At 67.9% G+C, this 95,127-nt stretch carries 79 protein-coding genes, 1 tRNA gene and 3 rRNA genes (1 of these 83 only partly in view); 19 read left to right on the forward strand and 64 right to left on the reverse strand.

The window, feature by feature from the left end; genetic code table 11:
- From BKA02_RS13810 to BKA02_RS13835, 6 genes are all read right to left on the reverse strand, one after another.
- Positions 1-686, reverse strand: the 5' portion of a protein-coding gene (locus BKA02_RS13810) for a UDP-N-acetylmuramoyl-tripeptide--D-alanyl-D-alanine ligase (RefSeq protein ID WP_179434922.1). Its footprint begins 724 nt before the window's first position; 686 of the gene's 1,410 nt are visible here — the first part of the coding sequence; the start codon lies at positions 684-686; its stop codon lies beyond the left edge, outside the window.
- Between the two features lie 34 nt (positions 687-720).
- Positions 721-2,511, reverse strand: coding sequence for a peptidoglycan D,D-transpeptidase FtsI family protein (locus BKA02_RS13815; RefSeq protein WP_179434924.1), 1,791 nt, complete (start codon positions 2,509-2,511; stop codon positions 721-723).
- Between the two features lie 46 nt (positions 2,512-2,557).
- A complete protein-coding gene (gene ftsL / locus BKA02_RS13820) occupies positions 2,558-3,133 on the reverse strand; it encodes a cell division protein FtsL (protein ID WP_179434926.1) in 576 nt (191 codons plus the stop codon).
- Entirely contained in the window at positions 3,130-4,083 is a 954-nt protein-coding gene (gene rsmH / locus BKA02_RS13825) for a 16S rRNA (cytosine(1402)-N(4))-methyltransferase RsmH (protein WP_179434928.1), read from the reverse strand. Before rsmH ends, ftsL begins: the two co-directional genes overlap by 4 nt.
- A 111-nt stretch (positions 4,084-4,194) precedes the next feature.
- Positions 4,195-4,626: a division/cell wall cluster transcriptional repressor MraZ gene (gene mraZ, locus BKA02_RS13830; RefSeq protein ID WP_179434930.1), complete on the reverse strand. Its 432-nt coding sequence runs from the start codon at positions 4,624-4,626 to the stop codon at positions 4,195-4,197.
- 287 nt (positions 4,627-4,913) lie between these two features.
- Entirely contained in the window at positions 4,914-5,288 is a 375-nt protein-coding gene (locus BKA02_RS13835; RefSeq protein ID WP_179434932.1) for a DUF3040 domain-containing protein, read from the reverse strand.
- 90 nt (positions 5,289-5,378) lie between these two features.
- Between BKA02_RS13835 and BKA02_RS13840 the strand changes: the two genes are divergently transcribed.
- The gene (locus BKA02_RS13840) at positions 5,379-6,467 is read left to right on the forward strand and encodes a polyprenyl synthetase family protein (protein WP_343045429.1); all 1,089 of its coding nucleotides are present in this window, start codon (positions 5,379-5,381) and stop codon (positions 6,465-6,467) included.
- Between the two features lie 26 nt (positions 6,468-6,493).
- On the opposite strand, the gene BKA02_RS13845 is transcribed toward BKA02_RS13840, so the two are convergent.
- On the reverse strand, positions 6,494-6,841 hold the full coding sequence (locus tag BKA02_RS13845) for an Rv2175c family DNA-binding protein (RefSeq protein WP_343045430.1): 348 nt from the start codon (positions 6,839-6,841) through the stop codon (positions 6,494-6,496).
- 127 nt (positions 6,842-6,968) lie between these two features.
- Between BKA02_RS13845 and BKA02_RS13850 the strand changes: the two genes are divergently transcribed.
- Complete coding sequence (locus tag BKA02_RS13850) at positions 6,969-8,000, forward strand: LysM peptidoglycan-binding domain-containing protein (RefSeq protein ID WP_179434936.1); 1,032 nt, start codon at positions 6,969-6,971, stop codon at positions 7,998-8,000.
- 94 nt (positions 8,001-8,094) lie between these two features.
- The gene (pknB, locus tag BKA02_RS13855; RefSeq protein WP_179434938.1) at positions 8,095-10,032 is read left to right on the forward strand and encodes a Stk1 family PASTA domain-containing Ser/Thr kinase; all 1,938 of its coding nucleotides are present in this window, start codon (positions 8,095-8,097) and stop codon (positions 10,030-10,032) included.
- Between the two features lie 18 nt (positions 10,033-10,050).
- Here the strand turns inward: pknB and BKA02_RS13860 are convergent, their stop codons facing one another.
- Both BKA02_RS13860 and BKA02_RS13865 read right to left on the reverse strand, forming a co-directional pair.
- Positions 10,051-11,388: a class II 3-deoxy-7-phosphoheptulonate synthase gene (locus BKA02_RS13860; protein ID WP_179434940.1), complete on the reverse strand. Its 1,338-nt coding sequence runs from the start codon at positions 11,386-11,388 to the stop codon at positions 10,051-10,053.
- 36 nt (positions 11,389-11,424) lie between these two features.
- Positions 11,425-12,129 carry a lysophospholipid acyltransferase family protein gene (locus tag BKA02_RS13865; protein ID WP_179434942.1) on the reverse strand — a complete coding sequence of 235 codons (705 nt, stop codon included), beginning with the start codon at positions 12,127-12,129 and terminating at the stop codon, positions 11,425-11,427.
- 216 nt (positions 12,130-12,345) lie between these two features.
- Here BKA02_RS13865 and BKA02_RS13870 point away from each other — a divergent pair, with 216 nt between their 5' ends.
- Complete coding sequence (locus BKA02_RS13870; protein WP_179434944.1) at positions 12,346-14,172, forward strand: AMP-binding protein; 1,827 nt, start codon at positions 12,346-12,348, stop codon at positions 14,170-14,172.
- A 72-nt stretch (positions 14,173-14,244) separates the two neighbouring features.
- On the opposite strand, the gene BKA02_RS13875 is transcribed toward BKA02_RS13870, so the two are convergent.
- From BKA02_RS13875 to BKA02_RS13885, 3 genes are read right to left on the reverse strand one after another with little or no spacing between them, the layout of a single operon-like run.
- Positions 14,245-14,736 (reverse strand): peptide deformylase, encoded by a 492-nt coding sequence (locus BKA02_RS13875; protein WP_179434946.1) that lies wholly within the window; start codon positions 14,734-14,736, stop codon positions 14,245-14,247.
- Positions 14,736-16,382: a MinD/ParA family ATP-binding protein gene (locus tag BKA02_RS13880; protein ID WP_179434948.1), complete on the reverse strand. Its 1,647-nt coding sequence runs from the start codon at positions 16,380-16,382 to the stop codon at positions 14,736-14,738. The genes BKA02_RS13875 and BKA02_RS13880 overlap by 1 nt, the downstream gene beginning before the upstream one ends.
- A gap of 50 nt (positions 16,383-16,432) precedes the next feature.
- Positions 16,433-19,840, reverse strand: a complete 3,408-nt coding sequence (locus BKA02_RS13885) for a pyruvate carboxylase (protein ID WP_179434950.1) — start codon at positions 19,838-19,840, stop codon at positions 16,433-16,435.
- A gap of 90 nt (positions 19,841-19,930) precedes the next feature.
- On the opposite strand from BKA02_RS13885, the gene BKA02_RS13890 reads away from it, so the two are divergent.
- Positions 19,931-20,740, forward strand: a complete 810-nt coding sequence (locus BKA02_RS13890) for an AAA family ATPase (RefSeq protein ID WP_179434952.1) — start codon at positions 19,931-19,933, stop codon at positions 20,738-20,740.
- 72 nt (positions 20,741-20,812) lie between these two features.
- Here the strand turns inward: BKA02_RS13890 and BKA02_RS13895 are convergent, their stop codons facing one another.
- From BKA02_RS13895 to BKA02_RS13905, 3 genes are all read right to left on the reverse strand, one after another.
- Positions 20,813-21,355 carry a MerR family transcriptional regulator gene (locus BKA02_RS13895; RefSeq protein ID WP_179434954.1) on the reverse strand — a complete coding sequence of 181 codons (543 nt, stop codon included), beginning with the start codon at positions 21,353-21,355 and terminating at the stop codon, positions 20,813-20,815.
- Between the two features lie 101 nt (positions 21,356-21,456).
- Entirely contained in the window at positions 21,457-22,143 is a 687-nt protein-coding gene (gene ftsR / locus BKA02_RS13900) for a transcriptional regulator FtsR (RefSeq protein WP_179434956.1), read from the reverse strand.
- Positions 22,143-22,577, reverse strand: coding sequence for an FHA domain-containing protein (locus BKA02_RS13905; protein ID WP_179435526.1), 435 nt, complete (start codon positions 22,575-22,577; stop codon positions 22,143-22,145). Before BKA02_RS13905 ends, ftsR begins: the two co-directional genes overlap by 1 nt.
- A gap of 128 nt (positions 22,578-22,705) precedes the next feature.
- On the opposite strand from BKA02_RS13905, the gene lpdA reads away from it, so the two are divergent.
- A complete protein-coding gene (lpdA, locus tag BKA02_RS13910; RefSeq protein ID WP_179434958.1) occupies positions 22,706-24,103 on the forward strand; it encodes a dihydrolipoyl dehydrogenase in 1,398 nt (465 codons plus the stop codon).
- Positions 24,104-24,159: 56 nt separating this feature from the next.
- Here lpdA and BKA02_RS13915 read toward each other — a convergent pair whose 3' ends face one another.
- The 3 genes from BKA02_RS13915 to BKA02_RS13925 are packed head-to-tail and all read right to left on the reverse strand — an operon-like array spanning position 24,160 to position 25,536.
- A complete protein-coding gene (locus BKA02_RS13915) occupies positions 24,160-24,777 on the reverse strand; it encodes a CYTH domain-containing protein (RefSeq protein ID WP_179434960.1) in 618 nt (205 codons plus the stop codon).
- A complete protein-coding gene (locus BKA02_RS13920) occupies positions 24,774-25,004 on the reverse strand; it encodes a response regulator (RefSeq protein ID WP_179434962.1) in 231 nt (76 codons plus the stop codon). The genes BKA02_RS13915 and BKA02_RS13920 overlap by 4 nt, the downstream gene beginning before the upstream one ends.
- Before the next feature lie 52 nt (positions 25,005-25,056).
- On the reverse strand, positions 25,057-25,536 hold the full coding sequence (locus BKA02_RS13925) for a prepilin peptidase (RefSeq protein ID WP_179434964.1): 480 nt from the start codon (positions 25,534-25,536) through the stop codon (positions 25,057-25,059).
- 213 nt (positions 25,537-25,749) lie between these two features.
- Here BKA02_RS13925 and BKA02_RS13930 point away from each other — a divergent pair, with 213 nt between their 5' ends.
- The 3 genes from BKA02_RS13930 to BKA02_RS13940 are packed head-to-tail and all read left to right on the forward strand — an operon-like array spanning position 25,750 to position 31,471.
- Entirely contained in the window at positions 25,750-26,496 is a 747-nt protein-coding gene (locus BKA02_RS13930; RefSeq protein WP_179434966.1) for a hypothetical protein, read from the forward strand.
- Entirely contained in the window at positions 26,493-28,043 is a 1,551-nt protein-coding gene (locus BKA02_RS13935; RefSeq protein WP_179434968.1) for a DNA polymerase Y family protein, read from the forward strand. The genes BKA02_RS13930 and BKA02_RS13935 overlap by 4 nt, the downstream gene beginning before the upstream one ends.
- Positions 28,043-31,471 carry an error-prone DNA polymerase gene (locus BKA02_RS13940; protein WP_179434970.1) on the forward strand — a complete coding sequence of 1,143 codons (3,429 nt, stop codon included), beginning with the start codon at positions 28,043-28,045 and terminating at the stop codon, positions 31,469-31,471. The genes BKA02_RS13935 and BKA02_RS13940 overlap by 1 nt, the downstream gene beginning before the upstream one ends.
- A 13-nt stretch (positions 31,472-31,484) precedes the next feature.
- Here the strand turns inward: BKA02_RS13940 and BKA02_RS13945 are convergent, their stop codons facing one another.
- Positions 31,485-31,886 (reverse strand): hypothetical protein, encoded by a 402-nt coding sequence (locus BKA02_RS13945; protein WP_179434972.1) that lies wholly within the window; start codon positions 31,884-31,886, stop codon positions 31,485-31,487.
- Between the two features lie 57 nt (positions 31,887-31,943).
- Positions 31,944-32,450: a flavin reductase family protein gene (locus BKA02_RS13950; RefSeq protein ID WP_179434974.1), complete on the reverse strand. Its 507-nt coding sequence runs from the start codon at positions 32,448-32,450 to the stop codon at positions 31,944-31,946.
- A 125-nt stretch (positions 32,451-32,575) separates the two neighbouring features.
- On the opposite strand from BKA02_RS13950, the gene BKA02_RS13955 reads away from it, so the two are divergent.
- The gene (locus BKA02_RS13955; RefSeq protein ID WP_179434976.1) at positions 32,576-32,794 is read left to right on the forward strand and encodes a hypothetical protein; all 219 of its coding nucleotides are present in this window, start codon (positions 32,576-32,578) and stop codon (positions 32,792-32,794) included.
- A 1,000-nt stretch (positions 32,795-33,794) separates the two neighbouring features.
- Positions 33,795-35,093 (forward strand): serine/threonine-protein kinase, encoded by a 1,299-nt coding sequence (locus BKA02_RS13960; protein WP_179434978.1) that lies wholly within the window; start codon positions 33,795-33,797, stop codon positions 35,091-35,093.
- Positions 35,094-35,150: 57 nt separating this feature from the next.
- Here the strand turns inward: BKA02_RS13960 and BKA02_RS13965 are convergent, their stop codons facing one another.
- Entirely contained in the window at positions 35,151-36,686 is a 1,536-nt protein-coding gene (locus tag BKA02_RS13965; protein WP_179434980.1) for a hypothetical protein, read from the reverse strand.
- Between the two features lie 662 nt (positions 36,687-37,348).
- On the opposite strand from BKA02_RS13965, the gene BKA02_RS13970 reads away from it, so the two are divergent.
- Entirely contained in the window at positions 37,349-41,311 is a 3,963-nt protein-coding gene (locus BKA02_RS13970) for a helix-turn-helix domain-containing protein (RefSeq protein ID WP_179434982.1), read from the forward strand.
- Between the two features lie 25 nt (positions 41,312-41,336).
- Here the strand turns inward: BKA02_RS13970 and BKA02_RS13975 are convergent, their stop codons facing one another.
- Together BKA02_RS13975 and BKA02_RS13980 are read right to left on the reverse strand one after the other, a co-directional pair.
- Positions 41,337-42,449 (reverse strand): hypothetical protein, encoded by a 1,113-nt coding sequence (locus tag BKA02_RS13975; RefSeq protein WP_179434984.1) that lies wholly within the window; start codon positions 42,447-42,449, stop codon positions 41,337-41,339.
- A 21-nt stretch (positions 42,450-42,470) separates the two neighbouring features.
- Positions 42,471-42,611: a hypothetical protein gene (locus tag BKA02_RS13980; RefSeq protein ID WP_179434986.1), complete on the reverse strand. Its 141-nt coding sequence runs from the start codon at positions 42,609-42,611 to the stop codon at positions 42,471-42,473.
- Between the two features lie 393 nt (positions 42,612-43,004).
- Between BKA02_RS13980 and BKA02_RS13985 the strand changes: the two genes are divergently transcribed.
- Complete coding sequence (locus tag BKA02_RS13985) at positions 43,005-45,299, forward strand: nSTAND3 domain-containing NTPase (protein WP_179434988.1); 2,295 nt, start codon at positions 43,005-43,007, stop codon at positions 45,297-45,299.
- 627 nt (positions 45,300-45,926) lie between these two features.
- Complete coding sequence (locus BKA02_RS13990) at positions 45,927-47,072, forward strand: tyrosine-type recombinase/integrase (protein WP_179434990.1); 1,146 nt, start codon at positions 45,927-45,929, stop codon at positions 47,070-47,072.
- 126 nt (positions 47,073-47,198) lie between these two features.
- On the opposite strand, the gene BKA02_RS13995 is transcribed toward BKA02_RS13990, so the two are convergent.
- Positions 47,199-47,275: transfer RNA gene (locus BKA02_RS13995), tRNA-Pro, on the reverse strand.
- 128 nt (positions 47,276-47,403) lie between these two features.
- Here BKA02_RS13995 and BKA02_RS14000 point away from each other — a divergent pair.
- From BKA02_RS14000 to BKA02_RS14015, 4 genes are read left to right on the forward strand one after another with little or no spacing between them, the layout of a single operon-like run.
- Positions 47,404-47,982 carry a GNAT family N-acetyltransferase gene (locus tag BKA02_RS14000; protein ID WP_179434993.1) on the forward strand — a complete coding sequence of 193 codons (579 nt, stop codon included), beginning with the start codon at positions 47,404-47,406 and terminating at the stop codon, positions 47,980-47,982.
- A 43-nt stretch (positions 47,983-48,025) separates the two neighbouring features.
- Positions 48,026-48,730: a lysoplasmalogenase family protein gene (locus BKA02_RS14005; RefSeq protein WP_179434995.1), complete on the forward strand. Its 705-nt coding sequence runs from the start codon at positions 48,026-48,028 to the stop codon at positions 48,728-48,730.
- Positions 48,727-49,107 carry a S4 domain-containing protein gene (locus BKA02_RS14010; RefSeq protein ID WP_179430098.1) on the forward strand — a complete coding sequence of 127 codons (381 nt, stop codon included), beginning with the start codon at positions 48,727-48,729 and terminating at the stop codon, positions 49,105-49,107. Before BKA02_RS14005 ends, BKA02_RS14010 begins: the two co-directional genes overlap by 4 nt.
- 53 nt (positions 49,108-49,160) lie before the next feature.
- Positions 49,161-50,558 carry an HNH endonuclease signature motif containing protein gene (locus BKA02_RS14015; protein WP_179434997.1) on the forward strand — a complete coding sequence of 466 codons (1,398 nt, stop codon included), beginning with the start codon at positions 49,161-49,163 and terminating at the stop codon, positions 50,556-50,558.
- 3 nt (positions 50,559-50,561) lie between these two features.
- Here BKA02_RS14015 and BKA02_RS14020 read toward each other — a convergent pair whose 3' ends face one another.
- The 40 genes from BKA02_RS14020 to infC form a co-directional block, all read right to left on the reverse strand.
- Positions 50,562-51,491, reverse strand: coding sequence for an NUDIX domain-containing protein (locus BKA02_RS14020; protein ID WP_179434999.1), 930 nt, complete (start codon positions 51,489-51,491; stop codon positions 50,562-50,564).
- Positions 51,492-51,558: 67 nt separating this feature from the next.
- Positions 51,559-52,626: a Glu/Leu/Phe/Val dehydrogenase family protein gene (locus tag BKA02_RS14025; RefSeq protein ID WP_179435000.1), complete on the reverse strand. Its 1,068-nt coding sequence runs from the start codon at positions 52,624-52,626 to the stop codon at positions 51,559-51,561.
- Between the two features lie 132 nt (positions 52,627-52,758).
- Positions 52,759-54,279: a ribosome biogenesis GTPase Der gene (gene der, locus BKA02_RS14030; protein ID WP_179435001.1), complete on the reverse strand. Its 1,521-nt coding sequence runs from the start codon at positions 54,277-54,279 to the stop codon at positions 52,759-52,761.
- Positions 54,272-55,009 carry a (d)CMP kinase gene (gene cmk / locus BKA02_RS14035; RefSeq protein WP_179435002.1) on the reverse strand — a complete coding sequence of 246 codons (738 nt, stop codon included), beginning with the start codon at positions 55,007-55,009 and terminating at the stop codon, positions 54,272-54,274. The genes der and cmk overlap by 8 nt, the downstream gene beginning before the upstream one ends.
- Positions 55,002-56,108: a prephenate dehydrogenase gene (locus BKA02_RS14040; RefSeq protein WP_179435003.1), complete on the reverse strand. Its 1,107-nt coding sequence runs from the start codon at positions 56,106-56,108 to the stop codon at positions 55,002-55,004. The genes cmk and BKA02_RS14040 overlap by 8 nt, the downstream gene beginning before the upstream one ends.
- A complete protein-coding gene (locus BKA02_RS14045; RefSeq protein ID WP_179435004.1) occupies positions 56,105-56,938 on the reverse strand; it encodes a pseudouridine synthase in 834 nt (277 codons plus the stop codon). Before BKA02_RS14045 ends, BKA02_RS14040 begins: the two co-directional genes overlap by 4 nt.
- Complete coding sequence (gene scpB, locus BKA02_RS14050; protein WP_179435005.1) at positions 56,935-57,543, reverse strand: SMC-Scp complex subunit ScpB; 609 nt, start codon at positions 57,541-57,543, stop codon at positions 56,935-56,937. Before scpB ends, BKA02_RS14045 begins: the two co-directional genes overlap by 4 nt.
- Positions 57,533-58,420 (reverse strand): segregation and condensation protein A, encoded by an 888-nt coding sequence (locus BKA02_RS14055; RefSeq protein WP_370467886.1) that lies wholly within the window; start codon positions 58,418-58,420, stop codon positions 57,533-57,535. Before BKA02_RS14055 ends, scpB begins: the two co-directional genes overlap by 11 nt.
- The gene (locus BKA02_RS14060) at positions 58,404-59,264 is read right to left on the reverse strand and encodes an AAA family ATPase (protein WP_179435006.1); all 861 of its coding nucleotides are present in this window, start codon (positions 59,262-59,264) and stop codon (positions 58,404-58,406) included. The genes BKA02_RS14055 and BKA02_RS14060 overlap by 17 nt, the downstream gene beginning before the upstream one ends.
- 54 nt (positions 59,265-59,318) lie before the next feature.
- Positions 59,319-60,221, reverse strand: coding sequence for a site-specific tyrosine recombinase XerD (gene xerD / locus BKA02_RS14065; protein WP_179435008.1), 903 nt, complete (start codon positions 60,219-60,221; stop codon positions 59,319-59,321).
- A gap of 2 nt (positions 60,222-60,223) precedes the next feature.
- Complete coding sequence (locus tag BKA02_RS14070) at positions 60,224-60,811, reverse strand: NUDIX domain-containing protein (RefSeq protein ID WP_179435010.1); 588 nt, start codon at positions 60,809-60,811, stop codon at positions 60,224-60,226.
- Positions 60,801-62,498: a CTP synthase gene (gene pyrG / locus BKA02_RS14075; RefSeq protein WP_179435530.1), complete on the reverse strand. Its 1,698-nt coding sequence runs from the start codon at positions 62,496-62,498 to the stop codon at positions 60,801-60,803. The genes BKA02_RS14070 and pyrG overlap by 11 nt, the downstream gene beginning before the upstream one ends.
- A gap of 17 nt (positions 62,499-62,515) precedes the next feature.
- Positions 62,516-63,484, reverse strand: a complete 969-nt coding sequence (locus tag BKA02_RS14080; protein WP_179435012.1) for a PfkB family carbohydrate kinase — start codon at positions 63,482-63,484, stop codon at positions 62,516-62,518.
- A 4-nt stretch (positions 63,485-63,488) separates the two neighbouring features.
- The gene (gene recN / locus BKA02_RS14085) at positions 63,489-65,171 is read right to left on the reverse strand and encodes a DNA repair protein RecN (RefSeq protein WP_179435014.1); all 1,683 of its coding nucleotides are present in this window, start codon (positions 65,169-65,171) and stop codon (positions 63,489-63,491) included.
- A complete protein-coding gene (locus tag BKA02_RS14090) occupies positions 65,168-66,091 on the reverse strand; it encodes an NAD kinase (RefSeq protein ID WP_179435016.1) in 924 nt (307 codons plus the stop codon). The genes recN and BKA02_RS14090 overlap by 4 nt, the downstream gene beginning before the upstream one ends.
- A complete protein-coding gene (locus BKA02_RS14095; RefSeq protein WP_179435018.1) occupies positions 66,088-66,888 on the reverse strand; it encodes a TlyA family rRNA (cytidine-2'-O)-methyltransferase in 801 nt (266 codons plus the stop codon). Before BKA02_RS14095 ends, BKA02_RS14090 begins: the two co-directional genes overlap by 4 nt.
- Complete coding sequence (locus BKA02_RS14100) at positions 66,885-67,046, reverse strand: hypothetical protein (RefSeq protein ID WP_179435020.1); 162 nt, start codon at positions 67,044-67,046, stop codon at positions 66,885-66,887. The genes BKA02_RS14095 and BKA02_RS14100 overlap by 4 nt, the downstream gene beginning before the upstream one ends.
- 94 nt (positions 67,047-67,140) lie before the next feature.
- Complete coding sequence (locus tag BKA02_RS14105) at positions 67,141-68,172, reverse strand: HAD-IIA family hydrolase (RefSeq protein ID WP_179435022.1); 1,032 nt, start codon at positions 68,170-68,172, stop codon at positions 67,141-67,143.
- The gene (locus BKA02_RS14455; protein WP_246286034.1) at positions 68,169-69,398 is read right to left on the reverse strand and encodes a putative RNA-binding protein; all 1,230 of its coding nucleotides are present in this window, start codon (positions 69,396-69,398) and stop codon (positions 68,169-68,171) included. Before BKA02_RS14455 ends, BKA02_RS14105 begins: the two co-directional genes overlap by 4 nt.
- A gap of 72 nt (positions 69,399-69,470) precedes the next feature.
- Positions 69,471-69,587: ribosomal RNA gene (rrf, locus tag BKA02_RS14115) — 5S ribosomal RNA — on the reverse strand.
- 106 nt (positions 69,588-69,693) lie between these two features.
- A 23S ribosomal RNA gene (locus BKA02_RS14120) occupies positions 69,694-72,805 on the reverse strand.
- A 388-nt stretch (positions 72,806-73,193) separates the two neighbouring features.
- A 16S ribosomal RNA gene (locus tag BKA02_RS14125) occupies positions 73,194-74,717 on the reverse strand.
- Together the 16S, 23S and 5S rRNA genes form the textbook arrangement of a ribosomal RNA operon.
- Positions 74,718-75,175: 458 nt before the next feature.
- Positions 75,176-76,654, reverse strand: coding sequence for an argininosuccinate lyase (gene argH / locus BKA02_RS14130; protein WP_179435024.1), 1,479 nt, complete (start codon positions 76,652-76,654; stop codon positions 75,176-75,178).
- Positions 76,624-77,556, reverse strand: a complete 933-nt coding sequence (gene argF / locus BKA02_RS14135; RefSeq protein ID WP_179435026.1) for an ornithine carbamoyltransferase — start codon at positions 77,554-77,556, stop codon at positions 76,624-76,626. The genes argH and argF overlap by 31 nt, the downstream gene beginning before the upstream one ends.
- Positions 77,553-78,764, reverse strand: a complete 1,212-nt coding sequence (locus BKA02_RS14140; RefSeq protein ID WP_179435028.1) for an acetylornithine transaminase — start codon at positions 78,762-78,764, stop codon at positions 77,553-77,555. The genes argF and BKA02_RS14140 overlap by 4 nt, the downstream gene beginning before the upstream one ends.
- On the reverse strand, positions 78,761-79,678 hold the full coding sequence (argB, locus tag BKA02_RS14145; RefSeq protein ID WP_179435030.1) for an acetylglutamate kinase: 918 nt from the start codon (positions 79,676-79,678) through the stop codon (positions 78,761-78,763). The genes BKA02_RS14140 and argB overlap by 4 nt, the downstream gene beginning before the upstream one ends.
- Positions 79,675-80,832, reverse strand: a complete 1,158-nt coding sequence (gene argJ, locus BKA02_RS14150; RefSeq protein ID WP_179435032.1) for a bifunctional glutamate N-acetyltransferase/amino-acid acetyltransferase ArgJ — start codon at positions 80,830-80,832, stop codon at positions 79,675-79,677. Before argJ ends, argB begins: the two co-directional genes overlap by 4 nt.
- Positions 80,829-81,881, reverse strand: coding sequence for an N-acetyl-gamma-glutamyl-phosphate reductase (argC, locus tag BKA02_RS14155; RefSeq protein ID WP_179435034.1), 1,053 nt, complete (start codon positions 81,879-81,881; stop codon positions 80,829-80,831). Before argC ends, argJ begins: the two co-directional genes overlap by 4 nt.
- 247 nt (positions 81,882-82,128) lie before the next feature.
- On the reverse strand, positions 82,129-83,172 hold the full coding sequence (locus BKA02_RS14160; protein WP_179435036.1) for a hypothetical protein: 1,044 nt from the start codon (positions 83,170-83,172) through the stop codon (positions 82,129-82,131).
- An 11-nt stretch (positions 83,173-83,183) separates the two neighbouring features.
- The gene (locus BKA02_RS14165) at positions 83,184-85,001 is read right to left on the reverse strand and encodes a substrate-binding and vWA domain-containing protein (protein WP_343045431.1); all 1,818 of its coding nucleotides are present in this window, start codon (positions 84,999-85,001) and stop codon (positions 83,184-83,186) included.
- Between the two features lie 125 nt (positions 85,002-85,126).
- Positions 85,127-87,658 (reverse strand): phenylalanine--tRNA ligase subunit beta, encoded by a 2,532-nt coding sequence (gene pheT, locus BKA02_RS14170; RefSeq protein WP_179435039.1) that lies wholly within the window; start codon positions 87,656-87,658, stop codon positions 85,127-85,129.
- Entirely contained in the window at positions 87,658-88,713 is a 1,056-nt protein-coding gene (gene pheS / locus BKA02_RS14175) for a phenylalanine--tRNA ligase subunit alpha (RefSeq protein ID WP_179435041.1), read from the reverse strand. Before pheS ends, pheT begins: the two co-directional genes overlap by 1 nt.
- 49 nt (positions 88,714-88,762) lie before the next feature.
- A complete protein-coding gene (locus BKA02_RS14180) occupies positions 88,763-89,695 on the reverse strand; it encodes an amino acid ABC transporter permease (RefSeq protein WP_179435043.1) in 933 nt (310 codons plus the stop codon).
- Positions 89,692-90,348, reverse strand: a complete 657-nt coding sequence (locus tag BKA02_RS14185) for an ABC transporter permease subunit (protein ID WP_179435045.1) — start codon at positions 90,346-90,348, stop codon at positions 89,692-89,694. Before BKA02_RS14185 ends, BKA02_RS14180 begins: the two co-directional genes overlap by 4 nt.
- 57 nt (positions 90,349-90,405) lie before the next feature.
- The gene (locus BKA02_RS14190) at positions 90,406-91,323 is read right to left on the reverse strand and encodes a glutamate ABC transporter substrate-binding protein (protein WP_179435047.1); all 918 of its coding nucleotides are present in this window, start codon (positions 91,321-91,323) and stop codon (positions 90,406-90,408) included.
- Positions 91,324-91,397: 74 nt separating this feature from the next.
- Positions 91,398-92,147, reverse strand: a complete 750-nt coding sequence (locus tag BKA02_RS14195) for an amino acid ABC transporter ATP-binding protein (RefSeq protein ID WP_179435049.1) — start codon at positions 92,145-92,147, stop codon at positions 91,398-91,400.
- Between the two features lie 100 nt (positions 92,148-92,247).
- On the reverse strand, positions 92,248-93,051 hold the full coding sequence (locus BKA02_RS14200) for a TrmH family RNA methyltransferase (RefSeq protein WP_179435051.1): 804 nt from the start codon (positions 93,049-93,051) through the stop codon (positions 92,248-92,250).
- An 87-nt stretch (positions 93,052-93,138) separates the two neighbouring features.
- Positions 93,139-93,525, reverse strand: a complete 387-nt coding sequence (rplT, locus tag BKA02_RS14205; protein WP_179435053.1) for a 50S ribosomal protein L20 — start codon at positions 93,523-93,525, stop codon at positions 93,139-93,141.
- A 32-nt stretch (positions 93,526-93,557) separates the two neighbouring features.
- Positions 93,558-93,752 carry a 50S ribosomal protein L35 gene (gene rpmI, locus BKA02_RS14210; protein WP_136034285.1) on the reverse strand — a complete coding sequence of 65 codons (195 nt, stop codon included), beginning with the start codon at positions 93,750-93,752 and terminating at the stop codon, positions 93,558-93,560.
- Positions 93,753-93,824: 72 nt separating this feature from the next.
- The gene (gene infC / locus BKA02_RS14215; RefSeq protein WP_179435532.1) at positions 93,825-94,445 is read right to left on the reverse strand and encodes a translation initiation factor IF-3; all 621 of its coding nucleotides are present in this window, start codon (positions 94,443-94,445) and stop codon (positions 93,825-93,827) included.
- A 274-nt stretch (positions 94,446-94,719) separates the two neighbouring features.
- On the opposite strand from infC, the gene BKA02_RS14220 reads away from it, so the two are divergent.
- Positions 94,720-95,112: a DUF1844 domain-containing protein gene (locus BKA02_RS14220; RefSeq protein ID WP_179435055.1), complete on the forward strand. Its 393-nt coding sequence runs from the start codon at positions 94,720-94,722 to the stop codon at positions 95,110-95,112.
- The last annotated feature ends 15 nt before the right edge of the window (positions 95,113-95,127 follow it).

Below are 95,127 nucleotides of genomic sequence, written 5' to 3' on the forward strand. Positions count from 1 at the left end.
AGGTTGAGCACGGCGGTGCCGCCGGGCTTCGCCGCGGCGATCAGCTCGGCCTTGGCCTTGGCGGTCTCCTCGATGCCGCCGAACCCGCCGGCGTGGGCCAGGCCCACCATGAGCTCGACGACGACGTCAGGTTCGACGAGCCCGGCCAGGCGGGCGATCTCGCCCGGGGCGCTCGCGCCGAACTCGCAGACAAGGTATTCGGTGTCGTCGGTGACGCGCAGCATCGTGAGCGGCGCGCCGACCTCGTTGTTGTACGAGGCGATCGGCGCGACCGTGGGTCCTTCATCGGAGAGGATGCGCGCGAGGAAGTTCTTGGTCGTCGTCTTGCCGTTCGATCCCGTCACGCCCACGACCCGCAGGCGCCCCTGCGCGCGCACGCGCGCGACGACGGCGCGGGCGAAGACGGCCAGCGCCTCGATGACATCGGCGACGACGATCTGCGCGATGGGCTCGTCGACGAGGTGCTCCACGATCGCGAGTTCGGCTCCGCTCTCGCGCGCGGCGCCGACGAAGCGATGCCCGTCGGTGACCTCTCCGGGCTTGGCGACGAAGATGTCGCCGGCGCGCAGGGACCTCGAGTCGGTGTCGACCGTGCCCGAGACGATCGTGTCGGCAGAGGCCATCTCCGTGGTGTGGAGTTTGCCGCCGATCAGGGAGGCGATCTCACCGAGAGACAGGGCGATCATGTCGAGGGAGTCCTCCGGGCGCGCACAGCGCCGTTCATTTGTATTTGGGGAGCGGTTCGTCCATCGGGACCGACGACGGCATCACGCGATAGGTCTTCAGAACCTGCGTCATCGCCTTCTGGAAAGCCGATGCCGTGGCCGCAGACGACCTTACCTTAGTGGGCTCGTCCAGGGTGACGACGACGACGTACTGCGGGTCGTCGGCCGGTGCGTATCCGACCATGCTGGTGAAGTAGATCCCGGCCTTGTACGACCCGTCCTCACCCGGCTTCTCGGCCGTTCCCGTCTTCATCGCCACCCGGTATCCGGGGACGGCGATCTCGTCGGCCAGGTCGCCCTGCACGGCGACGTTCTCGATCATGCGCGACAGCTCGGCCGCAGTCTGCTCGGGCAGGATGCGCTCCGGCGTGGAGGCCGGAATCTCGCTCTCCTGGCCGTCGGCCGAGGTGCACGACTCGACGAGCGACAGCGGAATCTTCACTCCGCCGTTCGCGATCGCCTGGTAGGCGCTGGCCACCTGTGGAGCGGTGACGGTGTAGTACTGGCCGAAGGTGGTCGTGTAGTGCGACTGGTTGTCCCACTCATCGACCGGATGCAGCACGCCGGGTTCCTCGCCGGGGAAATGGATGGCCGTCTCAGAGCCCACGCCGAACTTCGCCAGCTCGTCGTATCGTTGCTGATCCGTGACCATGTCGCCGAACTTCGACAGGGCGACGTTCGAGGAGTCGATGAGGGCCCCGGCCAGGGTGTACTCGTATGCCGGGTGATCGAAGGCGTCGTTCACGACGGCCCCGTTGGGAAACTCCTCGTGACTGCTCGCCGTCACCGACGTGAGCGCGGTGGCGCCGGCGCCCTCCATCACCGCGGCCGCTGTGATGGCTTTGAACGTCGAGCCGGGCTCGAATGTCGTGCTGAACAGCCGGGATCCGCGATCCGCCGCTTCCGAGGCACCCGGGTCGTTCGGGTCGACTGAGGGATACTCGGCCGCCGCGCGGACCTTGCCCGTCTTCACCTCGACGACGAAGGCCGTGCCCGACAGCGCGCCCTGCGCCTGCGTCTCCTCGGCGATCATCTGCTGCAGGTACCAGTTCAGCTCACTGTTGATGGTGAGCTGCAGCGTGCCGCCGTCGACGGCGTCCTTGACCTTGTGGCTGCCGGGGATGGTCACGCCGTCTTCGCCGCGGAGGTAGCTCTCCTGCCCGTCGATGCCGGAGAGACACGAGTTCTCCGAGACCTCCAGTCCCGCGAGCGGTGCGCCGTCCGATCCGACGAAGCCGAGGATGTTCCCGGCGACGGCACCGTTCGGGTAGACGCGCACGCTTCGCGAGGGCATGGCGAGGTAGGGCAGCCCGAGCTCGCGCAGCTTCAGGAACTGCTCGGTCGACAGCGACCGCTTCAGCAGCGCGTAGCGGCTGTTGGGATCGTCGGCGAGCGCGACGCTGACGACCTCGCGCACCTCATCCGCGGTCTGCCCCGTGATCGCGGCGATCTTCTCCGATGCCTGCGCCCACGGCAGCTTCGGGTCGTCCTCCTCGAGGATCCCGATCAGCTTCGGGTCGAGCTGCGCGTCGTACACCACCTCGCCCTGCGCCATCACCGTGCCGTTGGCGTCGACGATGTCGCCGCGCGCGCCGGCGATCGTATTCGTGGTGCCCAGATCGCCCGTGTCGAGTGACTCGTCCACGTGTGCGGCGGCATTGACGACCTGAATGTCGACGAGGCGCACGACGAAGCCCGCGATCACGGCGAGGATCACGGCCAGCGCCACGACTGTGCGGCGGCGCGGGCTGCGATTGCTCGTCGCGGTCGTACCCCGTGCGCTCATCTGCTCTCCATTCCGGTGCGCGGATGCGTCATGCGATCCCGATTCGTCACTGCATGCTCGGCGTCGGCAGTCCGTCGGCCGCGGGCGGCACCGCTGGGTCGACGACGGGTTCACCCTCCTGCGTCGGTTCTACGCCGTCTCCGGTGGCGGACCCCGGTGCGGGCGTCGGCGTGTCGGAGACGAGCGCGTTCGCGACGGCACCCGCCCCGCGGGGCTCGACGCTGGAGAGCCAGTTCGGCTCACCCGCGGCGCCGATGACGGCGCCGTCGCTGAGGCGCAGGTAGTTCGCGGTTCCGCCGACGACCAGCCCGAGGTTGGTCGCGGCCACGGCCAGCGACTGCGGCGAGTTGACACCGGCCAGGTCGTCTTCGATCGCCTGGGCCTGCCAGGTGAGCTCCTTGTTCTGCTGGGCGAGGTCCGAGAGCACGAACGAATCCTGTGTCGTGGCGATGGACAGCCCCATCTGCACCGCGCCGATCAGCGCGGCGCCGGCCAGGGCGAGGACGGCGTACGCCACCCGCGGCCGACGACGCCGGACCGGCGCTTCGACGGGGCGCAGCCGTCGTTCGCGCGTCGGTTCGTCGACGACCGGCAGGATCAGGGGCTCTGCGGCGATGCTCATGCGACCTGACTCCTCTGATCGTCACGGATGCGCTCGGCGGCACGCAGCCGCACGGGGATCGCGCGCGGATTGGCGGCGCGCTCGGACTCCCCTGCCTGCTCCGCGCCCTTCGTGATCAGGCGGAAGCGAGGGGCGTGCTCGTCGAGCTCGACGGGAAGACCCGCCGGTGCCGTGGAGGACGCGGCCTTGGCGAAGGCCTGCTTGACCAGCCGGTCTTCGAGCGACTGGTACGACATCACGACGACCCGACCGTGCAGCGTCAGCGCGTCCAGTGCTTCGGGAATGGCCCGGGCGAGCACGCTGAGCTCGGCGTTCACCTCGATGCGCAGCGCCTGGAACACTCGCTTGGCCGGGTGTCCGGCGCGCTGCGCGGCAGCGGGGGTCGCGGCGACGAGCACGTCGACGAGGTCCTGCGACCGCTCCAGCGGAGCCTGCTCCCGCGCCGCGAGGATGGCCCTGGCGTACCGGGCGGCGAGCTTCTCCTCGCCGTACCGCTCGAAGATCCCGCGCAGCTTCCCCTCACCGTAGGTCGCGAGCACGTCGGCCGCGGTGATGCCCGCACTCTGGTCCATGCGCATGTCCAGCGGGGCGTCCTTGGCGTAGGCGAATCCCCGGTCGGCCTCGTCGAGCTGCAGCGAGGAGACGCCCAGGTCGAACAGGATGCCGGAGGCGCCCTTCGCGTGCGCGCCGATCGCGTCGTACACCGTGTGGACGAGCGTGACCCGGTCATCGAAGCGTGCGAGCCGCTCACCGGCGATCCGCAGCGCGTCGGTGTCGCGATCGAGCCCGACCAGGCGGATGTGCGGCATCCGCTCGAGGATGGCCTCGGAGTGCCCGCCCATGCCGAGGGTGGCGTCGACGAGCACGGCGCCGTCGTGCTGGAGCGCGGGCGCGAGCAGCTCGATGCAACGTTCGAGCATGACCGGGGTGTGGATCTCGCGGATGTCCATGATGCGGAGCCGGTTCCTCAGAGTTCCGATCCTGGGCCCCGATCCCCATCCACCCGACCCGGCACCGGGGAAGGTATGCCGGGGATGAGCGGCTGGGAATCGCAGTCCAGGTCAGAACAGGCCGGGGATCACCTCCTCCTCGAGCTCGGCGTAGGCGTCTTCATTGCCCGCGGCGTAGGCGTTCCACGCCGCGGCGTCCCAGATCTCGGCGTGCGCGCCGACGCCGGTGACGACGAGTTCCTTCGTCAGGCCGGCATACGTGCGCAGGTGCGCGGGAAGAGTGATGCGGTTCTGGCTGTCGGGCATCTCGGCGCTCGCTCCGGAGAGGAACATGCGCAGGAACGCACGGGCGTCCTTGTTGCTCAGCGGAGCCTGACGGATGCGCTCGTGCACCTGCTCGAACTCGGCGGTGCTGAAGACGAAGAGGCAGCGGTCCTGTCCGCGGGTGATGACGACGCCGCCGGCGAGGTCTTCCCGGAACTTGGCGGGGAGGATGACGCGGCCCTTGTCGTCGAGCTTGGGGGAATGCGTGCCCAACAGCATCGGCTCTCACCCCCGTTCTCGCCTCGCTGGATAGCGTTACCCCACTTTACTCCACTTTCCCCCACTTACCAGTGTCAATTTGACGCAGAGTTCGATCGATCCACGAATTCTCGCTCTTCAATCCGCGGAAGCATGCGGTTCTTCCGGGGTGGAGCACGGTGGAGGGAAAGTGGAGCACCGGGCCGGACTGGAGGCCCCAGACACAAGAAAAGGCCCGGATGCAAGGCATCCGGGCCGAAAGGTCGCGAAAGAGCTCTGCGGCGGAGGGGCTCCGCGAGCGGGGCGGCTCAGCGTCCTTCGCTGCGGCGATCCCATCGGTCGTTCATGCGGTCCATGAACGACGGGCCCGATGAACTGCGTGGTGTGCCCGACGACTCGGGCCGGGTCGACGTCGAGCGGCGAATCGGGGTGACGGCGAGCATGACGCCCGCGAGCATCGCGACGAAGGCGACGACGCCGATCACGATGCCGAGCACATCGCCCACGGCGACGCCGGCGATCAGCCCGCCGACTCCGGCGAGCAGCAGAACGGCGCCGTAGACGAGGTTGCGGTAGCTGAGGGCCCGATCGCCCGAGGGCGCGCTGACGACATCCGCGTCATTCTTCATGAGATGGCGCTCCATCTCATCGAGCAGACGCTGTTCCTGTTCGGAGAGTGGCATGTCGTCCCCCTCGGGTGTGCTTCTCATCATTCTACGTCGCACCGCTCGCCCCGGGCTAGATGTGCGCCAAGTGCTCAGTAGGCTGTCAGGGTGTCCGATCCGTCCTCCGTCGTGAACGCCGTCACCGCGCGCATCGACGCCTTCGCCGACCGGATGCGCGAACAGGCGCATCCGTACGGGGCCGATGCGCAGAGGTTCGTGGAGACGGCCGCCGGGACCCTTGACGGCGGCAAACGCCTGCGCGCCCGCTTCTGCCACGCGGGGTGGGCGGCGGTGGGCGCGCTGGCCGACTCCGGCGCGACCGAGCCGGATGCCCTGTGGGACGTCTGCGCCGCGCTGGAGGTCTTCCAGTCCGCAGCGCTCGTGCACGACGACCTCATCGACAACTCGGACACCCGGCGAGGGCGTCCCGCCGCACACCGGGCGTTCGAGGCCGCGCACATCGCGGCGGCGTGGAACGGCGATGCCGCCCCCTTCGGACGCTCCGCGGCCGTCCTTCTCGGCGACCTCCTCGTGGCCTGGAGCGACGATCTGCTCGAGCACGGCCTGCGCGGGCACCCGCATGCAGCGGCGGTGCGCGACGAGTACGCCCGCATGCGCCGCGACGTCACACTGGGGCAGTACCTCGACATCGCCGAGGAGTCGGCGTGGATCGTCAACGACGACGCCGACCACGCTGAGCGCGCGCTGCGGGTGATGACGCTCAAGTCCGCACGCTACAGCGTCGAGCAGCCGCTGCTGCTGGGCGCGGCACTGGCCGGAGCCGATGCCGAGCAGCACGCGGCGCTGAGCGCGTTCGGGCATCCGGTGGGGATCGCCTTCCAGCTCCGCGACGACATCCTCGGCGTCTTCGGCGATGAGCGCACCACCGGCAAGCCCTCGGGCGACGACCTGCGCGAGGGCAAGCGCACCCTGCTGATCGCCTGGACCCGGCAGGCGATGGCGGCCCAGGGGCGCAGGATGGTCGACGAGCTGCTCGGCGACCCGGGTCTCACCCCTGATCAGATCGCGTCGCTGCAGGGGGCGATCGTCGAGTCGGGCGCGCTGGCGCGCGCCGAAGAGCTCATCGCGCAGTGCAGCGCCGACGCCGAGCGGGCGGTGGCGGACGCTCCGCTGGATGCCCGCGCCCTCGTGGACCTGCGGGCGCTGGCCGAAGCCGCGACAACGCGCTCCGCATAGCGCGGATCACCGGGAGCGCCGCGCCCTCAGGCCAGAGTCCGCGCGACGCGGCGCACCTCGCTCTTGTGGCCGGCCAAGAGGGCATCGATCGGGGGACGGCCGATCGATGGCTCCTCCTCGAGCAGCCAGTCGATGACCTCGTCGTCGGAGAAGCCCGCATCCTGCAGCACGATGACGGTGCCGCGCAGCGAGCCCAACGGTTCGCCGTCGACGAGGAACACGGCCGGCACCGCGAACGGCCCGTGCCGGCGCGAGCCGACGAGATGGTGCTCGTCCAGCAGCCTCCGGACCCTGCCGAGCGGCTCGTCGAGGGCCGTCACGAGGTCGGGAAGGGTCAGCCAGCCGGCCGGGAGGGATTGTTCAGTCGAAGACACAGTGCAATGCTCGCATGCCTTCCCCCGCGACCGCGCGACTCGTGTCACAGCAGTCACAGCTGTTGACTCCAGGCAACATCCGTGACACGGTCGGAACACCGCAGAGCGGGTCATGACGGGGGGATACATGTCTGCCGATACCGCACTCCGACGCAACCGCACGCTTCGCTGGGCTGTGCCCGCCGCCATCGCGACGACGATGGTCGGCTCGCTCGTCACAGCTCCCGCCCACGCCGCACCGCTCCCGCGGGGCCACCACGTCCCCGACCCGCTCCTCTCCGGCGACGAGCCGCTGTCCGGCCAGGGCAGTGCCTCCGGCGCGAGCTCCGTCGCCGGATCGCACACCGTCGTCGACGGCGACACGCCCTATGGCATCGCCGCGCGGTACGGCATCTCGGTGCACGACCTGCTCGCCTGGAACGGGCTCGGCGGGGACGCCGTCATCTATCCGGGCGATGTGCTCGCGCTCGCCGCACCCGCCGCTCCGGCGCCCGAGAGCGGCGGCGATGCTCCTGCCGCACCCGGATCAGCGTACGAGGTCGTCGCCGGCGACACCCTGTGGGCGATCGCGCAGGCGCACGGCACGAGCGTGGACGCGCTCTACGCGGTCAACGGCTTCGGACCCGACTCGATCATCTATCCCGGGCAGACGATCGTGATCCCCGGCGCCGATGCCGCGGCGCCCGCGCCCGCGTCGACGCCTGACCCCGCCCCGGTCGAGGACGAGTATCCGGCCGTCGCGCCGTGGACCGCGCTGGATGCCGAGCAGGCCGACAACGCCGCGTGGATCATCGCGGTCGGCCGCGAGCTCGGCGTGCCCGACCGCGGAATCGCCATCGGCCTGGCCGCGGCCATGGTCGAGTCATCGCTGCGCAACCTCGACTGGGGCGACCGGGACTCGCTCGGACTGTTCCAGCAGCGCCCGAGCGCCGGATGGGGAACGCCCGAGCAGATCCTTGACCGCGACCGCAGCATCCGCGTGTTCTTCGGCGGCGACGCCGATCCCAACGGCTCCGCGACCCGCGGGCTGCTCGACATCGCCGGCTGGGAGCAGCTGGCGTTCACGGATGCGGCGCAGGCCGTGCAGATCTCCGCCTATCCGCTCCGGTACGGCGCCTGGGAGCAGAACGCGACCCGGTGGCTCGCCGAGCTCGGTTGACCGCATCGGCGCGGCGGATGCGTGCGCCCGCGTGATTCCGCGGAAGGGCGAGCCGTTGCCGCGCCTTTCAGCAAGCCTTCCCTAGACTTCTCGCGTGACGACGAGCCAGCAGACCGACCCCCTCATCGGGCGGCTCGTCGACGGCCGGTACCGGGTGCGGGCCCGGATCGCCCGAGGCGGGATGGCGACCGTCTACGTCGCCACCGATCTGCGCCTCGAGCGGCGCATCGCGCTCAAGGTGATGCACAGCCACCTCAGCGACGACTCGGTGTTCCAGAGCCGCTTCATCCAGGAAGCCCGCGCGGCGGCGCGACTGGCCGATCCGCACGTGGTCAATGTGTTCGACCAGGGCCAGGACGGCGAGCTCGCGTACCTGGTCATGGAGTACCTTCCCGGCATCACGCTGCGCGAGCTGCTGCGCGAGCACAAGCGCCTCACCGTGACGCAGACCGTGAGCATCATGGACGCCGTACTCTCGGGTCTCGCCGCGGCGCACCGCGCGGGGATCGTGCACCGCGACGTGAAGCCCGAGAACGTGCTGCTGGCCGAGGACGGCCGCATCAAGATCGGTGACTTCGGACTCGCACGAGCCACCAGCGCCAACACGGCCACCGGGCAGCAGCTCATGGGCACTATCGCCTACCTCGCCCCCGAGCTGGTCACGCGCGGCACGGCCGACGCCCGCAGCGACATCTACGCGCTGGGCATCATGCTCTACGAGATGCTCGTGGGCGAGCAGCCGTACAAGGGCGAGCAGCCCATGCAGATCGCGTTCCAGCACGCGACGGAATCGGTGCCGCGCCCCAGCGTGCGCAACCCGGGCGTGCCGGAGCAGCTCGACGAGCTCGTGCTGTGGTCGACCGAGAAGTCGCCCGACGAGCGCCCGAACAACGCCCAGGAGATGCTCGACCGGCTGCGCGCCATCGAACGCGAGCTCGGGATCACTCCTGCGCCGACGGCAGCGACAGCGGCGACGACCGTGATCGATCCCGTCGCACCGTCCCGCGACTCCGGCGACCTCACGCTGGTCATGCCCGGAGCTCCCACCGCCACCGCCCCCGTCGCGGAGCAGGCGCTCGATAACGCCACGCTGCTGCGTCGCCGCACCGCGACGCGACGCGCGCGGGGCGGGTTCCTGCTCGCCCTCGTGCTGCTGCTCGCCGCGGCGGCGGCCGGGGCCGGCTGGTGGTTCGGGTCGGGACCGGGGTCGCAGATCGCCGTGCCGGACGTCGCGGGAAAGCCCTATGCGGACGCCGCGGCGGTGCTGACGGCCGCGGGCCTGACCCCTGTCGAAGGCGCAGCGACCTCGGTGGACGTCCCCGTCGGCCAGACGATCGGCACCGATCCCGAAGCGCGCACCCGGGTCGACAAGAACACGTCGGTGACCGTCATCATCTCGCAGGGACCGGCCCAGCTCACGATCCCCAAGCTCAACGAGCTCACCGAAGACGCCGCGCGCGCCGCGCTCAAGGATTTCACCATCACGGTGATCGACTCCGTCGCGCTGTTCTCGCGGGCCGATCCTGGCATCGTCATCAACGCGGAGGTGCATCCGCGCTCGGGTGACGTGTTCGAATGCGGCGAGGGCTGCACGGTGTTCGAGGGCGATTCCATCCAACTGCTCACCTCGCTCGGCCCGGTGCCCGATGTATCGGGCATGAAGATCGACCAGGCGACGGCCGCCCTCACGGGCAAGGGGCTGGTCGTCGCGGCCGAGAACCAGCTGGAATACAGCGACGAGGTGCGCAAGGACCGCGTCATCCGCATCGCCGACCGCGGCGACGGCGCCAACTGGCGCCCCGGAGACACGATGACGCTCGTCGTCTCGCAGGGTCCGGCGCCCGTCGAGGTGCCCGACGTGTCGGGGAAGAACCTCGCCGATGCGATGCAGGAGCTCAAGGACGCGGGTCTGAATCCGACGACCAATGTCCCCGAATTCGCGTGGGGCCTGTTCACCGCGTCATCGACGAATCCCGAGGCCGGTGAGAGCGTCCCCAAGGGCTCGACGGTGCAGGTCCGCGCATCCGGCTGACGCCGAAGCGCCGAGATCTCAGCGCTTCTCGAGCTCCTCGGCCACGAGGAAGGCGAGCTCGAGGCTCTGCATGTGGTTCAGCCGCGGGTCGCACAGCGACTCGTAGCGCGTCGCCAGGGCGTCCTCGTCGATCCGCTCGGATCCGCCCAGACACTCCGTGACGTCGTCTCCGGTGAGTTCAACGTGGATGCCGCCGGGGAAGGTGCCCACGGCGCGATGGGCCTCGAAGAAGCCGCGCACCTCGTCGACCACGTCGTCGAAACGGCGGGTCTTGTACCCGGTCGCCGACGTGATGCCGTTGCCGTGCATCGGGTCGGTGACCCACAGCGGCGTGGCTCCGGAGTCCTTGACCGCCTCCAGCAGCGGTGGCAGCGCGTCGCGGATCCTGCCCGCGCCCATGCGCGTGATGAAGGTGAGCCGACCCGGCTCGCGCTCGGGGTCGAGCGTGTCGATCAGGGCGAGCGCGGTCTCCGGCGTGGTCGTCGGACCGAGCTTCACTCCGATGGGGTTGCGGATCTTCGAGAAGTAGTCGACGTGCGCGCCGTCGAGATCGCGCGTGCGCTCGCCGATCCACAGGAAGTGCGCCGAGGTGTTGTACGGCGTGTCGGTGCGCGAGTCGATGCGGGTCATCGGGTGCTCGTAGTCCATGAGCAGACCCTCGTGCCCCGTGAAGAACTCCACGCGCGTGAGCTCGTCGAAGTCGGCTCCGGCGGCCGCCATGAACTTGATCGCACGGTCGATCTCTGCCGCCATGCGCTCGTAGCGCTGGTTGGCGGGGTTCTGCGCGAAGCCCTTGTTCCATGAGTGCACTTCGCGCAGGTCGGCGAACCCGCCCTGCGTGAAGGCGCGGATGAGGTTCAGCGTCGACGCCGCCGTGTGGTAGCCCTGCAGCAGGCGCGTCGGGTCGGCGCGGCGCGAGCCCTCGGTGAAGTCGTAGCCGTTGACGATGTCGCCCCGGTACGCGGGCAGCGTCACCTCGCCGCGGGTCTCCGTATCGCTCGAGCGCGGCTTGGCGAACTGGCCGGCCATGCGCCCCATCTTGACGATGGGCATCGATGCACCGTACGTGAGCACGACCGCCATCTGCAGCACCGTCTTGATCCGGTTGCGGATCTGGTCGGCCGTCGCCCCGGCGAAGGTCTCGGCGCAGTCACCGCCCTGCAAGAGGAACGCCTGTCCGGAAGCGGCGCGTGCGAGCCGGTCGCGCAGATTGTCCACTTCACCGGCGAACACCAGCGGCGGCAGGGCCGCCAGCTGCGCCGACACATCGGCGACGCGTTCGGCATCCGGCCACTGCGGCTGCTGCTTGATCGGCAGGGAACGCCAAGAGTCGAGGGCGGGAGTCTGCGGAGGCATCCTCCCATCCTAGAGCGGCGGCGCGGGGCATCCTGCTCAGGAGACGCGGGGCACAGCCGGTGTCGCGCTCAGCGCCTCTTTCACGCTCGAGGCGTACACGTCGGCGTACGTCTGCTCCCCCAGCCGGTGAAGCGCGACCATGATCTCGTCGGTCACCGAGCGCAGGATGTAGCGGTCGTTCTCCATGCCGGCGTAGCGCGAGAAGTCGAGCGGTTCGCCGATGACCATCCCCACCCGCACGACGTTCGGCACGCGCTGGCCGATCGGCATGGCTGTGTCGGTGTCGACCATGACCACGGGGATCACGGGGACCTTCGCCTCCAGCGCCATGCGCGCGATCCCCGTGCGGCCGCGGTACAGCCGTCCGTCGGGACTGCGCGTGCCCTCCGGGTAGATGCCGAGCAGGTCGCCGCGGCCGAGCACCTGCAGGCCCGTGTTCAGCGACGCCTCGGACGCCTTGCCACCGGAGCGGTCGATGGGGAGCTGACCGGTGCCCTTCATGAACAGCCGCGTGGCCCAGCCCTTCAGCCCGCGGCCGGTGAAGTAGTCGCTCTTGGCGAGGAACGACATCGGCCGGTCGAGCATGAGCGGCAGGAAGATCGAGTCGGCGAAGGACAGATGGTTGCTGGCGAGGATGGCGGCGCCCTTGTCCGGCACGTTCGCGCGGCCCACGATCCAGGGCCGGAACACCGCCTTGACCACGGGGCCGATCACCACGTACTTCAGGAACCAGTAGATCATCGTCGTGAAGTCTAGCGCCGTGCCCGCCGGGCGACGAGAGTGCCCGTGCACGGAAACGGGCGAACCGGTCACGGTCGACGAGCAGGGACTCCGCAGCTGCTACCGAGTACCATCACAGGTGTGACTGGGTTTCACAGAGAGCGGCTCCCGCCGAGGGGCGATCGTGCCATAGACTCCCTGGAAAGACCGTACCCGTCCGGTGCCGAAGGAGTTGCCGTGGTCCAGTTCGAAGTCCCTGCCGTCATTCCCGCAGACCCGCAGGCGAACATCACCGATCTGCTGGCGGATCGCGTCGACAAGACGCCGAACCTGGCGCTCTTCTCCATCCCCTCCGGCGACGGCTGGAGCGATGTCACCGCCGCCGACTTCCAGTCCGCGGTGATCGCGCTCGCCAAGGGCTTCGTCGCCGCCGGCATCGAGCCCGGCGACAAGGTCGGCTTCCTCGCCCGCACCACCTACGAATGGTCGCTCGTCGATTTCGCGCTGTTCTACGCCGGCGCAGTCATGGTGCCCATCTACGAGACGAGCTCCCCCTCGCAGATCCAGTGGATCCTCGAGGACTCCGGCGCCATCGCCGTGATGGTCGAATCGGCCGAGCACTTCGCGCGGCTCGACGAGGTGCGCGGCGAACTCCCGCTCATCCGCGAGACCTGGCAGCTGCACCTCGGGGCGATCGACGACCTCACGGCTCAGGGCGCCGACATCGAGGACGCCGAGATCCAGCGCCGCCGCGGCCTCGCGAACGGCGACGACATCGCCACGCTCATCTACACCTCCGGCTCCACCGGCCGGCCGAAGGGCTGCGTGCTCACGCACAGCAACTTCGTGGAGCTCTCGCGCAACTCGGCGAAGGCGCTCGACGCAGTCGTGACCACACCAGGCGCGTCCACACTGCTGTTCATCACCACGGCGCACGTGTTCGCACGGTTCATCTCGATCCTCAACATCCACGCGGGCGTGCGCACGGGCCACCAGCCCGACACCAAGCAATTGCTCCCCGCGCTCGGATCGTTCAAGCCGACCTTCCTCCTCGCCGTCCCGCGCGTCTTCGAGAAGGTCTACAACTCCGCCGAGCAGAAGGCCGAGGCGGGCGGCAAGGGCAAGATCTTCCGTGCTGCGGCCGCCGCCGCGGTCGAGCACTCGACCCTGCTCGAAGAGGGAAAGAAGATCCCGTTCGGTCTCAAGCTGCGCTTCGCCCTGTTCGACAAGCTCGTCTACGGCAAGCTGCGCGAGGCCATGGGCGGCAACGTCGTCTACGCCATCTCGGGTTCGGCTCCGCTCGGCCCGCGCCTCGGACACTTCTTCCACAGCCTCGGCGTCGTGATCCTCGAAGGCTACGGCCTCACCGAGACGACCGCCCCCGCCACCGTGAACCTCGCCGACAAGGCCAAGATCGGCACGGTCGGTCCTGCGCTGCCCGGCGTCGGCGTGCGCCTGGGCGAGGCGGACGAGATCGAGGTGCGCGGTATCAACGTCTTCAAGGAGTATTGGAACAACCCCGAAGCGACGGCCGAGGCGTTCCACGACGGCTGGTTCCGCACCGGCGACATCGGCTCGTTCGACGACGAGGGTTTCCTCACGATCACCGGCCGCAAGAAGGAGATCATCGTGACCGCCGGTGGCAAGAACGTCGCCCCGGCCGCCCTGGAAGACCCGATCCGCGCGAACCCGATCGTCGGACAGGTGGTCGTCGTCGGCGATCAGCGTCCGTTCATCGGGGCGCTCGTCACTCTCGACAGCGAGATGCTGCCCACCTGGCTCGCCAACAACGGCCTGCCCGCCGACATGCCGCTGGCCGAGGCGGCGACCAACGACGCGGTGCGGGCCGAAGTGCAGCGCGCGGTCGACACCGCCAACGGGCGGGTATCGCGGGCAGAGTCGATCCGCAAGTTCACGATCCTGCCGTCGGAGTGGACCGAGGCGAGCGGGCACCTCACCCCGAAGCTCTCGATCAAGCGCAACGTGATCATGGCGGACTTCGCCGACGACGTCGCCCGGATCTACGACGAACCGACCGCGACGACGACGGTGCCGCTGGGCTGAGCTCGCCCGTGACGGCCCGCTCTGGGCGCTGAGCCCTCGCTCTGTCTGAGCCCTCGACGCCGGGCCGGGGGCTCAGAACCAGGCGCTCTCGCGGATCTCGCGCATCGCGACCTTGCGTGCGTCGGCGTCCAACCGTGAGATGTAGACGCGGCCGTCGAGGTGGTCGGTCTCGTGCTGCAGCGCCTGGGACATGAGGCCGTCCCCTTCGAGCACGACCGGCTCGCCGTCGAGGTCGATGCCCTCCACCCGCGCCCAGGGATGGCGCAGCGCCTCGTGCCACAGCCCGGGCACCGACAGGCATCCCTCGCCGGTGGGCACGGGCTCGCCCCGCACCTCCACGAGCACGGGGTTGAGCACGTAACCGATGCGGTCGTCGATGTTGTAGCTGAAGGCGCGCACGGCGACGCCGATCTGCGGAGCGGCCACTCCCGCGCGGCCGGGAAGCTTGACGGTATCGATCAGGTCGGCGACCAGAGCGCGCACGCCGTCGTCGATGGTGCCGACCGGCGTGCAGACCGTGCGCAGCACGGGGTCTCCGAAGAGGCGGATCTCGCGGACGGCCATCAGCGGATCTGCACTCGGAGGTTCTCGACCACGAGCGCGGCGAGCTCGCGGGCGGCCTGACGGGTCTCGCTCTGCAGGCCGTTGTAGTCCACGACGCTGCCGGCCGCGATGTGCGGGTCGTACGGCATCCGCACGACGTGACGCACCCGCGTCGCGAAGTGCGCTTCGAGCTCGTCCAGCCTCACCAGCGGCGCACCGGGGGTCGACTGGTTGAGCACGACGACCGCCTCGCGGGCGTTCTCGGCGTGACCGTTGGTCTCCAGCCAGGTGAGCGTCTCGGATGCGAGCCTCGCCTCATCGACGCTCAGGCCCGCGACGACGACGATCGCATCGGCGCGATCGAGCGTGGCGCCCATGACATCGTGCACGATGCCCGTTCCCGTATCGGTGAGCACCAGCGAATAAAAGTGCGCGGCGAGCTCGGCCACCTGGTCGTAGTCGACGTCGCTGAACGCCTCCGAGACGCGCGGATCGGTATCCGAGGCCAGTACATCAAGCCGGGTGGCGTCGCGCGAGACGACCGCGGAGATGTCGTGATAGCCGCGCACCTCGTCACGGATGCGCACCAGGTCGCGCACGGTCTTGCCGTTGTGCCGGGCGATGCGATCGGCGAGGGTGCCGCGGTCGGGGTTGGCATCGACCGCGATCACACGATCGTCGCGGGCGTCGGCGAGCGCCATGCCGAGCAGGGTCGTGATCGTCGTCTTGCCGACGCCGCCCTTGCGCGAGAGCACCGGAACGAAGCGGGCGCCTCCGTTGAGCGGTGCAGAGATCCGCGCCGACAGCGCCTTGCGGGCGCGCACCGCACGGCTATCGCCGAGGTTGATGCGGCGGCCCGACAGGCGGTACACGAAGTGGCTCCATGCGCCTTCCGGCTCGGGCTTGGCGATCTGGTGCGGATCGAGCAGGCGGTCCGCGGTCAGCAGGTCGGCGCTCTCCCTGCGCTCCCCCACCTCGCCGAGGCGCTTGGCCGCCGTGGCGGCCTCATGGCGCGAGCGCGGCGGTCTCGTCACCGGCGCGATGTCGTCGGCCACCTCATCCTCCGTCCGGACATCTTCGACGCCCGGAACGTGCCTCACGTCTTCATCGACCACGATGTCGTCCGCAGCACCCGCTTCCGAACCGGCATGGTCCGTCTCCGCGTCATCCGCCGCAGCCGCGTCCGTGGAGACCTCCTGGACCTCGACCTCGTCAGCCTCGAACTCTTCAGCCTCGAACTCTTCGGCAGCGATCTCCTCGGGCTCGGCATCATCCGCATCCCGCTCGTCGACGATGGCGGCCTCCATCGGTTCCTCGGTCGACTGGTCGGCCACACGCTCCGCCTCGACGACGGGCGCCGCCTCATCGGAGGGGACCTCGATGATGATGTCGGCGACGTCGGCGCCCTGACGGATGCGGCCGATGGGATCGGGATCGCGCACGAGTCCCGCCGGATCGCCCTCCATGATCAGCTCGGCATACGGGTCGTCGTCGACCACGCCGTCGTCGTCGAGGTCATCGTCGCTCGGCGGAAGGTCCACGCGCACCTGGGCAGTGGATCCGCCGAGGACGCTGATCGAGGTCGTGTCGACAGCACCGGCGTCATCGAGCACGCCGAGGTCGTCATCCTCGTCGTGCACACCGGGCCTTCTGCGATCTGACGTCATGAACTGGTCCTACTCCCCCACCTTGCGCGGCCGTTGCCACCCGCACAAGGTTAGTGCGATGGGCGGATCACGACCAAAAGGTCGCCGGCCTCCACCTGCTGGGTCGCACCGATCGCCAGCCGCTCGACGACGCCGTCGACGGGCGCCGTGATCGCGGCCTCCATCTTCATCGCCTCGATCGACGCGACGGGCTCGCCGGCGCGCACGGCGGCACCGACCTCGGCCTTCAGCGTCACCACGCCGGAGAAGGGCGCGGCGACCTGACCTGGTGTCGAGGTGTCGGCCTTCTCGGCCTCGACCGCGTCGACGGCGACCGAGTGATCGCGCACGAACACGGGCCGCAACTGGCCGTTCAGCGTGGTCATGACGGTGCGCATGCCCTTGTCATCGGCCTCGCCGATCGCCTCGAGCCCGACATACAGCTGCACGCCGCGGTCGATCTCCACGAGATGCTCCTGCCCCGGCACCAGCCCGTACAGGTAGTCGGCGGTATCCAGCACGGAGAGGTCCCCGAACAGATCGCGCATCTGCGTGAACTCGCGCATCGGCGCGGGGAACAGCAGACTGTTCAACGCTGCGCGCCGCGTGTCGCCGCCGGCCGCGAGCGCGGCCTCGTCGTCGGCGGAGATCTCGGTGATCCCCGTGCGCACCTCGCGCCCGGCGAGCACTTTGGAGCGGAACGGCTCGGGCCATCCACCGGGCAGGTCGCCCAGCTCGCCGGCCATGAAGCCGACGACCGAGTCGGGCACGTCGTACTTCTCGGGGTTCGCCTCGAAGTCCGCCGGGTCGGCGCGCACGGCGGCGAGATGCAGGGCGAGGTCGCCGACGACCTTCGACGACGGGGTCACCTTGGGCACGCGGCCGAGGATGCGGTCCGCCGCCGCATACATGTCCTCGATCAGTTCGAAGTCGGAGGCGAGGCCCAGCGCCTTGGCCTGCTGGCGCAGGTTCGACAGCTGCCCCCCGGGGATCTCGTGGCGGTACACGCGGCCGGTGGGGCCGGGCAGGCCCGACTCGAACGGCTCGTACTGGTGCCGCACTGCTTCCCAGTACGGTTCGAGATCCGACACTGCGGCGAGCGAGAGGCCCGTGTCGCGCTCGGTGTGCGACAGAGCGGCCACGAGGGCCGACAGCGAAGGCTGGCTCGTGGTGCCCGACAGCGGTGCCGAGGCGGCGTCGACCGCGTCCACTCCGGCGGCGCTCGCTGCCAGGAGGGTCGCGAGCTGGCCGCCCGGGGTGTCGTGAGTATGCAGGTGCACCGGCAGGTCGAACCGTTCGCGCAGCGCCGTGACCAGCCGGGCCGCCGCCGCGGGGCGGACCAGTCCCGCCATGTCCTTGATCGCGAGGATGTGCGCGCCCGACTCCACGATCTGCTCCGCGAGACGCAGGTAGTAGTCGAGCGTGTACAGGGTCTCGTCCGGATCGAGCAGATCGCCTGTGTAGCAGAGGGCGACCTCGGCGACGGCCGTGCCGCTCTGGCGCACGGCGTCGATCGCCGGGCGCATCTGAGACACGTCGTTGAGCGCGTCGAAGATGCGGAAGACGTCGATGCCGCTGGATGCCGCCTCCTCGACGAATGCCTCGGTCACCGCTGTGGGGTACGGCGTGTAGCCGACGGTGTTGCGCCCGCGCAGCAGCATCTGGATCGCCACGTTCGGCAGGCTCTCGCGCAGCTTGTCCAGCCGCTCCCATGGGTCCTCGCCGAGGAAGCGGAGGGCCACGTCGTAGGTCGCCCCACCCCACGCCTCGACCGAGAGCAGTTCGGGGGTGAGCCGGGCGACGTAGGGCGCCGCGGCCACCAGGTCCTTGGTGCGCACCCGGGTGGCCAGCAGCGACTGGTGCGCGTCGCGGAAGGTCGTGTCGGTCACGGCGAGCGCCTTCTGCGCGCGCAGGTCCTTCGCGAAGCCCTCCGGGCCGAGCTCGAGCAGCCGCTGGCGAGATCCGGCGACCGGCTCGGTCGACAGGTCCAGCTCCGGAAGCTTCGTACGCGCCTCGGCGTAACCGGGATGCGCGCCGTGCGGCTTGTTGACGGTGACGTCGACGAGCCAGTTGAGGATCTTCGTTCCGCGATCCTTCGACTCCCGGCCGCGCAGCAGGTCGGGGCGCTCGTCGATGAAGGAGGTGCTGATATCGCCCGCGACGAACGACGGATCCTCCAGCAGCGCCTGCAGGAACGGAATGTTGGTGGAGACGCCGCGGATGCGGAACTCCGCCAGCGCGCGCCGCGCCCGCGACACCGCGGCCGGGAAGTCGCGCCCGCGGCACGTGAGCTTGGAGAGCATCGAGTCGAAGTGCGGGCTGATCTGCGCGCCCTGGTGCACGGTACCGCCGTCGAGGCGGATTCCTGCGCCGCCCGGCGAGCGATACGTGGTGATCTTGCCCGTGTCGGGGCGGAAGCCCTGCGTCGGGTCCTCCGTGGTGATGCGGCATTGCAGCGCCGCGCCGCGCTGACGGAGCTCGGACTGCTGCAGGCCGAGCTCCGTCAGCGTCGCACCGGCCGCGATGCGGATCTGCGTCTGCACGAGATCGACGTCGGTGATCTCCTCGGTGACGGTGTGCTCCACCTGGATGCGCGGGTTCATCTCGATGAACACGACCTCGCCGGTGCGGGGCCCCGCCGTCTCGAGCAGGAACTCCACCGTTCCCGCGTTCTCGTACCCGATGGAGCGGGCGAAGGCCACGCCATGCGCGTGCAGCGCGCGACGCACCTCCTCGTCGAGGTTCGGGGCCGGCGCGATCTCCACGACTTTCTGATGACGCCGCTGCACCGAGCAGTCACGCTCGAACAGGTGCACGGTCTCGCCGGTCTTGTCGGCGAGGATCTGCACCTCGATGTGACGCGGCCGCAGCACGGCCTGCTCCAGGAACATCCGCGGGTCGCCGAAGGCGCTCTGCGCCTCGCGCATCGCCTCGGCCAGCGCAGGAGCGAGCTCTTCCCTCGACTCGACCCGGCGCATCCCCCTGCCGCCGCCACCGGCGACGGCCTTGGCGAACAGCGGGAAGCCGATCTCGTCGGACTGCGCGACGAGCGCATCCACGTCGTCGGAGGCCTCGGTGGAGCGCAGCACCGGGACGCCTGCGGCGATGGCGTGGCGCTTGGCCTCGACCTTGTTGCCCGCCATCTCCAGCACCGAGGCGGGCGGACCGACGAACACGATCCCCGCCGCGGCGGCCTTGCCCGCCAGCTCCGGGTTCTCGGAGAGGAAGCCGTAGCCGGGGTAGATCGCATCCGCCCCGCTCTCCACCGCGACGCGGATGATCTCGTCCACATCGAGGTAGGCGCGCACGGGGTGACCGCGCTCGCCGATCTCGTACGCCTCGTCGGCCTTGAGCCGATGCACGGAACCGCGGTCTTCATAGGGGAAGACAGCGACCGTGCGCGCCCCCACCTCGAACGCCGCACGGAAGGCACGGATCGCGATCTCACCGCGATTGGCCACAAGGATCTTCTGGAACATGCACACCTCGAGGGGCTCAATGCACGTGATTCCACGTGCATGGGCGGGGCTGAGTGTTTCCCCAGCCTAGGGGAAGGTAACGTTGTCTCCGTGCACGTACTCAGCGTCAGCTCTCTCAAGGGAGGCGTCGGCAAGACGACGGTGACCCTCGGCCTCGCCTCTGCGGCGTTCGCCCGAGGCATCCGTACCCTCGTCGTCGACCTCGACCCGCAGTCCGATGTATCCACGGGCATGGACCTCCAGATCGCCGGACGACTCAACATCGCCGACGTCCTGGCCAACCCCAAGGAGAAGACCGTCCGTCAGGCGATCACCTCCAGCGGGTGGACCAAGGTGCACCCCGGAACCATCGACGTGCTCATCGGCAGCCCGTCCGCCATCAACTTCGACGGCCCCCACCCCAGCGTCCGCGATGTGTGGAAGCTCGAGGAGGCGCTCGCCGCCGTCGAGGCCGACTACGACCTGGTGCTCATCGACTGCGCGCCGTCGCTGAACGCGCTCACCCGTACCGCGTGGGCCGCCAGCGACCGCGTCATGGTGGTCACCGAGCCCGGCCTGTTCTCCGTCGCCGCGGCCGACCGCGCCCTGCGCGCCATCGAAGAGATCCGCCGAGGGCTCTCCCCCCGGCTGCAGCCGCTGGGCATCGTCGTCAACCGCGTGCGCCCGCAGTCCATCGAGCACCAGTTCCGCATCAAGGAGCTGCGCGACATGTTCGGTCCGCTCGTGCTCACCCCGCAGCTTCCCGAGCGCACCTCGCTGCAGCAGGCGCAGGGCGCGGCCAAGCCGCTGCATGTGTGGCCCGGCGAATCGGCGCAGGAGCTCGCCGGCGACTTCGATCTGCTGCTGGACCGCATCATCCGCACGGGCCGCGTTCCCGTGCCGGAGGACGCCCGCAGCTGACCCCGATACGCTCGCGCCGAGCGTCGTAGGGCGCGGAAGCGCCAGAGCACAGGGTGGTTCGTGCGCCGCGGCTCAGGCCGAGCGGCGCGCGCGGCGCGAGGCCAGTTCGTCGACCGCGTCGGGGACGGCAGGATCGAACTCGACCAGCGTCGACTCGACCTCGCGAAGCACCTTGCCCACGGCGATCCCGAACACGCCCTGCCCGCGGCTGACCAGGTCGATGACCTCGTCGTTCGATGTGCACAGGTACACCGAGGCGCCGTCGCTCATCAGCGTCGTGCCGGAGAGATTGCGGATGCCGGCGGCGCGCAGCTGCTCAACCGCGGTACGGATCTGCTGCAGCGAGATGCCGGTGTCGAGCAGGCTCTTCACGAGCCGCAGCACGAGGATGTCGCGGAAGCCGTACAGGCGCTGCGAGCCGGAGCCGCTGGCCCCGCGCACAGTCGGGACGACGAGTTCGGTGCGGGCCCAGTAGTCCAGCTGCCGGTAGGAGATTCCCGCTGCCCGGGCCGCCACCGCGCCGCGGTAGCCGACCTCGTCATCCATGGCGGGCAGGCCGTCGGTGAAGAGGAGATCATCTCCGAATGACGGATCGTCACGGCGCTCGACGCTCATGCCATTCCCCTCCTCAGGACTCGATACCCCCACGCTAGAGCAGCCCCCCGGCCGCGGCAACGACATCCGCCGCGCGGCGCGGGTGTGTCGCAATCAGTTCGTTACGACAGCAGGTGCGCCAGCGCGTCCTTGACGAGGATCGTGCGCACCTCGTCGAGCCGCGCCGCCAGCTCCGGGGCGATCTCGCCCGCCTTGCCCCGCGAGGACGAATCGGTGCGCCGCAGCAAGGTCGACAACGCCGACTGCACGAGAGCGACGTCGCGCTCGGCGCTCTGCCGCAGCGGGCGCAGGTGCCGCGGCTCGATCCCATACCGGTCCAGGGCGACCAGGGCACGCAGCAGGGCCACCGTGCTCTCGGGATGGGTGTCGCTCGGGGCGATCATCCCTCCCGACACGGCGTCGTTGAGCAGCTGGGTCGACGCTCCCGCCGCCGCGAGCAGTTCGTCGCGCCGATAGCGACGGGCGCGGGTCACGATCGACGCCGGCAACTCGGCGTCGGCCGACGATCCGGCGGCATCGAGGGCCGCGAGGTGTTCGCGGATCACGTCGAGCGGAAGATAGCGATCGCGCTGCAGCGTGAGCGCGAGACGCAGCCGTTCCAGGTCGCCCGCGGAGAACTTGCGGTAGCCGGACTCGGTGCGCGCGGGGGTGACGATGCCCTCGCCCTCCAGGTAGCGGAGCTTGCTGGCCGTGAGCTTGGGGAACTCCGGCGTCAGCCGTGCCAGTACCTGACCGATACTCAGCAGACCCGTGGGCGCCGAGCGCTCACGGGATGCATGCGACGCCATCAGTGCTTCGCCGCCGCGACGTCAACGGGAGAAGCGAAGAAGTTGAGGCGGAACTTGCCGATGCGCAGTTCGTCACCATTGCCCAGGGCCCCGCGATCCACGCGCTCCCCGTTGACGTAGGTGCCGTTGAGCGAGCGCTGATCGACGATCTCGAACGCGGTGCCGGTGCGGATGATCTCGGCATGGCGGCGCGAGACGGTGACGTCGTCGAAGAAGATGTCGGCCTCGGGATGACGGCCGGTCGTCGTCACCTCGGTGTCGAGCAGGTAACGAGCCCCCGCAAGCGCCCCGGAGCGGACGAGCAGCAGAGCCGAGCCCGACGGCAGCGCCGCGATCGCGGCCTGCTCGACCTCGCTCAGCTCGACGCCGAAGGGTACGAAAGACAGATCGGAGTCGTGCCCGAACGTCTGCGTGGTGTCGTGCGGCGCATCCATGTTCCTGCGGATGGCGGATGCGTCGTCCTGGCTGTCGTTGTCTGACACGATTGACCCTCCTTCCGTTCCAGACTAACGGATCGGGAGGCGCCGTCGGGAGGCGTTTCTGCGCGCGATAGGCTGGTGTCATGCCACACTTCGATGTCGTCATCCTCGGCGCGGGCCCTGGCGGCTATGTCGCCGCTGTCCGCAGCGCTCAGCTGGGCCTTTCCACCGCCATCATCGAGGAGAAGTACTGGGGAGGCGTGTGCCTGAACGTCGGGTGCATCCCCTCCAAAGCGCTCCTGAAGAACGCCGAGCTCGCGCACACGCTGAACCACAAGGCCGACTTCTTCGGCATCTCGGGCGAGTTCTCGCTCGACTTCGGCAAGGCCTTCGACCGTTCGCGCGAGGTCGCCGACGGCCGGGTCAAGGGCATCCACTTCCTGATGAAGAAGAACAAGGTCACCGAGTTCGACGGCCGCGGCACCTTCACCGGTCCGAAGGCGATCTCGGTGGCCAAGGCCGACGGCCAGGTCGAAGAGGTCACGTTCGACAACGTCATCATCGCCACGGGATCGACCGTGCGCCTGCTGCCCGGCGTCGAGCTCAGCGAGAACGTCGTCACCTTCGAGGAGCAGATCCTCTCCCGCGAGCTGCCCGAGTCGATCGTCATCGTCGGGGCCGGTGCCATCGGCATGGAGTTCGCCTACGTGCTGACGAACTACGGCGTGAAGGTCACGATCATCGAGTTCCTCGACCGCGCGCTCCCCAACGAGGACGCCGACGTGTCGAAGGAGATCACGAAGCAGTACAAGAACTACGGCGTCGACATCCTCACCTCCACCAAGGTCGAGAAGGTCACCGACAACGGCTCTTCCGTCACCGTCACCTACACCGGCAAGGACGGCCAGCAGGCCTCCATCGAGGCCGGGAAGGTGCTCATGTCGGTCGGCTTCGCGCCGAACGTCGAGGGCTACGGTCTGGACAAGACCGGCGTGAAGCTCACCGAGCGCGGTGCGATCGACATCGACGACCACATGCGCACGAACGTCGAGGGCGTCTACGCCATCGGCGATGTGACCGCCAAGCTGCAGCTGGCCCACGTGGCCGAGGCGCAGGCCGTCGTCGCCGCAGAGACCATCGGCGGCGCCGAGACGCAGACGCTGGGCGATTACCGGATGATGCCGCGCGCCACCTTCTGCTCGCCGCAGGTGGCCTCGTTCGGCCTCACCGAGCAGCAGGCCAAGGAGACCGGCCGCGAGATCACCGTGGCGACCTTCCCGTTCATGGCCAACGGCAAGGCCCACGGCCTGGGCGAGCCGGTCGGCTTCGTCAAGCTCATCGCCGACTCCGAGCATCTCGAGCTCCTCGGCGGCCACATGATCGGTCCGGACGTCTCCGAGCTTCTGCCCGAGCTGACCCTCGCACAGAAGTGGGACCTCACCGCGCACGAGCTGGCCCGCAACGTGCACACGCACCCGACGCTGTCGGAGGCGCTGCAGGAGGCCTTCCACGGTCTCGTGGGGCACATGATCAACTTCTGACGTCGCACGGCGACGGAAGCAGCAGCATCCTGGCGGAGGCGGAACGCAGCCCTCGGTCAGTCACGCCCCAAGGCCCGTGCGAGCTTGGAGCCGGAGGACGACTCGCGCCCGCCGGCGGCGGCGACCGCGCGTGCGACGGCGTCGAAGAACGCCGTGCGCTGCGCCTCGTCGGCGGGTGCCGCGGGGCCGAGCTCCATCTCCCACTCGCGCCATTCCCGGTGGGTCCCGGCCCGCAGGTCGGTGGCCCGCACGCGGTCGTCGACGAACTCCGCCACGACGCCCCCGGGGCCGGTGAGCAGGTAGGCCGTACGGCTGTTGCGGATGCGGGCGAGCGGCTCGAGCGGCGCCGTCGTCCACTGCGAGACGACCTCGGCCACGGGCTGCGGCAGAGCGTCGCCCTCGCCGAGCGGCCAGCCGAACTCCACCCGGGCGTCGCCCTCGCGCGGCCCCTTGATGTGCCAGCCCTCGTCGGGGCCGCCGGTGCGGCGGCGCAGCGCCACCCCGGCGCGGGCGAGAGCGGCATCTGCCGTGTCGAAGTACCGGGCGTCGAGCTCGCGGAGCTCGCCGTCACTCACCGCATCGATCGAGGGGATGCCCATCCACTCCGGCAACGGCGTGTCCGCGTCGGCGTCGTACTTGCGCTCGACCTCGACGGTGCGGCTGGGCGTCGTCATCGACGCGCGTCGTCGCCGTCGTCCGGAGCGATGTCGTCTTCCGATTCGACGAAGGCGAAGAGGATCTCGGTGGGGCCGTCGTCATCGCCCGTGCGGGTCGGCCCGCCATTGCGGCGGTAGACGATCTGGGTCTCGCTGTAGGGGACGATCAGCGAGTCCTGGTCGGCGTCGTCGAGAGGGAGGATCTGCCCGTCCAGCGGGCCGCCGTGAAGTCGTGCGAGTGCCATGAGCACACCATATCCCCCTCCTCGGCGGCATGCCCTCCTGCGCGGTGGCGGTTTATCCCAGCCCGATGCCGAGGACGGCGCCCAGGATCATCCACGGCCCGAAGGCGATCATCGTCGCGCCGTCGGCGCGGCGTGCGAGCAGGAGCGCGAGCGCGCTCAGCGCGCCGAGCGCGAAGGCGGCCGCCGCCCCTATGACGAGCGCCGACCACCCGTGCCAGGCGAGCACCAGGCCGATCACGGCGGCGAGCTTGACGTCGCCGCCGCCCATTCCTCCCCTGCTGACCCCGCGCAGCAGCGCGTAGAACGCGCAGAGCCCGATCATTCCCGCCAGGCCCCTGCCCATCGCCGCCGTCTCGCCCGTGCACACCGCGTCTCCGAGGACGAGGAGCAGCGTCGCGCCGAGGGCCGGGAGCACGATCCGATCGGGCAGTCGGTGCTCGGCGATGTCGACGGCGATGAGCCGCGCTCCGACGACGAGCAGTGCGCCGTGCGCGAGCGCCACGGCGAGCGCGTGCGGGTCGTAGGACGGCATCCGTCGATGCTAGGCAGATCGGCGGGGTCGGCAGGGCACCCTGTGGAGAAGCCGCACGGTGCCCTCTCCTGCACAGTGTCCACCTTCCGAAAGTGCCCACCTTCCGAAAGTGCCCCCCGAGTTCCGAACAGTGCCCCCGAAGCGATGTCCGATGTACGAGATAGAGTCACTGCGTCTCTTGAATTATTCGAAATCTTATTCGAGGATAGTTTCATGCCGAATGCATTGCGCGTGCCGGCCGCGGTCGGCACGGCCTCCGAGGCCTCCGATTCCCGTGCCGGAGACATCATGCGCCTGCGCCGTAAGATCACGCGGATGCAGCGGAGACGCAGCGAGTATCCGATCCTTCCCGTGGCTCCTGCGCTCGCCCTGCTCTTCCCCGACGGCGGGCTGCAGGTGGGCACGGTGTACTCGCTCGCCCCGTCGCCGGGGCTTGTCGGCGCGCTGCTCTCCCCCATCTCCCGCGCCGGATCCTGGTGCGCGGCCGTGGGGATGCCGACCCTCGGGATCGAGGCTCTGGCGGGGCACGGCGTCGCTCTGGAACGGCTCGCCCTCGTGCCATCGCCCGGGGCCCGCTGGGTCTCCGTCGTGTCCGCCCTCTCCGAGGTCGTCCCCCTCATCGCCGTGCGCCCGTCCGGCCGCGTCGGCGATGGCGAGCTCTCCCGCCTCACCGCGCGACTGCGCGACCGCGGATGCACCCTTCTCCTCGTCTCCGCGACTCCCTGGCCGCAGAGCGAGGGCGTCATCAGCGTGCACGATCCGCGATGGCACGGTGCGGGCGAGGGCTGGGGGCTCATCGACGGCTGCGAGATGACGATCACCGCGCGCACCCGACGCTCCCCCATCCCGCGCAGCGTGCACGTGCGCCTCCCCGACGCGCATGGCTCCATTCAGGAGCTCCACGGCGCCCAAGAGCGCCCCGCGACACATTCTCCCCGGCTTCTGGCGGTGGCGGGATGAGCGTCGCGGGGCCCGTCCCCTCGCGCGTACTCGTGCTGTGGTTTCCCGACTGGCCGCTGCGCGCAGCGCTCGGTATGCCTCCGCATCCGCCGACGGCCGTCATACAGGCGGGCCTCGTGCACGCGTGCACGGCATCCGCGCGAGAACGAGGTGTGCGGCGCGGACAACGACGCCGTGAGGCGCAGGGCCTCGCCCCTGCTCTGCGCCTGCTGCCCGCCGATCCCGACGGAGAAGAGCGCGCGTTCCAGCACGCGCTGCGCACGATCGAGGCGCAGGCGCCCGGGGTCCAGATGCTGCGCCCGGGCCTGGCCGTTCTCCGCGCCCGCGGCGTGTCCCGCTATCACGGCGGCGAGGCCGAGGCGGCGCAGGCGCTGACCGACGCGCTGACCGCCAGCGGCTATCCCGAGGTGCGCATCGGCGTCGGCGACGGCCCGTTCACGGCCGAGATCGCCGCGCGCCGTGCCACGACGAGGCATCTCGTCATTCCCGTCGGCGAGTCCGCGACCTTCCTCGCCCCGCTCGCCGTGGCCGTTCTGGGCGATGAGCGGGTCGCGGCCTTTCTCACGCGTCTGGGCATGCGCACGCTCGGCGACTTCGCCCGCCTGCCCGAACAGGACGTCCGCGATCGCCTCGGCGAACGCGGGGCCCGGCTGCACGCGCTCGCCCGCGGCGCCGATTCCCGGCCCCTGGTCTCGCGCCCTCCCACCCCCGAGCTCACGGAGGAAGTCGAGTTCGACGAGGCTCTCGCGCAGTCCGATCAGATCGCCTTCGCCGTGCGCCGCACGGCAGACGCCCTGGTCGTCGCCCTGGATGAGGCCTGGCTCGTCTGCACCGAGGTGCGGATCGACCTCACCGATGACGAGGGGCGCATCTTCTCACGCTCCTGGCTGCATCCCACCTGTTTCGAAGCCCTCGATCTCGTCGATCGCGTGCGCTGGCAGCTGGAATCCCTCACGACGCAGGCAGGCGATGATGCCAGGATGTTCCGCGGCATCTCCCGGGTGCGCCTCGTCCCTGTAGCGGTCGACGATGCCGCGCATCATCAGCCCGCGCTCTTCGGATCGGGGCCCGACGAGCGGCTGCACCATGCGCTCTCCCGCGTGCAGACGCTGCTCGGCCACGACGGCGTCGTCACCGGCAGTGTCGTCGGCGGGCGCCGTCTCGCCGATCGTCAGCAGCTGACCCCGTGGGGTGAGCGCGTGGTCATCGAGCGCGATCCCGCACTGCCCTGGCCCGGCCATCTTCCCGATCCTCTCCCTGCCGAGGTCTTCTCCCCGCCTTATCCGGTGCCGGTCCTCGACGAGACGGGAGAACCCGTCCGCATCGATGAGCGCGGCTTGCTCTCCGCCGAGCCCCGCATCGTGGAGGGGGTCGGCGTGCGTGCCTGGGCCGGACCATGGCCGGTGCACGACCGGGATCACGAGGCCGCTCCCCTCGACCGTGTGTCCCGCGGCGCACGCCTCCAGCTGGTCGACGAGCAGGAGCACGCCTGGCTCGTGCTGTACAACATGCAGGGCGGCTGGTACGCAGAGGGGAGGTATCACTGATGGGCTGGCACAACCCGCCGATGACGTGGAGCGAGATGGAGCGCACGCTGAGCGGGCGCCCGGCGCTGCGCGACGCTCTCGCCGCGGAGGCTCCCGTGCGCTCTCCAAAGCGTCGACCGCCGGCTCTCTCCGGCATCGAGCGCCCGGCGAATGCGGTGCCCTATGCCGAGCTGCACGCGCATTCCTCGTTCTCCTTCCTCGATGGCGCCTCCTCCCCCGCCGACCTCGTCGCGGAGGCGGAACGGCTGGGCCTGACAGCGCTGGCGCTCACCGATCACGACGGCTTCTACGGCGCCGCCCGGTTCGCCGAGGCCGCCGAGCAGACCGATGTGCAGACGGTGTTCGGCGCCGAGCTCTCGCTCGATCTGCCCGCGCCGCAGGGAGGAGTCCCCGACCCTCTCGGCGAGCACCTCCTCGTCCTCGCCCGGGGCGAGGAGGGTTATCACCGGCTGTCCGCCGCGATCACGCGGGCGCAGCTGCGCGGCCGGCAGAAGGGACGCCCCGTCTACGGGTGGGAGGATCTCGCGAACACCGCCGGGGGGCACTGGACGATCCTCACCGGATGTCGCAAGGGCGGGGTCCGGCAGGGTCTCGCCCGCGAGGGCGTCGAGGGAGCCGAGCGATCGCTGCGCACCCTCGTCGATCTCTTCGGCACGGATCATGTGGCCGTGGAGCTCATCGATCACGGAGATCCCCAGGACACCCGACGAAACGACGCGCTGGCCGAGCTGGCCTCGTCGCACGGCCTGCCCGTCGTCGCGACGAGCAACGTGCACTACGCCGCACCCGACGGTGCGAGGCTGGCCGATGCGGTGGCCGCCGTGCGCGCTACACGGAGCATCCGCGAGCTGGAGGGATGGCTGCCCGCAGGAGGATCCGCGCATCTGCGCTCGGGAGAGGAGATGACCGTCCGTTTCGCCCGCTATCCGGGGGCCATCGCCCACGGGCTCCGGATCGCCGAGGAGTGCGCCTTCCCCCTGCGGCGCGCGAAGCCGGCGCTCCCCACCATGACCGTGCCCGAGGGACGCACGCCCATGAGCCACCTGCGCACCCTGGTGTGGACGGCCGCGCAGGAGAAGTATCCCGACCTCGACTCTCGGGGGCGGGAGCGGATCGGCCGCGAGCTCGACGTCATCGAGGAGAAGGACTTTCCCGGATACTTCCTCATCGTGCACGGGATCGTCGCCGAAGCTCGTGATCGCAGCATCCTCTGCCAGGGCCGAGGATCGGCCGCCGCGAGCGCGGTGTGCTATCTGCTGGGGATCACGGCGGTGGATCCGATCTTCTACGACCTCCCCTTCGAGCGCTTCCTCGCGACCACCCGCGCGGAGGAGCCCGACATCGACGTCGATTTCGACGCACACCGCCGGGAGGAGATGATCCAGTGGGTCTACGACGAGTACGGGCGCGAATGCGCAGCGCAGGTGGCCACTGTCATCCAGTACCGGCCGAAGAACGCCGTGCGCGACATGGCTCGCGCCCTGGGCTACTCCCCCGGCCAGCAGGATGCCTGGTCGAAGCAGGTGGAGCGCTGGGGTCTCGAGCTCGCCCCCGTCGACGACCACGACATCCCCGCCACCGTGGTGGACTACGCCGCCGGGCTGCTCGCCGCCCCTCGGCATCTGGGCATCCACTCCGGTGGCATGGTGCTCACCCAGCGCCCCGTGGGCGAGGTGGTTCCCGTGGAGTATGCGCGGATGAAGAATCGCACCGTCATCCAGTGGGACAAAGACGACGCCGCCTGGATGGGGCTGGTCAAGTTCGACCTGCTGGGACTGGGGATGCTGTCCGCCCTGCAGCACTGCCTCGACATCGTGGGCGCTTCCACCGGCGAGCGCTGGACGCTGGACACCATCCCGAAAGAGGAGCCGGCCGTGTATGACATGCTGTGCCGCGCCGATACGATCGGAGTCTTCCAGGTGGAGTCCCGGGCGCAGATGGGGCTGCTGCCGCGCCTGCAGCCGCGCACCTTCTACGATCTGGCGATCCAGATCGCCCTCATCCGGCCCGGGCCCATCCAGGGCGGCGCCGTGCACCCGTTCGTGCGGCGCAAGCTCGGCGACGAGACGGTGACCTACCCGCACCCGTTGCTGAAGCCGGTGCTGGAGCGCACCATGGGCATCCCCGTCTTCCAGGAGCAGCTGATCCAGATGGCCACGGTGCTCGGCGACTGCACGGCCGACGAGGCCGACACTCTGCGACGGGCGATGGGATCCAAACGCGGGCTGGAGCGCATCGACAGCATCCGCAACAGTCTGTATGCGGGCATGCGCCGACATGGGCTCGTCGACGAGGCGGCGGATCGGATCTACGCGCAGATCCAGGCGTTCTCGGACTTCGGCTTCGCCGAGTCGCACTCGCTCTCCTTCGCGCTCCTCGTCTATGCCAGTTCGTGGATCAAGCTGCACTACCCCGCGGCGTTCCTGGCCGGACTGCTGCGCTCGCAGCCGATGGGCTTCTACTCCCCCGCGACGCTGACCGCCGATGCGCGTCGGCACGGCGTCGAGGTGCGCCGGCCCGATCTGCACGCATCGGCCGCGACGACGGGCGTCGAGCCGCACGATGCCGACGAGGGCACAGAACCGGGCGCGGTGCCTGCGTCATCGACCAGGCGGCGCGCTCCCACCGGACGAGATGCCTGTCTCGGGACGCAACCTGCCGTCTCGAAGAAGTTCGATGCCGAACAGCCCGATGAATCCTCCGCACACCGACGAGACGGCGCCTTCGCCGTGCGGCTGGGGCTCGCCGAGGTCGCCGGGATCGGTGCGGCCGTCGCCGAGCGCATCGTCGACGAACGCGAGGCGGGCGGGCGGTACCGGGATCTGAACGATCTCGTGCGTCGCACCGATCTCACCGCCGCCCAGCTGGAGTCCCTGGCCACGGCCGGCGCATTCGAATGCCTGGGGCTGTCCCGCCGGGAGGCGCTCTGGCAGGCCGGTGCCGCTGCCGAGGATCGTGCACGCCATCTGCCGGGAACGCAGGTGGCCGTGCAACCCCCGCTCTTTCCCGATCAGAGCGGTTACGAGATCCTCACCGCCGACCTCGCCTCCACGGGCGTGTCCACCGACGATCATCCGTTGGCGCATTTCCGCGCGATGCTCGATGAGCGCGGCGTGCTGGGCTCCGACCGCCTGCGCACGCACGAGCCTGGGCGGCGTATCGAGGTCGCCGGTCTCGTCACCCATCGTCAGCGTCCTTCGACGGCCGGGGGCGTGACCTTCCTCAATCTCGAAGACGAGCACGGCCTCGTCAACGTGGTGTGCTCGCAGGGCGTGTGGATGCGGTATCGCCGTGTCGCACGGGAATCTCCCGCGCTCATCGTGCGCGGGATCCTGGAGCGCAGTCGCGAGGGCGTGACCAACGTGCTCGCCGACGCCTTCGAAGATCTGCGGGTCGGCGTCTCGCACCGATCCCGCGACTTCCAGTGATTCGATGTGTCGTTCACCAGAAGCGGTGCGGTGCGGGCTTCTCCGTGCGATCCACGCCACTCCACCACGACGCCTCAGCACCGGCATCCGCTGCGGCACGCTCTGCACCCGACAACGCATCCGCGGCGCCATCGCCCCCGCTCACCGGTTCCACCGACATCGGCACGACCGTCAGTTCGGTGCGCGCCGTGCCCGCCCGCCCCGCCGATATCGCGCACGCCTCGACCCTGGCGCGGGAGACCCGGCCGCGTTCCGTCGTCGGAAGCCCCGCGGCAGGCACCGAATAGCGCACCCCGGTGGCGATGTCCGTCACGACGAGCCGCCGTGCCTCATCCGGGTCCGCCGCGATGTCGATCACCGTGCCTGCCGCGAGGGGTGCGGCAAGAGGCAGCGTGAGTATGAACGGGGCCGTCATCCCTCCACTGTCGTGCAGGCGGGGCACGGGGGCAAGCCCTCTGGCGACGGACGGGTCTCAGGCGTCGAGCGAGACGGCGGAGCCGAGGCGGTCGTACTGGCGATCGTGGTAGACGAGCGGCTCGCCTTCGGTGCCCTCGAGCACCTCGAGCACGTCGGCGAGCACGAGCACGGAGCCGCCGACGGCGGTGGTCTCGCGGGTGCGTGCGCGCAGGGCCACGCGGGCGCGCGAGAGGAACGGCTCACCGGTGGGCAACGTGATCCACCCCTGTTCGGGAGTGAACCGGGGCTGGCCGGTACGAGCGAACGCATCGGCCAGCTCCTCCTGACCGGTGGTGAGGAAGTGCACGACGAAGCTCGGAGCCGACAGGATGCCACCGGCGCTTCCCGTGGCGCGCGTCACCGAGAAGACCAGCACGGGCGGATCGGCGCTCACGGACGCGACGCTGGACAGCGTCAGGCCGACGGGGCCGGCCGTCGTCGTCGCGGCGATCAGGGCCACACCCGCCGGATGACGGCGGAACGCGCCCTTGAACTCATCGACCAGCGCCTCGCCTGCAGACATCTCTCCTTCTTTCCCGGCGGTCCCGGAAGATCCGCCGCTGCTTTCACGGTATTCCAACGCTCGGCGATCGCGAATTCATCCCGTCATGTGTCCGTGCGCATCGGCGATGCGCGTACGCTCGACGGATGGGCGCACCCCGGGGCTTCTCGTACACCGAGCGCGGATCCGAGATCGTCATCACCCATCACGGTGTCAAAGCGGCGGTGCTGCGAGGCCGGCGTGCCGAGGAGTTCCTCGCAGATGTCGAATCAGGCGATCCGCAGCTGCTGATGGCGCGCCTCACCGGCGACTACCGCCACGGCAACGAGCGCACAGCCAAACGCCACCCCCGCAACGCCCGCTGACGCCGTCGACCGCGCGGTTCTCACCGGCGCTGTCGGGGTCGGCGGCGGGCACTCAGATCGCGTCGGTGATGAAGCTTGTCAGGCCTTCTCCGCGCCCGCCGCGCGCTCGACGATCTCACTCAGTTGCTCCCATGCCTTCTCGGTCGGATCGGTGAGCGCGTACGAGGTCGGCCAGAAGCCGCTCGGGTCATCGAGCTCGGCGTGCGCTCACTCCGAAGGTTGAGTAGCGCTCCTTGTCCATCTGGCCGCTGCGGAAGAAACACCACGGGCTTGCCGCCACGTGCATAACCGGGCTGCCCGTAGTAGAGCTTCGGTGCGAGGTCGGGCGCTACGGTCGTCACGATCGCGTGCACACGCTCCGCCATCTCACGGTCCCCGTCCGGCATCTGCGCGACCTTCGCGAGCAACTCGGCTTCTTCAGCCGCTGCCTTCTCGGCGCCCTTGGCACGCTTCGCCTCCGCTTTGAGCCGGCGGCGCGCTCCTTCATCGCCTTGCGCTCTTCGGCGGAGAATCCGCCGGTGTCGTCCTTCGTCATCGTTGCGTCTCCGTCTCTCCGTTGCGACGTGCATCCACGTTATCGACAAGAAGCGACTCCGACACGACGAAACCCAGGCGAGAAACTTTCTCTCACCTGGGCTTTTTACGTCGGGCTGACAGGATTTGAACCTGCGACCCCTTGACCCCCAGGTATCGCGTTCAGGCCAGATCGTTGATTTTCCGGGCATCTCTGCCCTTCAAACGCCGTCATTTCACGTCATGGCTTGCATGCATTGCATGGTTCTGGTCCCGGTTTGGTCCCGGTTGGTTCGCTGTCTAGAAATAGAGTCTTGAGAGCCATGGCGCTTGCGGAATCTCATCGCAAAGGTACGGCTGCGCCGCGTGGCTCGAACATGACTCGCCTTGAGACTCTCACCTAGGTCGACCATCGCGGCAACTGCGGTTGTCATCGTAGGCCGTGGTCGGACGCTTGCGCGACATCGAACCACGGGAGAATATGCACATGAGCAGCCCTAGCGAGCGGTACGAGATCCTCGACGTGTTCGGTGCACCCACCGAGCACGCGATCGTCGGGCGTGGCCGCGATCTGACGACAGGGATCGAGTACGCGGTCAAGATGCGCCGTGGCGGGGGGAACGTCGAGCGCAGGTTCACACGTGAGGTCGAAGCGATGCGGGCAGCCTCTGGCCCGAACGTTATGCCTGTGATCGACGTTGACCCGGACGGCGAGTGGTACACGATGCCAATCGCAAGGGGTGAACTCACCCCCGCCATCAAGGGCCTCTCCCTCAGCGACCGTGAGGAGCTCGCGCTCGCTGTCGTGCGCGCGGTGGCTCATGGGCTACACAGTTTCCATATGGAGGGTCGCGTCCATCGTGATCTGAAGCCGAAGAATATCCTGTGGTTCGACGATAGCAACGGTGCCCGATGGGTGGTGTCGGACTTCGGCATTGCTCGTAACGCGCCAGGATCGACGACCGCAGAGCTCACTCGACAAGGCAACCTGGTCGGGACGGAGCGGTGGGCCGCTCCCGAGCAACATGCCGACGCGCACTCCGCAACCCCGCGAACAGACGTGTACAGCGTCGGTGCCATTGTGGGCTGGATCATGACCGGCGAACTCCCGACGCCCGTGTACGTGCCGCTGCCGTCCGAGAGATATCGCACAGTGGTCACACGCGCTACCCGCAGGGCCCCAGGGCAGCGATATCCGACTGTCGACGACATGCTCCAAGCAATGGAGCATGAGCTCGAGGGCGGGAGCGGGCCGTTGAGCACTCAACTCGAGCGGCTCCTCAATGACCCGCTCGACGTCAAGGCGTTCAACGATTTCGCTCTCGCACATCGGGGGAACGGTGCCCTGTTCCTTCCCGAACTTCGCCGTATCGAACGATCGACGGTGAACACTTGGTTCGATGCGGATCCGGAGGGGATGACGCAGTTCGCAGAGAGCATGTGTGATCTCCTGAAAGACGGTCAGGACGTAGGCGGGCTTCAACGAGAGGGACTCCGCCCTCCCTTGTTGTGGCTTCTCGACGTGCTCCGCCACCTGGTGCGCCAACGAAGGCTTGACCTCGCAGAGTCATTGGCAAACGCGCTGTTCACTGCAGCGGAAGCCTACGATCAATACCCGGTCGGCGACGCCATCGCGCGTTGGCTAAAGGCTTTGTCGCATGAAGTTGCAGTGCAGGCCATGCTCAACGCGGTAGTTGCGTCATCCACGGAGAGCTATGTTCATTCCATCCTCGAAAATGACTGGAACGAACCCTCGAGCACGACGCTTCGTCGCTGGATGCTCTAGATCTCCCGGAGCGCGGGTGATCAGGGGTTGCATCGAGATCTCGTCCTATTGGCACGCTCAGGCATCAACCGGGTCGTCGACGACAATCTTGTACCCTTCAACTCGTGAGACGTACCCCCGTTTGCGTAACCTGACGATGTACCGGATCACACGGAATGCGAGCACGCAGAAGAGCGCCACGGCATAGAGCACAGCCGCGCCAAGTATGAGGGCGGATAGCAGGAGTGGTGATGTTGCGAGGGTCTGCATCAGCGACCAGAAGCCTGCTTCCGGATCGGTCTGGCGCTGCTGCTCTATGAGCGCGAGGATGGACGGGATCGCCGGAATCGCTGCGAGAATTGCGACCGTCAACCCGAGCACTCCGAACCTGTTCGCCGCGCGCGCGGCACGCAGGCTCGCGCGCGTACTCGCCCTTTCACCGAGCATGCTCGCGCCGTTGCGGACAACTTCGAGAATCTCGAAGGCACCCAGCGCAGTCAGGACGTGGCGAGAGATGTCGCGTGCCGTTCCTGCGCGATGATGCGCGCCACGCACTTCCTTCTCCAGTTCCAACACTCTGCGGTAAGTGCGCAATGTGTCTCGCTTGCCCGTCTGGAAGTCTGAGATCCGCTGTTCCAGCCTGCGCAGCCGCACGTAGACAAGCCCGATTCGTTCGTACAGCAGGGTGTGGTGGAGGTCCAGGATGCCGGCACGCCAGGCACGCAAGTGAAGCAGCACCACAGAGCCGCCGGTGGCGTGAATTCGCATGCCTGAGTGGATGCTCAGGTTAGGACCGGGGTCCAGTGTGACTTGATCGCTACTGCGCGGGACCTTGCGGATCGCGAGGTGCACGACGTCCTGGGCGTGGTTGTCGACCCAGTCTGTGCAGCATGCTCCTGCCTGGACCATAATCATCGGATAGGTATAGAAGGGGCCGCCGACGAAAGCGCCGATTCCCCGCAAGATTCGACCGACAAGAACTTCCAGCCAGTCGTAGAGCGACGCGGGTTCCTCATGCTCGAAGACTCGGACCCTAACCCCTCCCTCTTGCTGCTCTGCCCACTCTCCCCCGGCCCATTTGGCACCCCGCGACGCATACGGCTCGGGCACTCGCGACGAGTGGAACAGCGGTGATCCTGGGAAGGATGCGTCGATCGCATCTGCCGGCTTGCAACCTGGAGGTAGATGCACGCCGACGGTAATCTGCACAACACCCTCACGGTGCAGCATCAGCCGAGGCTCAAGAGTGATCGACCTTTCTTTGTCACCGATTCGGATAGTGTGCTGCGTCGTGCGCAGGAACAACCGCACATAAGCGTCGAGGTCTTCTTGTTCGCTCCAGAAGAGATCATCATCTATCTCTTTCTCCATGAGCGTGACCTTCTGTGCGTCCACGAGGATCTTCTCGACCTCGACACGCACAGATTCGAGCGACGAGTTTTCCTCGTCCCCGTCCGGAACGTCGTTGCGCTTTACATTGAGCAATCGGAGTACTCGGAACGCAGTCACCGGATGCGAGACAACGCCCCTCACCAAGGACGGCAGCCCGTTCAGGTTGTCGGTCCATGTCTTGAGCTGTCGAAGGCGGGTCAGGTCTCGTTCAATCCTCTCCAAGGACGGAGGCAGTCGCGCTGACCTGTCCGATGGCCACGCTGCGCTCACTGCGAGCTCGGTATCAAGGAGTTGCTTCGCCGCCTTACCGAGATCAATGGGTTTCGAAGTCGGAACAGTATGGGCGAAGTAGACAACCGCCTCTCCAAGCACCGCTTGGTGGAGGTTCTTGGACCTTGCCGGTACGGGCACGGCGTCTGTTGGGAGGTTCAGCGCTCGTCGGATCCAGTTCAGCACTCGTGCTCCCCTCTGCTTGCTCGCGTTCGCGTCGAGTCCATTCTGCCGTGGGGCGCAGACAGAACTTCTTCTCGCTCGCCCACACGCGCGGCATCCCACGGAGAGGCCCGATTGCGAGGACACGCCGCCCGCCGTGGCACCGCGTTACGGCATTGGGAAGTCAACGGTCCTGCGCCTACTGAAAGACACGAACGTGCCCATGCGCCGATAGCCGATCACGCCCAACCAAACTGTCCAGGCCGTCGTCCTCTACAAGGCGGGTAGGTCCTTGACGAATTTCGCGCGGGAGCTCGGCCTCGCCAAGCAGAGTGTGCGCCTTGCACTTCTACGGGCCGAAGTGTCGATGAGACCCAGTGGCCGACACACAGGTCAACCGCCCGGTAATGCAACCTAAGTACACAAAGTCCACACTTTGCTATACTGGTGATATGGAGAGTGAAGATGGACTGAAGCCATTCCTGAACGTTCGTGAGACCGCGAAGCTCCTTGGGGTGCACGAAAACACCGTCAGGAACTGGGTCACAGCAGGCACCCTCGTGTCAGCTCGTGTTCCAGGCTCGACGCAGCATCGTTTTGCTCGAGAAGAGGTCCTGCGCCTTCAGAAGGAACGCGGCTCGAGCGCTTCGTCGGTCGCACCCGCGCTCCGCACGGACGGGCCTGAGCTCATCACCGCCAACGAACTGAACGCCTGGGCTGCCCGCGATGATGCGAAGACCGCCTTTCCCGAGCTGATGCGTCGTCTTCTCGCGGTGACTCCCGGGATCAGCAATCTGCAAGTCCGCGCCCACGAGGGTGTGGCTGCCTCTGGTTGGGACGGCACCGCCACGTCTGCAGGTAGTGCGTACCTTCCAGTCGGCGAGCTGCGCTTCGAGTTCGGCACGGACGCCAACCCGAAAGGAAAGGCTCAGAGCGACTACGACAAGCGGGTGCTCGCGCTCCCCGCTGACGCGAGTTCAGTCTTTGTCTTCGCAACGCCAAGGAACTGGGCTGGCGGTAACGCGTGGGCTTCCGATCGGGCCGCCGAGAAGAAGTTCTCTGACGTGAAGGCCATCGATGCGCACACTCTGGAGAGCTGGCTCCAAGAATCGCCGTCCGTACATCGTTGGATTTCGGAGCGGCTAGGCTACCGACCGCGAGACGCACAGACCATCGAACGGTGGTGGCAGGCTTTTCAGGGTCGCACGACGGTGGCGCTCCCGGCTGGCTTCTTCGCGGCTGGACGCACCGCTGAGGGCGACGAGTTGCGTGCAACCCTGACCGCTGCAGGATCCGGCGATGCGATCTTGGCTATTCAAGCGCCGTGGCGCGATGAGGCCCTCGCCTTCACGTTCGCCGCCTTGGCTGCGCAGAACGACCTTCTGTACCGGGCCATTGTTGTCACCGATAGCGCCGCCTGGCAGCGGCTGGCCGAATCGCGGTCTCCTCTAATTCTCGTTCCGTTGTTTTCCGATGCGCCCGACCTCGCGGCCGCCGTCGACAACGGACATCGGGTGATCTTGATCGCCGAGCCTGGCGACATCATTCGAAACGCCAAGAAGATTGAGCTCCGCAAGATAGACCGCGCAACCGCTCGCGAGGCGCTTAAGGCCGTCGTGTCCGACTCGAACAAGGCCGAGGCGATGGTGGCCCTCGCGCGTCGCAGTGTGCCCGCGCTCGTTCGTTCGGTCGCACGCGAGCCACGCTTCCGAGCCCCAGAGTGGGTCACCAATACCGATCAAGCCGCTATCCTCGCACCGCTCGTTCTGGTTGGTTCGTGGGCGAACGCTGAAGGCGACCTCGCAGTGATCGAAAGACTGACCGGACGATCACGCGACGATATCGATCGCCTTCTGAAAAGTCTCGCCGGCCGAGCGGATGCACCGTTCGTTCGTTCGGGCGGCACCTGGCGTGTCACCTCGCCTGCAGAGGCTGCTCTTCTCCTCCTACCGACGCTCACTGATGGTGAACTAGCGAGGTGGGCCGAGGTTGTCGCAGATGTCCTGTTGACACCGGACCCCTACCAGGGCATGGATGCCGTCGCTCGTCTGACCGCGAGCACCCAAGGCACCAACCCGACCCATTCGGAGACGCTTAGGAAAGGCGTGGCGGACGGACTAGCGCTCGCCGCCGCGAGCGACGTCGAGCTTCCTGCTGACCTAGCCATGCAGGGGCGGGTCAGCCGGCTCATTCACGATCTACTTCAAGCTGCAAACGCCGACGACACAGGAACGACCTGGGCTCGACTGGCCAGTGTCCTGCCCAGCTTGGCGGAAGCCGCCCCGGAGGTGTTTCAGGATGCGGTTGAACTCGACTTGGACCGCACCGACCCGATTCTTCGCACGATGTTCCAAGACAGCGGCGCGGACACTCTTTTCGGACCTTCGTCGCCACACCCCTACTTGCTATGGGCACTCGAGACGCTGTGCTGGTCGCCGACCTATTTCGGTCGGGCGGCAGCGCTTCTTGGAAGGCTGTCCGCACTGGATCCTGGTGGTCGGCTAAGCAATCGTCCGATCGAGAGCCTGCAGAATGTCGCCGCGGGCTGGTTGCCTCAGAGCGGCGCGAGCGTCGATGACAAACTCGCCGTCATCGCGCGTCTCATGCAGCGCGAACCCGATGTCGGCTGGAAGCTTGCCCTCGGCGTCTGGCCTGAGAGTCACGCAGTTGCTTTCCAGCCGCACTCTCCGACGTATCGCGACTGGTCGCCCATCCGGCAATCGGTCACCTATGCGGACTGGGGGCATTTCGTTCATGAACTCGTGATCCTCGTCACCGCCGCTGCTGGGACCGACGCAGCACGCTGGAAAGAGCTTGTTCCGCAGATCGATGAACTGCCGCCCCAGGAACGGGTCGCAGTCCTAGCCAAGCTCCGCGAGGTCATCGGCGCTCAAGACTGGTCGTCCGAAGACGTGTATGCGGTTTGGGAAACGCTGAGCAGCGAGGCAGATCGGCACGAGGAGTACTCCGACGCCGAGTGGGCTATGCCCGCTGAGGACGTGGTCACGTTCCGCGAACTTGCCGACGCCCTCGCGCCCACCCAAGACGGGCGACGGTTCTCCAGTCTCTTCGACTGGCGGGCTCACGTACCCAATCTCAAGCTGGGCGACGAAGGATATGACATCGAACTCGCGCGACTTCAACGCGAGGCGCTCGACCACGTACTTGTGCTCGGCTCAGACGCACTGCGCTCGCTCACCATCGATGTCAAGACACCCCATGTCGTGGGTCGACTGCTCGCAGGCACGGCCAACGCGCCAGATCAAGAGATTCTCGGGTGGCTGAGTTCATCGGAGCCCAACTTGAATCAAGCAGCGTTGAACTACGTGAGCGTGAAGATCCACGAAGGCGGGATGCAGTGGCTGAAGGAAGCCTTCGCAAGCCCGGCGCTTCAGGAGGCCGAAGCTCGAGAGATTCTGATGGCGGCAGTGCCCCTCTCCCGCCAGTACTGGACTGAGGTGTCCTCGCTGGGAGAAGGACTCGAAGAGGCCTATTGGAAGCGAGCTCAGCCCTTCGCTGCGGCCTCTGACGATCGGGCGGAGGGCGTTCGGCAGTTCGTTCAACATGGTCGGCCCTGGGAGGCGATGACACTTCTGAGCATCATGCTGCACGAGCATCAGGAACCGGAGATCAGTCTCGTCAAGGAGGTGTTCGACGCACTACGTCGAGGAGCGGAGCCTCCCCAGGACACCACGATGAGCGGCTACTACGTCGGCAAACTTCTGGAATACATGGAACAACGGGTGCCCGACGACGACGAGCTCCCAGGCTACGAGTTCATGTTCTTTGAGCTCGTTCACGACCATCAGCCTTCGGGCGCCCTCTATCGGGCGCTGAGTAAGGATCCCACTGACTTCGTCAACATGGTGAGCGCCATCTTCCGTGCGGAAGGGGAACCCAAGCGAACGCCCACACCGCAGGAGCAGGCCTTCGCGCACCTATCCTTCTCGGTGCTCCGCAAATGGCGCACGCTCCCCGGACTCGCGGACGACGGGAGTATCGACGCCGACCACCTCACGGAATGGGTACGCGCCGCCCGCCTTGCCCTCGCGGATTGTGGGCGAGCATCGATCGGCGACGAGCAGATTGGGCAGGTACTTGCCTCGAGCCCTGTTGGGTCAGACGGGGTTTGGCCAGCCGAAGCCGTTCGGGAGATCATCGAAAACGTTGGCAATGCACGGATCGATACGGGCGTGCACATCGGCAAGACCAATCAACGTGGTGTGACTTCGCGTGGCGTGTTCGATGGCGGCGATCAGGAACGTGTGCTCGAACAGCAGTACCGGGAGATGGCTAGCAAGATCGCCACACGGTGGCCACGCACGGCTCGCATCCTGCGGGGCATCGCGGATAACTATCAGCATGAAGCCCGCCGTAACGACGCAGAAGCGGAACGAATGGGCGACGACGGATAAGGCTCGCCTCCTCTACCACGATGAATCACTGGGACGCTTCCGCGATCAACTTCCGCACGACTCGATCCACGCCGGAAAGATCCCGCCGACTGGCTGGCTCCGCCAATCGGTCATGTCGCTCAAGCACTTCGATGTCGTCGAGCGTCTCGATCCACTTTCGGATGACCTCCGGATCGGACTTGACGGGGTGCATCGCGAGGGTCTCGGCTAGTTCGTCACGTATGAAGTCAGCTTGAATGTGTTGCGACGAGCGGGCGGCCGCGGGGACATGACCGGCGGCCAAGAGGGCGGCAGGGAGGTCAACGTGCCCGACGGTGGTGTCGAGTTGGGGCGGCAACGGGTCGACGTCGTGGTATCCAAGAATCAAGTGCGGAATCGCGATGGTGCGTACCCACTCTTCGATCTCCCCGAGCTCCGTCATGAGAACGTGCCAGGTTCCGCTGTGCGGTCGCTGGATTGACACCTTCGGCCAGATCGAGAGCGGCACGTACTTATCACGCGGGCCGCTCGCCAGGACATCACCTGCCACGAGCGGCCGATCTTCGCCGGTCGGCAGAACAAGCGTCGGGTCCTGCCAGTCGGGGATGACGGCGCCGATCAGCGTCGCCGCAACTGCGGGCGTGCGATGTTTGGCGAGGTTGGTGTGTTCAGCGAGAACGCGTAGCGGATGCTGGTCGACGTCGCGGCGGCGGTACGGCTGCAAATCCCGAATCCTGCCAACCAGCACTGAGCCAGTACGAAATGATTCCAGTTCCGGACGACGACGACCCTCCAGCCACTTCTTGAAATCGTCCTCCGTCAGACAGGCCGGCATCTCAATTCGCCGAGCCTCCTCCTCGGTGAGTCCTCGTCCGAGCTGGTACTCGACATCGGCGAAGATCGTGTGCTCGATCGCGGCTCGAATCTGCGTCAGAGCATCTGCAGCAAACCGCGCCACTGCAGAAGGAAGCACCGCGACGCCGGCCACGGTGACGTGCGCGGAATCACCGTCCGCAACGTTGGCAAGCTCAAGCGGTCCGGGCTTGAGGTAATCGAAGAGCACCTCCCCTGCCTGGGCGATGAGGCTATCGGCGTGGGCAAGCGTGTAGGAGACATGCTGCTGGTGGAGCGGCAGCCACGAGTAGTCAGGTTGAGCCATCTGCCGGCCAGAAGGGCAGAATTACTTGAACGGATCGAGGTCGTCGAGCAACTTGTCGACCTCGCGATCGGTCGCGCCCTGAATGAGACGCTCCTTGTCGGCCCTACCCGCGCCTGCCGGAACTGGTACCTCGAACTTCCGCTCGATCTCTTCGTTGGGCATTGGGTCTCGTCTCGTTGGGTGGATCTACTTCTCGCTCAATCATCCACCCGTCCCCCGACAACGTCGTGAGACGTGTCTGCGTCGCCCCTCCGGCGGATACAAGTCCGACCTCTTGTAACTCCGATTCGGGCGGAGGTGCCCAGCACGACGTCGACGATCTGACCGAATTGGCGGGCGCGGTCCCGCGAGAATCCGCCGGGAATCCAAGTCTTGACCGCTGCTCGCACGCTCTGGACCTCGCTGATCCTTGAGGCGTTAGGGATGTCAGGCTGACCTGGGTCCGCGGTGGCAACATCGACGTCAACAGCACCGTCGCCAAGAGCTAACGGCACGAGGTCAACGCGAGCCCGGAATGTAACTCCGACCAGCCAGCTTGTGTGGGACGGTAATGGTGTGCCGGACTATGACTTTCGTTCCCTGTCGCCCATCGACTTCGAAGCCTTCACCCGCGACCTTCTAAATGCAGAGCTGGGGGTGAACTTCGTCGACTATGGGGTCGGTCCGGACGGCGGCGTGGATCTGAGAGACAACGTGCGGCAGATCGTCGCCCAGTGCAAACATCGCCCGGACGCATCGAAACGTGCATTGCTTACTTCCGCGCAGCGCGAAGCCCACAAGCTCTCTCATGCGTCGATGAAAGAGTACCTATTCGTCACATCGGCCAGCGTTTCGCCTGATGCGGAGGACGAGCTTCGGGAAGCGCTGAGGCCACTTCCTGTTGGGACGTCAGGCATCTGGCATAGAGGGGCGCTCAACGGCGCGCTCGCGCGCCACAAGAGCGTCGAGGAGCGCGCGTTCAAGCTCTGGCTGTCGAGTGCCATTGCGCTCGATGAGATCGTCTCGGCGGCGCAGTGGCAGCGAAGCGAAGAGCTTCTGCAGCGCGTGACCGATCGCGTCAAGCTCTATGTGCGGACTCCGACCTTTCATGAAGCTCTTCAGAAGCTCACGGAAGAGCATGTCGTGTTAATCTCGGGCCCACCCGGCGTCGGCAAGAGCACGCTGGCGGAGATCCTGCTGCTGACGCTCTGGCATCAGGGTTGGACGGTCATCAACATCGCCTCCGATGTCGACGAAGCGTGGCGTCATATGCGTTCCACTGAGCGCATCGTCTTCTTCTATGACGACTTCCTCGGGCAGACCAGCACGGCAGAGCTTCAGAAGAACGAAGGGGCGGGCATCGCAAGCCTGATCGACAAGATCAGCCGCGCTGGAAGCAATCACTACCTGGTACTGACCAGCCGCGAGCAGATCCTCAACGTCGCGAGGACCGGTGGCGATGACCGAATCCGAAGGATGGTGCAAGCGCGGGAAACTGTGAGGATTGAGCTCGGGGAAATCGATCGCTTCGATCGCGCGCGCATGCTCTTCAACCACCTGTACTTCGGATTCACGGCGTCAGAGGATCGATCCGATCTCGCGACCGATGCTCGATATCTTCGTGTCATCGATCACCCCGGATTCAATCCGCGAATTCTCGAGTCAGTGGTGATGCGACAGAAGCACCAGAACATCGATGAATTCTACGAGGCTATCTTCCACGCACTCGACCATCCAGATGACATTTGGGCAGGTAGCTTCCGACAACTGTCGACCGTCTCAACGATGATTCTCATGCAGCTTGCCCTCTCCCCTTTCGGCTCCATGCGGCTTGATGTTCTCCGGGAGGCGGTTCGCCCTACAGATCCACGCGACTGGATCTCGGCACTGCGGGTGCTGGAAGGCACCTGGATCAGGCTCCTCCCCGAGCAAGGCGAGGCGCTCGATGCAAGTCTCTACGACCCCAGCCGTCGCGACTTTCTCCTTGATCTGGTGGCCGAGTCGGCATACTTCGAGAGCGTTCTAGAGCGAGTGTCAACGCTCACGCAGTGGCTGTATTTCTGTCGTCTGGGGCGTCTCGTCCCTGGGGTCACGATCGTCAAGGAGTCCGCAACCAGCGATGCTATCCAGGCCATCCTCAATGATCGCGCACATGATCTCGACCGACTGACGGCAGACATCGCGTCGCGCAACTTCGCCGCTATCGCACGGGTGGAGGCTGCCGGACAAAAGAAGAGGCAGTCCGCCGTCGGGTTCGTGTACACGACGTCCGTGCTCACTGATCGCTGCGAGGCGCTTGCCGCTTTGGCGCATCTGTCCGCAAAGCTCCCCGCGCCCATGCCGCTCTCCGAGGGCTGTCTGCAGGAGGAACTCCAACCCCTGCTGTCTGCGCTTCCCTCCGCCCAGATCCCGCCCGAATCGGGAGAGATCTTTCGACTGAGCCTCGCTCTCGTCACGGAATCTTCTCCGATGTGGGCAATCGAGGCAGCGATGGATCTCGCCGACTTCGCATTCGAGAACTGCACCAATGCGGATGACCTAGAACTCTATTCGCGGCTGCCGGACTGGTTTCGTGATGGCGTTTATCGAGAACGCGGGTCATCTGCCCTTCGCCTGGCCTTGGAAAACGAGTTGGAGTACATCTCTCAACAGGATGACCCGGAAGTGATGGCGAGCTGGCTGGACCAAGTCTGCGGGATCGCCGATAGTCATGGAGTGTCACTCTGGGTAGATGAGCTCCGCGAAAAGATCGATACGCTGCCTCGGGAACAGCCGTCGACGCGCATTGATGTTCCTCGAACGGGTACCGCAACTTTCTCCGCCGGGAGCGATGAAGACATGCGAGCCCTGTTCAGCAAACTCAACGCATAGAGCCCTCCGATGCGGCACGTCGCCGTCTGCGGCCGGTTCCAACACACAGCCGCAGCATGATGTGGGGGCGAACGTCCAGCGAATAGGCACAACATGAGCCGTGGCAGGCCCGGACGGGACTACGGCCAGATAGTGATCACCGCACGTCAACGTGTGCCCACACGCCGAGTTCGAGAATGTGTTCCATGACGTCCAAACCGACCGAGAACGCACCAGCGTCGTTGTGCCCTGACAGGCTTGTGGGCGAGCCGATCCTCAGGTGCTCGAGCAAGCGAGCCGATTGGAACCCCTCGATCGATACAGATGTGAGTCTCATCGCCTACCCCTGTTCTAGTTCGCGCACCACTGGCCGCGCTGGACCGAACACATCGGCTCGCACGACGCAGGCTTGGTTGTGGTGAGGGTGTGTCGAGCCCGCTTGTACGCTACCCACTGATTGTCCGAACCTCACACGCATGATCAAGACGGCCGAGGAGGTTGCATGGATCACGGAGATCCTGGATTCCCACCGTTGACCTGCCGATGCCCGGCCATCCACGCATCCGGCTAGGCGCGCGACACGCTCAGCCCGCCGCGTCCTCGCGGAGAGCATTGTGTTCGCAGGGATGTGGGGAGATCCTCGATCGGATGACTGTTCATCATTCCGTCTTGCCATCGTTCGGAGTTCCCCTCCACCTCGACGCCCTCCGCCGCGGTTCACGGATCCGCGCCCGGGTCCGCTGGACCGATCCGCTCTCGCGGAAGCGCGGAAGTCGCTCTGTCACGGTCGATGATGACTTCGCCGCACAGGAATTCTTCGAACTCATGCGCACGAGTTCGAACCGAACCATCGATCCGCTCATCACTCTTAACGGCTACACGCGTTCGATCGGGGATCGGTTCCTTCGTGGGGTCGATCCAACATCGACTGCAGCCGGATACCGAGCCGGGCTCCGGCTCAGGGTCCTCCCCGCGCTGGGCGACACCCGCCTTCGCGACATCACGACGGGGCGCGTCGACCGAGCGATCGACAGTTGGGAGACGACCCATTCCCGCTCCACGCTCAAGAACACGATCGCCGCGCTGACGCGGGTGCTCGACGAAGCGGTGCGCGATGACCTCATCCCTCGGAATCCCGTGCGCGACCGCGCCGACAGGCGCTATCGCCCGAACACGGAGCTTCCGCACGCGAAGCTGATTCCTACGCCCGATGATGTCGCGCGGATCGCTGCGGCCTGCGCTGACATCCGTCGAAGCTACGGCGACCACGTCATGCTCAGCGCATTTCTGGCCGCACGCAGCTCGGAAGTAGGCGGGCTCCTCGTCGGCGACGTCGACTGGGCGAGCAAAGTCGTCACGATCGAAAGGCAGTGCTTCCCCGGCGCTGGCCGCCTGAACATCAAACCCCCGAAAGGTCGTCGCGCCCGCCGCGTGCCGATCATCGAACCGCTCGAGCCCGTGCTGCGCAGGCTCACAACGCGACGGTCGCGCAACCTGCCACTGTTGCGCGGGCCGCGCGGTGGTGTCATCACGACCGCAGCATTGCGTGACGCAACCGGTTGGGACGAACTGGTTGCGTCTTTGGGATTGCGAGGGTTGCGCCGTCACGACCTCCGACATGCAGGCGCCACTTGGTTCGCGAACGCCGGCGTTCCGATCCACGTTGTGAGCCACATCCTCGGGCATGCGTCAGTCGAGACGACGCGTGCGTACCTACACACTGATGACACCGCTCTGCAGAACGCTGCAGCACGAATGAACGAGCACCTTCGGGAGGCCGCGATGAGCAGCTAGAAACGCCTGAACCCCTTGGCCATGTCGAGTCAAGGGGTTCAGTGGGTACAATTTTGGGTACAAGACCGGCGCGAACACCGATCTCACGACCTCAAGAAAATACCTTCTGATCGGGTATTTTCTCTCTGGTCGGGCTGACAGGATTTGAACCTGCGACCCCTTGACCCCCAGTCAAGTGCGCTACCAAGCTGCGCCACAGCCCGCTGCTCGCGCTGGCGCGCAGGCAACTCATCCATCCTAACCGACGCGAAACCGGCCTGCGAACCACGGATGCTGCGGGCGCGCCGCCCTCGGCGTTGTCGATGTCGGAGGCGCGGCGTAGCGTTCCCGCATGGTCACGATCACGACGAAGACGGCGACGATCGCCGAATGGGATGACGTTCAGAAGGCGCTCACCGGAGGCGGCGACGGCGCCAGCTGCCAGTGCATCTGGCCGATGATCCCGAACAAGGAATGGCAGGCGAGCACGCGCGACGAGCGCAAGCAGATGCTGCGGGCAGAGGTCGCTGCGACGCCGTCGCCGGGCATCGTCGCCTACGTCGACGGCGAGGCAGCGGGATGGGTCCGCGTAGGCCCGCGCCCCGCGCAGCAGCGCCTCGGCCGCACCCGTGCCATCGCCGCCGCCACACAGGAGCCGCTCGACGACGCGAGCGTCTGGGCAGTGAGCTGCTTCTCGGTGCGCCGCGAGCATCGCCGCAAGGGCGTGACCACCGCTCTGCTCGACGCCGCCGTCGCCTATGCGAAGGAGTCGGGGGCGCGGATCATCGAGGGCTACCCGATCGACACCTCGGCGGTGAAGACCAGCAGCAACGACCTCTTCCACGGCGCACTCTCCACATTCACGAACGCGGGGTTCACACCCGACGGCGAGCTCAAACCCGGCCGCACCCTGGTGACCTTCGAGGTCTGACGCGCCCGGCGTCGATACCCGCGTCCGCTTCTACGATGGAGGAATGCACTCCCGACGGCTCCACTCACGACGACTGCTCTGGACCTTCGTTCCGTTCGTCGTCGTCTCGGTTGTGCATGTGATCGCGCTCGCCACGAACAGCCCGTTGACCACACCGACGAAGCTGCTGCTCATGCCGCTGCTCGCCGTACCCGTCGTCGCGCTGTGGACGCGCCTGCATCCTCGCGTCGCGGCCGTGATCCTCGGCGCCGCCCTGCTGTTCTCCTGGCTCGGCGACGAAGCCGGGCTCTTCTTCCCCGCTCTTCCCGAGCTTCCGCTCATGCTCGGATTCTTCGGCATCGCGCACATCGCGTACATCCTTCTGTTCGCCCGGTTCCTGCGTGAGCAGCGCCTGCCAATCTGGACGCTCGCCTACGCACTGTGGTGGATGCTGATGATGGTCGTGCTCGCACCCCGCGCAGGCGAGCTGATCGTCGCGGTCGCCCTGTACGGGGCCGTGCTCGCCGGCACCGCGGCGATGGCCTCGCGGTGCGCGCCGATGATCGCCTGGGGCGGCCTGCTCTTTCTCGCCAGCGACACGATCCTCGCCTTCCGGCTGTTCCTGCCAGAGACGATGCCGGCATGGACGAGCCCCGCCGTGATGCTCACCTACACGCTCGGCCAAGGACTCCTCGTAGCAGGATCGTTGCGCGCGCTCGCCGCCGATCGTGCATCGGCAGCGGAAGCGCCCGCGGAGGTGGTGTCGTGAGCGGCTCGAGCGCGGCCGGAAGCGTGCGTGTGGACAGCTGGCTCTGGGCCGTGCGCATCTACAAGACCCGCTCCGCCGCAACCACCGCATGCCGCGCGGGTCACGTGCGCGTGAATGGCGAGCGCGTCAAGGCCGCGCAGCTCGTGCGCCCGGGCGACGAGCTGCGCGTACGCATCGCCGGGTTCGACCGCATCCTCGTTGTGCACCAGCCCCTCGCCAAACGCGTCGGCGCACCCCTCGCGGCCGCGGCGATGGAGGACCGCACGCCGCCGCGGGAACCGGTCGCGCTCGCCGGGCAGCGCGATCGCGGAGCGGGTCGCCCGACCAAGCGGGAACGGCGTGAGCTCGATCGCCTGCGCAATCGAAGATTTGACTGAGTTGTCCTCCTCAGATTCTTGCTTATTTCGTAGTTCTGTTCTATGCTGAATGCATGACCTCCTCATCGATCCACCTCTCCGGACGGGATGTCCTGGATCAGGAGCGCGAGCTGCTCGACGCGTGGGTGGATGTGCGTCGTCGCATCGCCTCACTGGAGGCCGATGCCGCCGACCTGCTCGCGCAGCGCTCAGCGGTGCGCGATGCGGAGATGCGACGGTTCCCCGCCCATCGCGACATGATCCACCGCTCCATGATCGCGGAGTACTCCGCCGCAGGTCGTATCTCGACCCGTGCCATCGAGAATGCGTTCGCGGATGCCGATCTCACGACAGACACCTTTCCCGGGGTGCGCGAAGCCCTGCGGTCCGGCACGATCGCGGCTGGGCATGTCCGTGAGATCGTGCAGGCCAGCGCCATCCTGCGTGAGGCCGTGCACAACGGTGCGGTCCCGGCCGCAGCGCTGGCATCGTACGAGGTGGCCGCGTTGGCCGTCGCCGAGCAGGACTCCCCCGCGCGCACCCGCGTCGCCGTGCGCGAGATCGCCGCGGCGCTGGCGCAACGCACCGCGCAGGAGCGGCAGAAGGATGCGTGGAGCGAGCGCTGCGTCACGGTCCGCTCCGTCGAAGACGGGCTCGCGCTGCTGACGGTCGTGCTGCCCGAACATCTCGCCGTCGCGATCCGCGACCGCCTCACGCGCCTGGCCCGCACCGTCGCGCGCGCCCGCGCACGCACGTCCAGCACCGTCGAGTTCGACTCCAACGCCGCCGCCGAAGATGCGTCGACGGAGCCCGGTGACGACAGGTTCATCGACGATGAGCACATCTCCCCAGAGCTCGTCTCCGCGGATCCCGTCTCTCCAGAGCCGGACTCGCGCACCATGGATCAGCTCCGCGCCGACATCCTCACAGACCTGCTCCTGGCGACGGATCCGACCGACTGCCACGGTACGGCCCTGGACGGCATCACCGCTCACGTTCAGGTCACCGTGGCCGCCACCACCCTCGCCGGAGCCGACGACCGCCTTGCCGAGCTCGACGGCCACGGACCCCTCCACCCCGACATCGCCCGCGACCTGGCCACCCGTGGCGGCCCATGGACTCGGCTCTTCCTCGATCCCTCAGGCCAGGTCACCGAGACCGACACCTACAGTCCGACCGAGGCGATGAAGCGCCACCTGCGGGCCCGCGATCAGCACTGCCGCTTCCCCGGATGCCGCATGCCCGCCCTCGCCAGCCAGCTCGATCACAATCACGATCACGCCAAGGGCGGCAAGACCCGCCTCGACAACCTCGCCGCCTTCTGCGCCGGTCACCATCCGCTGAAACATCCCGACATCCACGACCGGTTCCGGTGGACAGCTCGCGCCCTTCCGGATGGCAGCATCGCCTGGCGGAGTCCGCTCGGCCGTCAGTACGGCGACCCGCCTCCCCGACGCGTCCTGTTCGCCTGACGCTCACCCGACCGCATCGAGTCGGGCCAGAAGATCGCCCGAAGAACGCGTCGTCGCACCGAGCCCTTCGACGCGCGCCCGCAAGTCGCGATCGCTCGTCACCGCGAGCACGCTTCTGCCCGCATCGATCAGCCTCGAGACGACGGCGACGATCTCGTCGTCGCCGTGCCCCGGCGCACGCACGATCTCCACGACGGACTCCTCGTCGTCGACGCCACGAGCGGCGCCCTCGACGACGAGATGCACCTCCGGGAACCAAGCCACCGCATCCGAATCAGCATCGTGCCTCGTCACGAAGCCGCCATCGGCGACGCCATTCGCGACCCATCGTCCGAGCCGAGACCGCAGCCGGCCGGCGGCTCCGGCACGATCGCGCCACCAGCCGTCGGGCACCGAGCCGACGACGTTCGCCGCATCCACCACGATCGCCGGTCGCGTCGACAACAGGGCCCGGAGTGCAGGCCACCCCTCGGCGAACGACGGATGCAGCGGACGATCCGCCACCTCGTCGACGGGAACCCACTCCAGCGCGACGCTCTCGGGGTCGCTGATGACCGGCTCGAACGGCTCGACCACATCCGCCACCACCGTCGTATAGGACCAGTAGCCGAGCTCGAGCAGGCTCGCCAGTCGCGGGCGCACGGAACCCCCGGCAACACCGGCTTCCTCGCGCGCCTCGCGCAGCGCACCGTCCAAGGCGCTCTCGCCCTCGTGCCGCGCACCTCCGGGCAGCGCCCACGTGCCACCGAAGTGGCTCCACGACACCCGGTGCTGCAGCAGCACGCCGCGGGCAGGGTCGTATGCGAGCAGACCAGCCGCGCCGAAGCGGCCCCAGTAGCGCTCCCCCGTCGGGGCGATCACCCACGCGTCCCCAGGATCCTGAGGCCCATCCGGGCGCCGCGGCTCGCCGGCGGGGGGAGGAACGATGCTCACGGTCTCAGCCTTTCACAGCCAGCACCGGCCACGGGCCGCGAACCCGTTCCTCTCCGCCGTACGAACGCTAAGCGCGGGCGCCCTCGCGCAGCCGCTGCTCGGCGAGCGCCTCCGCCGCGACCAGCGGCGTCGTGCCGTCGCGCTCGGCCTCATCGAAGATGCGCGTCAGGGTCTGCCCGATCGACGAGACCTTCGACATGATCTCCTCGTGACTGCCGATCTGCTTGGCCTCGAGATCCAGGTAGATCACGCCGCCGGCGTTCACGACGAAGTCCGGGGCGTAGAGGATGCCGCGCTCGGCCAGACGCGCGGCGCCGTCCCGCGCGGCGAGCGGGTTGTTCGCCGGCCCGCAGACCGCCCGCGCGTCGAGCGCGTCGATCACGTCATCTGTGAGCACGCCGCCGATCCCGGCGGGGACGAACACGTCGGCGGCGACGGCATACTCCGACCCGGGCTCCACCCATGTCGCACCGAGCGATTCCGCGACCGCGCGGCGCGCGGGGACGACGTCGGTCACCGTCAGCACGGCGCCCTCTCCGGCGAGCCGCGTCGCGAGACGCCCGCCGACCTGGCCGAGGCCTGCGATCGTGATTCGGCGACCGGCGACTTCCGGCGATCCGGTCACGCGCTCCAGGGTGGTGCGCAGCGACTCGTAGACGCCCAGACTCGTGGGGCCCGCCGGTTCCCCCGAGCCGCCGACGACATCGGGAAGGCCGACGACGTGCGCCGTGCGCTCGCTCACCACGAGCATGTCCTCCATCGTGCTGCCCACGTCTTCGGCCGTGCGGTACAGCCCGCCGAGCGACTCCACCGCGTCGCCGAGGTCGAGGAACGCGTCACGGCGACGATCGGCATCGAGAACGTCGCCCTCCGAGAGCCCGATGACCGATTTGCCACCACCGGCATCCAAGCCCGCGGCGGCGTTCTTCAGCGTCATCGCGGCCGAGAGCCGCAGCGCGTCGCCGAGGGCGTCGCTCCAGTGCGGATAGGTCCACAGTCGCGCACCGCCGAGCGCGGAGCCGAGCACGGAGGAGTGCAGCGCGACGGCGATGAACAGCCCGCTGCGCGGCCCCGTGATCACCTCCACGCGCTCATGGGCGAAATCGGGCAGAGGCAGGGAACGGGTGTGCATCATCGCAGTCTCCTTCGGCGGGCCTTGTGGGCCGTGCGCAACAGACGCCGCGGTGTTACGGCATCCGCTCCCATTATCCCGCGAAGCCTCCTGCCGTACAGGCACCCGACACGATCGGCGCCGCCGAAGAGCGGATCAGCGCTGGCGGCGCTCGCGCACCCTCATGTTGATCACGATCGGCGTGCCCTCGAAGTCGTACAGCTCGCGCAGGCGCCGCTGGATGAACCGACGGTAGCCCTGATCGAGGAAGCCTGTCGTGAACAGGACGAACGTCGGCGGACGCGTCGAGGCCTGCGTGCCGAACAGGATGCGCGGTTGCTTGCCCCCGCGCAGCGGATGCGGATGCGCGGCCACGAGCTCGGTGAGGAAGGCGTTGAACTTACCCGTGGGGATACGCCGGTCCCAGTTCTCCAACGCCGTCTCCAGCGCGGGAACGAGCTTGTCGAGATGGCGCCCTGTCTTCGCCGAGATGTTCACGCGCGGCGCCCAGGCCACGTGCGCGAGATCCTGTTCGATCTCGCGCTCCAGGTAGCGGCGGCGGTCGATGTTCTCGTACTCGGGCGTGTTCAACACGTCCCACTTGTTGAACGCGAGCACGAGCGCACGGCCCGACTCGAGCACGAGATCGATGATGTTGAGGTCCTGCACGCTGATCGACTGGCTCACATCCAGCACGACTACGGCCACCTCCGACTTCTCCAGTGCGGCCGAGGTGCGCAGCGACGCGTAGAAGTCGGCGCCCTGCTGCAGATGCACGCGGCGGCGGATGCCGGCGGTGTCGACGAGACGCCACAGCTTCCCCCCGAGCTCCACGACCTCGTCGACGGGGTCGCGCGTGGTGCCGGCGAGGTCGTTCACGACGACCCGCTCCTCCCCCGCCGCCTTGTTCAGCAGGGAGGACTTGCCCACGTTCGGCCGCCCGAGGATCGAGACCCGCCGGGGACCGCCGATCTCGTGCGAGGCGACCGCCGAGACCTCCGGTAGCTTCTTCATCATCGCGTCGAGCAGGTCGGCGACGCCGCGGCCGTGGATGGCGGAGACGGGGTACGGCTCGCCGAGGCCGAGGTTCCACAGCGCTGCGGCCTCGGGCTCCTGACGCGCGTCGTCGATCTTGTTCGCCACGAGGAACACGGGCTTACCGCTCTTGCGCAGCAGCTTCACCACATGCTCGTCGGTCGAGGTGGCCCCCACCTTCGCATCGACGACGAACAGCACCAGGTCGGAGAGGTCGATCGCGATCTCGGCCTGGGCGGCGACGGAGCGGTCGATGCCGCGGGCGTCGGGCTCCCATCCGCCGGTGTCCACGATCGTGAAGCGGCGATCCATCCACTCGGCCTTGTACGTCACACGGTCGCGGGTAACACCCGGGGTGTCTTCGACGACGGCCTCGCGGCGGCCGAGGATGCGGTTGACCAGCGCCGACTTGCCCACGTTCGGACGGCCCACGATGGCCACCACGGGCAGCGCGGGGAGATACTCAATGCCGTCTTCGTCGGCCGTCATGCCGGCCAGCAGCGCGGCATCCTCGTCGTCGAGGTCGTAGTCCTCGAGGCTCGCGCGCAGCGTCTGTGCGCGAGCGTCGATCAGCTCCGGATCCAGCGCGTCCAGCTTCTCGGCGAGGCGGTCCTCGCCGCCCTCGTACTCGTCGTCAGCCACGGTCGGCTCCTCGCTGCACGTCAGACGCGCGTCGATCGATCACCGCGAGCACGGCGTCGATGGTCTGGTCGAAATCGAGGTCGCTGGAGTCCACGACCTCCACGCCCTCGGCGGCGGTGAGGAAGTCCACCACCGCGCTGTCGGCGCCGTCGCGGCGACGGATGGCGTCGGCGACGGCCGCCACGTCCTGCTCGCTGAGCTCGCCGGCACGGCGGGCCGCGCGCACTTCGGGCGAGGCGGTGAGCAGGATGCGTACGGGCGCATCCGGGGCGACGACGGTCGTGATGTCGCGCCCCTCCACGACGACGGCGGGGAACGCAGCCTCGGCGACCATGCGGCGGAAAGCGTCGTTCACCCTGGCGCGCACGTCGAGCACGCGGGCCACACCGCTCACGGCGGCCGAGACGCGGGGATCGCGGATCGCGTCGGTCACCTCGGCGTCGCCGACGAACACGCGACGATCGTCGGCGTCCAGGCCCTGCCGCAGGGGGAAGTCGTCGGCCGCGGCGAGCACGGCGCTCTCATCGGCGGTGTCGGCCCCTCGTTCGAGCACGTGCCAGGCGAGCGCGCGGTACGCGGCGCCAGTGTCGAGGTAGCCGTAGCCGAGTCGGCGGGCCACCGCCTTGGAGATGCTCGACTTGCCCGACCCCGCCGGGCCGTCGATCGCGATCACCTTGTCGGCGTTCCAGCGCCGCTCGTCGCCCGGGGTCGTCCCGCCCTGCTCATCCATTCGTCGCTCCTGCGATCCGCCATCCGCGGGCCTCCAGGCCCTCGATCGCCCCGCGCACAGCCGCGGGGGCGACGCTGATCTCGGCGAGGCCGAACTGCGCGCCCGGCGAGTGCTCCAGGCGCAGATCCTCCACGTTCACGCCGAGCTCGCCCAGCTCACCGAAGAGCCGGCCGAGCTGACCGGCGGTGTCATCGATCATCACCACGAAGCTCTCGAAGCGACGGTTCTGGCCGTGCTTGCCCGGCAGGCGCTCCACGCCCTCGTTGCCCTGCCGGATCGCCTCGGCGAGCGTGCGGCGGGCGCCGTCGCGCTCGGGCTCGCGCAGCGCATCCGAGACACGGGCGAGGTCGGCGGCGAGCGCGTCGAGGATGCTCACGACCGGATGCGCATTCGCCCCGAGGATCTGCACCCACAGCTCCGGCGCCGACGCCGCGATGCGAGTCGTGTCGCGCACGCCCTGACCCGCCAGGCGCAGGGCGCCGTCGTCGGCATCGGCGAGGCGCGCGGCGAGCAGGCTCGCGACCACCTGCGGCACGTGCGAGGTGAGCGCCACCGAGCGGTCGTGCTCCTCCGGCCCCATCTCCACGGGCATGGCGCCCACATCCAGCGCGAGCGCTTCCACGAGGGCGAGGTCTGCCGGGCGGGTCTCCTCGTCGCGGCACACCACCCACGGGCGCCCTACGAACAGGTCGGCGCGCGCCGAGATCGCGCCACCGCGCTCGCGCCCGGCCAGCGGGTGCGAGCCGATGTAGCGGGCGAGGTCGACGCCGCGCTCGCGGAGCACCCGGAGCGGTTCGAGCTTCACGCTCGCGACGTCGGTGACCACGGCATCCGGGTGTCGCTCGAGCTCGGCCTGCACGACGTCAGCGGTGATGTCGGGCGGCACGGCGACCACGATCAGCGCGGGGGCGTCGTCATCGCGCGCGGCGCGGCCGGCGCCGTAGTCGACGGCGAGGCGCAGCTGGGCGGGAGAGGTGTCGGTGAGCACGACGTCGACGCCCTTCGCGCGCAGGGCATGGCCGATGCTCGAACCGAGCAGCCCCGCACCCACGATCCGCACGGTGCCGGAGAGCCGCGCGGCCACGCCGAGATCGCTCATCCGTTCTCCTGATCGTCGTGCTGTCCGTGATCGCGCGTCTTCTCGCGCGCCTCGCCCGGCGTTGCCTCCGCAGGGGAATCCCGGCGCGCGAGGGTCAGCAGCGCGCCGAGTTCGATTTTACCCAGTTCGCGGGCGTGGCCGGACGGCAGCGTTCCCAGGCGCAGCGGGCCGAACTGGCGCCGTACGAGCTCGGTGACCGGATGCCCCACCGCGGCCATCATGCGACGCACGATGCGGTTGCGCCCGGAGTGCAGGGTCAGCTCCACCAGGCTCGACCCGTGCGACGAGTCCCGCAGCCGCGCCTTGTCGGCCGCGATCGGCCCGTCTTCGAGCGTGATGCCACGGGTGAGGGCGGCGATCGTCTGCGGCGAGACGCGACCGTCGACCTTGGCGATATACACCTTGGTGACGCCGAACGACGGATGCGCGAGCACGTGAGCGAGGTCGCCGTCGTTGGTGAGCAGCAGCAGACCGCTGGTGTCGGCGTCCAGACGCCCCACGTTGTACAGCCGTTCGGGCCATTCGCGCGTGAAACGACGCAGATCGGGGCGCCCCCGTTCGTCCTTCATCGAGCTCACCACGCCGGTCGGCTTGTTGAGCATGACGTACCGCTTGCCGGCATCCAGCTGCACCGCCGTCCCGTCGACGTCGACGAGGTCGTGCTCGGGATCGATACGGGTACCGAGCTCGGTCACGACGGCGCCGTTCACCCGGATCCGCCCTTCCACGATGTACTGCTCGATCACCCGGCGCGAGGCGACGCCGGCGCCGGCGAGCACCTTCTGCAGACGCACGCCGGTGACCGGCCGATCGCCGTGATCGGTGCTCATCGGGTGATCCCCTCGTCGAATCCGGAGGCGCCGTCGTCGAGCAGCGGCGAGATGGGCGGCAGTTCGTCGAGCGAGTTGATGCCGAGGTTCTGCAGCAGTGCGTCGGTCGTGCCGTAGTTGATCGCGCCGGTCTCGGCGTCCTGGAACAACTCGGTGATCAGGCCGCGGGCGAGCAGCGTGCGCACGACCGAGTCGACGTTCACGGCGCGGATCGAGGCGACCTGGCCGCGCGTCACCGGCTGCTTGTAGGCGATCACCGCCAGCGTCTCCAGCGCCGCTTGCGACAGGCGTGCCGGCGCCTGTCCGCCGATGAACTCCGCCACGAGATCGTCGTGCTCCTCGCGCACGTACAGCCGCCAGCCACCGCCCACCTCGCGAAGCTCGAAGCCGCGACGAGTGCCCTTGCCTCGCCCGTCGTACTCGTCGACGAGGGTCTCGATCGCCTGGCGTACGGCGGGAACGGGCGCGCTCACCGCGGCGGCCAGCGAGACGAGGCTGTGCGGCTCCTCGATCACGAGGAGGATCGCCTCGAGCCGCTCGGTCAGCGGGGTCTCCGGCGCGCTCACTGGCCCGGCCGCAGGCTCGGTGGTGGTGTCATCGGTCATAATCGGCTCCCAGGCTCGCGAGCATCTCATCCGACCACGTTTCGGCCGACCACCGCAGGGTCAGCTCGCCCAGTGGCTCCAGCTGCTCGAAGGACAGTGCGGCATGGCGGTACAGCTCCAGCACCGAGATGAACCGCGCGACGACGATGCCGCGCTCGGTCACTCCGCTGACGAGTTCGCGGAACGACAGCGACTCGGCGCCGCGCAGCAGGGTCACGACCACAGCAGCCTGCTCGCGGATGCTCACCAGCGGTGCATGCAGGTGGTCGAGCCCGACGTGCGGCACCTCCTTGGGCGCGAAGGCGAGCAGCGCGAGCGCGGCGAAGTCCTCGGCGTTCAGCGTCCACACGAGCTCCGGCGTGCGGGAGCGGTGCTTCTCGTCGAGGCGCACCGCGCGGGCGTGGCGGCGATCCTCGTACTGCAGGCAGCGCGCGAACCAGGCCGAGACCTCCTTGAACGCCCGGTACTGCAGCAGGCGGGCGAACAGCAGATCACGCGCTTCCAGCAGCGCCACGGCCTCGGCGTCGACGAGTTCGCCCTGCGGCAGGAGCCCGGCGACCTTCATGTCAAGCAAGGTGGCCGCGACGACGAGGAACTCCGAGGCCTCATCGAGCTCCTCGTCCGGACCGAGCTCTCGCAGGTACGCGATGAAGTCGTCGGTGACGCGGCTCAGCGACACCTCGGTGATGTCCATCTCGTGCTTCGAGATGAGGGTCAGCAGCAGGTCGAAGGGTCCGTCGAAGTTCGACAGCGAGACGCGGAATCCGTCGTCCGGCGCGTTCTCGATGAGCGCGTTCTCACCCATCGCGGCCCCGTCGAGTGCGCTCTCGCCGACGACGCCGGGATCGCGGAGCGGATCGTCAGGCGACGGCGCCACGGGCGACCAGCTCCCGCGCCAGTCGCAGGTACGCCTGTGCGGCGGGATGCTCCGGCGCGAACTCGGTGATCGGCACCCCCGAGACGGAGGCGTCGGGGAACTTCACGGTGCGGCCGATGACGGTCTCCAGCACGTCGTCTCCGAACGCCTCGACCACCCGCTCCAGCACCTCGCGCGAGTGCAGGGTGCGCGAGTCGTACATCGTGGCCAGCAGGCCGTCCAGCACCAGGGAGGGGTTGAGGCGATCGCGCACCTTGTCGATGGTCTCGATGAGCAGCGCCACTCCGCGCAGCGCGAAGAACTCGCACTCCAACGGGATGAGCACGCCGTGCGCGGCGGTCAGGGCGTTGACGGTGAGCAGCCCCAGGGAGGGCTGGCAGTCGATGAGGATGACGTCGTACTCCCCCGCGGCCTGGCGGAGCACCCGCGACAGGATGGTCTCGCGGGCCACCTCGTTCACGAGATGCACCTCGGCCGCCGACAGGTCGATGTTCGCGGGGATCACGTCGAGGCCCTCGACCGCGGTCGGCACGATGGCGTCATGCACGTCGCGTTTGGTGTCCAGCAGCAGGTCGTAGACGGTAGGGATGTCGTGGGTCTGGATGCCCAGGCCCGCCGACAACGCTCCCTGCGGATCGAAGTCCACCGCCAGCACCTTGCGACCGTACTCGGCGAGTGAGGCGGCGAGGTTGATCGAGGTCGTCGTCTTTCCGACACCGCCCTTCTGGTTGCAGAGGGCGATGATGCGGGCCGGGCCGTGCGTCGACAGCGGCGCAGGGGTCGCGAAGCCATGGTAGGGACGCCCGGTCGGTCCGATCGGAGTGTCGTCCTTCTTCTTTGCCACCGGTTCTCCCGCTTCGTCGTGCTCGCTCGATTGTAGCGAGCGCGTGCGCAAATCTCAGCGGGCGCGCGGATGCGCCGTCACGTAGACGTCGCGCAGAGCGTCGGCCGAGACGTGCGTGTAGATCTGCGTCGTCGCCACCGACGCATGCCCGAGCAGCTCCTGCACGACGCGCACGTCGGCCCCTCCCTGCAACAGGTGCGTGGCGAAGGAGTGCCGCAGCGTGTGCGGCGAGATCTCGCTGTTCAGCTGCGCCCGCTCGGCGGCCGCACGGATCACGAGCCACGCGCTCTGCCGCGACAGCGGGGCGCCGCGGGCGCCGAGGAACAGGCGCGCGGAGGCACGGCCCTTCGCCGCCAGCGCCGGTCGCACCCGCGACAGGTAGGCGTCGACGGCGGCTCGCGCGTATGAGCCGACCGGCACGATCCGTTCCTTGGATCCCTTGCCGCGCAGGCGCAGCAGCTCGCCGTGCGACAGGTCGTCGACATCCAGCGACACCGCCTCGGACACCCGCGCGCCCGTGGCGTACAGCAGCTCGAGCAGGGCGCGGTCGCGGATGCCCAGCGGCTCGTCCGCCGAGGGCGCGGCCAGCAGCCGCTCGACCTGATCGATCGTGAGCGCCTTCGGCAGCGGGCGGCCGAGCTTGGGCGGGCGCAGCCGCGTGCTCGGATCGGCGTCGACGATGCCCTCGCGGGCGAGGAACCTGTGCCAGCCGCGCACTGAGGACTGCATGCGCGCCAGGCTCGATGCGGCGGGCGGCGGATCGATTCCCGCGCGCTCGGAGGCGAACCGGGCCACGAGCTCGGCCGTGATCCCCTCGACGTCGTCGATCTTCTGCTCGGCGAGCCAGTCGACGTACACGTCGAGATCGCGACGATAGGCGGCGATCGTGTGATCGGCCAGACCGCGCTCGATCGTGACGTGCCGAAGATAGGCGTCCAGTGCCCGGTCCAGGCGCATTGCTACGCCCGCAGTCTCCGCTCGGCGGCGAGCACGCCGATCGACAGGATGCCGTTGCGCAGGCGTCCCTCGAGCACGCCCGTCACCGCGTCGGTCAACGGCACCCAGACCCGGCGGATATCGGCCTCCTCGGCCTCGCGCTCGAAGACCTGCTCGGTTGCAGACACCCCCCGAGCCAGGTAGATGCGGATCATCTCGGAGTTGCCGCCCGGCGTCGTCCACGTCGACACGAGCTCGCTCCAGTCCTCGGCGACGAGGTCGGCCTCCTCGGCGAGCTCGCGGCGCGCCGCCTCGACCGGGTCCTCCCCCGCGACGTCGAGGAGCCCTGCCGGAAGCTCCCAGTCGCGCTGACGGATCGGGTGGCGGTACTGCTGGATGAGCAGCACGCGCTCCTCGTCATCGAGCGCCACGACGGCCACCGCACCGGTGTGGTCGGTGTACTGTCGCACGAGCTCGCCGTCGCCGTAGCGCACGCGGTCCTCGCGGACGCTCCACACCGCACCGCGGTAGACGACGTCGCTGGAGAGCACCTCGGGGGTGGCGGGCTCGTCGCGCAGCTCCGCCCCGGAGACTATCGGGTCAGTCCTCATCGTCGACGTCGAACAGCTCGCTCGCACGATGGCGCTCGATGGCCGCACCCACAAGACCGCGGAACAGCGGATGCGGGTCGGTCGGCCGCGAGCGCAGCTCGGGGTGCGCCTGGGTGGCGATGTAGTACGGGTGCACGTCGGTCGGCAGCTCCACGTACTCGACGAGGTCGAGCTCGGGGTTCAGCCCCGAGAACACCAGCCCCGCCTCGGCGAGACGGTCGCGATAGGCGTTGTTGACCTCGTAGCGGTGGCGGTGTCGCTCCGAGGCCTCGGCCGATCCGTACACCTCGCGGGCGAGAGTCCCTTCGCCGAGGGCAGCCTTGTACAGGCCCAGGCGCATCGTGCCGCCCAGGTCACCACCCTCGAGGATGTCGACCTGCTCGGCCATCGTGGCGATCACCGGCTCAGCGGTGTCGGGGTCGAACTCGCTGGACGAGGCGCCGGCGATCCCGGCGACATTGCGCGCGTACTCGATCACCATGCACTGCAGTCCCAGGCACAGGCCGAGCGTGGGGATGCCCTGCTCGCGCGCAAACCGCAGCGCGCCCAGTTTGCCCTCGATGCCGCGGATGCCGAAGCCGCCGGGCACGCAGATGCCGTCGAGATCGGCCAGCGCCTTCTCCGCACCCTCGGGCGTCTCGCACGAATCCGACGGGATCCAGCGGATCTTCACCGCGGCCTCGTGCGCGAAGCCTCCGGCTCGCAGCGCCTCGGTCACCGACAGGTACGCATCCGGCAGATCGATGTACTTGCCGACGAGCCCGATCGTCACCTCGTGACGCGGGTTGTGCACCGCCTGCAGCACCTTCTGCCAGCGCGACCAGTCCACCTCGCCGGCGGCCTTGCCGTCGAGGCCGAGCCGGCGCACGATGTAGGCGTCGAGGCCCTGGTCGTTCAGCGTGGAGGGGATGTCGTAGATACTCGGCAGGTCGACGGTGTTGATGACTCCGTCGACGTCGACGTCGCACATAAGCGCGATCTTGTTGCGGTTGCTCTCGCTGACCGGACGATCGCTGCGCAGCACGAGCGCGTCGGGCTGGATGCCGACCTGGCGGAGAGCGGCGACCGAGTGCTGCGTCGGCTTGGTCTTCTGCTCGCCGGAGGCCCCCATGAACGGTACGAGCGAGACGTGCACGAAGAATACGCTGTCGCGACCGAGCTCGTGCCGCAGCTGACGGGCGGCCTCCAGGAACGGCTGCGACTCGATGTCGCCCACCGTGCCGCCGACCTCGGTAATGATCACGTCGGGCTTGGGACTCTCATCGGCCTGCAGCCGCATGCGTCGCTTGATCTCGTCGGTGATGTGCGGGATCACCTGCACCGTGTCGCCGAGGTACTCGCCGCGGCGCTCCTTGGCGATCACCTGCGAATAGATCTGACCCGTCGTGACGTTGGCAGCCTGGCTCAGATCGATGTCGAGGAAGCGCTCGTAATGCCCGATGTCGAGGTCGGTCTCGGCACCGTCATCCGTGACGAACACCTCGCCGTGCTGGAACGGGTTCATGGTGCCCGGGTCCACGTTCAGGTACGGGTCGAGCTTCTGCATCACCACACGCAGACCGCGGGCGGTGAGGAGGTTGCCGAGGCTCGCGGCGGTGAGTCCTTTGCCCAACGAAGAAACGACACCACCAGTCACGAAGATGTGCTTGGTCGTGTCGTTCGCGGGCCGCGCGCCTGAAGTCTGCATCACGGACTTCGATCCTATCAGTCCCGCACCGGTGAGGCCGCGGCGCGCCGCAACCCCGCATCGTCCGAACCGGAGTCCATGCGGGCGAGCGCGTCTGCGAGTTCGGCGGGGCGCGGCGGGTTCGCGCCCGTGCGCGACACGGCGACGGATGCGCTGGCCGATGCCGTCGCCAGCGCCCGCGCGATGCGCTCCGCGGACAGCGCGGCACCCTCGACGATCGCCCGGTCCGCGTCGTCGCGGAGCAGACCGAACAGCAGCCCCGACATGAAGGCGTCGCCGGCCCCGATCGTGTCGGCCACGACGACGGGCGTCGCGGGGCGCTCGGAGAGCACGCCGTCGACCAGGGCAAGGCACCCTTCGCCCCCGCGAGTGGCGACGACGAACCGCGGTCCGAGCGCGGCGATCCGTGCCAGTACGTCTTCCAGGCTCTCTCCCGGGTACAGCCAGGCGGCGTCCTCGTCGCTGAGCTTGACGACGTGGCACTGGGCGGCGAGCTGCTCGGCGCGTTCGCGGGCGCCCTCCCCCATGACGTCGGCGCGGATGTTCGGATCGAGGCTGCGCAGAGTCGACGCATCGGCCGCGCTGAACGCCGCCAGCACGGAGCCGGCTTCGGCAGCGCGCAGGGCCCCGATCGATCCGGTGTGCACGGCGCGCAGACCCGCGAGCGCGGGCACCGGGATGGTGCCGTCCATGCGGAAGCGATAGGTCGCGCTGCCGTCGCCGGCGAGCTCGGCGGTCGCGGCCCATGTCGCCCCGTCGCCATCGGAGAGGTTCCCCACCGTCACGGCGGACTCGTCGAGGTGCGCGCGGATCAGGTCGCCGTGCGCATCCGCACCGAGGAGGGTGTGCAGCGTGACGGGTTCGCCGAGCCGGGCGAGTCCCACGGCGACGTTCATGGGCGAGCCGCCCGGGTGAGCCATGCCGTCGACGATGTCGACGAGCGCCTCGCCGATCACGGCGACGGTGCGGGGTGCGGAACTCGACATGCCCTCAGCCTGCCAGAGCGAGCAGCTCGCGCGCATGTTCGAGCGCGGCGTCGGAGTCGGTCATGCCCGACAGCAGCCGGGCCATCTCGGCCTCGCGCGCCGTGCCCTCCAGCGCCTGCACGCTGGAGGCGGTGACGCTGCCGTCGCTGGTCTTCACCACGCTGAGGTGGTTGCTCGCGAAGGCCGCGACCTGGGCGAGGTGCGTGACGGCGATCACCTGCGAGGTGCGCGACAGCTGCGCGAGCCGCCGCCCGACCTCGATCGCGGCGGCGCCGCCGATTCCCGCGTCGACCTCGTCGAAGACGAACGTCGGCACCGGGTCGGTGCCCGCGATGACGACCTCGATCGCGAGCATCACGCGTGAGAGCTCACCGCCCGATGCGCTCCGCGATACCGGCCGCGGCTGCGCACCGGGATGCGGGGCGAGCAGAATGGCGATCTCGTCGCGCCCGTGGGCGCTCTCGGCCGCCTCTCCGACGACGACCTCCAAACGCGCGTCGGGCATCGCGAGTTCGTGCAGCTCGTCGGTGACCGCCGCGCCCAGCCGGGCCGCGGCCGCTGTGCGGGAAGCGGTGAGCGCGGCGGCGGCGGCATCCAGCGCGGCGCGCGCGTCGTCGCGTTCGAGCGTGAGACGGGCGACGCGATCGTCATCATCATCGAGCTGCGCGAGGCGGTCGGATCCGGTGCGCCACACCTCCAGCGCCTCATCGAGCGTGCCGTGCGCACGCACGAGCGCAGCCAGCGCGGCCCGCCGCTCCTCCACGGCGGCGAGCTCCTGCGGCCCGGACTCGTCGAGGTCGGCGAGGTAAGCGGAGAGCCGGCCGGCGATGTCGACGGCGCGATAGCCCAGCTCGGCGATGCCCTCGACCATCGCCGACAGCTCCGGATCGTTCGCCCGCTCCAGCGCACGGCTGGCCGTGGCCGCCAATGCGGTGACATCGGGTTCGTCGTCCTCGCTCGACAGCGCGGCGCGCGCGAGGGCCGCGGCCTGACGCAACTCCTCCGCATTGGCCAGGCGATCCGCACGTTCGGCGAGCGCGGCATCCTCCCCCGGCTGCGGATCCGTGCTCTCGATCAGGGCGAGGGCCGCACGAAGCTCATCCGCCTCGGTGCGCCGCTGCTCGCGGTGCCCGGTGAGGTCGTCGAGCTCGGCGGCTCGCGTGCGCCAGAGCTCCCAGGCCTCGGTATAGGCCTCCCGTGCGTCGGCAACCTCCTGTCCGCCGAAGCGATCCAGTGCCTCGCGCTGCGCGGCGGCCGAGCGCAGCCGCAGCTGATCGGACTGCCCGTGCACGACGACGAGGCTCTCAGCGAGCTCGGCCAGCACGCCTGCAGGGGCGGCGCGTCCGCCCACGCTCGCGCGGCTGCGCCCTTCGGCGTTGATCGTGCGCGACACGTACAGCTCACCTCGCGCGTCATCCAACGGCTCGAGCTCGCCGCCCGCGTCCGCCACCGTGTCGGCGACGGCGCCTCGGGACGGCACGACCCACACTCCTGCCACGGATGCCTGCGCCGCTCCGGCGCGCACCGCGCCCGAGTCGGCCCTCGCCCCGAGCAGCAGCCCGAGCCCCGTGACGACCATCGTCTTGCCCGCCCCGGTCTCGCCGGTGATCGCGGTGAACCCGGGCCCCATGGGCAGCACGGCTTCGGCGATGACACCGAGATCCCTCAGGCGCATCTCCTCGATCATCGGCCGCCCCCGCGCCATCCTTCGACGGGCAGGCCGAACTTGCGCACGAGCCGGTCCGTGAACGCGCTGGGGTGCAGCCGAGCCAGGCGCACGGGCTGCGACGACTGCCGCACGATCACGCGGGCGCCGGGGGGAAGCTCGTGCGAACGCCGGCCGTCGCACCACAGGATGCCGGTGCCGTCGGTGCGCTCGAGAAGCTCGATGGCCACGGGGGCATCGGGCGAGACGACGAGCGGGCGGGCGAACAGTGCATGCGCAGACAGCGGCACGACCGCAATCGCGGCGACGCCGGGCCAGATCACCGGACCGCCGGCCGAGAAGTTGTACGCGGTCGATCCCGTGGGGGTCGATACCACCATGCCGTCGCAGCCGAAGCTCGACAGCGGGCGTCCATCGATCTCGACGACGACCTCGATCATCCGCTCGCGGCTGGCCTTCTCCACGGTCGCCTCGTTGAGCGCCCACGTCTCGTAGACGACCGCGCCGGCGGAATCCTTGACCCGCACGGACAGCGCCAGACGCTCCTCCACGAGATAGTCGCGGCCGATCACGCGGGCGACCGCCGCATCCATGTCGTCGCGCTCGATCTCGGCGAGGAATCCGACGTGGCCCATGTTGATGCCGAGCACGGGCGCCTGCGTTCCGCGCACGAGCTCGGCGGCGCGCAGGATCGTGCCGTCGCCGCCCAGAACGATCGCGAGCTCCAGATCGTGAGCGGTCAGCGCGCCGTCTGCGCCGGTCGCCCCGAGCACGTCGACATTGGCGAAGGCCGGATCCACGGCCGCGAGCTCGGCCCGATCATCGGCCGACAGCACCGCGCGGGCGCCCGCTGCGCGCAGAGCCTCGATCACGCGGCGCGCCGCCTGAACGGTGTCGTCGCGGTGCGCGTGCGCGACCACGAGGATGTTGCGCTCGTTCATCGTCCTCCTGCGATCCGATCGACCGTGCTCATCCATTCTGTCGGATCGGTGCCGCGCCCGGGCGCGAGGTGTGCGAGAAACTCGGCATTGCCGTGCGTGCCGAGGATCGGCGACGGCAGCAGCCCCCGCGTGCCGAGGCCCGCATCCCGCGCGCTCCACAGGACCTGTGCCACGGCATCGGCCCTGGTCGCGGGATCCGTCACGAGACCGCCGCGCACGGCCGTACGCCCCACTTCGAACTGCGGCTTGACGAGCAGCACGATGTCCGAGTCCGCTGCAGCGACCTGTGCGACGGCGGGCAGCACGAGGGCGAGCGAGATGAACGACAGATCTCCCACCACGAGCTCCGGCGCCCCCTGCTCGCCGGTGGCCTCCGCCAGCGCCGCGGCGGTCATGTGCCGCACGTTGAAGCCCTCCACCGCGATCACGCCGTCGTCGGCGCGGATCGAGGGATCGAGCTGATCGTGACCGACATCGACGGCCAGCACGCGGCGTGCACCGCGTTCACGCAGCACCTGGGTGAATCCGCCGGTCGATGCGCCCATGTCCAGGGCGAGGCGGCCGGTGGGATCGATGCCGAAGCCGTCGAGCGCTGCCAGGAGCTTGTGCGCCCCGCGGCTCACGTAATGATCGGATGCGGCGACGGCGAGCTCGTCTCCGTCGCCGACGGCGCGCGAGGGCTTGATCACGGGAGCGCCGTTGACGGTGACCACGCCCTGCGCGATGAGGACCGCGGCGTGCGTGCGCGAACGGGCCAGACCGCGCGCCGCGAGGGCCGCATCCAGGCGCGGGGTCACTCCCGCCCGCGTCCCGGGTGCTCGCGCGGAACGCTCTCGAGCCGCCGCGCCAGATCATCGTGCAGGGCGGCATACGCCTCGGCACGCGCATCCAGCGGCTGGCCCTCGATGAGGCGCAACCGGCTCCAGAGACCGTCGGCCGTCGTGTCCTTGCTCACGCCTCCACTGTACGCGCGGGCACGGGAAAGTCCGGGAACCCGCGGCACCCGCGCCCGCGGAGTCGGGGCCCGCGGAGTCAGGGGCGCAGCGGAATCATGGCCGGAAGAAGGGGTCGGCGTACAGCGCTTCCGGCACGCGGAAGCCGTAGATCTGTCGGCCGGTACCCCAGATCGCCGCCGCCCCCGCGCGCAGCAGGTCGATCGGACGCGAACCTGCCCGCACGATCACGACGTCGGGGCCGTCGATGCGCACGGTCGCATCACGCACCGTCACGGCATCGCCCGACACCTGCGCCTGCGGGTACGGCTCGTGCAGCTCGCGCAGATCGCCGAGGATATAGGTCGGGCGCGACCCCTCAGGCGCGGCGAGGATGTGCTTGGGCCGGTCGACTCCCGTGACGACGAGCGCCGAGGCGATGCCGGCGCGGCACGCCCCGAGGATGTCGGTGTCGAGCCGGTCGCCGATGAACAGCGGGCGCGTCGCGCCGTAGCGCGCCACTGCCTCCTCGAAGATCGGCGTCTCCGGCTTTCCCGCCACCGTCGCCAGGCGCCCGACGGCGGTGTGCACCGCCGAGACGAGGGTGCCGTTTCCGGGGGCGAGGCCGCGTTCCTGCGGGATCGTCCAGTCATTGTTCGTGGCGATCCACGGGATGCCGCCCTCGTCCTCGGGCACCTTCAGCGCGAACGCCGCTTCGGCGAGGTCCTTCCAGCCCACCTCCGGGGAGAACCCCTGCACGACGGCCTGTGGGGCATCCTCTGCGCTGCGGGTCACGACGAAGCCTGCCTTCTCGACCTCGACGACCAGGCCCTCCCCGCCCACGACGAGGATGCGCGCGCCCGCCGGCAGACGTCCGGCGAGCAGGCGCATCGCGGCCTGCGGGCTGGTGACGACATCGTCGGGCGCGGCGACGAGACCCAGCTCGCTCAGGTGCGCGGCGACCGCCGCATCCGTCCGCGAGGCGTTGTTCGTGATGTAGGCGAGTCGACGCGTGCGCTGCACCTCGACGAGACTGTCGATCGCGTGCGGGATCGCCCCCGCGCCCGCGTAGACGACGCCGTCGAGATCCGCGAGCACGACGTCGACGTCGGCAAGCGGAGCGGGCGTCTTCCGCGAGAACAGATTCACTCGGTGCTCTCCGGCGATGCGCCCTCCGGCGATGTTGGCTGCTCCGAGGCACTGTCCTCGCCGTCGAGCTCAACACCGTCGAGCTCTTCGAGATCGACCTGGATGTCGTCGACGATCATCTCGTCGTCCGAGCCATGACCGAGAGCCTCCTCGGCGACGATCGCGCGCTTCTGCCAGAACGCCGCCTCCTCGGCACGGCCCAGGTCTTCGAGCACCGCGGCACGCGCGGCGAAGAGAGCGGGACTCCATTCGAAGGCGCGATCGGGATCCAATTCGGGGATCTCGAGCTCGCCGAGAGCCAGCTCCGTCTCGCCGCGGTCGAGGCGAGCGCCCGACATCGCGATCGCGAGCGCGACGCGCGTCGCGGTGGGCAACGCCGCCCGATCCACGGAACGCGCCTCCTCGAGCGCACGATCCGGTCGCCCCATCCCGCGCTCGCTGTCCACGATGAGCGCGATCTGGTCGTCGCGCCCCGAGATCCGTCGGTAGGTGCGCAGTTCGCGCAGCGCCAGGGCGAAGTCGCCGAGCGCGTACGCCGTGATCGCCACGGACTCGCGCACCACGGCGACCCGGCCCGCGCGGCGGGACGCCGCCAGGGCATGCTCGTGAGCCAGAGCCGGGTCGTCGTCGATGAGCTGAGCCGCCATCGCGAGGTGGCGCGCGACCCGCTCGCCGTTCTCCGCGCTGAGCGTCTTCAGCTCGTTGCGCGCCGAGGGGTGCAGGTCGCGTGCGGTCACCTCGTCGGGAAGAACAGGATCCTTCGGACGATCCGCCGCGTAGACATCTCGCTTCGGCCGGTCGGTGCGTGGCTGCTCGCTGCGGGGACGATCGGTACGTGGCCGATCGCTACGGGGCCGTTCCGTGCGGGATCCGCGATCGGAATCCCGTTTCTCCCACGGTTTGCGCTCGCCGTCCCGCTTCGCGTATGGCTTACGCTCGCCGTCGCGCTTCTCCCACGGCTTACGCTCCCCGTCGCGCTTGACGTACGGCTTACGCTCCCCGTCGCGCTTCTCCCACGGCTTACGCTCCCCGTCGCGCTTGACGTACGGCTTACGCTCCCCGTCGCGCTTCTCCCACGGCTTACGCTCGCCCTCACGCTTCGCGTACGGCTTGCGCTCGCCCTCACGCTTCGCATACGGCTTGCGCTCGCCATCGCGCTTGGGACGACGATCACGGTCGCCATGACGGCTGCCGCGAGACGGCTCTGGGCGTTCCTCGTCCGACATGCGATCCCCTCTCGAAAGGGCGTTAACGCGAAATGGCCACCCAGCTCTGGGTGGCCATTTCGACTAAAGGGAGTCCGGCGGTGTCCTACTCTCCCACAGGGTCCCCCCTGCAGTACCATCGGCGCTGTGAGGCTTAGCTTCCGGGTTCGGAATGTGACCGGGCGTTTCCCTCACGCTATGGCCGCCGAAACACTATTGACGTGTACGACACAACAACATGCGTGGTGTTGTGTTTGGTTCTCGACCGTACGTCAAGAACCACTCAGTGGACGCGGAACATCTGAAAGATAGAGGTGTTATCAAGTCGTCGGCTTATTAGTACCAGTCAGCTGCACACCTTGCGGTGCTTCCACATCTGGCCTATCAACCCAGTAGTCTGGCTGGGAGCCTCTCACCCGAAAGGGTATGGAAGTCTCATCTTGAGGCCGGCTTCCCGCTTAGATGCTTTCAGCGGTTATCCATCCCGAACGTAGCTAACCAGCGGTGCTCCTGGCGGAACAACTGGCACACCAGAGGTTCGTCCAACCCGGTCCTCTCGTACTAGGGTCAGATCCTCTCAAACTTCCTACGCGCGCAGCGGATAGGGACCGAACTGTCTCACGACGTTCTAAACCCAGCTCGCGTACCGCTTTAATGGGCGAACAGCCCAACCCTTGGGACCTACTCCAGCCCCAGGATGCGACGAGCCGACATCGAGGTGCCAAACCATGCCGTCGATATGGACTCTTGGGCAAGATCAGCCTGTTATCCCCGAGGTACCTTTTATCCGTTGAGCGACAGCGCTTCCACAAGCCACTGCCGGATCACTAGTCCCGACTTTCGTCCCTGCTCGACCTGTCAGTCTCACAGTCAAGCTCCCTTGTGCACTTACACTCGCCACCTGATTGCCAACCAGGTTGAGGGAACCTTTGGGCGCCTCCGTTACTCTTTAGGAGGCAACCGCCCCAGTTAAACTACCCACCAGGCACTGTCCCTGAACCGGATCACGGTTCGAAGTTAGATATCCAGAGTGACCAGAGTGGTATTTCAACAATGACTCCACCATAACTGGCGTCATGGCTTCACAGTCTCCCACCTATCCTACACAAGCCACACCGAACACCAATACCAAGCTGTAGTAAAGGTCACGGGGTCTTTCCGTCCTGCTGCGCGTAACGAGCATCTTTACTCGTAATGCAATTTCGCCGAGTTCGCGGTTGAGACAGTTGGGAAGTCGTTACGCCATTCGTGCAGGTCGGAACTTACCCGACAAGGAATTTCGCTACCTTAGGATGGTTATAGTTACCACCGCCGTTTACTGGGGCTTAAATTCTCAGCTTCGCCACCGAAGTGGCTGACCGGTCCTCTTAACCTTCCAGCACCGGGCAGGCGTCAGTCCGTATACATCGTCTTGCGACTTAGCACGGACCTGTGTTTTTAGTAAACAGTCGCTACCCACTGGTCTCTGCGGCCACCACACCCTTTCCCGCGCAAGGCGGTATAAGCGGGTGGCCCCCCTTCTCCCGAAGTTACGGGGGCATTTTGCCGAGTTCCTTAACCACGATTCTCTCGATCTCCTTGGTATTCTCTACCTGACCACCTGAGTCGGTTTGGGGTACGGGCGGCTAGAACCTCGCGTCGATGCTTTTCTCGGCAGCATAGGATCACCCACTTTTCATCCGCATCGTGTCTCAGCCTGTACGAGTCACGGATTTGCCTATGACTCGGCCTACACACTTGCCCCGGGACAACCATCGCCCGGGATGGGCTACCTTCCTGCGTCACACCTGTTAATACGCTAGCCGCACCAGAATGGGGTCGTACGCTAGGCCCCACGCCATCACCCGAAGGATCCGGTCATGAGGATTCAGATACTTAGCACTACTGGATTGACTGGGGCGGTTCTTCGCCGGTACGGGAATATCAACCCGTTGTCCATCGACTACGCCTGTCGGCCTCGCCTTAGGTCCCGACTTACCCAGGGAAGATTAGCTTGACCCTGGAACCCTTGGTCTTCCGGAGGACGTGTTTCTCACACGTCTTTCGCTACTCATGCCTGCATTCTCACTCGTGTAGCGTCCACGGCTAGATCACTCTGCCGCTTCACCCGCCACACGACGCTCTCCTACCCATCAACACGGCTGGACCACGAAGGCCTACCAATAATGTCAATGCCACAACTTCGGTGGCGTGCTTGAGCCCCGTTACATTGTCGGCGCGGAATCACTTGACCAGTGAGCTATTACGCACTCTTTCAAGGATGGCTGCTTCTAAGCCAACCTCCTGGTTGTCTAAGCAACTCCACATCCTTTTCCACTTAGCACGCGCTTAGGGACCTTAGATGGTGGTCTGGGTTGTTTCCCTCTCGACTATGAAGCTTATCCCCCACAGTCTCACTGCTGCGCTCTCACTTACCGGCATTCGGAGTTTGGCTGACGTCAGTAACCTTGTAGGGCCCATCGGCCATCCAGTAGCTCTACCTCCGGCAAGAAACACGCAACGCTGCACCTAAATGCATTTCGGAGAGAACCAGCTATCACGAAGTTTGATTGGCCTTTCACCCCTATCCACAGCTCATCCCCTCAGTTTTCAACCTAAGTGGGTTCGGCCCTCCACGACGTCTTACCGTCGCTTCAGCCTGGCCATGGATAGATCACTTCGCTTCGGGTCTAGGACATGCGACTGAAACGCCCTATTCAGACTCGCTTTCGCTACGGCTACCCCACACGGGTTAACCTCGCCACATATCACTAACTCGCAGGCTCATTCTTCAAAAGGCACGCTGTCACCCCTGCTAAGGAGGCTCCAACGGTTTGTAAGCAAACGGTTTCAGGTACTATTTCACTCCCCTCCCGGGGTACTTTTCACCTTTCCCTCACGGTACTTGTCCGCTATCGGTCATCTGGGAGTATTCAGGCTTATCAGGTGGTCCTGACAGATTCACACGGGATTTCACGGGCCCCGTGCTACTCGGGATACTCTCCACGCCGGAACACACATTTCGACTACGGGACTCGCACCCACTATGGTCCGTCATTCAAAACGGTTCGTCTATACGCGTCCGTCACGCCGGATCCTCGGCAGAGAATCCAAGAGAGTCCCACAACCCCGGGCATGCAACGCCTGCCGGCTATCACACACACCCGGTTTAGCCTCATCCGCTTTCGCTCGCCACTACTCACGGAATCACATGTTGTTTTCTCTTCCTGTGGGTACTGAGATGTTTCACTTCCCCACGTTCCCTCTACCCGCCCTATACATTCAGACGGGAGTCACCAGGTCAGCACGCCGCCTGGCGGGGTTTCCCCATTCGGACACCCTCGGATCAAAACTCGCTTATCAGTTCCCCGAGGCTTATCGCAGATTGCTACGTCCTTCTTCGGCTCCAGATGCCAAGGCATCCACCGTTTGCTCTTAAAGACTTGAAATCACATGAGCCAACCCCAAAAAAAAAAGGGGTTGTATCTATCGTTTCGAACCCACACCCGAAGGCATGGGCTCTTTAAGATGCTCGCGTCCACTGTGTAGTTCTCAAAGTACGGGCGGCACCCCACCCCCGCCACCAACCGGCAACAGAAATGAGGCCCAGAGGTCAGAACAACCCCCCAAGGGGTCGGCCCGGTCCCTCAGGACCCAACAGCGTGCAGCAACCCCGCTCACCAACCCCCACGTTCCAACCACACCCCAAAGGGCACGGCGTACTAGCAGAAGCCAGCTGCGCTGACCGCATGTCAAATGTTCCACCCATGAGCACCGGCCACACACAGTCGGTGTGGAACCGGGCCTGGACAACCGAAGCTGCCAGATGCTCCTTAGAAAGGAGGTGATCCAGCCGCACCTTCCGGTACGGCTACCTTGTTACGACTTAGTCCTAATTACCGATCCCACCTTCGACGGCTCCCTCCACAAGGGTTAGGCCACCGGCTTCAGGTGTTACCGACTTTCATGACTTGACGGGCGGTGTGTACAAGACCCGGGAACGTATTCACCGCAGCGTTGCTGATCTGCGATTACTAGCGACTCCGACTTCACGTAGTCGAGTTGCAGACTACGATCCGAACTGGGACCGGCTTTTTGGGATTCGCTCCACCTCACGGTATCGCCGCCCATTGTACCGGCCATTGTAGCATGCGTGAAGCCCAAGACATAAGGGGCATGATGATTTGACGTCATCCCCACCTTCCTCCGAGTTGACCCCGGCAGTATCCCATGAGTTCCCACCATAACGTGCTGGCAACATAGAACGAGGGTTGCGCTCGTTGCGGGACTTAACCCAACATCTCACGACACGAGCTGACGACAACCATGCACCACCTGTTCACGAGTGTCCAAAGAGTTGACCATTTCTGGCCCGTTCTCGTGTATGTCAAGCCTTGGTAAGGTTCTTCGCGTTGCATCGAATTAATCCGCATGCTCCGCCGCTTGTGCGGGTCCCCGTCAATTCCTTTGAGTTTTAGCCTTGCGGCCGTACTCCCCAGGCGGGGAACTTAATGCGTTAGCTGCGTCACGGAATCCGTGGAAAGGACCCCACAACTAGTTCCCAACGTTTACGGGGTGGACTACCAGGGTATCTAAGCCTGTTTGCTCCCCACCCTTTCGCTCCTCAGCGTCAGTAACGGCCCAGAGATCTGCCTTCGCCATCGGTGTTCCTCCTGATATCTGCGCATTCCACCGCTACACCAGGAATTCCAATCTCCCCTACCGCACTCTAGTCTGCCCGTACCCACCGCACGCCTCAGGTTGAGCCTGAGAATTTCACGGCAGACGCGACAAACCGCCTACGAGCTCTTTACGCCCAATAATTCCGGATAACGCTTGCGCCCTACGTATTACCGCGGCTGCTGGCACGTAGTTAGCCGGCGCTTTTTCTGCAGGTACCGTCACTCTCGCTTCTTCCCTGCTAAAAGAGGTTTACAACCCGAAGGCCGTCATCCCTCACGCGGCGTTGCTGCATCAGGCTTCCGCCCATTGTGCAATATTCCCCACTGCTGCCTCCCGTAGGAGTCTGGGCCGTGTCTCAGTCCCAGTGTGGCCGGTCACCCTCTCAGGCCGGCTACCCGTCGACGCCTTGGTAAGCCATTACCTCACCAACAAGCTGATAGGCCGCGAGCCCATCCCAGACCGAAAAATCTTTCCAAACGCGACCATGCGGCCACGCCTCATATCCAGTATTAGACACCGTTTCCAGCGCTTATCCCAGAGTCCAGGGCAGGTTGCTCACGTGTTACTCACCCGTTCGCCACTAATCCACCAGTGCAAGCACCAGCTTCATCGTTCGACTTGCATGTGTTAAGCACGCCGCCAGCGTTCATCCTGAGCCAGGATCAAACTCTCCGTAAAGAAAAAAAGCAACCAACACCGGGAAAACGGCATCAGAAGCGAGTTCGAACCTGACCAAAAGAATGAATATCAAACTGACATTCACATAAATTGATCCAAAGAAATCAACCAACCAACCAAAAAAGGTTGATCAGAGACAATAAATTGGCATTTGACAAGTGCACGCTGTTGAGTTCTCAAAGATCGGACGCTCCCACAGCTCAGCCTCGCGGCATCGCAGGTGGGGCAACCTCTTCACTCCTCCTCGCACCGCATGGTGAACCCGGAGGGGTGAGTCTCCCATCCTAGATCATCCGCATCCACTAGGGAAGCCTCAGATCGAAGTTGGGAGGCGTTCGCTACTTGAGGGGAGCCAGGCCTCGCGACCTCCGCTCAACCCTTTGGGGCGAACAGGTAATAAGTTACGCGGATCCCGCCCCTTCGGCAAATCGAGCCGCATCCTCGGGCGTGTCGCGTCGTCAGGAGACCCCGAGCGCGTGCACGGCGGCCTGCGCGCGCTCGATGAGCTGCGCCCGCTGCTCCGCCACACGCACCGGCGCGGTGCCTCCGGCACCATCGCGGCTTGCGACCGATCCCGCGATCGTCAGCACCTCGCGGACCTCGGGGGTCAGGTGGCCGGACACCTCGGCGAGGAGGTCGTCGGTGGCGTCCTCCAGGCCGATCCCGCGCTCCTCGCAGGCGCGGACGAGCGCACCGGAGATCTCGTGCGCCTCGCGGAAGGGCACCCGGTTGCGCACCAGCCATTCGGCCACATCGGTGGCCAGCGAGAACCCCTCCGGGGCCAGCGCCGCCATCCGCGTCGTGTCGAAGCGCAGCGTGGCGACCATCCCCGCGAACGCCGGCAGGAGCACCTCGAGAGTGCGCACCGAGTCGAAGACCGGCTCCTTGTCTTCCTGCAGGTCGCGGTTGTACGCCAGCGGGAGCCCCTTAAGCGTGGCGAGAAGCCCCGACAGGTTGCCGATGAGACGCCCGGCCTTGCCGCGCGCGAGCTCGGCGATGTCGGGGTTCTTCTTCTGCGGCATGATGCTGGAGCCCGTCGAGAACCCGTCATCGAGCGTGACGAAGCCGAACTCCCGCGTGTTCCAGAGGATGATCTCCTCGCTCAGCCGCGACAGGTTGATGCCGATGGTCGAGGCGATGAAGGCGAACTCCGCCACGACGTCGCGCGCGGCCGTGCCGTCGAGCGAGTTCTCGGCGGGGCGGTCCAGCCCCAGCTCTCTGGCGACGAGCGCCGGATCCAGTCCGAGGGTGGATCCCGCCAGCGCTCCCCCGCCGTAGGGCGAGACTCCGGCGCGGGCACGCCAGTCGACGAGGCGTTCGAGGTCCCGCACGAGCGGCCAGGCGTGCGCCTGCAGGTGGTGTGCGAGCAGTACCGGCTGGGCGTGCTGCAGATGCGTGCGCCCGGGCATGATCGCCCCGTCGTGCGCCTCGGCCTGCGCCACGAGCGCGTCGACGACGCGCAGCACGTCGCGGGCGATCACCCGCGCGTGGTCGATGAGATACATGCGCACGAGCGTGGCGATCTGATCGTTGCGGCTGCGACCTGCACGCAGACGTCCGCCGAGCTCGGCGCCGACCTCACGGATCAGCGCCGTCTCCAGCGCACCGTGCACGTCCTCATCCGCAGGATCGGGCCGCAGCGAGCCGTCATCGATGCCGCGACGCAGGGCATCGAGCCCCTCGTGCATCCGACGCTCCTCGTCGGGCTCGAGGTAGCCGGCCGCGGCGAGCGCCGTGGCGTGCGCGTGCGAGCCCGCGATGTCGTACGGCGCCAGGATCCAGTCGAAGTGCGTCGATCTGCTCAGCTCGACGAGCTCGGGGCTCGGCCCGCCGGCGAAGCGAGCGCCCCAGAGCGCCCCCTCATTCGTCTCGCCGACGGTGTTCTCGCCCACGGAGTTCTCAGCACTCACTTCGCGCCCTGCTTTCCGAGCAGCCATACCAGCAGCGCCTTCTGCGCGTGCAGGCGGTTCTCCGCCTCATCCCAGACCACGCTCTGCGGCCCGTCGATGACCTCGGGATCCACCTCGTAACCGCGGTCGGCGGGCAGGCAGTGGATGAAGATCGCCCCGGGATCGGCGCGCGCCATGCTCGCCGTGGTGACCTTGTACCCGCCGAGATCGCGCAGGCGCTGCGCCTTCTCCTCCTCCTTGCCCATCGACACCCACGTGTCGGTGACGATGACGTCAGCGCCGGTCGCCGCCTCGTCGGGGTCGATCACGAGGGTGATGGATCCCCCGGTCTCGGCGGCACGGCGCTGCGCATCCGCGATGACGTCGGGCCGCGGCGCGTACGCCTCGGGAGAGGCCACGCGCACGTGCATGCCGGCGGTGACGCCGGCGAGCACGTAGGAATGCGCCATGTTGCTGCGCCCGTCGCCGAAGAACGACAGCGTGAGCCCCGACAGCTCGCCCTTGTGCTCGCGGATCGTGAGCAGGTCGGCCAGCAGTTGACAGGGGTGGAAGTCGTCGGAGAGCGCGTTGATGACGGGAACGCGCGTGCCTTCGGCCATCTGCTCCAGCCCCGCCTGGGCGTAGGTGCGCCACACGATCGCGGCGACCTGGCGTTCGAGCACGCGCGCGGTGTCGGCCGGTGTCTCCTTGCCGCCCAACTGGCTGTTGGCCGTGGAGATGATCAGCGGAGAGCCGCCGAGGTCGGCGATGCCCACCGCGAAGGAGACCCTGGTGCGCGTGGACGACTTGTCGAAGATCACCGCGACGGTCTGCGGGCCCGCGAGAGCCTTGTTGGCCCAGCGGTCCTTCTTGAGCTCGAGCGCGAGATCGAGGATCTCGGTCTGCTCGAGCGGCGAGAGGTCGTCGTCGCGAAGCAGGTGACGGGTCACTTCTGTGCCTCCGTAGTGGCGGTGGGTGCGGTGGTGGCGGCGACCTCGGCGAGCGAGGCGCCGAACAGGTCGAGGAACTCGGCGATCTCGGCGTCGCCGATCGTGTACGCCGGGGCGATGCGGATGACGTCGTCGGTGGGCGCGTTGACGATGAGACCGCGCCGCTGCGCCGCTGCGCGCACCGCACCGGCCACGGGCACCGCGAGCGTGATGCCGACGAGCAGGCCCGCGCCGCGGGTGCCTGTCACCAGCGGCAGTCCGGACACCCCCTCGCGCAGCTGCGCGCCGCGGGCGTTCACATTCGCCAGCAGGTCCTGCTCCTCGATGAAGCCGAGCACGGCGTTCGCCGTGGCGCTGGCGAGCGGATTGCCGCCGAACGTGGAGTTGTGCGTGCCGGGGTAGAACAGGTCGCTGGCGTCGCCGAAGGTGATCATCGCCCCGAGCGGGAATCCGCCGGCGATGCTCTTGGCCATGGTCACGGCATCCGGCACGATCCCCTCGCGCTGGAAGGCGAACCACTCCCCGGTGCGGCCCGCACCGGTCTGCACCTCGTCGAGGATGAGCAGTGCACCGTGCGCGGTCGCCAGCTCACGGGCCCGCTGGAGGAAGCCGTCGGGGTGCGACACGACACCCGCCTCGCCCTGGATGGGCTCGACGATCATCGCGGCGACCGTGTCGTCGAAGGCTGCTTCCAGACTCTCGATCGAGTGCTGCACGGTGCGGATGCCGGGCAGAGCCGGCTCGAACGGCTCGCGGTACGCCGGCTTGGGCGTGAGCGACAGCGCCCCCATCGTGCGGCCGTGGAAAGCACCGTCGACGACGAGGATCGTGGTGCGTCCGGTCGGATTGCCGTGCAGCCGGGCGAGCTTGATCGCCATCTCGTTCGCCTCGCCGCCGGAGTTGGCGAGGAACACGCGGCCGCGCTCCCCCGTGCCGGCGAGGCGCTTAAGCCGTGCGGCCAGCTCGAGCTGCGCAGCGCTGGCGAAGTAGTTCGAGATGTGCGAAAGGGTCGCCGCCTGCGTCGAGACGGCGTCGACGAACACGGGATGCGCGTGCCCGAGGCAGTTCACGGCGATTCCGCCGAGGAAGTCGAGGTAACGGGTGCCGTCGGCATCCCACACGTGCGAGCCCTCGCCGCGGGCGAGCAGCGCGAGGCGACCGCCGAGGCTCATGAGATCGCGTGAGGCGTCGTCCTGCCATATGTTCATCTCGTCGCCCCCGCTTCTCCCATGACCACTTCGGTTCCGATCCCCTTGCTGGTGAACAGTTCGACGAGCACCGAGTGCGGCACCCGTCCGTCGATGATGGCCGCGGCGTTCACGCCGCTCTCCACGGCGTCCAGACAGGCCTGCATCTTCGGGATCATGCCTGATTCGAGCTTCGGCATGATCGTCTTCAGCTCGCCCGTGGTGAGGTGCGAGACGAGTGAGTCGCGGTGGGGCCAGTCGGCGTACAGGCCCGGCACATCGGTGAGGATCACGAGCTTCACCGCGCCGAGGGCACTGGCCAGCGCCGCCGCGGCGGCATCCGCATTGACGTTGAGCGACTGCCCTGGATGATCCAGGTCGGGCGCGATGCTGGAGACGACGGGGATGCGGCCGGCCGCCAGGTGATCGACCACCGGAGTGGGGTCGACCTGCACGACGTCGCCGACGCGGCCGAGATCGATCTCCTCGCCGTCGAGCACGACTCCGCGTCGGCGACCGCCGAACAGCCCCGCATCCTCGCCGCTGAGGCCCGTCGCGATGGGGCCGTGGCTGTTGATCTTGGCCACGAGCTGCGGGTTGACCTGACCGGTGAGCACCATGCGCACGACGCTGATCGCCTCGGTGTTGGTGACGCGGTATCCGCCCTTGAACTCGCTGGGGATCGCGAGGCGGTCGAGCATGCTCGAGATCTGCGGGCCGCCGCCGTGCACGACCACCGGCTGCACGCCGACGTAGCGGAGGTAGGCGATGTCCTGTGCGAAGGCATCCTGCAGCTCATCGGAGACCATGGCGTTGCCGCCGTACTTGACCACGACGATCTGATCGCGGAAGCGCTTGAGCCACGGCAGCGATTCGATGAGGGTGAGCGCCTTGCCGGCGGCTTCCTCCGGTGGGGTGTCCTGCAGATCTGTCATGAGGAGTATGCGCTGTTCTCGTGGACGTAGTCGTGGGTGAGGTCGTTCGTGAAGATCGTCGCGGATGCCGCGCCGGCCTTCAGATCGATGAGCAGGTGCGTGGCGCGCGGGCTCAGATCGACCTCCTCGCGGGGCCGGTCGGGCCCGCCTTCGGAGCACACGCGCACGCCGTTCATGCTGACGTCGACCGCGTAGGGGTCGAAGACGGCGGCCGTCGTGCCGATGGCCGCGAGCACCCGGCCCCAATTCGGGTCGTTGCCGAAGATCGCCGCCTTGAAGAGGTTGTTGCGCGCCACTGAACGGCCCACCTCTACGGCGTCGTCCTCGCTCGCCGCACCCACGACCTCGATCGTGATGTCGTGGCTGGCACCCTCGGCATCGCCCTGCAGCTGGACCGCGAGGTCCGTGCAGACCTCGACGAGTCCGGCGCGGAAGGCATCCGCGGCGGGCGTCACGCCGGAGGCGCCGCTCACCATGAGCGTGACCTGGTCGTTCGTCGACATGCAGCCGTCGGAGTCGAGCCGGTCGAAGCTCACCCTGGTGGCGGCGCGCAGGTGCGCATCCGCCTCCCCCGCCGTGAGCATCGCATCGGTCGTGATCACGACGAGCATCGTGGCCAGGCCCGGGGCAAGCATCCCCGCACCCTTCGCCATGGCGCCGATCGTCCAGCCGTCGCCCTGGAAAGTGCTCGTCTTGGCGACGGTATCGGTGGTCATGATCGCGTGCGCCGCATCCGATCCACCGTCGGCGTCGAGCGCCGTGATCGCCCGCTCCGTGCCGTCGAGAACCTTCGCGCGGAACACGTCGTCGCCGGTGCCGATGAGGCCCGTGGAGCAGATGAGCACGTCGCCCCCGCTCACTCCCAGCAGCTCGGCGGCGCGCTCGGCTGTCTGATGCGAGGTCTGGAAGCCGAATGCGCCGGTGAAGCAGTTCGCCCCGCCGGAGTTGAGCACGATCGCCTCGACGACGCCGTCTTTCGCCGCCTCCTGCGACCACAGGATCGGGTTCGCCTTGGCGCGGTTGCCCGTGAACACCGCCGCGCCGACCTTCGACGGGCCGCGGTTGACGACCACGGCCACGTCGGGCGCACCCGTCGATTTGAGCCCGGCGGCGACGCCTGCCGCTTCGAATCCCTGAGGTGCGGTGACGCTCACGGCGCGACTCCGTTCGTGGTGAGCGCCGTGTCCTCAGGGAGGCCGAGCGCGATGTTCATCGACTGGATGGCGGCACCGGCGGTGCCCTTGACGAGGTTGTCGACGGCCGTGACGACCGTGACCCGGTTGGCGGCCCGGTCGATCGCGAGGCCGATCAGCGCGGTGTTGGCCCCGAGCACGTCGGCGGTGCGGGGGAAGACACCCCCGGGCAGCAGCTGCACGAAGGTCTCCTCTGCGTACGCCGCCTCCCACGCGCCACGGATCTGCGCGTCCGTGACCCCGTCGACGATGGGCGCGGTCGAGGTCGCGAGGATGCCGCGTGCCATCGGCACGAGCACCGGGGTGAAGGAGATGCGGATGTCGGCGGACTCGGCGCCCGAGGCCGTGGCGAGCGCCTGGCGGATCTCCGGGATGTGCCGGTGCGTGCCGCCGACCGCGTACGGGTTGGCAGTGCCCAGCAGCTCGCTGCCCAGCAGGTGGGGCTTGAGGCTCTTGCCGGCTCCGGACGGTCCGACGGCGAGCACGCTGACGATGTCGGAGGGGTCGATGACGCCGGCGGCCACCCCGGGAGCGAGACTCAGGCTCACGGTGGACGCGTTGCAGCCGGGCGCGGCGATGCGGGTGGCTCCGCGCAGTCGGTCACGCTGCGTGCCGTCGCCGACGGGCAGCTCGGGCACGCCATACGCCCATGGCTCGTGGAAGGCGCCGCCGTAGAACGCATCCCAGGCCTCCTTCGAGACGAGACGGTGATCGGCGCCCGCGTCGATCACGAGCGGCACGGCGCCGAGCGCATCCGTGTACTGCCCGGACTGCCCGTGCGGGAGCGCGAGGAACACGATGTCGTGCCCGGCGAGGATCTCGGGCGCGGTGTCTTCCAGGGTCAGATGCGCCAGCGAGCGCAGGTGCGGCTGGTGCTGGATCAGGGGCTGTCCGGCGTTCGAGTGCGCCGTGACGGTGCGTATCTCGATCTCGGGATGGCCGGCGAGCAGGCGCAGGATCTCGCCGCCCGCATAGCCGGATGCGCCGGAGACGGCGACGGTATACGTCATGCTTCCACCTTAACGGTCGGGGCTCTCTCCCCCGGACGGGGGAACCCTCGGGAACGGGTCGGGGCCGAGGCGGCGACTCCCGCTCCCCCGATGCGCGTCGGCAGGGCTCGCAGGGTCGCCTAGAGTCGGCGGCCGCCGCGGCGCCGGCGCACGACGATCACGCTCGGAGCGAGCGTGTCGATGGCGGTGGCGGCCGGAAGCATGCTGTGACGATAGCGCGCGGCGGATGCGCGCGGCAAATCGGGTCTCAGCCCTCGGCGCTGCGGCGGAACTCCTCATCCCAGTCGCGCAGCTCGTCGCGCTCCACCAGCGAGTCCAACGAGACCTGGAAATGCAGTCCCTTGCGCGCGTTCACCTGCTTGACGTTCTCCAGCACCTGTGCGGAGACCGACGACAGCGCCTCCTGCACTTCGCGGATGCGCTCTTCGGGAGCCTCCCACAGCTGCGGGTTCTCGAGCAGGTCGTAGAGATAGTCGTGATCGAGCGCGGCGACCAGGCGGCCCAGCTTGTCGGTGTACTCGACCTCGGCCAGGGAGCGCTGCGCGGCGCCGGCCCTGGCATCCAGACGCGGGAAGAGCTGGCCGACGTTGGCGGTGAGCGTCTCGATGTCGTGGGCCGTCCGCGCCGCCACGGCATCGCCCTCGGCACCGAGGGCCGCATAGTCGTGCGACAGCGCGACCAGCCGCGCGAGTCGTTCGGCGATCGCCACAGGGATGACCGCGGTCTCCTCCCGCCGGCGCGCACGTCGGCGCACCGCCGCGACCGCGACGCCGGCGCCGGCGGCGGCGACGACCACGGCGATCGCCCCGGTGAGCAGCCACGCCCCGCCCGCCCCTGCTCCCGCGAGCTCGCTCGGGGCATCGGGCACGCCCTGCACGGGCGTCTCGGCCGTCAGCTGGCGCACGGTCTCGGTCAGCGCGCCCTGCAGGTCTCCCCCGGCTGCCGTCTCCGCCTCGTTCGCGATGCGCATCGCCTCATCGCCCGCGATGACGTGCGAATCGGCCTGCAGATCGCTGCCGACGGCCACGACGAGCGTGTCGTAGTCGCTGCCCTGGAAGAGCTGATCGAGCAGGTAGGTGGAGTACGCGGACTCGAGCACGGCGTCCTTGGGCAGCACGGCGACCCCCATCGAGCCGTCCTGGGGCACGACCTGCTCCAGCGCCTGGCGCAGGCCATCGGCATCCACGACGTCGGCACCGACGTACACCGTGCTCTGCTCGAGCCCGGAGGCGGCGTCATCGAGCCAGCCGCCGGTCGCGGGAACCTGCTGCAGCGCGATCCGCACCGTCATGTCGCCTCCGCTCAGAAGTTGTTGATCACCGAGGCGAACACGAGATCGATCCGCTCGGGGTCGGATGCGTCGAACACCTGCCCGCCCGTCGCATCCGCGATGCGCTTGAGTGCCGACCGGTCGGCGGATTCGCCGTAGGCGATCGGGAAGATGCGCACGAGCGCGTCTTCCCCGCCCTCCGTGACGTCCTGGCTCAGCCGCGCGACGAGCGAGTCGAGCGAGACGGTCGAATCCGTGTCCTCGCCGTCGGAGAGCAGCACGATGGCGTTGATCCTGCCGGGCTCTGCCCGCTCGCTCATCGTCTTGTACGCGGCGAGCACGGCGTCGTACAGCGGTGTTCCCGCGCGCTGCGCGTAGCGGAGGTCTTCCAGCGAGTCGCCCAGCGTCTCCCTATCGGCCCCGAGCGCCGACACATCACGGATCGGCACGATCCCCTCACCGGCCGCCGAATCCACCCCGGTCGTGAACGCCCACACCCCGATCTCGTCGGTGCCGCGGAAGTGCGCGAGCGTGCTCTGCGCGCCCTGGATCGCGCCGTCCAGGCGCGTGCGCCCATCGCCGATCCCCTCGTCCATGGATCCGGAGATGTCGATGAGCTCCATGACCGACGAGGGCTTGCGCACCTGCACCCACTGATCCAGCGCGGCCGAGATCGTGGCCACGTCGGGCTTGGGCAGGGTGACGGCGGGCTGCGCCGGATCGATGCCGTTCGCGACGGTGAACAGGTCGCCGAGAGCCGTCTCGTCGCCGAGAGGCCGGAAGCCGAACTGCGGAAGGATGCGCTGTGCCTCGGGCGTCTGCAGGAACGCGATGAACGCCTCGCCCGCGGTGCGCTGCTCGGGCGTCACCCAGTCGGCGCCGAGCACGGTGATCGGGTTGTCCGACCACATCGAGCCGCCCGACGGGTAGACGGCGACGAGCTTGTCCTTCGGCGGAGTGAGCGTCTCGCCCGGCTGCACGGTGTGCGAGTCGGGGTTTCCGAGGTTGTAGTTGATGAGCGAGGTCTCCTCCAGCGCCACCGCCGAGACGTAGCCCGAGCCGCCGGCACCGTGCTGCGTGTCCTCGTACAACGTCGTGAGCACGTTGCCCGTCGTGTCGCCGTAGTGGATGACGCACTCTTCGAACACGCGGGAAAACTCGGCGGCGGCATCCACATCCGCCGCGGTCAGCCCTTCGCTCTTGCCCGCCGCCTCATAGGACTGCATGAGGATGGTCGACAACCCGGTCGTCGACGTGTTCGGGTTGGTCTTGGAGATCTTGAACGATCCCCAGATGTCCTTGCCGACGCTGCCCCAGCCGGCGGGGTCCTGGCACAGCGCAGCGAGATCCGATACGCCGAGCGGCGTGTCGGGCCAGCCCAGCGCCCTCGCCATCGGCTCGGGCATGCCGAAGACGATCGGCGTATGCGTGAACGACACCGGTTCGCCCACAAGCGAGGCGGATGCGGCTGCCGCGACACGATCCGTCCAGACCGTCGACGCCGGGGACCACAGCGTGGGCCACAGGTCGCGGTCGGCGGCCGGCCAGTCGCCGCCCTGCGTGAGATAGCGGGATGCGTTGCCCGAGGAGACGTTGACGGGACGCACCGTGGCGCACGTGTCGAGGTCGGAATGCTGCTCGGACTCCGCGAACGCGGCCGCGAGCGCATCGAGCATGTTGACCTTCTCGGACGAGGTGGCCACCGTGATGTGCGTGCAGCCGTCGTCGGAGAAGCCGTCGTCGGCGCCGCTCGCCGTCGCCGCTCCCTCGTCGCCCGGTGCGCACGCCGAGAGGGCGAACGCGACGGTGGCGACCGTCAGGATGCCTGCGGCGCGCCGTGCAAAGGACACCGATCTGCTCCGGTGTGATCCTCGTCCTCGTCGTGTCGCGTCCATGGCTTCACCCTATCGACGTGCCGCGCTCCCGATCACGGGTCGCCGCTCTGAGACGGTCCGTCGCTCTGCCCCCGCGCTCGTCAGTCGCGCAGCGTCGCGCCGAAGCGCTCCTGCGCCACGGCGACCCCGGCGAGCTTCGCCTCGGTGGCCTCGGCGGCCGTCAGCGTGCGGTCGTCGGCGCGGAAGCGCAGCGCGAACGTGAGGCTCTTGCCGCCCTCGTCGACGCCGGGGCCGCGGTAGTCATCGACGAGTCGCACCGACTCCAGCAACGAGGGCGCCGCGCCCGCTCCTGCCGCGCCGTCCTGAAGCGCATCGCGCACGGCGGCCGCGGGGATGTCGGCGGCGACGAGCAGCGAGACGTCCTGCGTGGCCGCGGGGAAGGTCGACAGGTGCGCGGCGACGACGCGGGTTCCGGCGAGTGCGAGCAGGCGGTCCAGGTCGAGCTCGAGCACCGTGACCCGACCGGGCAGATCGGCGTCTGCCGAGACGGTCGGGTGCAGTTCGCCCACGTAGCCGATCTCGATGCGGTCTCCGTGGGCATCGACGACGAGAGCGCCGGTGCGTCCAGGATGCAGCGCCGCGCGCTGCGCCTGTTCGGTCTCGATGGTCACGCCCGCGGCGGTCGCGATGACGCGCACGGCGTCGAGCGCTTCGCCGAGCCCGTACGGCTCCGCGGCGCGACCGGGCTGGCGCGGCGAGACGTTGCCCGTGAAGACGGCCGCGACGTGCCGCGACTGCGGAGGGATCGCGGCGTTGAGCGCGGCGAGGGTCTCATCGGAGGGGCGCTCTCCCAGCGGAGGAACCGTGTCGGTGCCGTAGACCGTGCCGGGCGCGGGCAGGAACACCGTGCCGATCTCGAACAGCGCGAGATCCGTCATCCCGCGCGACACGTTGCGGTGCGCGGTCTGCAGAAGCGTGGGGATGAGCGAACGACGCAGGTACGGGGCCTGCCCGTCCAACGGGTTGGCCAGCTTCACGCTCGGCAGGTGCTCCCCCGAGGCGGAACCGTGCAGGTCGTTCTGCTGCTCGGTGGTGAAGGGGAATCCCGGCGTCTCCACGAGTCCGGACGCCGCGAGGGCATCGGCCACGCGCCGCCGCCCCTGCTGCGCTGCGGTGAAACCGCGCCCTGACGGCGGCGTGGGCAGGATGGAGGGGATGCGGCCCAGTCCGTGGATGCGCGCGACCTCCTCCGCCAGCGTCCATCGGTCAGTGAGGTCGGGACGCCACGTCGGCGGGATCACTTGCCAGCCGTCGTCGGTCGCGGTGACCTCCGCGCCGATCATCTCCAGAGCGTCGGCGACCTCGGCATCCGTGTAGTCCACGCCGATCAGGCCCGGTACGAACGTGCGGGGAAGGGCGATGCCCTCGACCTCGACGTCGGCGAACAGCGCGCCGCCCTCGTCGACCAGACGACCCCCGGCCAGCTGAACCATCAGATCGGCGACACGGCGGGCCGCGACGAACGGGATCAGCGGGTCGACGCCGCGTTCGAACCGCTTGGAGGCCTCGCTGGGGAGCTTGTGACGACGGGCGGTGCGCGCGATCGAGGTCGTATCGAAGATCGCCGCCTCGATGAGCACGTTGCGGGTCTTGTCCGACATCTCGGTCGTCGTGCCGCCCATCACGCCGGCCAGCCCGATCGGCCCGGACTCGTCGGTGATGAGGAGGTCTTCGACGTGCAGCGCGCGATCCTGACCGTCGAGCGTCGTCATCCTCTCCCCCGGCATCGCGCGGCGCACGGTGATACCGCCGGTGAGCGCGTCCAGGTCGTACCCGTGGATGGGGTTTCCGAGCTCGAGCATCACGTAGTTGGTGATGTCGATGAGCACGCCCAGCGAACGGATGCCGGCGAGCGTGAGGCGGGCGACCATCCAGGGCGGGGTGGGCCGGGAGGGATCGACCTCGCGCACCACGCGCACGGCGAACTCGCTGGCGCCGACGTTGCCGCGGATCGGGGCGTCATCCTGCACGGCGACGGAGAACCCGGACGCCGGATGCGCGAGCTCTTCGAAATCGCGCAGGGCCGGATCGCGGAAGGCCGCGCCCGTCGCGTGCGAGTATTCGCGGGCGACCCCGCGCAGCGAGAAGGCGTAGCCGCGGTCGGGTGTGACGTTGATCTCGACCGCCGCATCGTCCAGGTGCAGCAGCGCGATGGCGTCGGCGCCGACGGGGGCGTCCACGCCGATCTCGGACAGGATGAGGATCCCGTCGTGCTCGTCGCCGAGGCCGAGCTCGCGGGCCGAGGCGATCATGCCGTCGGAGACATGGCCATAGGTCTTGCGCGCGGCGATCGGGAACGGCCCGGGGAGCACCGCTCCCGGAAGCGTCACGACGACCTTGTCGCCCACGGCGAAGTTCGACGCTCCGCACACGATGCCGCGGGGCTCGTCTTCGCCGACATCGACCTGGCACCAGCGGATCGTCTTGCCGTTCTTCTGCGGCTCCTCCTCGAAGGAGAGCACCTGGCCGACGACGACCGGACCGGAGACCTCGACGCGGTGGACGTCCTCCTCCTCGAATCCGACGGTCACGAGGGCTGCCAGGACGTCCTCGGCCGTGGCATCCTGCGCCAGATCGACGTACTCACGCAGCCACGAAAGCGGGACGCGCATCACACCACCATCCCGTACTGCTCGCTGAAGCGAACATCGCCCTCGGCCATATCCCGCATGTCCTGCACGTCGCTGCGGAACATCAGTCCGCGCTCGATCCCCATCCCGAACGCGAATCCGCTGTATACCTCGGGGTCGATCCCGGCCGCGCGCAGCACGTTGGGGTTGACCATTCCGCATCCGCCCCACTCGATCCACCGGGCCCCGCCCTTGAAGGTGGGATGCCACAGGTCGAGCTCGGCCGACGGCTCGGTGAAGGGGAAGTAGTTGGTGCGCAGGCGCGTCTTCGCCTCCGGCCCGAACAGCTGCCTGGCGAAATGGTCGAGCGTGCCCTTGAGGTGGGCCATCGTGATGCCCTTGTCGATCACGAGCCCCTCGAACTGGGTGAACACGGGCAGGTGGGTCGCATCGAACTCGTCGGTGCGGTAGACGCGGCCGGGGCACAGCACGTAGATCGGCAGCTCCCGGTCGAGCATGGTGCGCACCTGCACCGGACTCGTGTGCGTGCGCATGACGAGGTGGCGCGAGGCCGGGTCGACGTAGAAGGTGTCCTGCTCCTGGCGCGCCGGGTGATCCTCGTCGAAGTTGAGGGCGTCGAAATTGAACCACTCGTGCTCGAGCTCGGGCCCCTCGGCGATCTCCCACCCCATGCCGACGAAGATGTCGCACACGTGATCCTGCAGCACGGCGAGCGGGTGCCGCGCGCCGACGCGCGTGCGCGACGGCACGGCGGTGATGTCGACGCGCTCGGCCTCCAGGCGCGCGGCGGTCTCGGCCTCGGCGAGCTCCGCCTCCTTCGCCGCCAGTGCCTGGGTGACACGACCCCGGCCCTGCCCGATGAGCTTGCCGAAGGTCGCCTTGTGCTCGGGCGCCACCTGGCGCATCGAGGCGCTCAGCACCGCCAGCGGAGATCCGTCGGCCACGTGCGCGGCGCGGGCGTCCTTGAGCTGGGCGGTGTCGGCGGCGGCGGCGATCGCCGTCAGCGCGGCGGCGACGGCGGACTCCACCGCCTCGGGAGTGATCTCGGCGGATTGCGAACGGGGAGCGTCAGACACAAGAGACGAGTCTACCGGCGCGGCGCGGGGCGCCCGAGCGGATGCGCCGTCAGCGTCCGACGGCGCCGAAGCCGCCCTGATCGAACTTCCCCACACCCTTCTGCGCGGCGATCAGCTCGGTCACCGTGCCGTCCTCGTGCGCTCGCGGGTCATCGCCCCCGCCTCCGGCGAGGCCCTGGACCCGCGGCGAACGACGCGTGCGGATCTCGAGGTACTTCGCGATGCCGGAGAGAATGAGGCACATCGCGATGTAGATGCCGCCGATGATCAGCGCCGACTGCAGCAGTGGTCTGCCCTGCTGCGAGCTGAGGAGCTTGGCGAAGTAGAGCAGCTCGGGGTAGGTGATGATGAATCCGAGCGCGGTGTCCTTCATCGTGACGACCAGCTGCGCGACGATCACCGGAAGCATGGCGCGCACCGCCTGCGGCAGCAGGATGAGCCGCATCACGCCGCTCTTGCGCAGGCCGATCGCGTACCCGGCCTCCTTCTGCCCTCGGGGCAGCGATTCGATCCCGGCGCGCAACGCCTCGGCGAGCACGGAGCCGTTGTACACCGTGAGTCCGATGACAACGGCCCAGTACGGCTCCATCTTGACGCCGAGTACCGGAAGGCCGTAGTACAGCAGCATCATCATGACGAGCACGGGAACCGCGCGGAACACCTCGGTGAGCACGGCGAACGGCGCCCGCACCCATGCGTGGTCGGAGAGGCGGCCGATCGCGAGGGCGAAGCCGAGCACGAGGCTCAGCACGGCGGCGAGCCCGAAGGCCGCCAGCGTGTTGCCGAGTGCCTGCAGGATCTGCGTCCACACGGTCGAGAAGGTGAACACGTACCACTTGCTGGGGGCGAACTGGCCCGACACCGCCATGCGGTAGATCAGGAAGCCGATGACCGCCGCGACGACGACGACGGTGACGACGGCGAGGATGCCATTGCGGCGGCGAGCCCTGGGACCGGGCACGTCGTAGAGAACGGAACTCATCGCGCGATCCTCCAGCGGTTCTCCAGATAGCGTTGCAGCCAGCTCATCAACAGGACGAGGATGACGAAGACGACCGCCACCCAGAGCAGCACCTCCATCGGGTTGCCCGGGCGGTCATGCGAATCGTTCACCGTGGCGCGCAGGGCGCCGAGCTCGGCGATGGAGAAGCCCGCGGCGACCGTGGTGTTCTTCAGCAGTGCGATGAACACGCTCATCATGGGCGGCACCACCGAGCGGAACGCCTGCGGCAGGATGATCACGCTCATCACCTGACCGAACGGCAGGCCGATCGCGCGGGCGGCCTCGGCCTGCCCGACGGGTACGGTGCTGATGCCCGCGCGCAGCGTCTCGGCCACATAGGTCGCGGTGTAGATGCCGATCGCGAGGATGCCGAGCACGGTGTTGGACAGCTTCGGCAGACCGAGCACGGGGTAGCCGAAGACGAAGAAGAAGAAGACGAGGGTGAGTGGTGTGTTGCGGATGATGTTCACGTACGCCGTGCCCACCGCGCGCGCGACCGGCACCGGCGAGACGCGCATGGCGCCGACGATGAGGCCGAGCACGAGGGCGATGATCCCGCCCACGAAGAACACCAGCAACGTGTTGCCGATCGCCTCGCCCCACAGGTCGAGGTTCCCGAAGATGACGTCCACTCATCCTCCTCTCAGATGATGATGCGGGGCGGCGTCCGCGCCGCCCCGCATCCCGGATCAGTCGACCGTGGGCTGGGAGACCTTGATCCCCGACGAACCGAGGTTCTTGTCGAAGATGGCCTGCCAGATGTCGCCGCCGTCGGTGAACAGGGTGTTGATGTGCTGCTTGAGCACCTCGTCGCCCTTGGGCAGTCCCACGCCGTAGCGCTCCTCGGTGAACAGACCGCCGACGACCTTGATGTCGTCCGGGTACTGCGCCGCGTAGCCGATCAGGATCGCCTGGTCGGTGGTCACAGCGTCGACGGCGCCGTTGAGCAGGTCTTCGACGCAGGCCGAGTACAGGTCGTACTCCTTGGTCTTGATGTCGGGGTAGTTCTCCTTGATGTTCTGGATCGGCGTGGAGCCGGTCGCCGAGCACACGGTCTTGCCCGCGAAGTCGGAGACGTCCTTGACATCGGTGATGTCGCTGTCCGCTCCGACGAGGAAGCCCTGCCCCGTGATGAAGTACGGACCGGCGAAGTCGACCTGCTCCTTGCGCTTGTCGGTGATCGAGTAGGTGCCGACGTAGTAGTCGATGTCGCCGTTCATGATCGCCTGCTCGCGGTTGGCCGAGGCGATCGCCTTGTACTCGATCTTGCTCTCGTCGTAGCCGAGCGACGCGGCGATCCAGCGTGCGATGTCGATGTCGAACCCGCTGCGCTCCTTGGTCGTGACATCGAGGTAGCCAAGACCCGGCTGATCCTCCTTCACGCCGACGACGACCTTGCCGCGCTGGCTGATCTTGTCGAATGTCGGGCTGCCGTCGAGCGTCACGTCTTCGGCGACCTCGAACCAGGCGCCCGAGTCGTTCCCGGTGTCGTCGCCGCCGGTCGATTCGCCGCCGGGGCTCGACGGGCTGCCGCTGTTGCAGGCCGTCAGCGCGAGCAGCGCTGTCGCCGCGATGCCGATGCCGGCCAGTGCTCGTGTGCGTCGCATGTGATTCTCCTTCTGGTGGTGCTGCGTATCTCAGGGTGCTCTTCGACGGGCGACCCGCCCGCGAAGACGGGGTCTCAGTGCGTGAGGAGCTTGGAGAGGAAGTCCTTGGCGCGATCGCTCTTCGGGGTCGTGAAGAACTCCTCCGGCTCGGCCTCCTCCACGATGTGGCCGTCGGCCATGAACACGACGCGGTCGGCCGCCTTGCGTGCGAAACCCATCTCGTGGGTGACGACGATCATCGTCATGCCCTCCTTGGCGAGTCCCACCATCACATCGAGCACCTCGTTGATCATCTCCGGGTCGAGCGCGCTGGTGGGCTCGTCGAAGAGCATGACCTTCGGATGCATGGCGAGCGCGCGAGCGATCGCCACGCGCTGCTGCTGACCGCCGGAGAGCTGCGCGGGGAGTTTGGAGGCCTGCTGCGCGACGCCGACGCGCGCGAGCAGCTCCATGGCCTCCTTCTCGGCGTCGGCTTTCTTCAGGCCGCGCACCTTGATCGGACCGAGCGTGACGTTCTCGAGGATCGTGAGGTGGGCGAAGAGGTTGAACGACTGGAAGACCATGCCGACCTCGGCACGCAGGTTCGCGAGCGCCTTGCCCTCGGCGGGAAGCTCCTTGCCGTCGATCCTGATCGACCCGCTCGTGATCGTCTCGAGACGGTTGATCGTGCGGCAGAGCGTCGACTTGCCCGACCCGGACGGGCCGATGATGACGACCACTTCGCCCCGGTGGACCGTGAGGTCGATATCCGTCAATGCTTGGAAGTCGCCGTAGTGCTTCTGGACGTTGTCGACCTCGACAAGGGGTTCACCGCTGTGCGCCATGTGATCAACCTATGAGTACGCGCCGACATGCGCCAGCCTTCGACACACCGTTTTTATCGAGATGTGACCGCCACCGGTCTCGAGCCTCAGCCCGGGGTCGTCAGCCGGCGCGCTGCGCGAACGCGCTCTCGTAGAGGCACACGCTGGCCGCGGTGGCGAGGTTGAGCGACTCGGCGCGCCCGAAGATCGGCAGTCTGAGCGCCAGGTCCGCCCGCGCGATCGCCTCGTCGGCGAGCCCGCGCGCCTCATTGCCGAACAGCCACGCCGTGGCCTCGGCCAGCAGCCCCTCGGCCCGCGCGGCGAGCAGATCGCTGCCCTTCACATCCGCGGCGAGCACGCGCAGTCCTGCCGCTCGTGCCCGCTCGGCGACGTCGCCGAGTTCTGCGCCGACGACGATCGGCAGGTGGAACAACGATCCTGTCGTCGAGCGCACCACTTTGGGGTTGTACGGATCGACCGTGCGCCCGGTGAGCACGACGGCATCGGCGCCGGCCGCATCGGCGGCCCGGATGATCGTGCCGAGATTGCCGGGATCGCGCACCTCCTCGCAGATCGCGATGAGCCGCGGCGAGGCGGCGAACACCTCCTCGAGCGAGGTCGGCGTCTGCTGCGCGACGGCCACGAGCCCCTGCGGGGTCACGGTGTCGGCCATGGCGCCCAGCACATACTCGGTGACGTACTCCACGTGCACGCCCGCGGCCTCCGCGGTCGCGCGCAGATCGGCGTGCTTGTCCCATCCGGCGGGCGTCGCGAACAGCTCCACGATCGCCTCCGCACGATACGCGAGCGCCTCCCGCACGGCCTGCGGACCCTCCAGCAGGAACAGCCCCGTCTCGGCGCGCGCACTGCGCTTGGTCAGTTTGGCGACAGCGCGGACACGGGGGGACCGGGGATTCTCCAGCACGGTTCCAGTCTAGGGACACCGCCGCCGCTCGGGTATGCGCGAAGGGCGCCTCCCCCGCAGGGGAAGCGCCCTTCGAAAGGGTACGGCTCAGGCAGCCGACTTCGGCGCGTTCACATCCGAGGGCAGCGCCTTCTTGGCGGCCTCGACGAGCGCGGCGAAGGCCGTGGGCTCGTTCACCGCGAGCTCGGCGAGCATCCGGCGGTCGACCTGCACGCCCGCAAGACCCAGACCCTGCATGAAGCGGTTGTAGGTGATGCCGTTCTGACGCGCGGCGGCGTTGATGCGCTGAATCCACAGGCGGCGGAAGTCGCCCTTGCGCTTACGACGGTCGCGGTACGCGTAGACGAGCGAGTGGGTGACCTGCTCCTTCGCCTTGCGGTACAGACGCGAGCGCTGGCCGCGGTAACCCGAGGCGCGCTCGAGGATGACCCGACGCTTCTTGTGGGCGTTGACGGCCCGCTTGACTCTAGCCATTTTCGTGTGTTCCTATTCGTGCGGCGGACGCGTCAGCGACCGAGAAGCTTGTTGGCGACCTTGGTGTCGGCCTTCGAGAGCACCTGGTCCTGGTTGAGCCGGCGGGTGCGACGGCTCGACTTGTGCTCGAGGTTGTGGCGCATGTTCGCCTGCTGCTTCTTCAGCTTTCCGGAGCCGGTGATCTTGAAGCGCTTCTTCGCACCGGAGTGGGTCTTCTGCTTCGGCATCTTCTCTTCCTTCGTGTGGCGCCCTGGCGGGCGACGGTCTGTCCCGCTCGGTGCGGGAGTCTCAGGGGCGGATCACTCCGCGGGCTGGCTCTGTGCCTCGTCGTCCGAGGAGCCGGACTTCGCATCGCGTGCCGCCTGCTTGTTCGCGGCGCGCACGGCGTTCTGCTCGGCCTTGGCCTCGGACTTGTTCTTGATCGGCGCGACGACCATGACCATGTTGCGTCCGTCGATCGTCGGGTTGGACTCCACCGTGCCGAGCTCCGCGACGTCTTCGGCGAACTTCTTCAACAGGCGCACGCCCTGCTCGGGACGCGACTGCTCGCGACCGCGGAACAGGATCATCGCCTTGACCTTGTCGCCGCCCTTGAGGAAGCCCTCGGCGCGCTTGAGCTTGGTCGTGTAGTCGTGCGCCTCGATCTTCAGACGGAAGCGCACCTCCTTCAACACGGTGTTCGCCTGGTTGCGACGAGCCTCCTTCGCCTTCTGGGCAGCCTCGTACTTCGCCTTGCCGTAGTCCATGATCTTCACCACGGGCGGCTTCGAGTTCGGGGCGACCTCGACGAGGTCGAGATCGGCTTCCTGCGCGAGACGCAGCGCCGCCTCGATGCGGACGACGCCGATCTGCTCACCCGCGGGGCCGACGAGGCGGACCTCGGGGACGCGGATGCGCTCATTGGTACGGGGATCGCTGATGCGGAGCTCCTTAGACGAGTGGTTCGGCCACCGCGATCCGGTCGGATCACGGGCGAAACAGGAACCCTCGCCCACCCGCCGGCGATGCAGACACCGGCTTCGGCACCCTGTCGCCGACAGGCGATCTCGCCGTCGGACGGTCTGCCGACCTGCGCCGGCGGAGTGCATGACCCGGTAGCCTGGAACGGCAAGCGCGGGTGGGAATGAATCCTCTTTCGTTCCAGAGCATCGAAATGCCCCGGAGCCCGCAGAAGTCTATCAGAAAGCCGCGCCCGTGACGATTCACGACCACGATCCCGCTCAGGACGACCGCCACGCGCGCTGGGAGCGCGAGGAGCGGAACGCCTCCTCCGCGACCCGGGACATCGCCGACGTGCCCGCCGTCGAGGTCATCACGACCACCGCCGTGCACCTGATGAGCGCGGCGGCCGTGAAGCTCGGCCTCGCCGACGACCCGGATGCGCAGACGGATCTGGATGAGGCGCGCAAGCTCATCAACGCCCTGGCCGGCCTCATCACCGCGGGGGCGCCCGAGATCAGCGACATGCACGCCCGTTCGCTGCGCGACGGCCTGCGCTCACTGCAGCTCGCCTTCCGCGAGGCGTCGGTCATCCCCGATCCGATCGGCAAGGGCCCCGGCGAGAAGTGGACCGGGCCGGTCAACTGAGCCGCCCGTCAGCGG

Source organism: Microbacterium pseudoresistens (assembly GCF_013409745.1).
GTDB lineage: Bacteria > Actinomycetota > Actinomycetes > Actinomycetales > Microbacteriaceae > Microbacterium > Microbacterium pseudoresistens.

Excerpts from the sequence above, each read along its gene's own strand:
- BKA02_RS13815 (WP_179434924.1), bottom strand. The coding sequence starts at position 2,511 with ATGAGCGCACGGGGTACGACCGCGACGAGCAATCGCAGCCCGCGCCGC.
- ftsL (WP_179434926.1), bottom strand. The coding sequence starts at position 3,133 with ATGAGCATCGCCGCAGAGCCCCTGATCCTGCCGGTCGTCGACGAACCG.
- rsmH (WP_179434928.1), bottom strand. The coding sequence starts at position 4,083 with ATGGACATCCGCGAGATCCACACCCCGGTCATGCTCGAACGTTGCATC.
- mraZ (WP_179434930.1), bottom strand. The coding sequence starts at position 4,626 with ATGCTGTTGGGCACGCATTCCCCCAAGCTCGACGACAAGGGCCGCGTC.
- BKA02_RS13835 (WP_179434932.1), bottom strand. The coding sequence starts at position 5,288 with ATGCCACTCTCCGAACAGGAACAGCGTCTGCTCGATGAGATGGAGCGC.
- BKA02_RS13850 (WP_179434936.1), top strand. The coding sequence starts at position 6,969 with ATGTCTGCCGATACCGCACTCCGACGCAACCGCACGCTTCGCTGGGCT.
- BKA02_RS13860 (WP_179434940.1), bottom strand. The coding sequence starts at position 11,388 with ATGCCTCCGCAGACTCCCGCCCTCGACTCTTGGCGTTCCCTGCCGATC.
- BKA02_RS13865 (WP_179434942.1), bottom strand. The coding sequence starts at position 12,129 with ATGATCTACTGGTTCCTGAAGTACGTGGTGATCGGCCCCGTGGTCAAG.
- BKA02_RS13875 (WP_179434946.1), bottom strand. The coding sequence starts at position 14,736 with ATGGCCGTCCGCGAGATCCGCCTCTTCGGAGACCCCGTGCTGCGCACG.
- BKA02_RS13880 (WP_179434948.1), bottom strand. The coding sequence starts at position 16,382 with ATGACGTCAGATCGCAGAAGGCCCGGTGTGCACGACGAGGATGACGAC.
- BKA02_RS13885 (WP_179434950.1), bottom strand. The coding sequence starts at position 19,840 with ATGTTCCAGAAGATCCTTGTGGCCAATCGCGGTGAGATCGCGATCCGT.
- BKA02_RS13895 (WP_179434954.1), bottom strand. The coding sequence starts at position 21,355 with ATGAGCGTCGAGCGCCGTGACGATCCGTCATTCGGAGATGATCTCCTC.
- ftsR (WP_179434956.1), bottom strand. The coding sequence starts at position 22,143 with ATGGCGTCGCATGCATCCCGTGAGCGCTCGGCGCCCACGGGTCTGCTG.
- BKA02_RS13905 (WP_179435526.1), bottom strand. The coding sequence starts at position 22,577 with ATGGATGCGCCGCACGACACCACGCAGACGTTCGGGCACGACTCCGAT.
- lpdA (WP_179434958.1), top strand. The coding sequence starts at position 22,706 with ATGCCACACTTCGATGTCGTCATCCTCGGCGCGGGCCCTGGCGGCTAT.
- BKA02_RS13915 (WP_179434960.1), bottom strand. The coding sequence starts at position 24,777 with ATGACGACGCCCAGCCGCACCGTCGAGGTCGAGCGCAAGTACGACGCC.
- BKA02_RS13920 (WP_179434962.1), bottom strand. The coding sequence starts at position 25,004 with ATGGCACTCGCACGACTTCACGGCGGCCCGCTGGACGGGCAGATCCTC.
- BKA02_RS13925 (WP_179434964.1), bottom strand. The coding sequence starts at position 25,536 with ATGCCGTCCTACGACCCGCACGCGCTCGCCGTGGCGCTCGCGCACGGC.
- BKA02_RS13930 (WP_179434966.1), top strand. The coding sequence starts at position 25,750 with ATGCCGAATGCATTGCGCGTGCCGGCCGCGGTCGGCACGGCCTCCGAG.
- BKA02_RS13935 (WP_179434968.1), top strand. The coding sequence starts at position 26,493 with ATGAGCGTCGCGGGGCCCGTCCCCTCGCGCGTACTCGTGCTGTGGTTT.
- BKA02_RS13940 (WP_179434970.1), top strand. The coding sequence starts at position 28,043 with ATGGGCTGGCACAACCCGCCGATGACGTGGAGCGAGATGGAGCGCACG.
- BKA02_RS13945 (WP_179434972.1), bottom strand. The coding sequence starts at position 31,886 with ATGACGGCCCCGTTCATACTCACGCTGCCTCTTGCCGCACCCCTCGCG.
- BKA02_RS13950 (WP_179434974.1), bottom strand. The coding sequence starts at position 32,450 with ATGTCTGCAGGCGAGGCGCTGGTCGATGAGTTCAAGGGCGCGTTCCGC.
- BKA02_RS13955 (WP_179434976.1), top strand. The coding sequence starts at position 32,576 with ATGGGCGCACCCCGGGGCTTCTCGTACACCGAGCGCGGATCCGAGATC.
- BKA02_RS13960 (WP_179434978.1), top strand. The coding sequence starts at position 33,795 with ATGAGCAGCCCTAGCGAGCGGTACGAGATCCTCGACGTGTTCGGTGCA.
- BKA02_RS13970 (WP_179434982.1), top strand. The coding sequence starts at position 37,349 with ATGGAGAGTGAAGATGGACTGAAGCCATTCCTGAACGTTCGTGAGACC.
- BKA02_RS13975 (WP_179434984.1), bottom strand. The coding sequence starts at position 42,449 with ATGGCTCAACCTGACTACTCGTGGCTGCCGCTCCACCAGCAGCATGTC.
- BKA02_RS13980 (WP_179434986.1), bottom strand. The coding sequence starts at position 42,611 with ATGCCCAACGAAGAGATCGAGCGGAAGTTCGAGGTACCAGTTCCGGCA.
- BKA02_RS13990 (WP_179434990.1), top strand. The coding sequence starts at position 45,927 with ATGACTGTTCATCATTCCGTCTTGCCATCGTTCGGAGTTCCCCTCCAC.
- BKA02_RS14000 (WP_179434993.1), top strand. The coding sequence starts at position 47,404 with ATGGTCACGATCACGACGAAGACGGCGACGATCGCCGAATGGGATGAC.
- BKA02_RS14005 (WP_179434995.1), top strand. The coding sequence starts at position 48,026 with ATGCACTCCCGACGGCTCCACTCACGACGACTGCTCTGGACCTTCGTT.
- BKA02_RS14015 (WP_179434997.1), top strand. The coding sequence starts at position 49,161 with ATGACCTCCTCATCGATCCACCTCTCCGGACGGGATGTCCTGGATCAG.
- BKA02_RS14025 (WP_179435000.1), bottom strand. The coding sequence starts at position 52,626 with ATGATGCACACCCGTTCCCTGCCTCTGCCCGATTTCGCCCATGAGCGC.
- cmk (WP_179435002.1), bottom strand. The coding sequence starts at position 55,009 with ATGGATGAGCAGGGCGGGACGACCCCGGGCGACGAGCGGCGCTGGAAC.
- BKA02_RS14040 (WP_179435003.1), bottom strand. The coding sequence starts at position 56,108 with ATGAGCGATCTCGGCGTGGCCGCGCGGCTCTCCGGCACCGTGCGGATC.
- BKA02_RS14045 (WP_179435004.1), bottom strand. The coding sequence starts at position 56,938 with ATGAGCACCGATCACGGCGATCGGCCGGTCACCGGCGTGCGTCTGCAG.
- scpB (WP_179435005.1), bottom strand. The coding sequence starts at position 57,543 with ATGACCGATGACACCACCACCGAGCCTGCGGCCGGGCCAGTGAGCGCG.
- xerD (WP_179435008.1), bottom strand. The coding sequence starts at position 60,221 with ATGCGCCTGGACCGGGCACTGGACGCCTATCTTCGGCACGTCACGATC.
- BKA02_RS14070 (WP_179435010.1), bottom strand. The coding sequence starts at position 60,811 with ATGAGGACTGACCCGATAGTCTCCGGGGCGGAGCTGCGCGACGAGCCC.
- pyrG (WP_179435530.1), bottom strand. The coding sequence starts at position 62,498 with ATGCAGACTTCAGGCGCGCGGCCCGCGAACGACACGACCAAGCACATC.
- BKA02_RS14080 (WP_179435012.1), bottom strand. The coding sequence starts at position 63,484 with ATGTCGAGTTCCGCACCCCGCACCGTCGCCGTGATCGGCGAGGCGCTC.
- recN (WP_179435014.1), bottom strand. The coding sequence starts at position 65,171 with ATGATCGAGGAGATGCGCCTGAGGGATCTCGGTGTCATCGCCGAAGCC.
- BKA02_RS14090 (WP_179435016.1), bottom strand. The coding sequence starts at position 66,091 with ATGAACGAGCGCAACATCCTCGTGGTCGCGCACGCGCACCGCGACGAC.
- BKA02_RS14455 (WP_246286034.1), bottom strand. The coding sequence starts at position 69,398 with ATGTCGGACGAGGAACGCCCAGAGCCGTCTCGCGGCAGCCGTCATGGC.
- argH (WP_179435024.1), bottom strand. The coding sequence starts at position 76,654 with ATGGCTGCTCGGAAAGCAGGGCGCGAAGTGAGTGCTGAGAACTCCGTG.
- BKA02_RS14140 (WP_179435028.1), bottom strand. The coding sequence starts at position 78,764 with ATGAACATATGGCAGGACGACGCCTCACGCGATCTCATGAGCCTCGGC.
- argB (WP_179435030.1), bottom strand. The coding sequence starts at position 79,678 with ATGACAGATCTGCAGGACACCCCACCGGAGGAAGCCGCCGGCAAGGCG.
- argC (WP_179435034.1), bottom strand. The coding sequence starts at position 81,881 with ATGACGTATACCGTCGCCGTCTCCGGCGCATCCGGCTATGCGGGCGGC.
- BKA02_RS14160 (WP_179435036.1), bottom strand. The coding sequence starts at position 83,172 with ATGACGGTGCGGATCGCGCTGCAGCAGGTTCCCGCGACCGGCGGCTGG.
- pheT (WP_179435039.1), bottom strand. The coding sequence starts at position 87,658 with ATGCGCGTCCCGCTTTCGTGGCTGCGTGAGTACGTCGATCTGGCGCAG.
- BKA02_RS14180 (WP_179435043.1), bottom strand. The coding sequence starts at position 89,695 with ATGAGTTCCGTTCTCTACGACGTGCCCGGTCCCAGGGCTCGCCGCCGC.
- BKA02_RS14190 (WP_179435047.1), bottom strand. The coding sequence starts at position 91,323 with ATGCGACGCACACGAGCACTGGCCGGCATCGGCATCGCGGCGACAGCG.
- BKA02_RS14195 (WP_179435049.1), bottom strand. The coding sequence starts at position 92,147 with ATGGCGCACAGCGGTGAACCCCTTGTCGAGGTCGACAACGTCCAGAAG.
- rplT (WP_179435053.1), bottom strand. The coding sequence starts at position 93,525 with ATGGCTAGAGTCAAGCGGGCCGTCAACGCCCACAAGAAGCGTCGGGTC.
- rpmI (WP_136034285.1), bottom strand. The coding sequence starts at position 93,752 with ATGCCGAAGCAGAAGACCCACTCCGGTGCGAAGAAGCGCTTCAAGATC.